Origin of the sequence: Haloplanus sp. GDY1 (assembly GCF_023703775.1) — an archaeon.
Classification (GTDB): domain Archaea; phylum Halobacteriota; class Halobacteria; order Halobacteriales; family Haloferacaceae; genus Haloplanus; species Haloplanus halophilus.
This window is the reverse complement of the sequence record NZ_CP098514.1, coordinates 435,879-545,704: the sequence shown is the minus strand read 5'-3', so window position 1 is coordinate 545,704 and position 109,826 is coordinate 435,879. Positions and strand designations below refer to the sequence as shown.

Below are 109,826 nucleotides of genomic sequence, written 5' to 3'. Positions count from 1 at the left end.
AACCTCCTCGCCCCCCTTGCCCGGCACCGCGCCGGCGACGACGTTCGTGCCGTACTCGATCATCTGGCCGGCGTGGAACTTCCCTTCGCCGCCGGTGATGCCCTGCACGACGACGCGGGTGTCCTCGTCGACGAGGACGCTCATCGGGGCACCTCCTCGGCGTTGGCGACGGCACGCTGGACGGCGTCTTCGAGGGTCCCCTCGACCTGCACCAGATCGGTGTCGAGGATCTCCATCCCCTCGCTCGCGTTGGTGCCGGCGAGGCGGACGACGACGGGCTTGGGAATCTCGTCGAACTGCGAGAGCGCGTCGTTGATGCCGCGAGCCACCTCGTCGCCGCGGGTGATGCCGCCGAAGATGTTGAAGACGACGGAGTCGACGTTCGGGTCCGAGAAGACCATATCGAGGGCGTTGGCGACGCGTTCGGCCTTGGCGCCGCCGCCGATGTCGAGGAAATTCGCCGGTTCGCCGCCGTAGTGGTCCACGAGGTCGAGCGTCGCCATCACGAGGCCCGCGCCGTTGCCGATGATGCCCACGTTGCCCGACAGGCGGACGTAGTCGAAGCCGTACTCGCCGGCCTTGCGTTCCAGGTCGTCGGTGTAGGACTCCTCCTCCATGTCCGCGAGGTCGGGATGCCGGAAGAGGGCGTCGTCGTCGACGTTCATCACGGCGTCCGCGGCGACGACGTCGCCGCCGTCGGTCACCATCAGCGGGTTGATCTCGGCCTCGCTGGCGTCGTTCGCCTCCCAGAGGTCGTACAGCGTCTCCAGCACGCTCGCGACGGCCCGGGAGACGTCGCGGGGGACGCCCGCCTCGTAGACCGCCTTGCGGGCCTGGTAGGGGTGCATCCCGAACGCGGGGTCGACCCCCTCGCGGGCGATGGCCTCGGGCGTCTCCGCGGCGACCTCCTCGATGTCGACGCCGCCCTCGGAGGAGACCATCGCGACGGGTTCACCCTCGCCGCGATCCATCGTCACGCCGAGGTAGAGTTCGTTCGTGAAGTCGACGGCCGACTCGACCAGGACGCGGTCGACGTGGTAGCCCTTGAGGTCCATCCCGAGGATGCTCTCGGCGGCCTCGCGGAGTCCGGCCTCGTCGGTCGCGATCTCGATGCCGCCGGCCTTGCCGCGCCCGCCGACGTGGACCTGTGCCTTGACCGCGACCGGGTACCCCAGGTCGCGTCCGGCATCGACTGCCTCGTCGACGCTCGTCGCCAGCCGGGAGTCGGGTGTCGGAATCCCGGCGTCGGCGAAGACGCTCTTCGCCTGATACTCGTGAAGTCTCATGCTCGAATCGTCCGGAGGTTCCGGCGACCGGGAGTTAGTAGTATCGGTCGGGGCGGCGACCCGCGAGGGGCATCCGCCGTGGGCGTCTGGGGGCCCGTCATAAGCGTGGTCCCGAACGCCGTTCCCACGTCATTAGAACTCTCGGTGACACTTACACCGGACAGTCGGAAGATCATCGCGAGCGGATCGTCCGTCCGGACCGACCCGCAACGACTCCCAAGCCATGAGACGGAACACGCTACTGATCGGCGCGATGATCGTCACGGTCCTGTTGCCGATGTGGTTCGTCGCGCTCCACGGCGAACCGCCGTCCGAGGAGGTGGCCATCGACGAGAGCGTCACCGACATCCGGCCCCTGCAGGGCTTCGTCGACACGCCGAACAAACTCTCGCCGAGCCAGGTCGGCGTGATCGTCTGGGTCGCCCTCTTCGGGCTGATCGGCGTCCTGACCGCCGTGCATCGCTTCATGAACGACGCCGTGAGGCCCCCCGACGACGCGGACGCGCGTCCGGCGGCGGACGGCGGCGCCGTCACGCTGCCGTGGCTGGAGACGGAGCGGCGCTGGATCGTCGAGTACCACGACGCCTCCGACGCCATCGAGGGGCTGGTCGCGATGGGCGGGCTGACCGTCCTCGCCATCGTCTTCGCGGCGCTTTTCACCGGCGAGTACCTGACGCTGGCCCGGACGCAGTACTTCGGGCTGTACGCCACGGGCATGTTCACGTCGCTGGCGCTGTCGACGGTCGCCTACTACGCGTGGTTCATGCCCCACATCGAAGTCGCCGAACACCGGGGGCACGAGCGATGAGCGACGACGAGTGCGGGGACTGCCCCTGCAGCGGCGACGCGACCCGCCCGAGCATCTACACGGATCGCCGGGCACGCATGGAAGTCCAGCGGCGCGACGTCGCGAAGCTCCTCGCGACGGTGGGGGGCCTGACGGCCGTCGCGAGCCTCACCGCACCGCTCGCCGGACTGACGCAGGTGTTCGAGCGAGGGTACAGCGGCCCCGTCTACTCCGACGGCGTCACCCTCGTCGACGGCGACGGGGAACCGATCGCCGAGGATCGACTGGCCGAGGGCGAACAGCTCACGGTCTTCCCCGAACCCCGACCGGGCATCGAGGACGCGCCGACGCTCCTGGTCCGCTACCCGGAGAGCGCCTACGGCGACGGGACGAACGTTGCCTTCACCGTCAGCGGCTACGCGGCCTACTCGAAGGTGTGTACCCACGCCGGATGCATGGTGTCGGACCGCGAGGGCGACACGCTGGTCTGTCCCTGTCACTTCGGGAAGTTCGACCCGACTGCGGGGGCGGCGGTCGTCGGCGGCCCGCCGGGGCGACCGCTCCCACAGCTCCCGATCACGCTGTCGAGCGACGGCTACCTGGTCGCGACGGGCGACTTCGAGGGCGCCGTCGGGCCGGGGGGTGGGTAGCGATGGCCGACTCCCGCGCCGAGCGCCTGTACGACTGGTTCGACGCCCGCCTCGACCTGGAACGGGGTCGGACGTTCCTCGGGAAGGCGTTCCCGGCGGAGGACTCCTTCCTCCTCGGGGAGGTCGCCCTGTTCTGTTTCCTCTTTCTCGTCCTCTCGGGGGTCTTCCTCGGGTTCTTCTACGAGCCCTCGACCTCGGACGTGGAGTACGACGGGAGCGTCGCGGAGTATCAGGGCGAGGAGATGCCCGAGGCGTTCGTCTCCGTGCTGCACATCACCTACACCGTCCCCTTCGGCATGTTCATCCGCCGGCTCCACCACTGGGCGGCCCACCTCTTCGTCGCCTCGATCGGCTTGCACATGTTACGGGTCTTCTTCACGGGGGCGTACCGCAACCCCCGCGAACCCAACTGGGTGGTCGGGACGGGACTCGCGGTGCTGGCGATGGGCGCGGCCTACACGGGCTACGCGCTCCCCTTCGACGAGTTCGCGGCCACGGCGACGAGCATCGGCTACAACCTCACCGTCTCGGTGCCGCTCGTGGGCGACTTCCTCGGCGAGATCGTCTTCGGCGGGCAGTTCCCCACGAGCGCGACCATCCCCCGCCTGTACTTCCTCCACGTCCTCGTCATCCCGTCGGCCATCGCCGTCGGCCTCGCCGTCCACATGGCGATCCTGATTCGCCAGAAACACACGGAGGCGCCCCGGGACGGCGACGTGGAGGCCGGGGACCGGACGGTCGACCGTGACGACGACGGCGTCATCGTCGGCCTGCCCGCGGTGCCGAACCAGACCGCCGTCTCGGCGGTGGTGTTCTTCCTGACCGCCGCCACCCTGTCGGCGCTGGCAGGCCTCCTCCCCGTCCACAACGTCGCGGAGTACGGCCCGAACGACCCCGCGGCCACGCCGGAACTCATCATGCCCGACTGGTTCCTGATGTGGGTGTACGGCTTCCTGAAACTGCTGCCGACGTGGCTCTCCTTCTCGGTCGGGCCGATCCACGTCTCCACCGAGTTCCTCGGCGGCATCGTCCTCCCCGGACTCGTCTTCGCCGCCATCGTGGCGTGGCCCTTCGTCGACCGCACCGATCCCGTCCACTTCACTGCCGACCCGCTGGCCCGCCCCCGACAGACCGCCGTCGGCGTCGCCGCCGTCGCGTTCGTCATGATCGCCTCCATCGCGGGGATGAACAACATCCTCGCCGAGGCGGTGCTGGGGACGTCGACGGGCGTCGTCAACCCGATTCTGACGGCGGCGCTGGTCGGAGTGCCGCCCCTGTTCGCGGGGATCACGTATCTGCTCCTGCGCGGGGACGGGAACGGGGACGGCGCGGACCCGGCCGCGAACGACGACGTCGCCGACGAGACGGCGGGAGGTGGGAGCGATGACTGAGACCGACCCCCCGGTCAGCCTGTCGCTCTCGGATCGGCGGTACAGCCTGCTGGACACGGCGAGCAAACTGCTCGGCCTCGGCCTCGTGGCCGTGGGCCTCGACGCCGGCGGGGGAACGCCCGTCGGCCTCGCCCTCGCCGTCGTCGGCGCCGCCTGTGCGACCGCGACGGCCTTCGTAACCAATGAGTGACAACGTGAACGACGACCCGGACGGTACAGGAATCGGCAGACGTGACTTCGTGAAGGGCCTCGGCGTCGCCTCCTTCCTGGGGGCGACCGGCCTCTCCTTCGCGGACGACGGGATGAGCGGCCTGCAGGCCGTCGACGATCCCATCGGGAACTACCCGTATCGCGACTGGGAGGACCTCTACCGCGACGAGTGGGACTGGGATTCGGTCGCCAGATCCACCCACAGCGTCAACTGCACGGGGTCGTGTTCGTGGAACGTCTTCGTCAAGGACGGCCAGGTCTGGCGCGAGGAGCAGGCCGGCGACTACCCCACCTTCGACGAGAGCCTCCCCGACCCCAACCCGCGTGGCTGCCAGAAGGGCGCCTGTTACACCGACTACGTCAACGCGGACCAGCGCGTCCTCCACCCGCTCCGCCGCACCGGCGAGCGTGGCTCCGGCCAGTGGGAGCGGATCAGCTGGGACGAGGCGCTGACCGAGATCGCGGACCACGTCATCGACGAGGTGCAGGCGGGACGCTACGACGCCATCTCGGGCTTTACCCCCATCCCCGCCATGAGCCCCGTCTCCTTCGCCTCGGGCAGCCGGCTCGTCAACCTGCTCGGCGGCGTCTCCCACAGCTTCTACGACTGGTACTCGGACCTTCCGCCCGGGCAACCGATCACGTGGGGGACCCAGACGGACAACGCCGAGTCGGCCGACTGGCACAACGCCGACTACATCGTCGCCTGGGGGTCGAACATCAACGTCACGCGCATCCCGGACGCGAAGTACTTCCTCGACGCGGGCTACGAGGGAGCAAAGCGGGTGGGGATCTTCACCGACTACTCCCAGACCGCCATCCACACCGACGAGTGGCTGGCACCCGACGGCGGCACCGACACCGCCCTCGCGCTGGGCATGGCGCGCACCATCGTCGAGGAGGACCTGTACGACGAGGCCCACCTGAAAGAGCAGACGGACATGCCGCTGCTGGTCCGCGAGGACACGGGGAAGTTCCTGCGGGCCGACGAGGTGGGGCTGGCGACCGGTGCGAGCGATCCCGGGAAGGTGTTCGTGATGGTCGACGCCGACGGGACCCTGCGACCCGCGCCGGGATCGCTCGGCGACCGCGACGGGCAACACGACCCCTCGGCCAGCATCGAACTCGACTTCGACCCGCGGCTGTCGGTCGAGCGATCGGTCGAGGCTGACGACGGCACCGTCACGGTGCGCTCGGTGTGGGCCAACCTGCGGGACGAACTGTCCAAGTACACCCCGGCGGCCGTCCACGAGGAGACGGGGGTCGGCGAGGACACCTACCAGCGGATCGCCCGCGAGTTCGCCGAGGCCGACGCCGCGAAGATCATCCACGGCAAGGGCGTCAACGACTGGTACCACAACGACCTGGGCAACCGGGCGCTCCAGTTGCTCGTGACGCTGACCGGCAACCTCGGCGACCCCGGGACCGGCCTCGATCACTACGTCGGCCAGGAGAAGATCTGGACGTTCCACGGCTGGCAGGTCCTCTCGTTCCCGACCGGGAGCGTCCGGGGCGTGCCGACGACGCTGTGGACCTACTTCCACGCGGGCATCCTCGACAACACGGACCCCGACACGGCCGAGAAGATCCGGGAGTCGATCGACCGGGGCTGGATGCCCGTCTACCCCAGCGAGCGCGAGGACGGCTTCCGGCCCGACCCCTCGACCCTGTTCGTCTGGCGGGGCAACTACTTCAACCAGGCCAAGGGCAACGTCGCCGTCGAGGAGCAACTCTGGCCGAAACTCGACCTCGTGGTCGACGTGAACTTCCGGATGGACTCGACGGCGATGTACTCGGACATCGTCCTGCCGGCGGCCAGCCACTACGAGAAGTACGACCTCTCGGAGACGGACATGCACACCTACGTCCACCCCTTCACCCCGGCGGTGGAGCCGCTGGGCGAGGCGAAGACGGACTGGGCCATCTTCCGCGACCTGGCCGAGACGATCCAGGAACGCGCCCGGGAGCGGGACGTCGACCCCGTCGAGGACCGGCAGTTCGACCGCACCATCGACCTCACGACCGTCTACGACGACTTCGTGCGCGACTGGGAGACGGGCGAGGACGGGGCGCTGGTCGAGGACCGGGCCGCCGCGGAGTTCATCCTCGACCACTCGGAGGAGACCAACCCGAGCGACACTGACGAGCGGATCACGTTCGAGGAGACGGTCGATCAGCCCCAGCGCCTGCTGACGGCCGGCGACCACTGGACCTCGGACATCGAGGACGGCGAGGCGTACGTCCCCTGGCAGCAGTACGTCCACGACAAGGAGCCGTGGCCGACGTTCACCGGCCGCCAGCAGTACTACATCGACCACGACTGGTTCCTCGAACTCGGCGAGGAACTCCCGACCCACAAGCGGGGGCCGGAGTCGACCGGCGGCGACTACCCCCTCTCCTACAACACGCCCCACGGCCGGTGGTCGATCCACTCGACGTGGCGGGACGACCCGAAGATGCTCCGCCTCCAGCGCGGCGAACCGGTGGTCTACCTCAACCCCGAAGACGCCGCCGAGCGCGGCATCGAGGACGGCGACACGGTCGAGGTGTTCAACGACCTCGCGAGCGTCGAGGTGCAGGCGAAAATCTACCCCTCGGGGGAACCGGGGACGCTTCGCCAGTACTTCGCGTGGGAGAAGTTCCAGTACCCCGACCGGGAGAACTTCAACTCCCTCGTGCCGATGTACATGAAGCCGACGCAACTGGTGCAGTACCCCGAGGACACGGGCGAGCACCTCTACTTCTTCCCGAACTACTGGGGGCCGACCGGCGTCAACAGCGACGTGAACGTCGACGTGCGGCCCGCGGGGGTCGCCGACGACGAGCCGGCGGCTCATCGGACCCCGTCCGATGGAGGTGATTCCGAATGAGCACCAACGACGACACCACCGTCGACGTCGCGGAGGGGATCGATCACCAGGTCGCGATGGTGATGGACCTCAACAAGTGTATCGGCTGTCAATCGTGCACCATCGCCTGCAAGAGCCTCTGGACGGAGGGGGGTGGCACCGACTACATGTACTGGAACAACGTCGAGACCAAGCCCGGCGAGGGCTACCCCCGCGGCTGGGAGGAGTCCGGCGGCGGGTGGACCAGTGACGGCGAGCGCGAGACGGGCGAAATCCCCTCCCGCGAGGAGTACGGCCGCCCCTGGGAGTTCAACCACTCCGAGATCATGTACGAGGGGAGCGACGAGCCCCTGCGCCCCCGCGAGGACCCCGAGTGGGGACCCAACTGGGACGAGGACCAGGGCGCCGGCGAGTACCCCAACAGTTACTACTTCTACCTGCCCCGGATCTGCAACCACTGCACCCACCCCTCCTGCGTCGAGGCCTGCCCGCGACAGGCGCTCTACAAGCGCGAGGAGGACGGCATCGTCCTCGTCGACCAGGAGCGGTGTCGGGGCTACCGCTACTGCGTCGAGGGGTGTCCGTACAAGAAGGTGTACTACAACACCGTCTCGAAGAAGTCGGAGAAGTGCATCTTCTGTTACCCCCGGCTGGAGGGGGAGGGACCGGACGGGGAGACGTACGCCCCCGCGTGTGCGGAGGAGTGTCCGCCCCAGCTCCGGCTCGTGGGCTTCCTCGACGACGAGGACGGCCCCATCTACAAGCTGGTCGAGGAGTACGAGGTGGCCCTCCCCCTGCATCCGGAGTTTCGCACCCAGCCGAACGTCTACTACATCCCCCCGTACGCCCCCGGCCAGCACACGGAGGACGGCGAGTCGGTGGACGTCGACCGGATCCCGCGGGGCTACCTCCGGGAACTGTTCGGCGACGGCGTCGATCAGGCGCTCAACACCATCGAGCGCGAGCGCCAGCGCGCCCGGCAGGGCGAGGACAGCGAACTGATGGAGCTACTCCAGCACAAGAACCCGGCCAAGCAGTACCGACTGGGAGTCTTCGACGATGACTGAGGAGCGACTGCGCGCGCTGCTGACGGCGGCGCTCGTCGGCGCTCTGGTGGTCACGGCCACCGTCGCGGTACCGCCCGCCGACGCCCGTCCGGCCCACGAGATTCCGGTCAGCACGGTGCCGGACGCGGACCTGTCGCGGACGAACGCGTCCGGGTGGTCGACGGTGCCCGCCGCGGACGTGGCGCTGTCGAGCGCACCGAGCGGCGTGCCGAACGCCGGCGACACGTCGATCGATCGGGTCCACGTCCAGGCCGCCCGGAGCGGCGACCGGTTCCACGTCCGCCTCCAGTGGGAGGATCCGACGCGGAACGTCACCGCGGGGTCGCCCCGGAGTTTCATGGACGCGGTGGCGGTGCAGTTCCCGGTGAACACGAGTTCGCGCCCGCCCATCGCGATGGGCGGGCGTGACAACCGGGTGAACGTCTGGTACTGGAGCGCCGACGGCGCGACGCAGGAACTGCTCGCGGGCGGCGCGGGCACCACGACGGCGTTCCCCTCGCCCGCCGTCGACGCGAACGCGACGTACGCGAACGGCACCTGGACGGTGGTCTACACCCGCGACGTCGCCGCGCCGAGCGAGAACCGGACGGCCCTCGACGCCGGGGACCGACTCGACGTCGCCGTCGCCGTCTGGAACGGCGGCAACGACGAGCGCGCCGGCCGGAAGGCCGTCAGCGAGTGGCACTACTTCCCGACCGGACCCGGTCCCGAGGGGCCGCCCTACCAGACGCTGCTCTGGACCGTCGCCGGCGTGGCCATCGTGGCCGTCGTCGGCGTGACGGCCTTCGGCGTCCTCCGGGCGCGGGGCGGCGGGGGTGAGAGCTGATGGCCGCGACCGACCCCGGCGACGGGACGCCCATCGACCGCGACGCCGCGGCCCGGGGCACGGTGTACGCGACGCTCGCCCGCGCCTTCCGGCATCCCGACCGGGAGTTCCGCGACGCCGCCGCGAGCGGGACCCTGCGCGACGACCTGTCCCGGTGTCTCGACCACACCGGCCTCGACGTCGCCGTGCCGTCCCTGGCGACCGACGACGACTACGAGACGCTGGCGGCCCGGTACAACGACCTGTTCGAGGTCGGATACGCGGAGTACGAGGACCGGACCGACGGCACGCTCGACTCGGAGGGGCCGCCCGTGCCGCTCTACGAGTCGAAGTACCGCCCCGACCACTCGTGGAACGACGTGAACCTCGACTTGGCCCGGGCGTACGACTACTACGGCCTGGAGATAGACGCCGCGGACCGCGACAACCACGACGCCCTGCGGTACGAACTGGAGTTCGCGGGCTACCTGGCGCGCCGGGAGGCGGCGATGGCTGGCAGCGACGCGGCCGCCGCCAGACTCGACTTCCACGACCGCCACCTCGGCCACGCCGCCGCGGGAATCGCCGAACGGATGGTCGACGAACCCGGCACCGACGTCTACGGCGAACTGGCCGCGCTGCTCGAGGCGTTCGTCCGTGCCGACCGCAACGACCTCGCGACCCGACTGGAGGGGTCGGGATGACGGCGGGAGCGACCGCCACCCGGCGCTGGAACCCCCCGGTTCCGGAGGATCGACGGCGAGCGGTCGTCGGCGCGGCGACGGGCGTCGCGGCGCTCGCGGTCGTCGGGCGGTTCCTGGTGACGGCGCTCGTCAACGCCCCGTCCGGGGCGGCCCTCGGCGTCGAACCGGTCGCGGCCGGGGCGACGGCCGTCGCGGCGCTCGCGGCGGTCGGCCTCGCGCTGACCGAGCGCGACCCCGCCGCGGGCGTCGGCCTGCTGTTCGTGGGCGTGTTCGGCCTCCTGTCGCTCGCGACGCCCGCCGTCGCGGCGCCCGCGGCCGTCGCCGTCGTCGCGGGGACGGCTGCCGTCGCCGTCGCCCACCGCGATCGGCTGGCGAACGTCCGAGGGGTCGTGGTCGGCGCGCTGCTGGTCGCGCTGGCGGTGAGCCTCGCCGGCGGCGTCGGCGGGGTGGTCGGGCTCCGACGGCTCGGATCGACGCTCGCGCTCGCCGCCGTCGCCGCGTCGCCGGCGTTCGCGGCGCCGTCGGCCCGCTCCCTGCTCGGCGGCGGCGTCGCGGCCGCGGCCGTCGTCGCCGCCGGCCTCTCCCTGCCCTTCGTCGTCGGCGCGGTCACCCTCGTCGGCGGCGGGGTCGTCGGCGCCCCGCTCCCGGTCGTCGCCCTCGCGGCGGGCGGGGCGACGACGGCGGCGAGCGCCGCGGTTCGGCGACGGGAGTGGCCGCTGCTCGCGGGAGTGGCACTCCTCGCGTTCGCCGGCGTGCCCGCGGCGCTTCCCCGCGCCGTCCCCTTCGCGCTTGGGGTCGCGGCGCTCGCGCTCCGGGAGGCGAGACGATGACCGACGACGAGTTCGAGAAGCGTCTGGCGGAGGAGCCCGATCCCGGCCTGCATCCGGAGCGGAGTCCGGGCTTCGGGAGCGACATCGAGGCCCTGGAGGACATCGAGGTGAGCCGCGACGACGTGACCATCGGCGAGGCGTCGCCGGCGGAGCTGTCGGCCGCGGACACGGAACCCGTTGCGGACAGCGAGGCCGCGGCGCTGCTCGACGACCTCTCGGCCGACGACCCGGTCGACCGCCGCCGCGCCGCGCTCGCGCTGACGGAGGAGCCGACGACCTCGGCCGTCGTCTCGGGGCTCGCGCGGGCGGCGACGACCGACCCCGACGCCGACGTGCGGCAGTTCGCCGTGGAGGCGCTCACGGCCCACGGGGGCGACGGGAGCGGCGCGACCGGCGAACGCGCCGCCGCCGTCGCCCTCGAACGGCTCGACGACGACGACCCGTGGGTCCGGGCCGAGGCGGTCGTCGCCCTCGACAACCTCGACCGGGAGGCCCACGAGACCGACATCGAGGGCGCCGTCGACGACGACCACCACGCGGTCCGCCGGAACGCCGCCGTCTCCCTGTTCAAACTCCGGGGCGAGGCGATGGCCGACCGGCTGCTGGACCTGAGCCGCGACGAGAGCGAACGGGTCCGCGAGTGGGCGGCCCACATGCTCGGCGGCGTCGACGCGGACCGCGCCCGCGACCGGTTGCGGGAACTGACCGACGACCCCGCGACGGTGGTGCGGGAGACCGCCGAGCGGGCGCTGGAGGCCGACCCGGCGCGGTTCCGCCGGAACTTCGGCGCCCTGGAGAACGACGGCCGGCTACTGCCCGGCGAGGACCGACTCAACCGCATGCCCGACCTATGACGGACACCACGACACTGACCGAACGAGTCGAAGCGGCGCTCAGAACGGTTCGCGACCCGGCGGCGGACCTCTCCGTCTTCGAGGCGGGGTTCGTCGAGAACCTGACCGTCGAGGACGGCGAGGTGACGGTCGGGATGGAGCTGACAGCCCTCGACGAGGGGACCAGCCAGGGAGTCGTCGAGGCCACCCTCCGCGCCGTCGACGACGTGGCGGGCGTCGAGAGCGTCCACGTCGAGCGCGCGGCGCCGTCGAGCGAGGGGCGCGCGAGCGTCGAGGCGTTCGACCGCGTCGTCGCCGTCGCGAGCGCGAAGGGGGGCGTCGGCAAGTCGACGGTGGCGACCCACTTGGCCTGTTCGCTCGCCGCCGACGCGGCGGTGGCGCTGTTCGACGCCGACATCCACGGGCCGAACGTGCCGACCCTGCTGGACGTGAGCGGGCCGGTCCACTCCAGCGAGGAGGGCGACCCACTCCCGGTCCGCCGGGACGGGATGGACGTGATGAGCGTCGGCCTCATGGAGTCGGGGGCACCGCTGGCCTGGCGGGGCGCGATGGCTCACGACGCGCTCTCGGACCTCTTCGAGAACACGGCGTGGCGCAACGACGACGTCCTGGTGGTGGACCTGCCGCCGGGCACCGGCGACGTCGTGCTCACGACGCTGCAGGAGGTCCCCGTCGACGGCGTCGTCGTCGTCACGACGCCGTTCCACGCCGCCGTCTCCGACACCGAGCGGACGGTCGAACTGTTCCGCGACAACGACGTGCCCGTCCTCGGCGCCGTCGTCAACATGGCGGAGTACGTCTGTGACTGCTGTGGCGAGCCGAACGACCTGTTCGCCGAGGACGCCCTCGACGGCCTGGACGCGCCCGTCCTCGCGGAGCTCCCCTTCGCGCGGGAGTTGCAGGGCCGCCCCGACCCGGGCGACGTGCCGGCGGCCGTCGCGGACCTGGGGGAGCGAACCCTGGACGCCCTCGACGACGCGGGCGAGGTGGACGTCCCGGACGGCGCCGTCGACATCCGCGGGGCCGCGCCGCAGGAGCGGAAAGAGCGGGTGCGCGAGCGGTTCGAATCCCTCGACGCGGGCGAGCGGTTCGTCCTCGTCAGCGACCGCGACCCGACGCCGGTCGGCGGCTTCCTGAGCCGACTCGCGGGGGAGCCACCCGAGGCGTTCGAGATCGAAGTCCGGCGGGCGACGCCGGACGACTGGGTGCTGGAGGCGGTCAGGTAGGTCGCCCACCTTTATTCGGCCGCTCCGCGTAGTCGTCGCCATGCGCGCGGTTCGATACCACGAACACGGCGGTCCCGAGGTACTGCGAGTCGACGACGTCGACCGGCCCGAACCGGGGGCGGGGGAGGTCCTGATCGAGGTGGCGGCGGCGGGGATCAACCCCGTCGACACCTACTTCCGCGAGGGAGCGTACGAGCCGTTCACCCTGCCGATGGTTCCCGGCGTCGACGCCGCGGGCGACGTCGTGGCGGTGGGCGAGGGCGTCGAGGGCGTGAGCGTCGACGACGCCGTCGTCGCCACCGGCCTGAGCAAGGACCACTACGGCGCCTGTGCGGAGTACGTCGCGGTCCCGAGCGACCGGTTCGCCCTCCTCCCCGCTGGCGTCGACCCGACGGCCGCGGGGGGCGCGGGCGTCGCCGCGGTGACGGCGTGGCGCGCGCTGATCGATCACGCGGGCCTCGAACCCGCCGAGACGGCGCTGATCCACGGCGGTAGCGGGGGCGTCGGCCACGCGGCCGTCCAGGTGGCCGCCGCGGCCGGCGCGCGGGTCGTCACCACCGCGGCGCCCGCGTACCACGACCGCCTCGAATCGCTCGGCGCCGACGCCGTCCTCGATTACGCGCGGGACGACCTGCGCGAGGCCGTCGGGGACGCGAGCGGCGGCGGGCCGGACGTGATCCTCGACCACCGCCTCGACGACTACCTGCAGTTCGACGCCGACGTGGCCGCCCACGACGCTCGGATCGTCGGCATCGGCGAGAACGACCCCGCGGTCGGCTTCACGAACGACGGCGTCGCCCGCGGGAAGGACCTCACCTACCAGTTCATGAGCATGTTCAACACGCCGGCCCTGAGCGAGCCGCTCGGTCGGATCGCGACCCTGCTCGGGGAGGGCGACCTCGAGATCGTCGTCGACCGCACCTACTCGCTGTCGGCGGTGGCCGACGCCCACCGCGACGTGATGGAAGACAGCTTCCTCGGCAAGCTGGTCGTGACGCCCTGAGGGGCGGCGAACTTTTGCGTCTCGGTACCGAACGACGCGGCATGTCCGTATCCTTCGACTTCGGTGACCGCGTCGTGCTGGTGACGGGGGCGTGTGGCGCCCTCGGGAGCGCAATCGCGAGGGCCTTCGACGACGCCGGCGCGACGGTCTGTGGCGCGGACGTACTCGACCCCGAGGACGAGGACGCCCTCGTCGACCCCGCGGTTCTCGACTACTACCGGGGGGACTTCACCGACGAGGACGACGTGGAACGGGTGATCGAGGCCGTCGTCGACGACCACGGCGGACTCGACCACCTCTGTAACGTCGCGGGGACCTGGCGCGGCGGGACGCCGATCCACGAGACGGACGCCGAGACGTTCGACTTCCTGTTCGACGTGAACCTGAAGACGATGTTTCTGGCGTCGAAACACGCGCTGCCGCACCTGCAGGAGGCCGAGGGCACCGTCGTCAGCGTCTCGGCCCGCTCCTCGCTCTCGGGCGGCGAGGGCGACGGTCCCTACCGCGCGTCGAAGGCGGGGGTACGCCTCCTCACCGAGACGGTCGCCGAGGAGAACGAGGGGGTGGTGCGGGCGAACGCCGTCATGCCGAGCGTCATCGACACGCCCGCGAACCGCGAGATGATGCCCGACGCCGACCACGACGCGTGGGTCGACCCCGCGACCATCGCGCGGACGGTGCTGGCGCTCTCCTCGGAGGCCACGGCGGCGACGAGCGGCGCGGCGGTGCCCGTCTACGGCGAGGCCTGACCGGGAGGCGATCCGATACGACCGCTGACAGGATCGAGAGCGGATCGTGAGCCTTTTTTTCGTCCTGTGGGAAGCCGCCGGCCATGTCACAACGAGAGACGTGGGCGACGAGAGTGGGGTTCATCCTCGCTGCCGTCGGGAGCGCCGTCGGACTGGGTAACGTCTGGCAGTTCCCGTTCCAGACGGGGGCGAACGGGGGCGCCGCCTTCATCGTCGTCTACCTCGCAGCCGTCTTCCTGATCGGCTTTCCCGCCATGCTGGCGGAGTTCGTCGTCGGCCGGCGCGCCGAGCGCAACCCGATAGACGCCTTCGCTCGCCTCGGCCACCGCAACTGGAAGGTGGTCGGCCTCCTCGGCACCGTCTCGGCGTTCTGGATCCTCTCCTTTTACAGCGTCGTCGGCGGCTGGGTCATCCGGTACGTCGTCGGCAGCGCCACGGGGGCCTACTTCTCCGGATCCGAGGCCTACTTCGGCGCCATCGCCGCCGGCCCCGAGGCGGTCGGGTTCCACGCCCTGTTCATGGCGCTGACCGTCGGCGTCGTCGCCTTCGGCGTCACGGACGGCATCGAGCGGTCGACGAAGCTGATGGTGCCGAGCATCGTCCTCCTGCTGGGCGGCCTGGCCGTCTGGGCCGGCACGCTGGAGGGGGGCGCCGCGGGCTACGCCTACTACCTCTCCCCGGATCTCGACGCCTTGCTCGCCAACTTCGGGACCATCCTCCCCGCCGCGGTCGGACAGGCCTTCTTCACCCTCTCGCTCGGGATGGGCGCGATGATCACCTACGCCTCCTACCTCGGCCGCGACGACTCCCTGCCGACCGACGGCGCGACCATCGTCGTCCTCAACACGTTCGTCGGCCTGCTGGCGGGGCTGGTGGTCTTCCCCATCCTCTTCTCGCTGGGCATCGAACCCGGGAGCGGCGGCCTCGGCGCCGCGTTCATCACGCTCGCCGGCGCGTTCGCCCAGCTCCCCGCCGGCCGGCTCCTGGGCGTCGTCTTCTTCGTCGTCCTCCTGCTGGCCGCGCTCTCCTCGGCGATCAGCCTGCTGGAGGTGGTCACCTCCTACCTCGTCGACAACACCGACCGCTCGCGCTCGTCGCTCGCCGTCGCGCTGGGCGTCGCCATCTTCCTCCTCGGGGTGCCGAGCGCGCTCGGCGTGCCCATCCTCTCGTGGTACAACGCCATCGCCTACAACCTCCTCCTGCCGCTGTCGGTGTTCGCCCTGCTCGTGTTCGTCGGCTGGGTCGACACCGACGACGCCGTCGCCGAACTCCGGCGCGGGACGGGACTGAGCGAGAACGGCGCCGTCGCGTGGCTGCTGTTCGTCCGCACGCTCGTTCCACTCGGCGTCTTGGTGACGCTCCTGCTCGGCCTGCAGACCCTCGCCGTCAAGGCGGGGCTGCTGGCCGCGCCGCTCGTCTAGGGGCGTCTCAGTCGGCTGACGGCTTCGGACTCGAAACCCACTTCACGGGGGTTCTCCGACGGTGTGGTAATGGCACGAGAGACGTGGGGTACGCGAACCGGCTTCATCCTCGCCGCCGCGGGCAGCGCGGTCGGCCTGGGGAACATCTGGCGGTTCCCCTGGATGACCGCCGAAAACGGGGGCAGCGCCTTCCTGCTCGTCTACCTGGTCGTGGTGCTGGCCGTCGGCGTCCCGGGACTGCTCGGCGAGTTCGTCATCGGGCGGCGGGCGCGGCGCAACCCCGTCGGCGCGCTGCGTGACCTCTCGGGGTCGCGGGCCTGGGGCGCCGTCGGCGGCGTCTCCGCGATCACGGGCGTCGCGCTCCTCTCCTTTTACAGCGTCGTCGGCGGCTGGATCCTGCGCTACCTGCTGGTCTCGCTCGTCGGCCCCTTCACCGGCGGCGCGGCCTACCTCGGCGCGCCGGGGACCTACTTCGAGACCGTCTCCTACGGCGTCGAGGCCGCCGGGTTCCACCTCCTCTTTCTCGCGCTCACCGGCCTGATCGTCCTCGGCGGCGTCCGCCGCGGCATCGAACTCGGGACGAAGGTGATGATGCCCGCCGTCCTCGCCCTGCTGGTGGGGATGGCGGTCTGGGTGTCGACACAGCCCGGCGCCGGCGCCGGCTACGACTTCTTCCTCACCTTCGACCTCGGAACGGTGCGGGCGAACTTCTTCTCGATCCTCGGGCCGGCCGCCGGGCAGGCGCTCTTTACCCTCTCGGTGGGCGCCGGCACCATGATCACCTACGCCTCCTACCTCGGCGAGGATCGGTCGCTCCCCTTCGACGGGTCGGTCATCGCCCTGCTCAACACCGGCGTGGGCGTCCTCGCGGGCCTCGTCGTCTTCCCGCTGCTGTTCTCGCAGGGGATCGACCCCGGCAGCGGCGGTCCCGGGGCACTGTTCGTCGGCATCGCGGGGGCCTTCGCGGCCCTGCCCGGCGGGTCGCTCCTGGCGATTCTGTTTTTCGGCGTCGTCGCCTTCGCCGCGCTGTCGAGTTCGATCAGCATGCTCGAGATTCCGGTCGCCGTCCTCGTCGACGAAGTCGGGTGGTCGCGCCGGCGGGCCGTGGGGGCGCTGCTTGCCCTCGTCGCGACGACGGGGACGGTCACCGCCCTCCGGCCCGCGCTCTTCAACGTCGTCGCGGGCACGCTGGTCGACCTGCTCCTGACGGGCGGGCTCGTCGCCTTCCTGCTGTTCGCGGGGTGGGTCCTCGGCCGCGACGCCATCGCGGAGTACGCGACCGGGGCGGGGCCCCTGGCGACCCGCTTCGGCACCCCCTGGCTGCTCGCCATCGGCGTCGCCATCCCGCTCTTTCTGGTGTTCACCCTCCTGACGACGCTGGGGGTCGACGCCCGCATCGGGTTCTGGCCGACCGTCGGCGCCGCCGCCCTCGTCGTCGGCGTCGTACTGCTCGGTCTGCGCCGCGGTCGCGCGGCGGTCTGACCGGGTCGCCGGATCGGCCGACCCCCGAAACCGGAGCCGGCGGCCGTCCGACACGGGGCGGAATCCTTTTGCCGCCAGTCGAACCTTTTGTGCAGTATGACAGGTGGTCGGCCATGACCATGGACGAGCGGATCGAGGAACTCCGCGAGAAGCGGGAGCGAGCGCTCCTCGGCGGGGGGGAGGACCGCATCCAGTCCCAACACGACAAGGGGAAGATGACCGCCCGGGAGCGGATCGACTACTTCCTGGACGACGGCACCTTCACCGAGTTCGACCAGTTTCGGACCCACCGGACCCACAAGTTCGGCATGGAGGAGAAGAAACTCCCGGGCGACGGCGTCGTCACCGGCTACGGCGAGGTGAACGGGCGGAAGACGTTCGTCTTCGCCCACGACTTCACCGTCTTCGGCGGGTCGCTCGGCGAAGTGATGTCCGAGAAGATCTGTAAGGTGATGGACAAGGCGATGGACGTGGGCGCACCCATCGTCGGCCTCAACGACTCGGCTGGCGCCCGGATTCAGGAGGGGGTCCGTAGCCTCGCCGGCTTCACCGACATCTTCCACCGCAACGAGCAGGCCAGCGGCGTCGTCCCCCAGATTTCGGGCATCATGGGACCCTGTGCCGGCGGCGCGGTCTACTCCCCCGCCATCACCGACTTCATCTTCATGGTGAAGGACACGAGCCACATGTTCATCACCGGGCCGGACGTCATCAAGACGGTCACCGGCGAGGAGGTGACCTTCGAGGAACTCGGCGGCGCGGTCACCCACGCCTCGGAGACGGGCGTCGCCCACCGCGCCTTCGAGGACGAGGAGACGGCCCTCGACAACATCCGCCGCCTGCTCTCCTACCTCCCGCAGAACAACGTCGAGGACCCGCCGCGGGTCGACCCCTGGGACGACCCGGACCGCTCGGCCGACGAACTCGTCGACGTCGTCCCCGACCAGCCACAGAAGCCCTACGACATGACGGACGTGATCGGCGACGTCGTCGACGAGGGCTCGTTCTTCGAGATTCACGGCGACTGGGCGAAAAACGTCGTCGTCGGCTTCGGCCGTCTGGACGGCCACTCGGTCGGCGTCGTCGCCAACCAGCCACGGTCGAACGCCGGCACGCTCACCGTCGACGCCAGCATGAAGGCCTCGCGGTTCGTCCGCTTCTGTGACGCCTTCAACGTCCCCATCCTCACGTTCGTCGACGTGCCCGGCTACATGCCCGGCACCGACCAGGAACACCGGGGGATCATCCGCCACGGCGCGAAACTGCTCTACGCCTACTCCGAGGCGACGGTGCCCCTGTTGACGGTCATCACGCGGAAGGCCTACGGCGGGGCCTACTGCGTCATGGCGTCGAAACACCTCGGCGCGGACGTGAACTACGCGTGGCCCACCTCGGAACTCGCGGTCATGGGGCCGGAGGGCGCCGTGAACATCCTCTACAGCGACGAACTCGACGACGCGGACGACCCCGAGGCCAGACGCCAGGACCTCGTCGAGGAGTACCGCGAGGAGTTCGCCAACCCCTACACCGCCGCCGACCGCGGGTTCATCGACGACGTGATCGAACCGCAGGACACCCGGACGCGCCTGGTCGACGACCTGCACATGCTCAAGACCAAGCGGGTGTCGAACCCGGAGAAGAAACACGGCAACATCCCGATCTGAGATGGAACTGGACATCCCCGACGACGCCGACGACGAGGAGGCCGCGGCCATCGCCGCCGCGGTGGGCGCGCACGTCCGCGACAGCCACCTCGCCGCGGCGGCGGCCGCGGAGTCGGCCGAGGAGACGTGGGACGGGAAGCGCTGGCCGTTCGCCGGACGGATCGAAGGGCTCCAGGGGCGGTCGGTCCGGGTCCCCGACGGGACGCCGACGGACGCCTGGGCCGCCTCGGGCCGGACCGACCGGTTCTGACGCCGGTCTCGCCGACGGCCGGGGAGGCGAGTCGTGACACCGAGCCGATCAGTTTTCCGCCGATCGAGGAGCCGGCTGCCGATTTTCGCGGCCGACGCGGTCCAGTACGCATATACAGGTACCGCTCGAAGGAACCTGCCGTGAGCGGAACACACGGGGGCTCGGACGACGGCGGCGTCGGAAGCCCCGTCGGGAACGGCCTCGTCGGCTTGCTGACCGACTCCGCCCGAACTGCGGGGCTGACGGGGTGGCTGGCGTCGCGGTTCGAGGCCGTTCCGGTCGTGTGGCGTCGTCGCCTCGGCGGCGGCACCGTGGCCGGGGTCGGCCTCCTCCTGATCGGGGTGCCGGTCGTCCACGCGGTCCAGCACTCGGTCTCCGTCGAGGGGGTTCTCGGCGACCTGCTGCCCCTCGGGTTCGGCGTCCTGTTGCTCCTGGCCGGGGCGTGGCTGCGCTGGGGTGCCGACGACGACATGGCGCCGGTGGTGGCGGCGTTCTGGGTCGTGAGTAGCCTCCTGGTGAGCGGCGCCGTCTCGCTGTACGTCCTCGGCCTGCACGCGGCCCACGGCCACGTCGTCGAGTCGCCCTCGTTTCTCGTGTTCGACATCGCCGCGACGGGCGCCGTCGCCGGACTCCTCATCAGCCGCTACGACGTGCGGGCACGGACCCGTCACCGACGGCTGAGCGAGCAGGAACGCCAGTTCCGGGCCGTCTTCGAGGGGACGCTCGACGCCCTCGTCATCACCGACGACCGGGGGCGGTACGTGGCGGCGAACCCGGCGGCCGCCGACCTGTTCGGCCTCCCCCGGTCGGAACTGGTCGGCAGACGGATCGAGGAGTTCGCACCCGAGGGGACGGACGTGGAGGCACAGTGGACCGCGTTCCTCGAGGAGGGTGGGCAGCGCGGCGAGTTCGAACTCGTGCGTGCGGACGGCGAGACCCGGACCGTCGCCTACGCCGCCACCTCGAACGTCCTTCCGGGCCGGCACCTCTCGGCGCTGCGGGACGTGACCGAGCGCACCGAGCACCAGCGGGAACTCGACGCGGAGCGTGCCCGGATCGAGTTCCTGAATCGGCTGCTCAGGCACAACGTCCTCAACGGGATGAACCTCGTGCTGGCGAAACTCGACGCGCTGGCGGCGGCGGTGCCCGAGGAGCGACGCGGGGACGTCGACGTGGCCCGCCACCGGAGCGAGGAGATCGTCGACCTGGTCCAGACCGCGCGGCGTCTCTCCACCGACGTCGCCGGAGGGACGGCCGAACGGCGGGTCGACCTCACGGACGTGCTCTCGGACGCGGTGGCGGACCTCCGGGAGTCCTACCCCGAGGCGACCGTCGAGTTCACCCCGCCGACCGCCGACCCCCAGGTCCTGGCCGACGACATGCTGGGGACGGTGTTCGACCACCTCCTGACGAACGCGGCCGAACACAACGATCCGGCGTCGCTGCGCGTCACCGTCGGCGTCGAGTGCGACGCGGAGACGGTCACGGTGAGCGTCGCCGACGACGGCGTGGGCATCCCCGCCGACCGCCGCGAGCAACTGTTCGACGACGGGTTCGGCCACGACCGCGACTGGGGTGGGTTCGGGCTCTCCATCGTCGACGTGCTCGTCGACAGGTACGGCGGCCACGTGCGGGCGGCGGCCAACGAGCCCAGCGGCGTCGTGTTCCACGTCGAACTCCCGCGTGCCGACGCGTAGCCGTCGCTCGGGGCGAGGGTGATCTGAGAAGGTTCCGCCGAGTCAGGCCGAAGCGGCCGCGCTCGACTTCTTCCGCGTGATGTAGCCCGCGATGCGGTTGCGGACGCCCTTCGATTCGACGTTCGTCAGCTTGGAGACGCTCTCCTTGTTCGTCTCGAAGTCCGTGTTGAACGCCTCCGGATACCGCTCCAGCAGGATGCCGCCGAGCTGTTTGACGTATTTGGGTTTGATGGCCATACCGACACGTGTGCCGCTGGGCCACTAAAGCGATTCGTTCCGTCGCTCCCGCCACCCGGTCAGGTCGTCGATGCGGGCGAAGGCCGCCCGCTCCGCCGGCCCGCCACAGCGGTCGACCGTCTCCGCGAAGTACGCGAGGCGGTCGAGCAGGGTCGCGGTGTCGTACGCGGGCACGTCCAGCCGCGAGGCCGCCACCGTCGCGTCGACGACGGCGGCGAACCCGCGGTCGATCGTCGGGACCGACTCCTCGCGGACGGCCGACTCGACGGGCGAGAGCGCCCAGCGCACCCACTCGGTGCCGCCCTCCTCGCCCGCGTCGAGGCGCTCGACCGTCACCTCGACCCACGCGGCGGCCCCCTCGCGGACGGGGTCGTCCGTCTCGGTCACGTCGAGAGCAGCGTCCACGAACTCCCGGGGGTCGGTCGTGAACTGGACGACACCCCCACCCCGGCGCTCGAAGTTTCCCCGCGTTCGGGTGCGTCCCCACGTCGTCGCCGTCACCGGTTCGCCGGCGTCGTCGGGGGCGTGCAAGCCGAGCGCCGCCTGGTTCCAGCGGCCGTTCGGGCCGAGCGTCGCCACGACCGACTCGGTGACGCCGCGGAGGGAGACGGGCCAGTCCGCGCCGCTCACACCGGCACCCCCCGTTCGAGGGCGACGAAGGCCGCCGCCGCGGTGCAGTCGGCGGTCGTCCCGGGGTTGATCCCCTCGTCGTGGAACGCCTCGGCGAGGTCCTCGGCGGCGTCCAGGTCGCCCCGAACCGCCGCGGCCCGGCGGCTCGCCTCGCGTGCCGCGTCGTCGCCGTGTTCGACCGCCACGAGCGTGTCCGGCCGCTCGGCCAGCAGGTCGAGGAAGGCCCGCGCGAGGCGGTCGGTGACCGGCCCCTCGTCGTCGCGGACGGCGCCGGCGGCCGCGAACGTGCGCTCGAACCCCGTCGTCCACTCCCGGGCGTTGCCGTCGCGGTCGGCGCTCAGTTCCATCACGTCCGCGAGCGTCAGCCCCCGCGCCCGGAGGTCCGGCACCGCGTCGGCGCCGCGTCGCACGTCGAGGGCGTCCGCGTCCGGCGGCGGGTCGCCGACGGCCACGTCCACGTGTTCGAAGGCCCGATAGAAGGCCGCCGCGTCGTCGACGGTGGTCGACTCGACCACCTCCCGGGCGCCGGCGGGCGAGAGCCGATCCGTCGCGGCCGCCCGAACCAGCGGAACGAGCAGGAGGAGACAGCCGAACTGCGTGTTGTCGCCGTCCTGCTGGCTCATGCCCCGAACCGCCCGCTCGAACGCCTCGCCGAGGGGTGGACGGCCGTCGTCGGATCCCTCGCCCGCGGCCAGTCGGAGGCCGGGACGGGCACCCACGGCGCCCGCGAGGAAGTGCTCGAACCGCAGGTCGTCGTGGTCGCGGCGGCGGTCCACGTTGCCCGGTTTCGGCGTGCTCGCCACCTCCAGCAACAGCGCGAGTTCGGCGTGGTCGACGGGCGTCATGTCGGGACGGGGGTGAGCGCGTCCCGACGGGCGGTCACCCTCGCCGCTCATCCCGGCACCTCCGGCTCCCGGTCCCGCTCTCGCTCCCGGTCGAGGGTCGCCCCGTCCTCGGCCGCGCGGCGCCACCAGTCGTCGACGGCGCGGGCGACCCGCCGGAGGACCGCCGGATCGTCGCTCGGCCGGCCGACGCTGACGCCGTCGGCGCCGTAGGCGAGGTACTCCCACGCCGTCGCCCGGTCGCGGACGCCGTTGTTGGCGACGACGACGGCGTCGCTCGCGGCTGCGACGGCGGCGATGACCTCCTCGCTGTCCATCGCGTCGACGTGGATGGCGTCCGCGCCGGCGGCCGCGACCCGCCGGGCCGTCTCGGGCAGGTCGACCCCGTCGACTTCGGCCCGCACCTTCACGCTCACCGTCGCGCCGGCCTCGCTCGCGGCGGCGACGTAACGCTCCAGACGCCCCGTGTCGCGGAGGAGCCGTTCGCCACAGCCGGCGGCGCACAGCTCCTCCTGCCGGCAGTGGGCGTTGATCTCGACGACGGCGTCGTGGCGGGCACAGACCGCGGCGGCCTCGCGGACGGGGTCGAGGGTCGCGCTCCGGACGTTCAGTCCCGGGCGGATGGGGGCCTCCGAGAGGGCGGCGAGTTCGGCGTCCGCGAAGGCCAGCGGGTCGTCGGGGAGGAACTCCCGGCGACCGCGGGCCACCAGGTCGCGGGCCGCGTCGCGGGAGGCGTCGTCGACGGCGAGGCCGCCGAGGAGGGCGAGGTCGGCGAACGCCGCGCCGTCGCGGGCCCACTCGGCGTCCGACGCGCCGCTGAGGCTGGCGAGCGCGAGCATCAGGCCACCTCCGCGAGGGCGTCGGCGACCGCGCGGACGACGCGTTCCGCGTCGTCGGGGCCGTCGATCCGAGTGTCGGTCCGCACGACCGGGCGGTCGAGGTCGGTGTCGTCGGCGGCGTCGAGGACGAACGCGTCGGCGAAGGGGTAGGCGTCGGCGACGCCGGCGGTCGACGGCTCCCGCCCGATCCCGCGCATGAGGTCGGCGGCCGGCCCGGAGAAGACCTCGTCCTCGACGAACGGCGAGACGGCGACGACCGGCGTCGAATCGAGGGCGTCGTCGACGCCGGGGAGCGCCCGGATCGGGCCGACGCTCGTGACCGGGTTCGAGGGGCCGATCACCACCGCGTCGTCGAGGGCGTCGCGGACGGCCGGGGTCGGGGACGCACGGCTCGCCCCGCGGAACTCCACGTCCTCGACGGCCGGATCGGCGCGGCGGGCGACCCAGTACTCCTGGAAGTGCATCGCGCCCGCCTCGGTGTGGACGATGGTCGCCACGGGATCGTCGCTCATGGGCAGGAGGTCGGCGGTGAGGTCGAAGGCGTCGGCGAGGCGACGCGTCACCTCGGTCAGGGTCAGCCCCTCGTCCAGCAGGCTGGTGCGGGTGACGTGGACGGCCCGGTCGCGGTCGCCGATCTCCATGAACTCCGCGACGCCGGAGAACCGGCGCCAGCGGGCGAGGCGGCGGCCGGCGGTCTGGCGGTCGGGGGGGAGGTATCGGGGCGCGGGATCGCCGTCGCCGTCGGCCAGTCCGGCGGCCGCGGCGAGTCGGCCGAGTTCCTCGTGGGTCGCGGTCGTGTCGCCGTCGATGCCCCACCACCGGTCGCGGTCGATCACCCCACCGCCTCGGAAGAGGACGGTGTCGAGGTCGGGACAGACCAACAGCCCGCCGAGTTCCACGTCGTCGCCGGTGTTGGCGACCACCGTGACCGCCTCGGGGTCGAAGGCGGCAGCCACGCCGTCCAGGAGTTTGGGGGTGCCCGTCCCGCCGGCGAGAAACGTGACCATGCGCGCAGTAGCGCGCGGGTGGATTTGTGCCTTTGGGGGCGCGGCGATCACCCCGGCGACCCGACGCACGATACTTACGACGCCGTCCCGAAGGGACGGACATGAGCGGCATCGAGGTCCTCCGCGACGACGTATCGCTCGACGCGCCGACGCTGATCGAGGGGTTGCCGGGCGTCGGCCTCGTGGGGAAACTCGCGACCGACCACCTCGCGGAGACGTTCGGCATGGTCCACTACGCCAACGTCCACTGCGACGGCCTGCCGCCGGTGGCGACCTACGAGGGGGGCGACCGGGAGCTGACGACCCCGGTTCGCCTGTACGCCGATCGGGAGCGGGACCTGCTCGCCCTCCGGAGCGACGTGCCAGTCTCGCCGGCGGCGGCCCAGGAGTTCGCCACCTGTCTGTCCGAGTGGTACACGGACGGCGAGGTGACGCCCGTCTACCTGAGCGGGATCGGTCGGGAGCGCGACGAGGAGGAGACGCCGGCGCTGTACGGCGTCGGGATCGGCGAGGGGAGCGAACGGCTGGCCGCGGTGGGTATCGAGGCGCCGGAGGAGTCGGGCGTCGTCTCGGGGCCGACGGGCGCCCTGTTGAGTCACGCGGTGCGGACCGGCCGGACGGCGGTGGGGCTGATCGTGGAGTCGACGCCGCAGTTCCCGGACCCGGAGGCCGCCGCACGCCTGATCGAGGAGGGCATCGCGCCGCTGCTCGGGGTCGAGATGCCGGTCGACGACCTGCGGGACCACGCCGAGGAGATCAGGCGGGCCAAGCGCCGACTCGCGCGGCAGATGCAGGAGGCCGAGGAGACCAGTTCGCAGGCGCGGCCGCTCGGGATGTATCAGTGAGCGCGTTCTGCAAGTCTTAAGCGACCCGAGGCGTTTCCTTCGACCATGCACGAGGATGCGGCCGACGGCACGACGACGGACGGCGCCGCGCCCGAGGAGGAGGCGGCCGACACGGTCGGCGAAACCGATCCCGACGAGCGCGAGACGGCCGCCGACCTGGCCGAGCGCGTCGGCGAGTACGACGCCGACCTCGGTGCGGCCGTCGCGAACCTCGAGGAGCGCATCGAGGACCTCGAGGCGGAACTCGAGGAGGAACGCGCCCGCGCCGACGACCTGGAGTCGCGACTGAAGCGCAAGCAGGCCGACTTCCAGAACTACAAGAAGCGGACCGAGCGACAGAAAGAGGAGCTCAAGGAGCGCGCCACCGAGGACTTCGTGGCCCGGCTGGTGCCGGTGCGGGACGACCTGGTTCGGGCCCTCGAACAGGACGACGACGTCGACATCCGCGACGGCGTCGAGTCCACGCTGGCGTCGCTCGACCGCGTCCTCGAATCGGAGAACGTCTCGGCCATCGAACCGAAACCGGGCGACGAGGTGGATCCGACGCGCCACGAGGTGATGATGCGCGTCGAGAGCGACCACCCCGAGGGGACGGTCGTCGACGTCTACCGTCCCGGCTACGAGATGGCGGGGTCGGTCATCCAGGAGGCGCAGGTGACGGTCAGCGACGGGTCGGCGTAGCGCGGGCGCCGGAGTGCTGAATTGCAGTTCTACATAAATGGTGTTGGTAACGGATGACGAGCGAACGCGAAATCGGGGGACGGTGTCGACCCGGGCTGGAGCGCAATCTCGGCCCGTCTAGTAACCTTTAACCGACCTAAACCGGTAATCACGGACAAGATGGCGAGCAACAAGATTCTGGGTATCGACCTCGGGACCACGAACAGCGCGTTCGCGGTCATGGAGGGAGGCGATCCGGAGATCATCGTAAACGGCGAGGGCGACCGGACGACGCCCTCCGTCGTCGCCTTCACCGACGACGAACGGCTCGTCGGGAAGCCGGCGAAGAACCAGGCCGTCCAGAACCCCGAGCGGACGATCCAGTCGATCAAGCGCCACATGGGCGAGGAGGACTACAGCGTCGAGATCGACGGCGAGGACTACACGCCGGAACAGATCTCGGCGATGATCCTCCAGAAGATCAAGCGGGACGCGGAGGAGTACCTCGGGGACGAGGTCGAGAAGGCCGTCATCACGGTGCCGGCGTACTTCAACGACCGGCAGCGACAGGCGACGAAGGACGCCGGCGAGATCGCCGGCTTCGACGTCGAGCGCATCGTCAACGAGCCGACGGCGGCGTCGATGGCCTACGGCCTCGACGACGAGTCCGACCAGACCGTCCTCGTGTTCGACCTGGGCGGCGGCACGTTCGACGTCTCGGTGCTGGACCTCGGCGGCGGCGTCTACGAAGTGGTCGCCACGAACGGGGACAACGACCTCGGCGGCGACGACTGGGACCAGGCGATCATCGACCACCTCGCCGAGGAGTTCGAGAACGAGCACGGGATCGACCTCCGCGAGGACCGCCAGGCGCTCCAGCGGCTGAAGGACGCCGCCGAGGAGGCCAAGGTGGAACTCTCCTCGCGCAAGGAGGCCGACATCAACCTGCCGTTCATCACCGCGACGGACGACGGGCCGGTCCACCTCGAAACGTCGCTCACCCGCGCGAAGTTCGAGTCGCTGACGAGCGACCTGCTGGAGCGGACGGTCGAACCCACCGAGCAGGCACTCGAGGACGCCGGCTACTCGAAAGGGGACATCGACGAGGTGATCCTCGTCGGCGGGTCGACGCGGATGCCGCAGGTCCAGGAGAAAGTCGAGGAACTCGTCGGCCAGGAGCCGAAGAAGAACGTCAACCCCGACGAGGCGGTCGCGCTGGGCGCCGCGATCCAGGGCGGCGTCCTCGGCGGCGAGGTCGACGACATCGTCCTGCTGGACGTGACGCCCCTGTCGCTCGGGATCGAGGTCAAGGGCGGCCTGTTCGAGCGCCTGATCGAGAAGAACACCACGATCCCGACCGAGGAGTCGAAGATCTTCACGACCGCGGCGGACAACCAGACGATGGTGCAGGTGCGGGTCTTCCAGGGTGAGCGCGAGATCGCCGAGGAGAACGAACTGCTCGGCGAGTTCCAGCTGACCGGCATCCCGCCGGCGCCCGCGGGCACCCCGCAGATCGAGGTCTCGTTCAACATCGACGAGAACGGCATCGTCAACGTCGAGGCCGAGGATCAGGGCTCGGGCAACGCCGAGTCGATCACCATCGAGGGCGGCGTCGGCCTCTCCGACGAGGAGATCGAGCGGATGCAGGAGGAAGCCGAGGAACACGCCGAGGAGGACCAGCAGCGCCGCGAGCGGATCGAGGCCCGCAACGACGCCGAGAGCGCGATCCAGCGCGCCGAGACGCTGCTCGAGGAGAACGAGGAGAACATCGACGACGACACCCGCGAGTCCGTCGAGGAGGCCGTCGCGGAGGTCGAGGAGACCCTCGACGACGAGGACGCGTCGGCCGAGGAACTGACTGACGCGACCGAGGCACTGTCGGAGGAGCTCCAAGAGATCGGCAAGCAGATGTACCAAGAGCAGGCCCAGCAAGCCCAGGCCGGCGCGGGCGGTGCAGGCGCGGGCGCCGGTCCCGGCGGCATGGGCGGTATGGGCGGCATGGGCGGTGCCGGCCCCGGTGCAGGTGCCGATCCGGGCGACGGCGACGAGTACGTCGACGCCGACTTCGAGGAGAAAGAGGACGAGGGCGAGGACGACGCGTAGTTCCCGAGCCGCGTTTTTGAAATAGGTAGGAACGGTACGAGAACGTAACTGATGACAGAGGACTTCTACGACGTGCTCGGCGTCTCCCGGGACGCCTCCGAAGACGAGATCAAACAGGCGTACCGAAAGAAGGCCTCCGAGTACCATCCGGACGTGAGCGACGATCCGAACGCCGAGGAGAAGTTCAAGAAGGCCAAGAAGGCAAAGGAGGTGCTCACGGACGAGGAAAAACGGCAGGCGTACGACCGGATGGGCCACGAGCGCTTCGAACAGGCCGAGAAGCGTGGCGGGTTCGACGGCGGTGGCGGCGCCGGCGGGGGGCGCGGCAATCCCTTCGGCGGCGGTGGCGGTGCCGGCGGCTTCGAGGATATCTTCGAGCAGTTCTTCGGCGGCGGCCGTGGCGGCGGTGGCAACCGACCGCGACAGGGACAGGACCTGCGAACGTCGCTTCGGCTCGACCTCGAAGAGGCCTTCGAGGGCGTCGAACGCGAGTTCACGGTCACGCGCCCGACGCGGTGTCCGGACTGCGAGGGCGAGGGCCACCCGCCGGACGCCGACGCGGAGACGTGTCCGAACTGCGACGGCAGCGGACAGGTGACACAGGTGCAACAGACGCCGTTCGGCCGGATGCAACAGACGGGGACCTGTCGCCGGTGTGGCGGCGAGGGCACCCTCTACAGCGAGACGTGTTCGACCTGCGGCGGCGAGGGACAGACCCGCGAGGAGTCGACGCTCTCGGTCGACATCCCGGCCGGCATCCGCGACGGGCAGACCCTCCGGATGGAGGGCGAGGGCGCCCCGGGCGAGAACCGCGGGCCGAACGGCGACCTCCTGATCGAGGTGTCGGTCGCCGACCACCCCGACTTCGAGCGGGACGGCGACGACCTGCGGCACCAGCATCCCATCTCCTTCCCGCAGGCCACCTTCGGCGACACCGTCGAGGTGCCGACGCTCGACGGCACCGTCGAGATGGACGTCCCGGCGGGCACCCAGAGCGGCGAGACGTTCCGCCTGAAGGGCAAGGGGATGCCCCGTCTCCGGCGTCGGGGGCGTGGCGACCTCTACGTCCAGGTGCAGGTCGTGACGCCCGACGACCTGAACGAGGAGCAACGCGAGGCGCTCAAGGCGTTCGCCGAGGCCGGCGGCGAGGAGGTCGACGTGAAAGAGGGCTTCTTCGAGCGGATCAAGAGCAGCTTCTGAGCATGGCCGCCGCGAGTCACCCCGCCTGACGGATGCGCGTGCTCGGGGATCTGGTCGGGCGCGACCGCCGGAGCGAGCGGGTCGCCCTCGACGTGACGACTCGCGGCCGCGAGGTGAGCTACCGCGACTTCTGTACGACCAGTTGGAAGGCCGGCCACGCGCTCGCCCACCTCGGTGTCCACGAGGGCTCCCGCGTCGCCCTCGCGCCCGATCCGGAACCGGAGATCGTCGAGACGCTGTTCGGCGCGTCGCTCCTCGGCGCGCGGGTCACCTTCGACGTCGACGCCGACGCGCGGGTCGTGATGGGGGCCGTCGACAGCGAAGCCGCTCTGACCGACGGCGAGCGGAAGGTACTGGTGTACGGCGGCGCGCCGTCGGCGGCGACGGCGACCCACTGGGAGGGCGTCGTCTGGAGCGAGAACCCGTCGCTGCCGCCCGGCGAGCGGTCGCCCGACGACCCGGTGGTGGTCGACGGGGCGTCGACGCTCACCCACCGCGACCTGTGCGCCCGGGCGGCGGGCGTCGTCGACGGCGCCGGCCTCGGCGAGGGGACGGCCGTCGCACTCCGGGCGTCGCTCGCGGATCCGCGGGCGGTGATCGCGGGCGTGATCGCCCCGCTGCTGGCCGGCGGGACGGTCGTGCTCCCCGGGGACGAGGCGGCGGCCGAGGTGGCGGTCGGCGAGGGCACGGTGCCCGAGCCGGAGCGGATCGACCTCGATGCGGTGTAGCGTATCGGCCCGGGCAAACGCCCCACGACGACGGCGGTTGTCACCGCCTAGCATAGGTTTATCACCGACGATCATGTGCCATGTGAACGCCTATGTCAGCCCGACAGCGAGTGCAGTCGTTCGGACGGACGATGGCGGACTGGTCGGAGAAGTGGATCCCCAGCCCGTTCCTGTTCGCGGTGATCCTGACGCTCATCGCGTACGTCGCCGCCATCGCGTTCACGCCGGATGGGCCGTATCAGAACATCCAGAACTGGTACGACGGCTTCTGGACCCTGCTGACCTTCGCGATGCAGATGGTGTTGATCCTGGTCACGGGGTACGCCGTCGCCGACTCGGATTTCGTCAGCAGTTACCTGGACAGGCTGGCGTCGATACCCGACGACAACACGCAGGCGGCGGCGCTGGTGGCGGCCGTCTCGCTGATCTTCGGGTACTTCCACTGGGGCATCGGCCTCATCGTCGGCGCCATCTTCGCCATCTTCGTGGCCCGCGCGGGCTACGAGCGGGGGAAGACGTTCCACTATCCGATCCTCTGTGCGGCGGGGTACACGAGCCAGACCATCTGGCACGTCGGACCGTCGACGAGCGCGGGACTGCTCTCGGCGACGGAGGGCCACCCCTTCGAGGACATCATCGGCGTCGTCCCGCTCAACGAGAGCGTGTTCACGATCTACGCGTTCGGCATCGCGGTCCTCGTGTTCGTGACCGTCGTTCCCGTCCTCGCCTTCCTCGCGCCGGACGAGGAGAACGCGACGGGCATCGAGGAGTACGCGCCGAGCCTGCTGAAGGGCGACGAACTGGAGGACGCGGTCACCGACGGGGGGACCGCGACGGCGACGGACGTCTCCCGGTCGCCGGCCGACCGGATCAACGACAGCCGGGCCATCGCCTACCTCCTCGGTCTCGGCATGATGGTGTACGTGGTCAACTACTTCATCAACGCCGGCGGCGTCGGGGAGGCCCTCGACCTCAACGTGTTCAACTTCACGTTCATCGCCCTCGGCCTGTTCCTGCACAAGACGCCGGCGGCGTACATGGAGGCGATCCGTGACGCCACCGAGGGCGCCGCGGGGATCATCCTGCAGTTCCCCTTCTACGCGGGGATCCTGGGGATCATCAGCAACTCCGGGCTCTCGGATCTGATCGCGGAGGGGCTGCTCGCGGTGGCGACGCCCGAGACGTTCCCGGTGATCGCGTGGCTGCTCGGCGGGTTCATGAACCTGTTCGTCCCGAGCGGTGGCGGCGAGTGGGGGATCATCGGCGGCGTCGTCGGGAGCGCGGCGGTCGAACTCGGCGTGCCGCCGGGGAAGGCCATCGTCGCCTACGGCGTCGGCGACATGTGGACCAACATGTTCCAGCCGTTCTGGGCCATCCCGCTGCTGGGACTGACGCAGGTCCGCGCTCGCGACATCCTCGGATACACCATCATCGTCATGCTGGCGCTGTTCCCGGTGTTCGCGCTCGGACTCTACTTCCTGCCGTACTGAGCGGCGAACGTCCGGGTCGGCGCTCGGCCGTCACGGGTCCAGCCGACGGACGTCGCGCGCATCGTCTCACAGGAGCCGGTAGACCCGCGGGAAGACGAAAACGCACCCCGACGAGGCGTTCCGGGAGGGACGGTGCGGCTGGCTCCTCGAAACCCGGGAGGGACGACGAGCCGTCGGGTGTGCGTATCGTTCCCACGCGGTAAGAACGGCCGTCGCCATTGATTACGCCCCCCGAACACGTATCAACTGTATGAAATTCGACGAGTTCACGGGGACGGTGCAGCACCGACTCGAACTCCCCGGCACCGGCGAGACGGTGCGGGCCATCAGAGCGACGCTGATGGCGCTCGGCGAGCGGATTCCGGCCGGCGCCGCCGAGGACCTCGCCGCCTCGCTCCCGATGGAGATCAAGTGGTACATGACCGGGGCCGTCCACGAACACGGGCAGCGATTCGACTGGTCGGAGTTCGTCGCGCGGGTCGCGGACGTCGAGAACGCGGAGCGGGCCGACGCGGCCTACCACGCGCAGGTCATCGTCGACCTCGTTCGCGACCTGGTGCCCGAATCGGATTTCCGGCAACTGCGCGACCAGCTTCCGGAGAGCGAGGACGACGAGAACTGGGGGAAGCTGTTCGAGTTGACGGACGCGGGCGGGTGGAGCGACCCGAACGAGGGGTGAGCCGGTGGGGCCGAGGGGAGCGGACGGGTAGCCGGCGCGCTCACTCCGAGTAGCCTTCCTGCAGGAACGCGCCCTCGGTCTCGTACACCGAGACGAGTTCCTCGATCAACTCCTCGTAGGTCTCGTCCTCCTCGAGGAGGCCGTCCAGGCGTTCCCCGAGTTCGTCGCTGATTTCGAGCGTGTGGGGCATGCGAACGAGTACGTCACGCGGAACCAAAGAGTAATCGACGATTCCCACGAAACGGTAACCCCTCGGCAAGATCGATCGGAACGCGACGCGTTCCGGTGACGCCGGGGCGTTCGAGGTGGTCCCGGGGTGGTTCGCTGAACACGATCGATCGGCGGCCGGCAAATCCTTTTACCCCACCGCTCACTACGTCGGGGCATGTACGTCCGGGATGCCAAGAACCGAGACGAGGCTTGGTTGCTCGACCACATCGAGGAGATGGCCCTGGACGACGTCGCCTTCCGGTCCCGGGACTACGTCATCGCGGTCGACGAGGACTCCAACGCGCGGGCGGGGTTCGGCCGCGTGCGCATCCACAAGACCGACGCTGGCGACTACTGTGAACTCACGGGCGTCGGCGTCCTGCGCGCGTGGCGCGGGCAGGGGGTGGGAGCGCACGTCGTCGAGCGCCTGGTCGAGACGGCTGCGGCCGACGGCTTCGAGACGGTGTACTCGGTGACGGATCAGCCGAGCTATCTGGCGCAGTTCGGCTTCGAGGCCGTCGAGTCGAGCGCGCTGCCGGAGAAGATGGCCGAACGGCTGGCGGCGAAGCGGGAGACGATCCAACCCGACGCCGTCGCGACCAGCCTCCGGGTCGACGAGTTCGAGATGCCCGCCCGGTTGCGGGAGGCGTTCAAGAACGCCGCCCCCCGGGCGGAGGAGGAGGACTCGCCCGACGCCGACGCCGAGGACTTCGGCATCGACCCGGAGAGCGCGACGTACAAGTACGACACCGGACGCTAGGTCCGGTCGTCGAGGAAGTCGGTGCTGAACGCCAGCCACGCCAGCACCGTACAGAAGAGAATGGGCGGGAGGATGGCGAAGGCCCACAGCGGTTCGATGCCCCAGAACAGCAGGAGGAGCACGTCGGCGAGTCCGAGCAACAGGAAGGGCGTCACCGCGAGCAGCGCGCGTCGGCGGTTCGGCGTCGACGCCTCGCCCTCGGGGAGTGCCATGGTCGGGGGTCGGCGCTCCGCGAGTAAAAGTCCCTCGGGCCTACGGCGTGATCGTTCCGTCGTTGATCTTCTCGGCCTGCGTGTAGGCGTCGTACGCCACGGCGACGTGGACCACGGGGATCAACAAGAGAAAGAGCGGCCCGATGACGATGAACGTCAGGATCCCCGCGACGAAGACGATGACGAGGTCCATCACGGCCGTCCCGACGAACATGGCGATGCCCCGGCCGACCTGATCGTTGTACACTTGTCCGGCCCCGGGGACGACGAGCGACGCGACGAAGGAGACGGCGGCGTTCTTCTCGTCGGTGGCGGACTGCTGTCGCACCCCGCAGTCGGGACAGATCTCCGCGTCGGCGTCGATGACCGACCCACAGTTCGAACAGTACATCTCGTCGGGAGCGGGACTGCCGGCGGCGCCGGCCTCGGCAGTCGACGACGCCGGTCCCCCGTCGTCCGACTCGTCGCTGGACATACTTGTCAAATGAAAATGCAATTTCATAAATGTACCTCCGGCGTCGTCGCCGCAGCCTCGCCGGTGGACGATCGGTCAGTTCCCGACCGCACCGAGGACGCCGCCGACGGCGTATCCGACGGGCGAGAAGATCAGCAGTCCGATCAGGTTGGTCAGCGCGCCGAGTCCCTGGAGCATTCCGGACGCGACGGCGTCGGCGGCCGTGCTGCCGCCGATGGCCGCCAGGGAGCCGCCGAGGAGGGCCGACCCGGGAATCCAGAGCACGTTGAAGACGACGGCCGCGGTCATCCCGCTGACGAACGCGTGTTTCGCGCCGTCCGCCGGCTCGGTCAGCGACGTGAACGCGAACACGACGCCGGCACCGAGGAGGATTTCCTTGAACGTCGGCAGCAGTCCGATCAGGTTGATGATCGGGAGGTGGGTGATGACGAGCCCGGCGAACACGGCGGCTATCGACCTGCCGTACTGCCGTTTGAACGCCTCTCGACTCGTCTCGGATCCGTTCGCATCCCGGGCCGGGCTGTCGTCCCTGGACATTCGTTGGACAACTGTGGGTTTTGCGCTTAGTGTTTTCGCGGCGACCGAGGGTATATGGACCGGTCGGGTGAAGGACCACCCATGCCCGACGAACTCGTCGAACGTGCCCGCGACGCCCTCGACGCGGCGTACGTCCCCTACTCCGAGTATCGGGTCGGGGCCGCGCTCCGAACCGCCGACGGCACCGTCTTCACCGGCTGCAACGTCGAGAACGCCAACTACAGCAACAGCCTCCACGCCGAGGAGGTGGCCCTCGCCGAGGCGGTCACGCGAGGACACCGGGAGTTCGACGCGCTCGCCGTCGCCTCGGAGGCTCGCGACGGCGTCACGCCCTGTGGGATGTGCCGCCAGACGCTCGCGGAGTTCTGTGCGGACGACCTGCCCATCGTCTGTGACGAGGGCGGGAACGCGGTCAGCGAGTACACCCTCGGCGAACTGCTTCCGTCGACCATCGGTCCCGAGACGCTCGAAGCAGCCAAACGTAGCGAAGAGTAGAGACAATCGACACGAACGAACACCTATATCCGGATTTTCTCCACGTCCTTAGATAATATTACGTCTGTGTAATACATACTCACAGCAGCTTTTTATGGTATGGGTGACATCGTACTATCACGATGGCCGAACTCAAGAGCACCACGGCGACGTCCGACCTATCGACCTGCCCGTCCTGCGAGAGCGACGTGTTGAACGTCCAGGGGATCCACGCGTGTTCGACCTGTAGTTGGGTCACCCCCGAGTACCGATAGCGCGGCGTCGAGTCGCGAACCGGCGACGCGCCGGCAGCCCACCGCAGGTATTTCCGCTCCCTTTTCGTACGGGTCGTCATGGCAGACGACACCGACCGGCAGTACCACCTCGAAGTCGCGCCCGGGGACGTGGCGGAGACGGTGTTGCTCCCCGGCGACCCCGACCGCGTGGACGTGGTGACCGACCGCTGGGACGACGCGGAGACGGTCGCGTCCCACCGCGAGTACCGCACCGCGACGGGCACCTACGAGGGGGCGCCGGTCTCGGTCACCTCGACCGGCATCGGGAGCCCCTCCGCCGCCATCGCCGTCGAGGAACTCGCCCGCGTCGGCGCCGAGACGTTCGTCCGGGTGGGCTCCTGTGGTGCCCTCCACCCGGAGATGGCGGTCGGCGACCTGGTCATCACGACCGGGGCGGTGCGGGGCGAGGGGACGAGCGACGAGTACGTCCGCGGGGACTACCCCGCCGTCGCCGACCACGCCGTCGTCTCGGCGCTGATCGCCGCCGCCGAACGCCTCGGCTACGACTACCACTGCGGCGTCACGCTCAGCACGGACAGCTTCTACGCCGGCCAGGCACGGCCGGGGTTCGAGGGGTTCGAGGCGGCCGGAAGCGGGTCGTTACTGGACGACCTCCGGGAAGCGAACGTGAAGAACGTCGAGATGGAGGCCAGCGCCGTGTTGACGCTCGCGGGCCTCTACGGCCTCCGAGGGGGAGCGGTGTGTACCGTCTTCGCCAACCGGACGACCGGCGAGTTCTGCACCGAGGGTGAGGGGCGCGCCGCCGAGGTCGGCAGCCTCGCTGCCGCCCTCCTCCACGAGATGGACGACCGCCGCGAGGCGGCGGGGGCGGACGCGTGGCACGCCGGCCTCTCGTTGTAGACGACTGTCGACCCCACTCTCGACGAACGACCGATTCACGGCCGCTCGGGCGGTTTCAACACCCCTATAACGGATGGATTCGGACTGGGGCGTATGACCTCTCAGGTCGTCGTTCTCGGGTCCGGATACGCCGGCGCGGGTGCAGTCACGCGCTTCGAAGAGGTAGCGGACGGCAGCGCCGAGCTGACCTGGATCTCCGAGCACGACTATCATCTCGTTCTCCACGAGGCCCACCGTGTCATCCGCGACACGAGCGTCGCCTCCAAGATCTCCATCCCCGTCGACGAGATCAAATCCCCCGAGACGACGTTCCGGCAGGACCGCGTCACGGGCATCGACGTCGACGAGCGGGAAGTCGAACTGCAGGACGGCGATCCGGTCCCGTACGACTATCTGCTCGTCGCCCTCGGGAGTCGCACCGCCTTCTACGGCATCGAGGGACTGGAGGAGTACGCCCACACGCTGAAGGGTCTCGACGACGCCCGCGAGATTCACGGCGACGTGGCGGACGCGGCGACGGAGGCCACCCGGTCGGACCCGGCGCAGGTCGTCGTCGGCGGCGCCGGCCTCTCGGGCATCCAGTCGGCCGGCGAGGTCGCCGCCTACCGCGACGAGCACCGCGCACCGATCGACGTCACCCTCGTCGAGGGGCTCGACGAGGTGTTCCCGGGCAACGATCCCGAACTCCAGGGCGCGCTCCGCAAGCGACTGGAGGCCACCGGGGTCGAGATCATGTGCGGCGAGTTCGTCTCGAAGGTCGACGAGGAGACCATCTACGTCGGCGGCGGCGAGGAGGAGGAGCCGACCGAACTCGACTACGACGTGTTCCTCTGGACCGGCGGCATCACCGGACAGGACGAACTCGCCGACTGCGACGTCGACAAGGACGACCGAAGCAACCGCGTGTACGCCGAGCGCGACTTCCGGACGAGCGACGACCGGGTGTTCGCCATCGGCGACACGGCGCTGATCGAGCAGGGACCCGAGGAGTTCGCGCCGCCGACGGCCCAGGCCGCCTGGCAGGCCGCCGAAGTGGCCGGCGAGAACCTCTTTCGGGCCGCGAAGGGGCAGTCGCTCCGGACGTGGACCCACGACGACAAGGGGACGCTCATCTCCATCGGGGACGAGGCGGTCGCACACGGCGTCGACCCCCTGCCGATCAACACCTTCGGGGGCGTCGGCGCCGAACTGCTGAAGAAGGCGGTCGCCGCACGCTGGATCGCGGACGTCTCCTCGGTCGGCCGGGCCATCGACGCCTGGTCGGACATGTAGGCGTCCCGCGTCGAACCTTCCCCTCGACGCCGCGGCGGGGACCCCACGAGCGTCGACCGAGAACCGGTTCCCCCGACGGGGGCTCGACCGACGGGGGAGGGAGTCCTCGGTCGAGGGGGAAGGGACTGCCCGGGAGGGCGGTCGGTGTCATCGCCTCGCGTCGGGCCGGGGGTCGCGACGGGGCCGTCGACCCCCGCACGGAGTCCGGGATCGATGCGGTCAGTGCTCCGGCTCTTCGGCCGGCGCCCGCATGTCGTCGATGCGCAGGATCAGGATGTTGTCGGTGTCGTCCTTGCCGTCGACCGTGCCGTCGATGACGAGCTTCGAGAGGGGCGTGGGGCCGACGCGCACCTTGTCGCCCTCGTGAAACTCCCGGACCGACCCCTGGACGTGGATCTCGGCGCGACAGAGGTCGGGGTGGTGTACCGACGAGAGGTCGATTTCGCCCACGTTCGCGGTGTCGACGGGCTCGCCGTTGTGGAGCAGCGGGACGGCCGCCGGTTCGTCCATCTGGTCCACGTCGAGGGCCTCGTAGGCGTTGGCCGTCGGCTTGTAGCCGCCCTTCGGGCCCGGTACCCCTTCGACGAGCTGGAGGGCTTTCAGGCTCTGCATCTGGTTGCGAATGGTGCCCGGGTTTCGATCGACCTCCTCGGCGATGTCCTCACCCTTGACCGCGTCCTCCGTCTCGCGGTGGAGGTTGATGAGGGCCGTGAGGATCGTCTTCTGACTGGACGTCAGTTCGATGGATGACATGCGTGGTGATTGGTGACTAGCGTTATTAAATTCGAGGGATGTGGGGAAACCGCGCTGGGTTTCGAGCTTTCGTCGCCGTGAAAGCGATACGGCTTTGGAGCCCTCGGGACTCGTCTCCCCCATGGAAGGGAAGCGAGTCCTCGTGACGGGCGGTGCGGGGTTCATCGGGTCGAACCTGGCGAACCACCTCGCCGCCGACAACGACGTCATCGCCCTCGACGACTGTCACCTCGGTACGCCGGAGAACCTGGACGGCGTCGACGCCGACGGCGACGCCGACGGTCCCGTCGAATTCGTCGATGGGAGCGTCCTCGACGACGACCTGCCGACGGACGTGGACGTCGTCTTCCACCTCGCGGCCTACTCCTCCTATACGATGGTCGAGGAGAACAAGCGGGAGGCCACCCGCGTCAACGTCGAGGGGTTCGTCAACACGGTCGAACAGGCCCGCGAGGACGGCTGTGACACCGTCGTCTACGCCACCACCTCCTCCATCTACGGCTCCCGGACCGAGCCCTCCCCCGAGGACATGCCCGTCGAGGCCCGTACCTGCTACGAGGCGTCGAAACTCGCCCGCGAGCGCTACGGCGAGTACTTCGGCCACCACTACGACATGAGCCTCGCGGGCCTGCGCTTCTTCTCGGTCTACCAGGGGTACGGCGGCGCCGAGGAACACAAGGGGGAGTACGCCAACACCGTCGCGCAGTTCGCGGACGCCATCGCGGGCGGGGAGTCGCCCGTCCTCTTCGGCGACGGCTCGCAAACCCGGGACTTCACCCACGTCGACGACGTGGTCCGGGCCATCGAACTCGCCGCCGACCACGAGTTACAGGGCATCTACAACGTCGGCACCGGCGAGAGCTACGACTTCAACACGATGGTCGAGATGATCAACGACGAACTCGGCACGGACGTCGACCCCGAGTACGTCGAGAACCCCTTGCCCGTCTACGTCCACGACACCATGGCCGACGCCTCGAAACTCCGGGAGGCGACCGGCTGGGAGCCGGAAATCGACTTCGAGGAAGGCGTCGCGCGGGTGTGTGCCCCTTACCGGGACGCCGACGAGTAGCGGAGGGCGTCGCGACGACGCCCGAGCGGCCGCCGCCCTGACGCTTTTTCACGCCGCGCCCCCTACGACGTCCATGACCCGTTCGGTTCGCGTCCTCGGCGTCCCCACCGACTACGGGGCGAGTCGCCGCGGCGTCGACATGGGGCCGTCGGCGATTCGCTACGCCGGCCTCGGGGCCGCGCTCCGGGACATCGGCCGCGACGTTCGCGACGCCGGCGACCTGTCCGTACCCCGAACCGAGAACCGCGACCCCGGCCGCGCGGACGCGAAGTACCTCCCGGTCGTCGAGTCGGTCTGCACCCGCCTCGCGGACCGGGTGTGCGAGACGCTCGCGGCCGGCGAGACGCCGCTCGTTCTCGGGGGCGACCACTCGGTCGCCATCGGCACCCTCGCGGGGACGGCCCGCGACGCCGACGTGGGCGTCCTCTGGTTCGACGCCCACGGCGACTTCAACACGCCGGCGACGACGCCCTCGGGCAACGTCCACGGGATGGCGCTCGCGGCCGCCCTCGGCCGCGGCGAGTTCGCGGACGCGGCGTGGGCGCTCGCCGACCTGGACCCCGGGCGCGTCGCGCTCGTCGGGGTGCGTGACCTCGACCCCGGCGAGCGGGCGGCCCTCCGCGAGAGCGACGTCCACGTCTACACCATGTCCGATATCGACGACCGGGGCGTCACGGCCGTCGTCGACGACGCCGTGGACGCCGCGAGCGGGGGCGACGGCGTCCACGTCAGCCTCGACCTGGACTGGCTGGACCCGACGGAGGCACCCGGCGTCGGGACGCCCGTCCGCGGTGGCGTCACCTACCGCGAGGCCCACGCGGCGCTCGAACGGGCGGCGACGGACGCGACGGTGCGGTCGCTGGAACTCGTGGAGGTGAACCCGATCCTCGACGACCACAACGGGACGGGCGAACTCGCGGTCGAACTCGCCGCGAGCGCGCTCGGAAAGCGGATCCTGTAGGTCAGCTCTCGTCGTCCGAGAGGGAGTCCCCCGCGCCCGCCCGGCCGGCCGGGATCACGGCCACCGACGCCACCGAGTCGCCGGCGTCGAGGTCCATGACGATGACGCCCATCGTGTTGCGGCCGACGGTCGAGACGTCCTCGACGGGCGTGCGGATGATCTGGCCGCCCTCGCTCATCACGACGAGGTGATCCCCGGGGCCGACGGCGTCGATCGCGCAGGCGGGGCCGTTGCGCTCGTCGGTCTTGATGTCGATCAGCCCCTTGCCGTAGCGGGACTGCTGGCGGTAGGCGTCGACCGGGGTGCGCTTGCCGTAGCCGTTGTCCGTCACGGAGAGCACCCAGTCGTGGTCCGCGGGGGCCACGGCGGCGAGGCCGACGACGTGATCCTCGCCCTCCAGTTTGATGCCGCCGACGCCGCGGGCGTCACGGCCCATGGGACGGACCTCGTCCTCGTCGAAGCGGATGCTCATCCCGTCGGCGGTGGCGACGATCAGGTCGTGGTCGCCGTCGGTCAACTCCACGTCGACGAGGGCGTCGTCGTCCTCCAGACGGATGGCGCGGATGCCCGTCGAGAGGATGTTGCCGAACTCCTCGACGGCGGTGCGTTTCACGCGCCCCCGCTTCGTCGCCATCGTGAGGTACCGGCCGGCGCCCTCCTCCAGGTTCTCGCAGTCGACGACGGCCTCGATCTCCTCGCCGTCGTCGAGGTCCAGCAGGTTCACCGCCGACTTGCCGCGGGCGGTGCGGCCCATCTCCGGCACCTGGTAGGTCTTCAGCTTGTAGACCTGCCCGTGGTTGGTGAAACAGAGGAGGTAGTCGTGGGTGTTCGCGAGGAAGACCGAGGAGACCCGGTCGCCCTCCTTGAGGTCGGTGCCGATGATCCCCTTCCCGCCCCGGTGCTGGGCGTCGAACGTCGACAGCGACATGCGCTTGATGTAGTCGTCCTCGCTGACGACGACGAGGGTGTCCTCCTGGGGAATGAGGTCCTCGTCGGTCACCTCGCCCGTGTCCTCGATGATCCGTGTGCGGCGCTCGTCGGCGTACTCCGCCTTGATCTCCCGGAGTTCGTCCTCGATGACGCCGAGGAGTTCCGACTCCTCCTCGAGGATCTCGGTCAGGCGGTCGATGCGGGCCTGCACCTCCTCGTACTCCTCCTCGATGGCGGCCGTCTCCATCGACGTGAGGCTGCCCAGCTGCATCGCGACGATGTGGTCGACCTGGTCCTCGGAGAAGTCGAAGGCGGCAATCAGCGCCCGCTTGGCGGCGTCGCGGTCCTCGGCGTCCTGGATGAGTTCGACCACTTCGTCGGCGTTCTCCAGCGCCGTCAGGCGGCCCTCGAGGATGTGGGCGCGGTCCTCGGCCGCTTCGAGGTCGTACTCGCTGCGGCGGCGCACGACCTCGCGGCGGTGATCCAGGTACACCTCCAGCGTCTCCTTGAGGTCGAGCACCTTCGGCTGGCCGTCGACCAGCGCGAGGTTGATGACGCCGAACGTCGTTTCGAGGTGGGATTCGAGCAGTTGGTTCTCCACCACGTCGGGGTTGGCGCCGCGCTTGAGTTCGATCACGATGCGGATGCCGTCGCGGTCGGACTCGTCGCGCAGGTCGCGGACGCCGTCGAGTTTCCCCTCGTTCACGTCGTCGGCGATGCGCTCGATCAGGCGTGCCTTGTTCGACTGGTAGGGGAGTTCCGTGACGACGATGCGGTCCTCGCTCGTCTCCAGTTCGGCGCGGACGCGCAGGCGACCACGCCCCGTCTTGTACGCCTCGTAGATGGCGTTCCGGCCGACGATGTTCGCGCCGGTGGGGAAGTCGGGCGCGACCACGTGGTCCATCAGATCCTCGACCGTGCAGTCCGGATTCCGGATGAGGTGGATCGTCGCGTCGATCACCTCGCCGAGGTTGTGCGGCGGGACGTTCGTCGACATCCCGACGGCGATGCCCGAGGAGCCGTTGACGAGGAGGTTGGGGAAGGCCGCGGGCAACACGTCGGGTTCCTGCTTGCGGCCGTCGTAGTTCGACGAGAAGTCGACGGTGCCCTTCTCGATGTCGTCGAGCAGTTCCTCCGCGATGGGCGACATCCGCGCCTCGGTGTAGCGCATGGCCGCCGGCGGGTCGCCGTCGATGGAGCCGAAGTTCCCCTGGCCGTCGACCAGCGGCGCCCGCATCGAGAAGTCCTGTGCCATCCGCGCCAGCGCGTCGTAGATGGCGGAGTCGCCGTGCGGGTGGAAGTCACCCATCGTCTCGCCGACGACGGAGGAGGACTTCCGGTGGGAGGCCCGCGAGGTGACGCCCGCCTCGTGCATGGCATAGAGGATGCGCCGGTGGACGGGCTTGAGGCCGTCGCGGGCGTCGGGGAGCGCCCGCCCCGCGATGACCGACATCGCGTAGTCGATGTAGGACTGCTCCATCTCCTGTTCGATCCGGGCGGTGTCGACGCGGGCGGCCGGGACGTCGGAGCCGTCCGAACTCATATGTCCACCCACTCCGCGTCGCCGGCGTGTTCCTTGATGAACTGTTTGCGGGGTTCGACCGCGTCACCCATCAGGATCGAGAACATGCGGTCGGCGGCCGCCGCGTCCTCCAGCGTGATGCGCTTCAGAATCCGGTTTTCCGGGTTCATGGTCGTCTCCCAGAGCTGATCGGGGTTCATCTCCCCGAGGCCCTTGAACCGCTGGACCTGATCGGGGTTGCCGTTACACTGCTCCTCGACGATCCGGTCGCGTTCCTCCTCGCTCATCGCGTCGTAGGTCTCGCCGCGATACCGGACCCGGTAGAGCGGCGGTTGCGCCGCGTAGACGTAGCCGCGTTCGAGGAGCGGCTTCATGTGCCGGTAGAGGAGGGTCAACAGGAGCGTCCGGATGTGCGCGCCGTCGACGTCGGCGTCGGTGTTGTGTGCACAGAGCCCACCCATTCCAGCGACGAAGTTCTCGTCGTGCTCGACGGAGAAGTCGTAGACGTACTCCCCGGTCGGGTCGACGCGTTCGACGCGTCGGACCGACAGCGCAACCAGATCGTCGGAGATCTCGTGGTACCGGCGGGTGCCCTCGTTGTCGCTGCCGTGCTCGACTTTCGGTCGCAGTCGATTCCCGTCGCGGTGGTGTTTCCAGACGTCGTCGAGCTCCGCGAGGTCGGAGCGTGCGGCGACCGTGATCGTGTGCCGATCCGCGTTCGTTCCGTACCCGCCGATCTCGTCCGCCGACGTCACCGAGTGAGACGCCACGACGCCCTGCGCGGAGAGGAGGTACATGATCCCGCTGGCGAGATCACGCGAACAGGTCGTCCACGAGAGATTCGTCTCGGAGACGGACCCGTCGCCGTGGAGGTAGCCCCGCAGGAACGCGCGCTGGAGCGGCCTCGACACGTCGAAGACGAGATCCGGCACGGTCTTCGATGCGGCCGTCTCGCCAGTGCAGCCGAACACCTGCTCCCAGACGAGCGCGGCGACGCGGTTGACGAGTTTCACTTCGTCGACACGACTGTCGGCCTCGCTGTGCTTGGCTCGAATCCCGAAGACGTGTTCGAACGCATCGCGGTATCGCTCTACAAGCTCGCGGTTGTTCGGCCCCATCGCGAGTCGAATCCCGTTGCGGGGGGAACTGGACCCATCGGCGGCGTAGAAGCCGAGCAGTTCGAGGAGCGTCTCGTCGATCTCCACGTATCTATCGACGGCTTCGTCGGCGTAGTGTTCGGGAGTGAGCGTCACTTCGGCGTCCTCGGGAATGTGTTCGAGGTCGTCCTCGGTTAGTTCGCTGACGCGAACGTACTCCGTGACGCGATTCGCAGGTGACCCCTCGTACTGCTCGTTCCACCGCTGGTCGAGCAGGGAGTCCACGACCGACACCTGTTCCATCACTGCGGCGGGGGAGACGCCGATGACCTCACAGTATGCTTGGAAGTTCGAGACGGTCGGCCGCGACTGGCCCCGTTCCCACTCCGAAACCGTGACCGGTTGGGCGACGCCGACTGCGTCGCAGACGTCCCGCTGTGTCAGTTCGGCATCCGTCCGCTGGGCGCGTAGCGTCTCCCGAACCGACTCCGGGGCGTCGACGCGTGGCTCGGCACGAGCCACGACGCCGCCGTCCGCGGCGTACTCCTCGCGCGCCCTGTGTTTGAGCAACTCTTCGATCCCGTCCCCGCGCGCGTAAATCTCCGAGTCGAACGCGTCGCCACGCTCGACGAGTTCGGCAAGCAGGTCGATCCGCTCGCCGTCTCGATCCCCGTGTAGCGGGACGGAGCGTGGCGCGACGACGCGATCTCCGGGGGCAATCTCGTCGCCTGCTGCGAGTTCGATCCCTCCATCCCGGTGAACGAACACGCTGTGGGAGGCAGTCACCCGCAGGTCCCGCCCGTAGTCCGTCTCGATTTTGTACAGCGGTTCGTCGATCTCGTGCCGGATGACCTGATCGATGGGGCGGAACTTCGTGGTCTCGTCGTCGCGACCGAAGCAGAGCACTTCGTACTCCTCGTATCCCTCGCCGTCCGCCTCGATGACCTCGTCGACGAACGGTCCGATCTCGACGAATCGCGTCCGACCGTCGCCGTCACGAACGAATCCGTGTTCGGATCCGTCGACACTCATCAGGATGATCCGCTCGTAGCGGGCGTCCTCGATGTCGAACTCCTCGCCGATGCCCGTGCCGATGGCGGTGATGAGCGCCCTGATCTCGTCGTTCTCGAGGATGCGGTCGAGGCGGTGTTTCTCGACGTTCAGGATCTTCCCCTTCAGCGGGAGGATGGCCTGGAACTCCCGGTCGCGGCCCTGTTTGGCGCTGTTATGGACGAACACCCCCGATTCGAGGGCGAAGTTGTGGGTTCCCGGAACCTCGATGTCGTACACGTCGGCCCGTTCGTCGATCCGTTCGACCGAGACGACCGAGTGGTTGTGGCTCTCGACGGCTTCGAGTAACGCATCCTCGCCCTCGAAGAATTTCTCGACGGTCGTTTCCTTCGTTAGGACGTTCGGGCCGGCTTCCTCACGTCGTCGTTCGTCGTAGTCCTCCAGATCACCGTCCGCTTCGAGGACCTCCTTCATGAACGGAATCGTGTGCTGGTAGTACGTCTCGTTGTACGCCTCCATCCGCCGTTCTCGGAACTCCTCGGTCCACTGTTCTTCCGTCTTCTCGCTTCGCCACTCGCGGAGTTCCTCGTCGTCCCACTGTTCGTTGGCTTCTCGACGGCGGGCTTCGACGGCTTCGGGATGTTCCTCGTAATACTGCTCGATCCGCTCCGACTGTTCCTCCCGATGCTCTTCGTCGGCCCAATACTTGCGTGCCTCTTCTGCGAGTCGACTGTGAACGCGCGCCCTGTACTCCGGATTGTTGTCGTAGTACTCCCACCAAGCCTCGCGCATCTTCTCCTCGTACTCCTCGTCTTCCCACTGCGCTTTGGCCTGTTCGCGGAGTAGTTCGACGGTCTCGTCCCGCTGCATCCGCTCGCTCATCCTCTCCCGGAACTCGTCTGACTGTCTGAGTTCCCGAAGCGTTTCTTTTACTTCGTCGGTGTGGAGCGTCTCCGCCGCGTGTTGCCTGTGGAGTTCGAGATGCTCCTCCTTCGGGAGTCGTTCGATGTTGTCCGGGCGGTTGTTCCGCTTGTCGAAGTCGACGTGATGCTTGTGCGCTCCCGCGTCGGCGTCGTATCTTCCGTGTTCGATGTTGTACCGGTCGGCGAGGAGGTGCGTGAACTCCCAGAAGTCGTTCATCACCGGCTGTTTCACCATCTCGTATCCGTCGATGGTGATGTTCTCGTCCGACGTGTCCGATGATTTCCGGTAGAGCGGCATCAACGACTGTCCCTCGCCGAGATGCTGGGCCTCGCAGTAACTACCGTCCCGAAGCATGAACTCGTGGTCCGGGGTGCAGGTAATCGTTTCACCGTCGTCCAGCGTGACTTCGACTAGCGGTGCGTCCTCCCTCGTGATCCGTGGGTGCTCGATCCGTTGGAGGCCGATCCGCCCGTCGTCGTTCACGGTGTAACAGTAGTGTGTCTCCCCGTCCGCGTACGCGTCGGCGAGTTCCGCGAACGTCATCGACTCTCCGGAGGCGAGGGCGATTTCGGTATCGGCGGTGAAACAACCGCCGGCGCTGTCGCCTTCCACCACGAACAGTTCGGACTCGCTCGGGTCCTTCGACTGGCAGTCCGCGAGCTTTCCGGGCAGCGCCGTCGACTCCAGCGCGCTCTTGCGGCGGGTGAGTTCCTCCGCCTTCTTCGCCGCCTGTCGCGCCTTCGCCGCCTCGACGGCCTTGCCGACGATGGCCCGGGCGGTGTCCGGGTGTTCCTCGAAGTACGTCCCGAGTTGCTGGTGGACGGCGCTCTCGACGATGCCCCGCACCTCGCTGTTGCCGAGTTTCGTCTTGGTCTGGCCCTCGAACTGCGGATCGGGGTGTTTGACCGAGATGACGGCCGTCAGCCCCTCGCGGACGTCCTCGCCCTTGAGGGTGCCGTCGAGGTCACCCAGCAGTCCCTCGGTGGTGGCGTAGTCGTTGACCACGCGCGTGAGCGCCGTCTTGAAGCCCGTCAGGTGGGTGCCGCCCTCGCGGGTGTTGATGTTGTTGGCGAAGGCGTGGATCGACCCCTGCAGTTCGTCGGTGGCCTGAAGCGCCACCTCGACGGCGATGTCCTGTTCCTCGTCGTCGAAGTAGATGACGTCGTCGTGGAGGGCGGTCTTGGTCTCGTTGAGGTACTCGACGAACTCCCGGATGCCGCCCTCGTAGCGGAAGGAGACGGCCTCGTCGTCGCGCTCGTCGGTGAGCCCGATTTCGACGCCCGAGTTGAGGAAGGCGAGTTCGCGGAGCCGCGTCGACAGCGTGTCGAAGGAGAAATCCGTGTGTTCGAAGATGTCGCCATCGGGCCAGAAGCGGACGGTCGTCCCGGTGTCCTCGTCGGCGTCGAGGTCGCGGACCCGCTGGAAGGCGTCGGGGTCGGGTTCGCCGCGTTCGAACTCGTGGCGCCAGACGGCGCCGTCCCGTTTGATCCGCACCTCCAGTCGCTCGGACAGGGCGTTGACGACGCTGACGCCGACGCCGTGGAGGCCTCCCGAAACCTGGTAGGACTTGTTGTCGAACTTCCCGCCGGCGTGGAGGACGGTCATGATGACCTCCACCGCCGGCCGGTCGTACTGCTCGTGCGTGTCGACGGGGATGCCGCGGCCGTTGTCCGAGACGCTCACCGAGTCGTCGTCGTGGACGGTCACCTGGATGGCGTCGCAGTAGCCCGCCAGCGCCTCGTCGATGGCGTTGTCGACGACTTCGTAGACGAGATGGTGGAGGCCGCGGTCGTCCGTCGAGCCGATGTACATCGCCGGACGCTTCCGGACGGCCTGGAGCCCCTCCAGAACCTGTATCTGCCCGGCTCCGTACTCTTGTTCGTCAGCCATAGAACCTACACGCCGTAGACGACCACGCCCCTTAAACGCTCGCACGCGTGCGCGCGTCCACAATTACGCTTCCCGCAAACCGAAATTCCGATGGGGAATCGACAAGCGGAGTTCGGCCTTCGCCGCCGTCGGCGCTCGACGGCCGGCGTGGTAGAGGTCCGGCGGCCGACGTCCCCGCTCGGGCGCGCTCGTCGCCGTCCACTTTCACCCCGCTGGCGGTGGCCTTTTAAACGTCGTGCCGGTACGAAACCCACGGATGACATCGTTCCAGTCGACGCTCGGCGAGGAGGGGGGCATCGCCGAGGAGCTGGCCGAGAACCAGCGGGCCATCTCCATCGCCGAGTTCTTCGAGAAGAACAAACACATGCTCGGGTTCGACTCCGGGGCCCGGGGGCTGGTCACCGCCGTCAAGGAGGCGGTGGACAACGCCCTCGACGCCACGGAGGAGGCCGGCATCGCGCCCGACATCTACGTCGAGATCACCGAGGCGGGCGACTACTACAAACTCGTCGTCGAGGACAACGGGCCCGGCATCACGAGAGAGCAGATTCCGCGCGTGTTCGGGAAACTGCTGTACGGCTCTCGATTTCACGCCCGAGAACAGGCCCGCGGTCAGCAGGGGATCGGGATCTCCGCCGCGGTTCTCTACTCGCAGCTCACCTCCGGCAAACCCGCGAAGATCACCAGCCGAACGCAGGGGAGCGCCGAGGCCCAGTACTTCGAACTGATCGTCGACACCGACGACAACGAACCGGAGATCAGGGAGGAGCGAACCACCGCCTGGGACCGCCCCCACGGGACGCGGATCGAACTGGAGATGGAGGCGAACATGCGCGCTCGCACCCAGCTTCACGACTACATCAAACACACCGCGGTCGTCAACCCCCACGCGCGGGTCGAACTCCGGGAGCCGGGGCTGGACGAGCCCCTGAAGTTCGAGCGGGGGACCGACCAGTTGCCCGCCGAGACGGAGGAGATCCGACCCCACCCTCACGGCGTCGAACTCGGGACGTTGCTGAAGATGCTCGACGCGACGGACTCGTACTCGGTCTCGGGGTTCCTGCAGGGGGAGTTCACCCGCGTGGGCGGGAAGACGGCGACCAAGGTGTGTGACCGCTTCCGCGACAACTACTTCGGTCGCGAGATGGCGTGGACGACGCCGGGGCCGCGTGCCGACGCGGACGTCGAGGACGCCGTCCTGGGGGCCGTCGCCAACAAGAGCGCCGAGGCGACCGACTGGTTCGCCGGCCGCGTCGCGGAGACGGTCGGCGACCGGGAGCGCCTCGCCCACCACGAACTCGTCGACGTCGTCGACAACCTCGCCGACGCGGCCGAGGAGGAGTTCGGGGAGACGTTCGGCTCGACCGTCCGCGGGAACGCCGTCGACGCGGCGTGGGGGGAGGTGACCCGCGCCGACCTCCTGGCCGCCTCGCTGTACGACCGCGTCGACGACGCGACGAGCACCCGGAAGGACGACGCGACGGTGCGGGGACTGGCCGAGCGCCTCGCCGGGAAGTTCGCGGAGAGCGAGGACCCGCGTCACCGGGCGACCCGCGACGAACTCGCCGAGTACGTGGACCGCTCGGCCGACCGGGTCGAGGAGGCCGAGGACGCCACCCTCGGCGACACCGCCCGCGGGAACGTCGTCGAGTCGTGCTGGGCCGTGATGCGGACCGTACCCGACGACCTCCCGAAGGTGACGGCGGTGGCGGACGACCGCGACACCGCCTCCGAACTCCTCGACGCGATGCGGGAGACGGACATCCTCGCGCCGCCCACGGACTGTCTCTCGCCCATCACCGCGGACCTCGTCGAGGCGGGGCTCCGGAAGGAGTTCGACGCCGACTTCTTCGCGGCGGCGACCCGCGACGCCGAGGTCCACGGCGGCGACCCCTTCATCGTCGAGGCGGGAATCGCCTACGGCGGCGACCTGGAGGGCGAGGGCTCGGCGGACGTGATGCGCTTTGCCAACCGCGTCCCCCTCGTCTACCAGCGCGGGGCGTGTGCCATCACGGACGTGGTGAAGGAGATCGGGTGGCGGAATTACGGCCTCGACCAGCCGGGCGGCCGGGGGCTCCCCTCCGGGCCCGCCGTGATCATGGTCCACGTCGCCTCGACGAACGTGCCCTTCACCAGCGAGTCGAAGGACGCGGTGGCGAACGTCCCCGAAATCGAGGACGAGATAGAACTCGCCATCCGCGAGGCCGCCCGGGAACTGAAGTCGTATCTCAACCGCCGGCGATCGCTGGAGAAGCGCCGCCGCAAGCAGGAGGTGCTGGGGGAGATCCTGCCCGAGATGGCGGACAAGCTCGCGGCGGTGACCGGTCGCGAGCGGCCGAACATCGACGGGGCGCTCGGGCGCATCATGAACAACGTCATCGTCGAGCGCGCCGTGGAGGACGGCACGGTCACGCTCGCGGTGCGGAACCACTCGGATCGCAAGGAGACGCCGGAGGTGACCGACATCGTCTCCGCCGAACCGACGGCGGTGAGCGACGGCGCGTCGGTCGTCGACCTGGACGACGAGTGGTTCGTGCAGTGGTCCCCGTCGGTGTCGGCGGGCGAGACGGCGACGCTCACCTACGAGGTGGGCGAGGGGGCGACCTTCGACGTCGACGTCGAGGGCGTCGAGAGCGAGAAACTCACGGTGAACGCCTAACATGAGCACACAGGACGAACGCGCCAGACGGAAGCTGATCGACCTCGCGGCGGAGTTCTACGACCAGTTCGAGCGAGGGGAGGTGCCCGAGATGACCCTCCCGACGCGGACCAAGAGCAACATCGAGTACGACGAGGAGAGCGGCGTGTGGGTCTACGGCGACCGCACCTCGACGCGGTCGGCCAACTCGGTGCAGGGCGCGCGCAAACTGCTCAAGGCCACCTACACCATCGACTTCCTCGCCCGGCAACTGGAGGAGGGCCGCTCCTCGACCCTCCGTGAACTCTACTACCTCTCGGAGTCGTGGGACGCCGACGAGGCGGCGTTCTCCGATCAGGACGAGTCCAACCAGTTGATCGAGGACCTCGAAATCGTCTCGGAGGTGACCCGCGAGGACTTCCACATGCGCCCCGAGGAGTCGGGCGCGACCCTGATGGGCCCGCTGGAGTTGCGGGAACAGACCCGGCGCGGCGAGCGCGAAATCCACTGTCAGGAGGACGTCGGCGAGGGGGGCTACCAGATCCCCAACAACCCCGACACCATCGACTTCCTGGATCACGACGTCGACTTCATCCTCTGTGTCGAGACCGGCGGCATGCGGGACCGCCTCGTCGAGAACGGCTTCGACACCGACTACGACGCGCTGATCGTCCACCTCAAGGGACAGCCGGCGCGGGCGACCCGCCGCATCACCAAGCGCCTCCACGACGAACTCGACTTGCCCGTCGTGGTCTTCACCGACGGCGACCCCTGGTCCTACCGGATCTACGGCTCCGTCGCCTACGGGTCGATCAAGAGTGCCCACCTCTCGGAGTATCTCGCGACGCCCGAGGCGCAGTTCGTCGGCATCCAGCCCGAGGACATCGTCGAGTACGACCTGCCGACCGACCCGCTCGCCGACTCCGACGTGAACGCCCTCGAGTCCGAACTGGAGGACCCCCGCTTTACCACCGACTACTGGACGGAGCAGATCGAACTCCAACTGGACATCGGCAAGAAGGCCGAACAGCAGGCGCTGGCCTCCCGCGGCCTCGATTTCGTCACCGACGAGTACCTGCCGACCCGACTGGACGAGATGGGCGTGTTGTAGCCTCACGCACACTTATTCCCCTCGGGGTCGTATCGGGCGGTATGGTCTTCGAACTCGACATCGAGCGACTCAGGCACCTGCCCGAGACGCCGCTCCGCGCGCTCAAGCGATCGTTCTGGTGGGTCCGCAAGACGTTCTTCTCGAAGCCGAAACCGGAGAACCCGGCCGTCGTCGTCGCGATGGACGAACCGGAGGCGGAGGCGTTTCTCGGCGAGCGGTTCTTCGAGCCGGGGTGGGAGATGTCCTACAGTTACCGCAACGAGATCGTCAACCTCCGCCGAGTGCGGTACGTCCGCGACCATCCTTCCGGCCTGGAGTGGTGGCAGACCCACATCCGCGGGTACGTCCACCCCGACGGCCTGGAACTGGCGGCCCACTTCGAACCCGAACCCGCCGAGCATCCCGACGCCCACGTCTCCGGGGAGTTCATCGACGTCCCGCGCGGGAACGCGACGCTGGTCGGCATCCTCGAGGACGCCGGCGTCGGGTTCCAGCGGATCGGCGACTGGGGCGAAGGGGAGGAGACGACGGATCGGACGGCCGCCGACGTCGACGCCTGACCCGCCTCAGTCCCAGCCCTCGTCGAGGACGACCGGCACGCCCCGGCCGGCCACGTCGGCCGCGAAGGCCTCCGAATCCGCCCGGAGGAACGCCTGGGTGTCGTAGTGGATCGGGAGGACCAGATCCGGATCGAGCCGTTCCGCGAGCGCGGCCGCCGCCTCGCGATCCATACACACCGACCCCGAGACGTTCGCGAGGAACAGGGAGACGTCGAGGCCGTCGTGGACCGGCAGGACGTCGCTGTCGCCGGGCCAGAGGACCGGCACGCCGTCGACGACGAACCGGTAGCCGACCCCGAACCCCTCCGGGTGGGTGACCGAGCCGTCGGGGTCCGCGTGGGGACCCTCGGGATCGTTGTACGCCGGGAGGCTCCGAACCGGGACGCCGGCCGCCTCGATCCGTTCCCGCTCGCCGATCCGGATCAGGTCATAGCCCGCCTCGGCCGCGAGCGTCTCCGGCGTCGGCGGGCGACCGGCGCGTTCGGCGTCCACGCCCTCGTAGACGACGAGCGTGGCGTCCGGCGCCGCGACGCGGCGAATCCCGTCCGGATCGTAGTGGTGGTCGTGGGTGACGAGCACCAGGTCGCCGTCGCGGGCGTCGTAGGCGGGGCCGGCGGGGTGACGGGTGTCGACGTCCGCGGGGGGCTCCCAGTCGCCGGACAGCACGCCGTAGCGACCGGGGTCGGTGTAGACGACCGTCTCGCCGTCGGAGAGGCGGGTAGTGGCGTAGCCGAGCCAGCGGATCGAGAGGGTATCGAAGTGAACGACCATGCCGGAACCGACGCCGCGGCGGTACAAAGGGACGGCGACCGACGGGCTGGATCGCTCCCGGCACCCAGAGGAAGCGACTACTCCTCGACGAGCGGTTCGGGGTCGGTCGCCGGGCCGTCGCCGTTGATGCTGCCGGTCACGTCGGTCGTGTCGTCCCGGCTCCCCACGTCGCCGTAGGTGACGGTGACGGTGTCGCCGGTCGAGAGGCCACTGCTGCCGCCGAGGGTGATCTCGAGTGTCGTCCCGTCGTTCGTCCCCGAGACGTCGTCCACGTCGCCGTCGACGTTGGTGCCATTGAGTTCGACGTCGACATCGCCGGCGCCGGTGTCGCTGATGTCGGTCCCGCCGATGTGATCGAGCGTGATCCCGGTCAGGGATTCGCCGTCGTCCTCGGCGTCGACCGTGAACTCCGCGACGAGTTCATCGTCGGCGTCACCCGGGTAAACGTCGAAGGAGGGGCCGACGTCGCCGTTGCCGTTTCCGTCGCCGTTGCCGTCACCGTCGCCATCGTCGACGGGCTCGTCGTTCATGCCGCTGCCGTCGTTGTGACGGCACTGCTCGGCGTAGAACCCGAGGTCGAATTCGACGGAGTCGGACTGCACCTCGTTGCCGTGATCGATCGGGAGCCACCACTGGAAGGCCACGTAGTGAACGTCCGGTGCGGGGGTGTAGCAGGCCCGATCCGAGCCGTCGTCTTCCGAGTCCGAGGCGTTCCCGTCGAGGGGGACGCCGTTGCCCATCGACAGCTCGGAGAGCACCTGCCGGAGCGACCCCTCGACGATGATCTCCTCGTCGTCCTGCTTGATGTTGTCACCGACGCCGCTGCCGGTGTCGTACCACGCGCGAACCTGGAGTGCGTCCGGCAGTTCGCTGTCGCCGCCGGGATCGGTCGTCAGACTCTCACCCTCGATGAGCACCCAGGAGTCGAGCGCGGTGTCGTTCGCGTCCGCGATGGCGAGTTTGAACGTGTTCTCCTCGCCCGGGTTGACGTCCGCCTGCACCTGCAGGACGTCGGTGAAGCCGTCGGCCTCCGTCGCGAACGGCGTGGCGGTGTCGGACGGGTCGTTATTGTTGAACAGTCCCGGGTTGTCCATCGTGTTGATCGTGTTGATCGACACCGGTTCGCCGTTGGCCAGCGCGACGTTGGTCTCCGCCGGCGTTCCCTCGTCGGGGTTGACGAAGAACCCGAACACGTCGTTGAAATCGTCGACGTACTCGTTGTACTCGTCGGAGCCGAACACGAAGTTGAAAAACACCTGGTTCTCGCCTTCGGGAACCTCGAAGTCGAACTCGAGTACCGCCGCGTCGTTCGTTTCGGTGACCGTCTCGTCCGCGATGGCGAGGAGGTCGCTATCCCCCGGCGTTCCGTGGCTCTCGCTGATCCCGTCGTTGTTGTTGTCCGGACCGTCAGCCCCCTCCTGGATGTTGGTCGCGAGACCCGAACTGAGGATGATCCCGCTGTCGAGACCGTACGTGTCCGTGCCGCCGGTGAACGTCCCGTTTGCGTCCGGGACACCGGAGTACGTCGCGTCCGTGATGGTGAGGTTGCTCCCGGCTGGAACGAGCGCGTCGGCGAGTTCCGTCCCAGACGCGCCGGGTGTGACGGTGAAGGGGCCGCCCCCACCTCCGCCGCCACCGCCCCCACCGCCACCGCCCCCACCGCCGCCCATGGAATCGTCCTCGTCCGGATCGTCGGCCTCGGCCTCGGTCAGGCCGTTCTCGGCCTCGTCGATGAGCCCGCCGTTGAACCAGAGATACGCCGGATTGGTGCAGGCGGCGAAGTCGAAGGTGACTTCACCGAAGTCACCCGGCTTCACGTCTTCGAGGTCGATGACCGGAGACGGGAGGTCGTCGGGCACGTCCGCGAGCACCTCGCAGGGGTCCTCGTCCGGATCGAGTCCGCCCTCGGGGAAAGCCTCCTGTAGCGTCGCGTCCATGAACGCCGACCGATCGCTGAACACCAGTTCGATGTCCCGTCCCTCGCTGGTCGGTGCAGGTAAGGAGAGTTCCGGTTCCTGACCGCTCTCGGGCATCTCGGCGAAGGCCGTCTCGTCGCCCATCCAGTCGGAGTAATGTTCCTCCCAGCTGACCTTCAGATCGAGTTCGCCAGCCACCAGTCGGTTGTTCTCGAACGTTTCCTGATCGCTGAAGTACGCGGAGGTACCGAGCCCCGCGCCAGCCGAGGCCACACCGATCGTACCGAGTGCGGCCAGCGCCTTCCGCCGAGAGAGTTCGAATTTTTCGTCCGTCATGTGTTGTCCCGGGTCGGCGACGCGCCGCCGTATCGTCCGGTGGTCAATCACATCACATGTATGTGTGTTAGCTATTGCATCGTTAGCAACGGCCTCGGACGAGTTACCGGCCGATTAATGTCAGTAACCGGCCGTTAATCGGTGGTGTGGCACGGACGGTGGTGGCCGTCGCGGGGGCGGTCCCCCGTCGAGAGTCACTCCCTCGCCAGTCGCTCGATCCGGTCGAGCGAGTCGGCGTCGGCTGGGCCTTTGTCCTCCCGAACGGCGACGAACCGCGGGAACCGGAGGGCGTAGCCCGACTCGTAGGTCGGCGACTCCTGGATCTCCTCGTAGCCCACCTCGAAGACGACCGAGGGTTCGATCTCCACCTCGGTGCCGTCCTGTCGGCGGATCAGCGGTTCGAGCGTCTCGCTCAACTCGGCCAGTCGCTCGTCGGAGACGCCCGTCGCCACCTTACCGATGGTCGCGAACGCGTCGTCCGCTCCGTCGCGCGCCGACAGGAGGAAGGTGCCGAGGTGGTTCGCCCGCCGTCCCTCACCCCACTCCGCGCCCGTGACCACGAGGTCCAGGGTCTCCACGTCGGGCTTGCGCTTCAGCCAGTTCCGCCCCCGCTTGCCCGGCGTGTACGTCGAGTCCGGGTCCTTGAGCATGATCCCCTCGTGGTCCGCGTCGAGGGCGTCGGCCTCGCGGGCCGCGATGGCGTCGGGGTCGTCGGTGATCGCGAGGGGGGAGACACCCGTCGAGAGCACCTCGCCCAGCCGCTCGCGCCGTTCCCGGAGCGGCGCATCGAGCAGGTCCGTCCCGTCGGCGTGCAGGCAGTCGAACGCCCGCAGTTCGACGCCCACCTCGTCGCGCATCCGCGCCACGTCGTGTTTCCGGCGGAACCGTCGGAGCACCTCCTGGAAGGGGAGCGGATCGCCCGCGTCGTCCACCGCGATGGCCTCGCCGTCGAGGATGACCGGCACCGCCACCCGTTCCTCGACGGACTCGACGAGTTCGGGGAGGGCGTCGGTCACGTCCGCCATGTTCCGGGAGTAGACGGCCGTCCCGTCCGCCGGGTCGTGGTGGACCTGCACCCGCGCGCCGTCGTATTTGGTCTCGACGGCGACCGCCTCCCACGCCTCGAGGGCGTCGGCGGCCGTCCCCGTCTGGGCGAGCATGGCGCGCACCGGCCGGCCGACCGAGAGGTCGACGTCGGCGAGCCCCGCCTCCCCCTCGTCGCGGGCGCGGACCGCCACCGCCCCGTAGTCGTTCGTCACCTGGAGCGCGCGCTCGACGGCCTCGACGGGAACGTCGAACGCCTCGGCGACGGCGTCCCTGATCGTCCCCTCGCCGACGCCGATCCGCATCTCCGAGAGGACGAGGCGGGCAAGATACCGAGCCGAGAGCGGGTCGGCACGGTTGAACAGGCCGAACAGGACGTCGACCTTGCGGTCCTGACTCCCCGACCCGTCGGCGGCGGCCAGGTCCCCCAGGCGGTCGTTCACCTCGGCGACGGTGAGGGGGTCGGGGGCGGACGCCCCGAAGGCGTCGAGCCCCCGCTGCCCGCCGGTGTCGAGGGATTCGGCGACGGTTCCGATCTCCCCCTCCTCGGCGAGCCGGTCGTCGACGTCGTCGGCGGTGACGTTCGGGCCGGCGGCACGCGCGAGCGCCTCGTGACAGAGGCGCGGCCCCACGTCGAGCGTCGTGGAGTCCCACGCGGGGACGACCCGCCCGAGCAGGAGCCGGACGACGACGGGCAGGTCCTCGTCCGCGTCGGCGAGCAGCGTCGCGACCAGCGCCGTGGTTTCGAGGTCCGCGGATTCGGCCTCGACGTCGGCGAGTCGGTCGGCGAAGTCGGCGAAGTCCATCGGGGCGAGGTCCGGCCGCGGGGAGGTTAAGCGCGACGGGTTGGGTTCCCGGAACACCGGATTGAAGACGATGTATCGTGCAGGGGAGGGTATGAACGCTGACCTGGCGGCGCGGGTGCGGGACGTCCTCGACGTGGACGTCTCCGAGTTCCGCGCGCAGGCACAGGCGGACGCGGAGGTGGTGAAGTCCGAACTCAAGGACGGGACCTTCGACAACCACCGCTCCATCGTCGGACTGGAGTACGAGTTCTACGCGGTCGCCGACGGCCGGTGGCGGCGGGACGGCGACGACGACGACGCCGGCTCGGAACTCGTCCGCGTGCCGCGCCGACTGCTCGAACTCATCCGCTTCGAGAAGGAACTCGGCCTGCACAACGCCGAGATGACGACGAGCCCCCAGCCGCTGAACGCCGAGGGGCTCAGGGCGCAGGCCGCGGGCGTCCGCTCGCATCTCTCCTCGGCACTGCAGACGACCCGGATCGAGGGGATGCGCCTCGTCAGCGACGGCATCTGGACCATCCCGCCCTCGGGCGAGACGGCGCGGCGCTACCTGACCGACAGCATCTCGGACTCGGGGGTCCGGATCGCCACGAACATGACGGACGCGGTGCGCTACCACGCGATGGCCAACGGGCCGAACGCGCCGACCCCCTTCGTCGTCGAGGCGCCCCACGTCAGCCTCGAAGCGGACACCGTGATGCCCGAGAGCCTCATCACGTCCATCCAGCCCCACTACCAGGTGCCCCACGCGCCCGACCTGCCGACGTATCACAACTACGCCCTGCGGGTGGCGGGGCCGCTCCTGGCTCTCGGGGTCAACTCACCCTTCTTCCCGCCGGACCTCTACGACGAGGGCGTCGACCCCGAGGCGGTCGTCGAGGACGCCCGCGCGGAGAACCGCATCTTCGTCTTCGAGTCCGTCCTCAACACCGACGACGCGGAGAAGGTGCGGTTCCCCGAGGATCTGGACACCGTCGAGGAGGCCGTCGACCGCGTCGCCAACGACCCGACGGTCGTCCCGATGCCGGTCGAGAGCGGCGACCGCTTCGACGACAAGTTCGCCACGCTCCGTCGCAAACACGGCACGTTCTGGCGCTGGGTGCGGCCGGTGTTCGACGGCGCCGACCGCTCCTCGGCCAACGCCCGCATCGAGTTCCGCCCCATCGCCGCCCAGCCGACCGTCCGCGACTCCATCGCCTTCCTCGCGACCTTCGCCGGGCTGATGGAGAGCCTCCCCCGCCACGAGCACCCGGTGATCGGGCAGGACTGGGCGGTCGCCCGCGAGAACTTCTACCGGGCGGCGCGCCGCGGCGCCGCGAGCGAGCAGCGCTGGCTCACCAACGCCGGCGACGAGACGACCGATCCAGAGGTCATCTACGACGACCTGCTCTCCCACGCGGTCGAGGGGCTCCGCTCGGCGGGCTGTTCGACCGAGGAAGCCGAATCCTACGTCGCGCCCCTCCGGGCGCGGGTGGAGGCGGGCGTCACGCCCGCGGGGTGGAAACGCGACCGGGTGCGTGCCCGTATCGACGACGGCGAACCGCTTGAGACGGCCATCCCCGCGATGCAGCGGACGTACGTGGCGAACCAGACGGAGACGCTGCTGGACGGCTCCTTCGCGGACTGGCTCGCGGAGTGACGGTCGAGAGGACGGAGCGGCCGCGGACGGCGATCCCGATTACAGCAGCGACTCGAAGTCCTTGTGCTTCGTGATCTCGACGCCCTCGTCGGTGACGACGGCGACGTTGATGCCGTTCCCGGAGGCCAGGTCGCGCTCGACCGCGCTCTGGATGGCGTGGGCGGCGACGGACTTCGCCTCGTCGACGGAGAGCCCCTCGTCGTACTCCTGTTCGAGGACACCGAGGGCGTACTGGCTGCCGGATCCGGAGACGGCGTAGTCCTCCTCCATCATGCCGCCGAGGGGGTCGAGGCTGTAGACGTGGGCGCCGTCCTCGTCGACGCCGCCGAGGAGTGGCGAGACGATGAAGAAAGCCCCCGAGCGCAGGAAGTTGCTCGTGAGCGTCGAGAGCGCCTCCATGCTCATGTCCTTGCCGCGGCGGGTCTCGTAGAGGCTCGTCTCCGAGCGGAGCGACCGGATGAGCGACTGGGCGGCCGACACCGACCCGGCGATGGTGAGCGCCGCGTTCGGGTGGATCTGCTCGACTTTCTGGACGTCCTTGCTGGAGACCATCCGGCCCGCGCTCGCGCGCATGTCCGTCGCCATCACGACGCCGTTCTCGGTGGAGAGCCCGACGGTCGTCGTGCCGGTTTTCATCTCCTTGTCCTCGTCGTCGGCCGCGGCGAGGCGCTCGTCGGTGTTCGTGAACTCGCCGATCTCCGGGCCGAACACCGGCCGGTCGCCGCCGTCGAGACGCTCCTGTGTCCGTGAGAAATCCTGATTCGTCGGGGTACGCATCACCTGCCCTTGCGGGGGCGCGCTGATAAATGCAACCCTTCCCGACGGTCACTTGGCGTTCTCGTAGGCGCGCCCCGCCGCCGCCACGAGGTCCCCGAGAGGGACGGAGACGCCGAGTCGACCCGCGAGCAGGGCCAGCGGCATCAACACGATGCCGGCCACGAGGGTCGCCTGATACACGGTGAACACGCCGGCGCGATACAGTGAGTCGAGCATCTGCCTGAACGTGCCTGGAGCGGCCGGTGTATATAAGCTTTCCGCCATCGCGGTGATCGTAATAGCGTCGCCGTCTGCCGATTATCGTCGATGCGCCGTCGCCGGGCGTGCGCGACCGCACACGCCCCGGATCCGGCTATCCCGGGGATGCGGTATTCCCGTCTCACGCGTAAGTTATGCGGATGATCGAGGCCGCGTACGCGCGACGGCGTGGGAAACCCTGATACGTCGGCTCGTCGTAGCGACTCGCATGTCGAACTGGACCGACAGGATCGTCGGCGACCGGATGGCCGTCGACCGGGAGTTCAGCGAGCGGGTCCGGGCCTCGGAGTTCACGAACCAGGAGTGGGGGTTGATCATGACCGCCGTCGAGTTCGAAATCGAACATCCGGAGGATCCGGAGCGGGCGCGGATCGTCCCCGACACCGAGAACCTGGCACAGATGATGCCCGAACTGAAGAAGGTGGGGCAGGGGGCCGGTCCCGCTCCGGGTGGGGAGAGAAGCCGCCAGGACAGCGGGACGGGCGTCCTCGACGCCGTCCGTGGCGCGCTGGGCCTCGGTGACGGGGACGAGGAGGATCGGCTCGACGAAGCCGAACGACTCGTCGGCGAGTACGCCGACGAACTCCAGACGCGACTCGAAGAGCAGGGCAAGTGGGCGGACGTGCGCGAGGCGTACCGCGACGGTTAAACTTCGTCGCCGCTGTGGAACAGCGTCAGCTCCTCGGCCTCGTAGATGTTGATGAGTTCCGTGATGATCTCGTCGTACTCTTCGTCTTCCTGACGGAGGCCGTCGAGCCGTTCGACGGTCTCCTCGTCGAGGTGGATCCGTGGCATACACCGATCGAAGGCGGTGCGGCCTCTTAATCCCCGGGGAGGCGGTCGACGACCGCGGTGGTGAACTCCTCGGTGGTCGCCGCACCGCCGAGGTCGGGCGTCCGCGGCCCGTCCGCGAGCGTCGCCTCGACGGCCGTCCGCACCGCCGTCGCCGCCTCGCCGTGGTCGAGAAAGTCGAGCAGCATCGCGGCCGAGAGGACGGTCGCCGTCGGGTTGGCGACGCCCTCGCCCGCGATGTCCGGCGCACAGCCGTGGACGGGTTCGAAGATGCCCCGCTCCGAGCCGACGTTCGCGCTCGGCAGGAGGCCGAGGCCGCCGACCAGGCCGGCCGCCAGATCCGAGAGCATGTCGCCGGCCAGGTTCGGGCAGACGATCACGTCGTACTGCTCGGGGTCCATCGCGAGCCCCGTCGCCATCGCGTCCATGTACTGGTCGTCGACGTCGACGCCGCGCTCGGCCGCCACCTCGCGGACGGCGTCCACGAACAGACCGTCGGTGACGCGCATCACGTTGTTCTTGTGCGCGACCGTGAAGCCCTCGCTCCCACTGTCGGCGACGTAATCGCAGGCGAACTCGCCGAGACGGCGGGAGGCGGACTGCGTCACCAGCCGCGTCAGCGTCGAGACGTCCTCGGAGAGGCGGTTCTCGATGCCCGCGTACACCCCCTCGGTGTTCTCCCGGAGGATCACCAGGTCGGTCTCGGGCTGGACCGCCTCGACGCCCGGATACGTCCGCGCCGGGCGCACGTTGACGAAGGAGTCCACCGCGTCCCGGAGCGGGAGGATCACGTCGGCCGAGGTTTCGCCGGTCGCGCCGAACAGCGTCGCGTCGGCGCTCGTCACGGCGTCGACCGTCTCCTCGGGCAGCGGCGTCCCCGTCCGCTCGGCGACGGCGTCGCCGGCCTCGACGTGGACGAACTCGAAGTCGGCGACCGCGTCCAACACGCGAAGGGCCGCGGGCACCACCTCGTGACCGATCCCGTCGCCCGGGATCACCGCGACGGTCCCGCTCATCGCGAGTCGACGTACGGCAGGTCCGCCGCCGTCTCGTCGATGGCGTCCATGTTCGACCGGAGCAGGGCGACCGTGTCCCAGATGCCCTGCACCAGCGCGCCGCGCATCGCCTCGTCGATGTCGACGTCGACGGTCTTCCCGTCGTAGGTGACCGTCTCGTCGACCACGTCGAGTTCGATCCCCGCGTCGGGATTCTCCTCGATGAACGTCTGGAGCTCTTCGACCGTCTCCGCGTCCGTCGTCGCCGCCGGGATGCCGAGCGACTTGCAGTTGTCGGCGAAGATTTCCGCGAAGGACTCGCCGACGATGGCCTCGACGCCCCAGCGAGCGAGCGCCCGCGGCGCGTGCTCCCGCGAGGAGCCACAGCCGAAGTTGTCGTTGACGACGAGGACGTTCGCGCCCTTGTACTCGTTGAACGGGTGGTCGTTGAGTTCGCCGTCGTCGTCGCGACGGGCGTCGTAGAAGGCGTACTCGTCCAGTCCCTCCCAGGTCGTCGTCTTGAGGAAGCGCGCCGGGATGATCTGGTCGGTGTCGATGTCGTCGCCGCGGACGGGGACGCCCGTGCCCGCGACGCGCCGGACTTTCATCTCGTCGACGCCGGCGTCGGAGTCGGGGTCGGGGTCGCTCACGCGACCACCCCCAGATCCCGCACGTCGGTCACTTCGCCCGCCACCGCGGCGGCGGCGACCATCGCCGGACTCATCAGCACGGTCCGGCCGTCCTTGCTCCCCTGTCGACCCACGTAGTTGCGGTTCGACGAGGAGGCACACCGCTCGTCGCCCTCCAGCGAGTCGTCGTTCATCGCCAGACACATCGAACAGCCGGCCTCGCGCCAGTCGAAGCCGGCGGCGCGAAAGATCTCGTCGACGCCCTCCGCTTCGAGTTTCGACTTCACCGTCTGGGAGCCGGGCACCGCGAGCGCGCGGACGTCGTCGTGGACCTCGCGGCCCTCCAGCACCGCGGCGGCCTCGCGGAAGTCGCTCACGCGACCGTTCGTACACGTGCCGAGGAAGGCCACGTCGATGTCGTAGCCCGCCATCCGCTCGCCGGGAGTGACGCCCGTGTGCTCCTGGGCGGTTCGCGCGGCCTCGCGTTTCCCCTCCGGCAGGTCCTCGGGCGCCGGAACCCGTTCGCCGATGCCGACGGCCTGTCCGGGGGTCGTCCCCCACGTGACCATCGGCTCCAGGTCGTCGGCGTCCAGGTGGACCACGTCGTCGTACTCGGCGTCCGCGTCGCTGCTGATGGACTCCCAGTACGCCTTGCGCTCCTCGAAGGCCTCGCCCTCGGGGGCGAACTCGCGGCCCCGCAGGAACTCGTAGGTGGTCTCGTCGGGGTTGATGTAGCCCGCGCGGGCGCCGCCCTCGATGGACATGTTGCAGACCGCGAGCCGTTCCTCCATCGAGAGGTCGTGGACCGCCTCGCCGCCGTACTCGTAGACGTAGCCGACGCCGCCGTCGACGCCGAGTTCGGCGATGATCTTCAGGATCAGGTCCTTCGAGTGGACGCCCGGACCCAGGGTGCCGTCGACCTCGATCCGCCGCACGTCGGCCTTGTCGGCCGCGACACACTGCGAGGCGAGGACGTCCCGCACCTGGCTCGTGCCGATGCCGAACGCGATGGCGCCGAAGGCGCCGTGGGTGGCGGTGTGGGAGTCGCCACAGACGACGGTCATCCCCGGCTGGGTCAGCCCCAGTTCCGGGGCGACGACGTGGGTGATCCCCTGTTTCTCGGAGTCCAGCCCGTAGAACTGGATGCCCGCCTCGGAGGTGTTGCGCTCCAAGGCCGTGAGCATCCCCTCGGCGGACTCGTCGGCCAGCGGGCGCTCCCGGCCCTCCGGCCGCGTCGGCACGATGTGATCCACCGTGGCGACGTTGCGCTCGGGGTAGGGCACCTCGATGCCCCGCTCTCGCAGCTCCGAGAACGGCTGCGGGCTGGTCACCTCGTGGATGAGGTGCAGGCCGATGAACAGCTGATCCTGCCCGTTCGGCAGGTCGGCCACCTTGTGTCGGTCCCACACCTTGTCGTAGAGCGTGCCCTGGCTCATCGGTCCGTCCGTTCGTCCGGCCGCGCCGCCTCGTCGCCGCGCGACCAGACGCCGTTCGTTCCCTCGCCGTGTGGCGGCGTGTGCGAGACGTCCCGCATGCGGCCCGTCGACTCGTCGCCGGCGTCCGAACCGGCGCGTGGCTCCGCGTCCGTCCGGTCCCGATCAGTCATCTGCCGGGGCCTCTGCCTCCTCCGGGGCCTCCTCGTCGGCCCAGGAGAAGAGCGCGCGCAGTCGGGCACCGACCTCCTCGATGTCGTGGTTCTTGTCGGCCTGGCGAAGCTGGGTGTAGCGCGGGCGGTCCGCCTGGTTCTCGAGGATCCAGTCGCGAGCGAAGTCGCCGTTCTGGACGGCCTCGAGCGCCTCGTCCATGTTCTCGCGGACGCCCTCGTCGACGATTTCGGGGCCGACCTTGAGGCCGCCGTACTCGGCGGTGTCGGACACCGAGTCCCACATCTCGCTCATGCCGCCCTCGTACATCAGGTCGACGATGAGCTTCATCTCGTTGAGACACTCGAAGTACGCCATCTCCGGGCTGTAGCCCGCGTCGACGAGCGTCTCGTAGCCGTGCTTGATGAGCGCCGTGATGCCGCCACAGAGGATGGCCTGTTCGCCGAACAGGTCCGTCTCGACTTCCTCCTGGAACGTCGTCTCGACGACGCCCGCGCGGGTGCAGCCGAGGGCCTGCGCGTACGCCAGCGCCTCCGCCTTCGCCTCGCCCGTCGTGTTCTGGTAGACGGCGAGCAGGGCCGGCGTGCCCGTGTCCTCGACGTAGTTGCGTCGCAGGAGGTGACCCGGCGTCTTGGGGGCGATCATCGTCACGTCGACGCCCTCGGGGGGCTGGATCTGGTTGTAGTGGATGTTGAAACCGTGGGCGAACTGGAGGGTGTCGCCGGCCTCCAGTCCGTCGCTGATGGCCTCGAACACCGCCGGCTGGACGGTGTCGGGGACGAGCATCGAGACGACGTCCGCCTCCGCGACGGCGTCGTCCGGGGTGGCCACGCGCAGGCCGTCGTTCTCGGCCTGCGCCCACGAGTCCGAGGACTTCCGGAGCCCCACGACCACGTCGATCCCGCTGTCGTCGAGGTTCTGGGCGTGGGCGTGGCCCTGACTGCCGTAGCCCAGGACGGCCACGGTCTTGCCGGCGATTGCGTCACTGTCCGCGTCGTCGTCGTAGTATACCGGAACGGTGAATTCGTCTGTCATGGTTGTGTTATGTCGTCTTGCGGGTGCCGCGTTCGAGCGCCGCGGTGCCGGTTCGGACGATTTCGTGGATGCCGAACCGCCCGAACGTCTCGACTGCGGCGTCGATCTTCTGCTCGCTTCCCGTGATCTCGACCGTCACCGACTCCTGGGAGACGTCGACGGTCTTGCCGTCGTACATCTCCGCCACCGCGCCGACCTGATCCGGCGCGCTCCCGTCCACCTTGATCAGCGCGAGTTCGCGCCGGATGGCGGTGGGTTCGAGTTCCGTGACGGCGATGACCGGGACGAGCTTCTGCAGCTGTTTTTTCGCCTGTTCGATGCCCGGTCGGGGCTCCTCGATTTCGAGCGTGATCCGGGCCCGGTCCCCATCGGTGGTCGGACCCACCGTGAGGCTTTCGATATTGAACTGCCGGCGGCGGAACAGTCCGGAGACGTTCGCCAGCACCCCGGGCTCGTGTTCCACGAGCGCCGAGAGGACGGCCCGCCGGCTCTCCGGCTCCGCCTCCGCCTCGGGGTCGATCCGGATCCCCTGGGAGTTGCGCCGCCCCTCCGGGTCCGGACGCTCCTCCGGTGCGGGACCCTCCAGTCCACCGCTCATAGTTGCTCCTCCGAGAGGGCGAACTTGTCGTTCGCACCGCCGCTCGGCACCATCGGGTAGACGTTCTCCGCGGGATCGATGTGGAAGTCGATCACCGAGGGGCCGTCGTAGGCCAGCGCCTCCTCGACGGCGTCGGCCACCTCGTCGTAGTCGTCGACGCGCCAGCCGCGGGCGCCGAAGGCCTCCGCCAGCTTGTCGAACTCCGGGATCCAGCTGTAGCCGGCGGCCATGTGACGCCCCTCGAAGAAGGCGTCCTGCCACTGGCGCACCATCCCGATGTACTCGTTGTTCAGGATGGCGACGGTGATGTCGAGGTCCTCCCGAACCGCGACCGAGAGCTCCTGAACCGTCATCAGGAAGGAGCCGTCGCCGTCGACGCAGACGACCTCCTCGCCGCCGTCGGAAGCCAGTCGGGCGCCGATGGCCGCGGGGAGCCCGTAGCCCATCGTCCCGAGGCCGTGAGAGGAGACCCACTTGCGCGGCTCGCGGAACGTCCAGTACTGGGACGCCCACATCTGGTGTTGGCCGACGCCCGAGGTGACGATGGCCTCGTCGCTCGTGGCCTCGTCCAGCGCCTCGACGACGAACTGCGGCTTGAGGGGTTCGTCGTCCGGCGCCTTGTAGTCCATCGGATACTCCTCCCGCCACGTCCGGCACTGCTCGCGCCACGCCTCGGCGTCCGGGCCCGCCTCCATCGCGTCGTCGAGCTGTTCGAGGACGCGACCCGCGTCGCCGATCAGCGGGTAGTCCGCGTGGACGTTCTTGCTGATCTCCGCGGGATCGATGTCGACGTGGACCACCTCGGCCTCCGGCGCGAACGTCTCGATGCCGCCCGTGAGGCGGTCGTCGAACCGCGTGCCGACGGCGATCAGCAGGTCGGTGTGGTTGATCGCCATGTTGGCGTAGCCGGTGCCGTGCATGCCCGCCCACGACAGACACAGGTCGTGATCCTCGGGCATGGTGCCGATGCCGGGCATGGTCGTCACGACCGGGATCTCGTACTCGGTCGCGAAGGCCCGCGCCTCCTCGCTGGCCTCGGCCTTCACGACGCCCCCGCCGAACAGGAGGAGGGGCCGCTCGGCCGCCTCGATGGCGCCGGCCGCCGTCGCGACGGCCGCCTCGTCGGCCTCGTCCTGTGGCGTGTACGTCTCCGGCGTCTGTGGCATCCCGGGTTCGCGGTCCGTCTCGCCGTTGGTCACGTCCTTCGGGAGGTCGACGAGCGTCGGCCCCGGACGGCCGCTCCCCGCGAGCGCCACCGCCTCGCCGACGGTGTCGCCGACGGTGTCGGCGTCGCTCGCGAAGTAGTTGTTCTTCGTGATGGGGGCGGTGATGCCCGTCGTGTCCGTCTCCTGGAAGGCGTCGCTGCCGACCATGTCCTGTGGGACCTGGCCGGTCAGCGCCACCACCGCGTCCGAGTCCATGTTGGCGTCGGCGATGCCCGTCACGAGGTTGGTCGCGCCGGGCCCCGACGTCGCCAGGCAGACGCCCGGACGCCCCGACACCACGTTGTAGGCGTCGGCGGCGTGGGCCGCCCCCTGTTCGTGGGCCATCATCACGTGATCGATGTCCGAGTCCCAGAGGGCGTCGTACACCGGCATGATGGCGCCGCCCTGCACGCCGAACATGGTCTCGATGCCGGCGTTCTCGAGGGCGCGCACGGCGGACGTGGCGCCGGACGTGACCTGCGTCGGGGTCGCGTCGCCGTCGCCGGCCTCGGCGTCCGTCGCTTCCTCCGTCTCCCGCTGTTTGGTCGTTCGTTCGCTCATGGTCGTGCCTCCGTCGGTCGGTGACGATACCTCAGTCGCTGTCGATGTGTGTGGGTCATGGTCGAGTGGCCGTCTGGCTCCCTGCGTACGGTACGTTCGTCGGAGAGGATGGTGGGGTGAGGGGCTATAGAGCCCCTACAATGGGCCCGATCCGACCGCTGACCCGGCGCTGTCGACCCCCGACGGGGCCGGCGCTCGCAGCCTGAGTGCGGTCGTCGACGTCGGACCCTCGCATCGTACCCGTTCGGTCCCGCTCCGAGCGTATAACTGTTTCCGTCCGGCTCGGCCGTCGAGGGAACCACCCGCCGCTCCACGGGTGGAGCGAACGGGGGGCCGGCCATCAGGCGCGGACCTCCTCCTCGCGCGTGACGTTCTCCTCGCGGGCGAACCGCCGGAGATCGGCCATCGTGACGCGCTGTTTGTCCGCGCCGTAGTCCTTGACCAGTCGCGTGACCGCCCGGACCTCCGAGTCGGTGGGCGCGTAGCCGATCTCCTCGAGACGCTTGCGCACCGAGTGGGTGCCCGTGTGCTTGCCCAGCACGAACTCCCGGGTCGCACCCACCATCTGCGGGGTCATCACGCCCGGCTCGAACGTGTCCGAGTTCTCGATGACGCCCGCGGCGTGGATGCCGCTCTCGTGGGAGAAGGCGTTCCGACCCACCACGGGCTTGTTCGGCGGGTTGGGGATGTCGCTGTACTCCTCGACCATCCGGGACAGCTCCGTGATCCGGGTGGTGTCGATCCCCGTGTCGACGTCGTAGAGCGCCTCGGAGGCCATCACGACCTCCTCGAAGGCGGCGTTGCCGGCGCGCTCGCCGATGCCGTTGACCGACACCTGGGCCTGCGCGGCGCCGGCCTCGAACCCGGCGATGGCGTTCGCCGTCGCCAGGCCGAAGTCGTCGTGGGCGTGCACGTCGACCTCGGCGTCGGTGTTCTCGCGGACCATCCGCACCAGGTCCATGAAGCGCGTGGGCGTCGCCACCCCGCACGTGTCCGGAATGTTGATCCAGTCGGTTCCCGCATCGCTGACCGCCTCGACCATCTCGACGAGGAAGTCGTCGTCGGTCCGGGTGGCGTCCATCGGCGAGAACATACACTCCACGCCCGCCTCCTTCACGCGCTCGACGCAGGCGACCGCGCGGTCGACCGCCTCCTCGCGCGAGGCGTGCATGGAGTCCTGCAACTGCACGTCGCTCGTGCTCACGAAGACGTGGACCAGTTCCACGCCCGACTCGATCGCCGCCTCCACGTCCTCGTCGACGACGCGGGCGAGACCACACACCGTCGTGTCGGTGGCGTTCGAGATGTCCCGGACCGCCTCGAACTCCGCGTCCGAGTTGACCGGGAACCCAGCCTCGATGACGTGGGTGCCCATGTCGTCGAGTAGTTCGGCGATGTCCCGCTTCTCGTCGTAACTGAACGACGTGCGTGGCGACTGCTCGCCGTCTCGTAGCGTCGTGTCGAAAATTCGTACACCGTCTATCTCACCAGTGCGGGCCAGCGTGCCCTGGAAGAACTCGATCCGCCGGGGTCTCCGACGAATCCTCCATGTCGTTAGACATTGTATCCTACAAGAGGACACGCCCACTATAAAAGCTTGTCCCTGTGGCCTCGGCTATCACCCACCTGATTCGTTCGGTCGTCACCCCGTCGAGTCCGCCGATTCACACCTCTCGGCACCGAGAGAGGTGACCAGCCGTCGACGGTCCCGCGGTCGATTCGGCGGGGCGCTCCGGCCGACACCGCAGGGCCGCACACGTTCGGCACAACCCTCCCGGCCCTGGCGCGACGAGGTCGGCCCATGCCACGGGTCGACTTCGACGCCGAACGCGACTACGACGACGAGGAGTTCGCCGCGAACGTCGCCTTCCGGAGCGACCGGGCGAAGGTGATCTGTGCCTTCTTCGAACCCGGGCAGTTCATTCCGGTCCACGCGCCGGGGAGCGACCTGGTCGTCACGATCAGGTCCGGCACGGGCGTCGTCCGCGACGGGGACACCGACCGCCGGGTCGACGCCGGCGACGTCGTCGTCGTCCCCGCCGACACCGAGCGCGGGATCCGGGCCGACGAGGGGTCGCGACTGGAGGCGCTCGTGGTGGCCGCGCCGCCGCCGACCGACGCCGAACACGAACCGGTCCGGCGGGGGCTCCGCCGCGGCGAGTTCGATCCCGACCGAGGCTCCCCGTGAGTCGCCGCCGGTGTCCCGCCATCCGCCCGGCGGACGTCGGCGAGCGGGACCCGGAGGACGCCCGAACGCTTTTCTCTCGGCCCCACGAGCGTAGAGCCATGAGCGAGTTCGACCTCGACCTCCGGAACGCGGAGGAGCAACTGGAGGGCGGTGACGACGGCGGGTCCGAGGTCGTCCTCGGCGTCCTCGACGGGGGCACCGACCCCGACGAGTGGATCGGGGCCGTCGAGGCCGGCAAGATCCTCGTGTTGAACGTCGAGGGGGATCTGAACCGCCTCGCCGCCGGCTTCGCCCGCGAGGTCAGGGACGCCGGCGGGACGCTGATGCGCTTCCGTGGCTTCCTCGTCGTGACGCCGCCCGGCGTCGGCATCGACACCGACCGACTCTCCTAACGCCGGAACGTGAGCCAGTGGCCGTCGGCGTCGCGAACCCGAACCCCGTCGTCGAGGGCGACCCGTTCGGCCGTCCACGGCGCCAGCGCCGCGGCCGCCGCGTCGGGATCGGCCGTCTCGAACCCCAGGTCGACGTGGACGCCCCCGCGGGCGTCCGCGATCCCCAGGTGTGGCTCCCAGAGTTCGAGGTCCATCGGCCCCCGGAGCCGCATCCGCCGGCGCGCCGACCCGCGGTCGACCGGGTCGAAGCCGAGCGCCTCGAACCGCTCGACCGCCGCGTCGAGGGCGGCCACCTCCAGGACCACCTCGAAGATCCCCGTCGGCGGGCCGGGGTCGGCCTCCGTCCCGTCCCCGTCGGCCGGATCGAGCCCACCGACCTCGACGCAGTTGCCGTCCGGATCGTAGACGTACAGCGACTCGACGTCCCCGAAGGTCGCCGTCTCGGGGTCGAGGTCGGCCAGTCGCGCTCGCCACCCGTCACCCGTTCCCGGGGCAGCCGAGAACGCGAAGTGCGTGTGGAGGCCGCCCCGCGGGAGGCCGTCCGGCCGCCGCAGGCACAGGTCCGTCTCGCCGACCGGGAGGACCACCTCCCGGTCCGACGCCGCGACGGGAGTCAGGCCGAACCGATCGGCGTAGAACCCGCGGGCCGCGTCGAGGTCGGTCACCTCCAACGCCAGGTGGGACAGTCGGGTGAGCACGGAGCCCGATAGGGGCGGGGAGGGGTTAACTCCCGTCCCGTGCCCTGCCCCGTCGCGGGACGACGGTCGCCCGGCCCCGCGGATCGAGGGTTTATGCGCGTCCCGACCCAGGGGTCGGTATGCCACTGAAGGGCGGTCGCGCGGACGTACGGGAGATCGACCGCTGGGACGGCGGCGTCGGCTGGATCGCCTATCCCGACGAGCGGATGCAGCGGGCGAGCCACGCCCTCGCCGCCGACGACGAGGTGTGGGTGATCGACCCGGTCGACGCGCCGGGCGTGGACGACCTGCTCGCGGACCTGGGCGACGTCGTCGGGGTCGCGATCTGTCTCGACCGACACGAACGCGACGCCGGGGCGGTCGCGACCCGACACGACGTGCCGGTGTACGTCCCCGAGTGGATGGAGGGGGTGGCGTCGGACGTCGACGCGCCGGTCGAGCGCTTCGGATCCGAACTCGGCGACTCGGGCTACCGCGTCCGGCGGGTCCGCGACGCCTCGCTCCCGCCGTGGCAGGAGGCCGCGCTCCACACCGACGACACGCTCCTGGTGCCCGAGGCGGTCGGCACCGCCTCCTTCTTCCGCGCCGGGTCGGAACGTCTCGGCGTCCATCCCATGCTTCGCCCCGTCCCGCCGCGGCGGGCGCTGGGCGACCTCTCGCCGGAGCGGATTCTCGTCGGCCACGGCGAGGGCGTCTTCGAGGACGCGACCGCCGCGCTCAGGGACGCCCTCGACGGTGCCCGCCGCCGACTGCCCGCCGCGTACGCGAAGATGATCCGCGAGATGGTGCTGGGGTGACCCGCGCGGACGCCGACGGGGTCCCGGTGTACGCGACCCGTGGCCTCGTCGAGATGCTGCTCGAACGCGCCGTCGACGCCGAGCCCTCGCGGGTGAACGCCGTCCTCGACGCGACGCCGGCCGGGGAGTTCGAGACGGATCTGGGCGTCGACCCGGAGACGCCGATCCTCAGCCACGTCTACCTCCCCGCGGCGGGCCGGGCCGTCAGCGACGTGTTCGGCGTCGACCTCGGTACGCCCGCCGGTCGGGGGCGGGCCCGTTTTCTCACCCACCCCCAGGGGCCGGCGGAACTCACCCGCCGCGACGACCTGGCCGGCGTCGTGTTGCTCGCGGTGCCGCCGTGGGAGGAGTTGCTCGCCTTCGACCGCCGGGGCCGACGTCTCCCGCTGACGGTGGTCGACGCCGAACCGCCCGCCGAATCCGTCCCCGAGTGACCGTGTCCGAGCCCCGACGACTCGCCGGCCGCGGTCCCGCGGACGCCCTCCGGGAGGCCGCGCTCGACCGCCTGGACGACTGCCGGGCGGCGGGCGTCGATCCGTCCCTGGCGACGGTCCTCGTGAGCGACGACCCCGCGGATCGGGCGTTCATGGACCGGAAACACGACCTGTGTTCGGAGGTCGGGATCGACAGCCGCCGGGTCGACCTCCCGCCCGACGCGCCCGCGGAGCGGGTCTACCGAACCGTCGCCGACCTCGGCGCGGACCCGGCGGTGACCGCGCTGTTCGTCCAGATTCCCCTCCCGGATCACGTCGACGAGAGCGAGGTGCGACGGCGCGTCCCCCCCGAGAAGGACGTGGACTGCTTCCACCCGGAGAACGTCGGGCGACTGGTCGCGGGCGATCCGCGCGTGCGCCCGGTGACGTCCCGTGCGGTCGATCGGTTGCTCGACGCCCACGACGTGACGGTCGCCGGACGGGACGCCGTCGTCGTCGGCCGCGGGACGGCCATCGGCGTCCCCCTCGCGCACCTGTGCTGTCGGCGCGACGCCACGGTCACCGTCTGTCACTCGCGGACCCGGGACCTGGCCGAGCGGACCCGCGCGGCCGACCTCCTCGTCACCGCCGCGGGGACGCCCGGACTGATCGACGGCTCGATGGTCTCCCCCGGCGTCGTGGTCGTGGACGTGAGCGTCAACCGGGTCGACGGAGGCGTCGTCGGCGACGTCGACGCCGAGAGCGTCGGGGAGCGGGCGGCGGCGGTGACGCCCGTCCCCGGCGGGGTCGGGCCGCTGACGATGGCCTGTCTGCTCGACAACGTCGTCCGGGTCAGCGCCGCCGGGGCGGGCGTCGAGGTGGGCGGGCAGTCGGGGTAGCCGGGCAGTCGGGGGAGCCGGGCAGTCGGGGGAGCCGGGCAGTCGGGAAGCCGGGCAGTCGGGGGAGCCGGGCAGTCGGGAAGCCGAGGTCGGGTGGACGCTCAGTCGAGGTAGCCGAGGTCGGCCAACTGGTCGGCGATCTCCTCGAACTCCGCCTCGGTCAGTTCGCCGCGGCGCTGGTGCTGGATGACGATGCTCCGGAGGAGAAAGCGAACCAGGTCGCTCGTGCTGGAGAAGCTGGTGCCCTCGATGGTCTCCTCGACGCGGTCGCCGAGTTCCTTCGGGATGGAAACCGTCGTGTACTCGGTCATAGCGGTGCCACGGGTGCCGGCGGGATATACCCGTCGCGATCCGAAGGGCGGTCGTTTTTAGTGGTGCGCCGACAAGGCCCGGTAATGGCAGCCAGGCCGCCACAGCAGGACACGTCGTCACCGGATGCGGTCGAGTTCGGCATCGCCGCACTGGTCGGCCACCTCGACGGGGCGGACATCGAGTACCCGGCCACCAGGGAGGAGGTCGTCCGCGCCCTCGGCGACCCGGCCGTGCCGTACGACGCCTCGGGCAACAGCGTCGCGCTCTCGGAGGCGATGGAGGCGCTCCCGAAGCGGACCTTCGAGTCCGAACAGGAACTCCTCGACCTGCTCCACCCCGTCTTCGAGGAGTACCGCGTGTCGGCGAGCGGCAGCCTGCTCGGGCGGCTCCGGGCGATGCTCCCCTTCTAGCTCACGGCCCGCGGCGACTCGTCGAGCGCCACGTCCAGTCGGTCGGCGACGAACTCCTTGATCACGCGCTCCTCGGCACGGTGGAGCGTGACGCTCGCCGTCGACTTCGCCAGGTCGGCCTCGTCGGCCACCTCGGTCAGCGTGCTCTCCCGCGGCGTGTCGTAGTACCCCATCTCGACGGCCGTCACCAGCAGCCGCCGCTGCTGGTCGGTGAGCAGGTCCGGCGGCTCCGAGGCGTCGTACACCCGGTTGAGGGTGTAGGACATGCCGAACGTCTCCAGTTGCTGGCCGAACGCCGAGAGGCGGTCCCGCGAGGCCGTGAGTTCGACGACCGCCTGTCCGTCCCGGATCGTCAGCGGCAGTTCGAGTGGCGCCCCCGACTCCCGAATCGACAGCAGGAGGAGCGGTTCGCTCGTCTCGAACTGGACGATGGCGGTGTCGTCGGTGCGCTGCATCAGCTGCACCGAGTCGATCCCCGCCCGGTCCTCCAACCCGTCGAGGACGGCGGGCATCTCCTCGCTCTCGATCTCCAGCAGGCCGAAGCCGGCGTCCCCCGAGGGCACCGCCGAGAGGACCCGGAACGTCGTCGACGGGAACTCCCGCGAGAGCTCGCCGATCCAGATGGCCGACGGCAGGTCGATGGTGAGCTTGGCGTATGGCATGACCCTAGGCGGACGGACGCCGTCCACCGCCACGGGGATTTACCCGAACACGTTCGGATTCAGTCGCCGGAAGGTCCCCAGATCCCGGGAACGGACCCGAATATGTTCGGACCAACGCCCAACACGACGCCGGGCCGAACCTCGGAACGTGATGAAGGTACGCAGACAGACGCTCGCGAAACTGCTGCTCGTCGTGTTCGTCGGCAACCTCGTCGTGATGGGCGCGGGGGCCTGGTACTCCTACCAGCAGGCCCCGCCCATCCCACAGGAGTTCGTCGGCCCGGACGGCGAGACGGTCGCGACCGGTGACGCGATCCGCGAGGGTAAGACCGTCTTCCAGTCCGACGCGCTGATGAACCACGGATCGATCCTCGGCAACGGCGCGTACTTCGGCAGCGACTACACCGCGGACGCGCTGGACCGGAAGATCCGGTACATGCAGGGCTACTACGCGGAGCAACGCTACGGCAGCGACTACGACGCGCTGACCGGGGCCGAACAGGCCGCGGTCGACCGCCTCGTGGAGGCGGACCTCGCCTCCACGGACACGACTGCGCCGGTGGAGTACTCCGCGGCGGAGGCGTACGCCCACCGGCAGGTGCGTGCGGACTACGTCGAGCGGTACCACGAGGGGAGTCGCGAACACGGGCTCCCGGCGGGCACCATCGAATCCGCCGACGAGGCACGGGCCTTCGCCGACTTCGCCCTCTGGACGGCGTGGATCTCCCACACCGAACGGCCGGGGACGGATCACACCTACACCAACGACTGGCCCTACGCCCCCCTCGCCGGCAACGAACCGACCGCGGGGACGATGACCTGGAGCGTGATCGCCATGGTGTTGCTCGTCGCCGGGGCGGGGATCGGCGTCTGGCTCTACAAGTCGGTCGAACTCCCCGAACCGGAGACCGAGGGAGTGTCGATCCCCCACCCCGACGACATCGACCTCCTGCCGAGTCAGCGGGCGGCGACCCGCTTCATCCCCATCGGGGCGGCGCTTTTCCTCGGACAGGTGTTGCTCGGCGGGTTGCTGGCCCACTACTACGTCGAGCGCGACGGCTTCTTCGGCGTCGGCGAACTCCTCGGGATCGACGTGTTGAGCCTCCTGCCGTTCGCGCTCGCGAAGACCTACCACATCGACCTCGGGGTGCTCTGGATCGCCACCCTGTGGCTCGGCGCCGGCCTCTTCCTCCCGCCGCTCCTGACGGGGACGGAACCCCCGAACCAGAAGCGGTACGTTCACGTGCTGATCGGCGCCCTGCTGGTCGTCGTCGTGGGCGGCTTCGCCGGCATCTGGCTCGGCGCCAACGGCTACATCGACGGCGACCTCTGGTGGATCATCGGCAACGAGGGGCTGGAGTATCTGGAGGTGGGCCGCCTCTGGCAGGTCGGCCTGCTCGCCGGCTTCGTCCTCTGGGCGGGGCTCGTCGCCCGCGGGTTCAAGCCCCTGCTCGACCGCGAGGAACCCTTCGGCCTCGCACACATGATCCTCTATGCCGGCGGCTCCATCGCCCTGCTGTTCACGGCGGGGCTGTTCTACACCCCCCAGACCAACATCGTCGTCACCGAGTTCTGGCGGTGGTGGGTGGTCCACATGTGGGTCGAGGGCGCCTTCGAGTTCTTCATCGTCGCCATCGTCGGCATCACGCTGGTGTCGATGAACCTGCTCAAGCGCCGCTCCGCCGAGAAGGCGGTCATGTTCGAGGCGCTGTTCGTGATGGGCTCGGGCGTCATCGGCGTCTCCCACCACTACTGGTGGATCGGCCAGCCCGACATCTGGCTCCCCTTCGGCTCCGTCTTCTCGACGCTCGAACTCATCCCGCTCGTGCTCATCCTCTTCGAGGCGCTCAACGAGTACCGCGCGCTCGCCACCGCCGGCGAGTCGTTCCCCTACTCGCTGCCCTTCGCGTTCATCATCGCGTCGGGCGTCTGGAACTTCGTCGGCGCCGGCGTACTCGGCTTCTTCATCAACCTCCCGATCATCAACTACTACGAGCACGGCACCTACCTGACGGTCGGCCACGCCCACGCGGCCATGTTCGGCGCCTTCGGCTTGCTCGCGCTCGGCATGGTCACCTACATGCTCCGCATCTCGGTCGCGCCGGGGGAGTGGAACCCCAGGCGGCTGAAGTGGGCCTTCTGGCTCTGGAACGCCGGCCTCGCGATCATGGTGTTCGGCTCCGTCCTCCCGGTGGGCTTCCTGCAACTCGAAACCGCCTTCACCGCCAACTACGACGCCGCCCGGAGCCTGGCGTTCTACAACCGCGACCTGATCCAACTGCTGTTCTGGGCGCGCCTGCCCGGCGACACCCTCCTCATCCTCGGGACCGCCGTCTTCGTCTGGGACACCGTGAAACAACGGTTCGCGCTCCGTGACACCTCGATGCCCGCGAGCGTGCCCGGATCGAGCGCCATCTCCAGTCGCGTCCTCCCCGAGGACGACTGAACCGCCCCTCCGCTCCGTCGCCGGCTAGTCGCGGAGCCGGTCCCGCACCGCCTCCCGGCGCACCGTCCCCGAGTCGGTCCGCGGGATCGCGTCGGCGAAGCGGATCGTCCGCGGCACCTTGTACCCCGCCAGTCGCGTCCGGCAGTGCGCGTCGAGGGCGTCGGCCGAGGGGGCCGCACCCTCGCGCGGGACGACCAGCGCGGCGACGCGTTCGCCCCACTCCTCGTCCGGCAGGCCCACGACCGCCGCGTCGGCCACGTCGGGGTGAGCGCGGAGGCGGTCGGCCACCTCCGCGGGCGCGACGTTCTCGCCGCCCGTGACGATCAGGTCGTCGACCCGGCCGATCACCCACAGGCGTCCGTCGTCGTCGCGATAGCCGACGTCGCCGGTTCGGAGACCGTCGGGCCCGAACGCGTCGCCGCGACCGTCGAGGTAGCCCGGCGTCACCGTCGGCCCGGAGACGACGAGTTCGCCGGGATCGCCGCTCGGGCGCTCGTCGCCGGCCTCGTCGCGGACGGTCACCGCGGTCCGGAACAGCGGCCGGCCGACGGTGCCGGGGTGCGCCCGCGCCTCCTCGGGGGTGGCCGTCGCGACCTGTGAGGCCGTCTCCGTCATGCCGTAGGTGGGACAGACCGGCACGTCGCGCGCCGCGGATCGGTCGAGGAGCGACTCGGTCGCCGGCGCGCCGCCGAGCAGGACTGCCCGCAGGGACTCCCCGAGCGATCCCTCCGTCGCGTCGAGCAGGCGGGAGAGGGTCGTCGGCACCAGCGACGTGGCCGTCACGTCGTAGCGGTCGAAGTCGGCGGCGACGGCGTCGGCGTCGAACGACGCCCGGAGGACGACCGTCATGCCGTACAGCGGTCCCCGGAAGACGGGCGTGAACCCGCCGACGTGGTGGAGCGGGAGCGCGACGTGCCACGTCTCCGCGCGGTCGAGACCGAGGCGGAACGCGGAGGCGACGGCGCTCGCGAGGAGGTTGCCGAGGGTCAGCCGCACCCCCTTCGGATCGCCCGTCGTCCCGGAGGTGAAGGGGACGACAACCGTCGCGTCGCGCCGCCAGTCGTGCGGGACGACCGGGTCGGGCGAGCGCGCGTCGAGGGCGGCCCCGCCGTCCGCGTCGCCGTCGACCGAGACGACGGGCACGGACGACGACCCGTCGGCCGCCTCGACCGCCGCGGTCGCCGTCGAGGCGTCACAGACGAGCGTCGTCACCTCGGCCCGCTCCAGTCGGTCGGCGAGTTCGTCGGGCGTGAGTCGGGGATCGAGGGGGACGAGCGTGGCGCCCAGCCGGATCGCCGCGTGGATCACCCGGACGGTCGCCGGACCGGTCGGGAGGACGACCCCGAGTCGGTCGCCTGCGCGGACGCCGAGGGCCGCGAGTCGGCCGGCGGTTCGGTCCACTGCGGTATCGAGGTCGGCGACCGTCCACCGCTCGTCGGCGTCGGCGTCGATCAGCGCCGTCGCGTCCGGACGCACGTCGACCCGGTGGGTGAGCGGGTCGTTCATTCGTGCTCGACGAACTCCACGAGGACGCCGCCCGTCGACTCGGGATGGAGGAAGGCGACGTCGTGACCCCAGGCGCCCGGCCGCGGTTCCTCGTCGACGAGGTCGATCCCGTGGTCCCGGGCGACGTCGAGGGCGGCCGCCACGTCCGCCGTCGCGAACGCGACGTGGTGGACGCCGGGCCCCGACCGGTCGAGCGAGCGGGCGACCGGTCCCTCGTCCTCGGTCGGTTCCAGCAGTTCCAGGTACCCGTTCCCCAAGTCCAGAAAGCGGACGTCGAGGCCGTCGAACGGCTCCCGGTGGGCGACCGGGGCGTCGAGGAGGGTCCCGAACAGGTCGGTCAACTGGTCGGCGTCGTGCGTGGCGATGCCGACGTGATCGAAGCGCATACGCCCACTCCCGGGCGCGCGGACAAATAGCCTGCGTGGGGAGTCGTACGGACGATCGTAACTGCGTCCCGGTGGTTCGCCGGATCGTCGCGGCGAACTGACGACTGACAATAAACCGTGTCAGGACTCGTCGTCCGCGTCCTCGTCTTCGTCGTCCGCCGTCGAGAAGGGCGACTCCTCGACGGGGACGCTCTCGACGGTCCGTGCGCGGTCGGCGAGATCCGAGATGTAGTGCAGCGCGATGGGAATCGTCTCGTCGTCCTTGAAGAGTTTGAACCGACCGTCGACGAACCCGAGATACTCCGGATCCTCCCCCAGCGGCTCGATCCGCAGCACCCAGTCGGGGCCGTGCGCGTTCAGCCAGTTGGCGATCTCGTTGCCCGTGATCGTGTCTCGGTCGAGTTCGTCGCCCGGTGATCCGGTCTCGCTCATCACCCGGAGAATGGACGGTGGCGATAAAACGTTGTTCCTACCCGGGAGGCTACCCGCCCGCTCGACGGCCACCACAACCTATAATACCGGTGGATCAGATATCATAATGAAAGATGATGAATGATTCGGACGGGGTCGACTGTCCGCTCTGCCGGACGGGGATGCCGAATCCAGCGGAGCTTCGGATCCACCTGATGGTGGAACACCGGAAGAGCACCGTGATCGACGAGTACATCGACCGGCTGGACCGCGGGGATCGGTCGCTGATCGTCTCCCCCTGATCGCGGCGCGTGTCCGGATCGACTACCGGCCCGGCTGGTACTCCCCGAACTCGTCGCGGAGGACGTTCGATATCTCGCCGACGGTCGCGTAGGCCTTCACCGCGTCAACGATGGGCGGGAGGAGGTTGTCGTCGCCGCGGGCGGTCTCACGGAGCGCCGAGAGCGCCGCCTCGACGTCCTCGTCGTCGCGCTCCGCGCGAACCGTCTCCAGGCGGTCGACCTGCCGGCGCTCGTCCTCCTCGGTCACCTCCTCCAGGTCGACCTCGGGGTCCTCGTCCTCGACCCGGAACTCGTTGACGCCGACGATGATCCGCTCGCCCTCCTCGATCTCCTGTTGCCGGTCGAAGGCCACGTCCTGAATCTGGCCCTGGACCCACTGGGACTTCACGGCTTCCAGCATCCCGCCGCGCTCGTCGACCTCCGCCAGCAGGTCGAAGGCCTCGCGCTCCAGGTCGTCGGTCAGCGACTCGACGTAGTAGCTCCCGGCGAGGGGGTCGATGGTGTCGGCGGCGCCCGACTCGTGGGCGAGGATCTGCTGCGTTCTGAGCGCCGTCCGGACGCTCTGTTCCGTCGGCAGGGAGAGCGCCTCGTCCTTGCCGTTGGTGTGGAGGCTCTGGGTGCCCCCCAGCACCGCCGCGAGCGCCTGGTAGGCCACCCGGACGACGTTGTTGTCGATCTGCTGGGCGGTCAGCGTCGATCCGCCGGTCTGGGTGTGGAACTTCAACTGCTTGGACTTCGGGTTCTCGGCACCGAAGCGCTCCTCCATGATCCGTGCCCACATGCGTCGGGCGGCCCGGAACTTCGCCACCTCCTCGAAGATGTTGTTGTGGGCGTTGAAGAAAAAGGAGAGCTGTGGCGCGAACTCGTCGACGTCGAGGCCGGCGTCGAGGGCGGCGTTCACGTACTCGATGCCGTTGCCGAGGGTGAAGGCGATCTCCTGGGCGGCGGTCGACCCCGCCTCGCGGATGTGATAGCCCGAGATGGAGATGGTGTTGAACTTCGGCGTCTCCTCGGCACAGAACTCGAAGATGTCGGTGATGAGGCGCATGGAGGGCTCCGGCGGGTAGATGTAGAGGTTGCGCGCGATGTACTCCTTCATGATGTCGTTCTGGATCGTGCCCCGGAGCTCCGAGCGGTCGACCCCCTGCTGGTCGCCGATGGCGACGTACATCGCCAGCAGGATGGCGGCGGGCGCGTTGATCGTCATGCTCGTCGACACCTCCGAGAGCGGAATGCCGTCGAACACCGTCTCCATGTCCCGCAGGCTGTCGATGGCGACGCCGGACTTCCCCACCTCGCCCGCCGCCATCGCGGCGTCGGAGTCGTACCCCATCTGCGTCGGCAGGTCGAAGGCCATCGACAGCCCCGTCTGCCCCTCGTCGAGCAGGTAGTTGAACCGCTCGTTGGTCTCGCTCGCGGTCCCCATGCCCGCGTACTGGCGCATGGTCCACAGCCGACCGCGGTACATCGTCGAGTAGACGCCCCGAGTGTAGGGCTCCTCGCCCGGGAACCCCACGTCCTCCCGGTAGTCCAGGTCGGCCACGTCCGCGGGGGTGTAGAGCGGGTCGACCTCCTGCCCGCCGGTGTCGGTCGTGAAGGTGTCCGTTCGCTCCCCGAACCGGTCCACGGTCGGCCCGTAGGAGTCGGCCTCCCACTCCGCCTTGGCCTCGCGGATCCGTTCGAGGTCGTCGGGGTCGAACATGGCCGGGGGGAGGGCCGCCGCGACCTTAAGCCTTCGAGGGCGACGTTCACAGCCGATTCCCGGAACTCGGGAAGCGGCGCCGGCAGTTAAGCCCGCCGCGAACGGACCTATAATCGAGGTGAGCACGATGCAACTACCCATCCAGATCCCCGGTATCGCCCCACTGGCACAGTGGCACCCCGGGCCACACGGCCCCGGCCCGCACGGCCCCGGCCCGCACGGCCCCCACTGGGGTGGCGGCCCCCACTGGGGCGCCGGACCGACCGGCGGAATGGGTATGGGCGGCGCCGGCCTCGGCGTCGGTGGCTGGTGGCTCGTGCTCCTGACCGCCCTCCTGATCGTCGGCCTGGTCGCCGCGGCCCTGTACCTGACGGCCCGCGCGGGCGGCGACGGGACGGCCGACGACGGCGCCCGCGCGACCCTTCGCGAGCGGTACGCCGCCGGCGACCTCGACGACGAGGAGTTCGAACGGCGCCGGGACCGCCTGACCGGGCGGGCGGGCTGAGCCGCGGGTCACACACGTTAAGGGTCCGCCCGCCCGCGGTACGGGTAGGATGTACCTCGCAGACGAGACCTGGCCGGAACTGGACGACTACTTCGACGACGAGTCGCTCGCGCTCGTGCCCCTCGGATCGACCGAACAGCACGGCCCCCACCTCCCGCTGGCGACCGACCACCTCATCGCCGAGGCCTTCGCCAGCGAGGCGGCCCGCCGCACCGGCTTCCTCCGGACCCCGACGATCAACGTCGGCGTCAGCCCCCACCACCGCCAGTTCACCGGCACCATGTGGGTCGACGCCCCCGAGTTCCGCGACTACGTGGAGTCGTTCACGCGCAACCTCGCCTACCACGGCATCGACCGCGTGATCTACGTCAACGCCCACGGCGGCAACGTCGAACACCTGCGCGAGGTGGGTCGCCGACTCCGCGACGACGAGGAACTCTACGCAGTCGAGTGGATGTGGAACGACAGCATCCCCGAACTCGTCGACGACCTGTTCGAACAGAACGGCCCGCACGGGGGACCGAAGGAGACGGCGATGATCCAGCACCTCCGCCCGGAGCTCGTCCGCGAGGACCGCCTGGCCGAGGCGCGGGACGGCGGCGTTCCCGACGTGGAGGCGGCCGACACGATCAGACACGGCGCACGGACGTTCTACGACGCCGCCGACAACACCGGCAACGGCGTCCTCGGCGACCAGACCGACGCCACCGCCGAGAAGGGCGAGCGGATGTTCGAGGCGGCGAGCGACCAGCTCTGCCAGCTCTGCGAGTGGCTCGACGCCCAGACGTTCGCGGACCTGATGCCGAAGTCACACGTGTAGTCCCCGCGGAGCGACCGCCGCGGCGGCGCACGACGCCGGGCGTCGACCCGGGACGGCGGTCCTTCGCCATGCTTTTGCCGCCACATCCCCACCCTCGACCCATGTTTGGTGGCGGCGGCGGCATGAATCCACGGAAGATGAAACAGATGATGAAACAGATGGGCATCGACGTGTCCGAACTCGACGCCGAGGAGGTCGTCATCCGGACGGCCGACGAGGAACTCGTCTTCTCGGACGTCCAGGTGACGCGCATGGACGCCCAGGGCCAGGAGACCTACCAGGTCGTCGGCGAACCCGAGAGTCGCCCGGCCGGCACCGGGACGGCCGGCGCCGTCGAGGCGGGTGACGACGGGGCGGACGAGGCGGACGACGACGGCATCCCCCAGGACGACGTGGAACTCGTCGCGATGCGGGCCGGCGCGAGCGAAGACGCGGCCCGCGAGGCCCTCGAAGCGGCCGACGGCGACCTGGCGGCGGCCGTCGCCCGACTGGAGTGATCCTGCTGGTCCGCGGCGACCGGGAGTACCTCCGGGCGCCCGGCGAGGAACTCCAGACCGACCTCGGCGTCCTGACCGTCCCCGAGGACGTGGAACCGGGGGACCGACTCGAGACCCACCTCGGCGAGGAGTTCGTCGTCCGCGAGCCGCGGGGCCCGGACCTGTTCGATCACTTCGAGCGGACGGGGGCGCCGATGATGCCCCGGGACGTGGGGCTGGTGATCGGCATGACGGGCGCCGCGGCCGGCGACCGGGTCCTCGATGCGGGCACCGGGACGGGCGTCCTCGCGGCCTACCTCGGCCGCATCGAGGCGACGGTGCGGACCTACGAGTGCGACCCCGAGTTCGCGGCGGTGGCCCGGGAGAACATGCGCCTCGCCGGCGTCGAGGACCGGGTCGACGTGCGGACGGGCGACGTGACCGACGCGCTCGACGAACTGGCCGAGGGACCGGGGTTCGACCTCTGCACCCTCGACACCGCGGACGCGCCGTCCGTCGTCCGGCGGGCGCCGGACCTCCTCGAAAGCGGCGGGTTCGTCGTCGTCTACTCGCCGTTCGTCGAGGGGACGCGCGACGCCGTCGCCGCCGCCGAGGACGTCGGCCTGACCGACGTGGAGACCCACGAGACGATCCAGCGGCGGATGACGTTCGACGAGCGCGGGTCGCGGCCGGACACCCGCGGCGTCGGCCACACCGGCTACCTCACGGTCGCCCGCCTGCTGTAGGCGGTCCGGAGCCGTCGACCGTGCCGACCGTATAAGTACGTGGCCGCCGAACCGGCGGGTATGAGTCGGGAGCGCGGCGCCGAGATCGACGACGTGCGAACCTGGCCCGAACTGGCGGTGGGACTGTACGAGCGACTCACCGGCCGCGGTGCCGAGATCACCTACGAGTTCGACGACCTGGAGATCCGCGTCCCGGATCGGATGGGTCCCGACGCCGACCACGCGCGCTGGCGCCTCGACGGCACCGTCCGCATCCGGACCCGCGAGCGCGAGCGCGAGTGAGCGACCCGGATCGTCCGCTCGACGTGTACGCCGACCTGACCGTCGACGTCGGCGACGCCACGGTGTCGATCCGGGGGTACGGCGACCTCGTTGTCGTCCGGGCACCGTCGCTCGCCGCGGCGAGGGCGCTGTCGTCCGGGGGCCGGACCGTCCTCGACCACCTGCGCGACGCCGACGTCACCCTCGACCTCCGGGTCCGCGGCCACAGCGTCGCGCGGGCGGGACCGGCACACGAACCCGGCCGCCTCTCGCGCGCCCTCGGTGTCGACCCCGCACGGATCAGCCTCGGCGGCCTCCTGTGTTCCCTGCTTGATTAACCCGTCCCGCGGATCAGTCCGAACAGGTCCGCGCGGAACGTCTCGGGGTCGAGGGTGGCGCCGAGGCGCTCACCGACGTCGTCCTCGACCGACCCGTCGACGGCGGCCACGCCCCGCGGGTAGGCGCCGCCGGCGAGCCTGAACGCCCGGTCTGGCGCCCACACCGCGAGCCAGCCGTCGACGGCGAGGGTCACGCCCCCGACCGGACACCGGGCGTCGTATCGGAACAGGCGCGCGTCCGCGTCGCCGACCCGGAGCGACCGGCGCTCGGCCCGGTCGACGGCGGTGAACCCCCGGTCGACGAGGCGGTCGGCGAACCCGCGACTCGCGCGACTCGCGACGAGACCGCGGAGCGCGCCCGTCACCGGCGGCGACGGGGCGAGTTCGAGTCGGGCGGCGAGGAAGAACCGCCAGCTTCGGTCGAGACCGGTCCGCTCCCGGACGGTTTCGCGGAGTCGGTCGTCCTCGTACAGCAGGATGCGGGCGGTGACGGTGAGCCCCGCCGCCGAAAACGGCGTCTCGGTGGCGTCGGTCGCCAGTCGCCAGCCGGCCAGTCGCTCGCTCGGGACCGACGGCGGCGAGACCATCGTCGCGTGAACGGCGTCGGCCACCATATACCTTGGGCGACCGGCCGCTCGGTCGCCGTCACGCCGGCGCGAGCGCCGCGGGCACACCGGTCGACCGACGCGCGAGGAGCGGGGTCAGTGGTCGTCTTCGCGCCACTTGTGTTCGCACTCGGTACAGACGAAAAAGCGGGTCTCGGACTCGTCGGCGGCGCGGATCTGCTGCATGTACCAGTAGGCTTCGTCGTTGTCACACTCCGGGCAGTCGGCGCTCGTCGTCGGGAGGCCGCTCGACTCGCCGCCGGACTCGATGATCTCCGACTCCTCCTGGGCCTGCGTCGTGACCATGCCCGCCTCCGCCGCGGCGTCGCGCGGCGTCTCGTGACCACACTGCGTACAGACCCACACGCCGTCCTCCGTCTGCATCATCGATCCGCATTCGTCGCAGAACTCCATGGTGGCTCGAACCCTGACGCTCGACGGTCTTTAACCCACGGATACGCCGGGCTCAGGCGTCGCCCTCGGACTGTCCCGGTTCGCCGACGGCCTCCACCGGGAGGACGTTCTGGAGTTCCGCGAACAGTTCGTCCGGGCCGTGGAAGGCGTCGCTCCCGAGTTCGGAGACGAGTTCCCCGAGGTTCGACTCCCCGTCCGCGAACAGTACGGTCACGTCGGCGAACTCCGCGGCGGCGTCGTCGCGAGTGACCGGGTAGTCGAGTCGCTCGAAGGCCGACTCGACGCGATTCAGTTTGATGCGTTCGCCCATGCCGGGGCGTTGGACCCCTCGACACTTAGAGGTAGGCCCGAGCCGGCGGGACGCGCCGCGAGCGCGACCGTGATGCGCGTGGGGCCGGAACCGGGGCCGAGATGGGCGTGCTGGATCCGGACCGGCGGGGGCTCGCGCTCGGCCTCGCGCGGATGGCCGACGCCATCGGGAGTCGGGGCTGGGGGAGGTGACTGAGTACTGAGTTCGCGTCCCCGCCCGCGATCACTCGAACTCGGGGTCGCGCTTCTCGACGAAGGCCGCCATCCCCTCGCGCTGGTCGGGCGTGCCGAACAGGCCGCTCCAGGCCCGTCGCTCCACGGTGAGGCCGCCCTCGCCGCCGGTCTCGTGGTAGGCGTTCAGCGCCTCCTTCGCGGCGTGGAGGGCGTGGCGCGGCTTCGACGCCAGTTCGGCCGCCATCTCGTCGACGTGGTCGTAGAGGTCGTCGTGCGCGACGACGTCGCCGACCAGCCCCCGCTCGTAGGCGTCGGACGCGTCGAGGCGGTCGCCGAAGAAGATCAGCCGCCGGGCCGTCTCGTCGGGGACGAGCCGCTGGAGGAGCTGGGTGCCGCCCCAGCCGGGGATGATGCCCAGGTCGATCTCGGTCTGGCCGATGACGGCGCGCTCGCTCGCCACCCGCAGGTCGCAGGCGAGGGCGAACTCGCAGCCGCCGCCGAAGGCGTAGCCGTTGATGGCGGCGATGGTGACGCCGGGGAACTCGATCAGGTCGCGAACGATCCCCTGTCCCCGCTCGGCGTAGGCCAGCGCCTCGGGCGTCGAGAACTCCTTCATGTAGTCGATGTCGGCGCCGGCGATGAACGCGTCGTCGCCGGCCCCCGTGAGGATCAGCACGCGCGCCGCCTCCGATTCGGCCGCCGCGATCGCCTCGGCGATCTCGTCCAGCGTCTCGGTGTTCATCGCGTTCAGCGCGTCGGGACGGTCGACCGTGAGACGGGCGACATCGTCGGAAACCTCGAGCGTGACGGTGTTCCAGGACACGCCCGTCCGGAGGTCGGCCAGGGGGTTAATCGTTCGGGAAGGAGGCGGCTGGCGCCCGCTGTACCGTACACGCCGACCGCCAGCCCGCAGTATAAGTCCGTCTCGCCCCTACGATCGGTATGGGCTACCCGGTCACCTACCACTGTCCGCGGTGCGAGGCGGTCGTCGAACTCGAACGCGAGGGGTACCTGGCCGACAAGTCGGTGACCCCCTACCCGCTGGAGGGGTGGACCTACGTCGACGCCGACGGGGACGTGGAGGCCGCGGACGGCGTCCGGTTCGTCTGCGGCGAGGACGGCACCCTCCGCGACGACGAGTCCGGGTGTGGCGACCCCTTCTATCTGAGCTACGTCCGCTTCGAGGGGGGCGAACCGGTCGAGCCGCGGCCGGAGAGCGAGTACGTCCGACTCGATCCGTAACCCCGGATCGCTCAGTCGCCGGTCGCCGACTCGATCCCACCGACCCCCGTCACATCGACCCCGCCCGTGAGCTCCGTGTGGGGGTACGGCATGTCGATTCCCTCGGCGTCGAATCGCTCCTTGACCGCCTCGACGAACCGCGCCCGAACGGCGCCGTAGCCGTGTTCCCGGGGGTCGATCCAGAGTCGCCCGGAGAGGACGACCGCCGAGTCGCCCAGTCCCGTGACGGGCGCCGTCGGTTCGGGGGCGTCGAGGGCGCCGTCGACTCCCGCACCCTCGTCGACGATGGCCGCCCGTGCCCGCTCGATGTCGTCGCCGTAGCCGATGCCGAAGTCGACCGAGACCCGCCGCCTGTCGTTCGCCACGTTGTTCACCACCGCCGCGTTGGCCAGGTCGGCGTTCGGGACGGTGACCAACTGGTTGTCGAACGTATCGAGTTTCGTCACGCGCAGGTGGATCTCCCGAACGACGCCGTCGTTCCCACCCCATTCGATCCAGTCGCCGGCCGTGAACGGTTCGTCCTGGATGATGAACACGCCGGCGACGAAGTTGGCGATGAGGTCCTGTGCGGCGAAGCCGACGGCGAGTGCGAGCGCACCCGCGAGCGTCGCGAACGCCGCGAGGACGATCCCGAACCCGGCGACCGTCGCGGCCAGGGCGACCGCGAGAACCCCGGTGATCGCCACCGCCGTACTCACCGCGAGGCCGACGAGCGTCTCCTCGAACTCGCGGCGTTCGAGCGACTCCCTGACGACCCGAGCCACGACCGACGTTCCAACCAGGTAGACGATCACGAAGACGGCGAGGAACAACACGACGGTCGTGACCGCGCTCACGACCGGCGGGACGTACGCCTCCGGATCGAGCGCGAACCCCTGTTGAAGTGGGAACATACGACAGTCGGTTGCCGGCGATTCATCTTAACTACTTGTGACGTTTCGGTCGTCCGGCGTGTCTCCGCGGCTCGACCGACATCGGCATTTATGAACTGACAGGTCGTACGGAACGCATGACCCCGTTACAGGTCCCCGGAGGGGACGTCGTCGGCCTCGCGGTGATCGGATCGGTCCTCCTCATCGGTCTCGCCTTCTTCGGGGCCATCCTCTACGCCGAGCATCGCAAGGAGATGAAACTCATCGAGTCGGGGCAGTACCCGGCCACGCGCCAGGACGCGGGGACCTGGGTGCTGGCCGCCGGCCTCCTGTTGCTCGCGCTCGGCCTCGCGGACCTGCTTCGTGCCGTCTGGCTGGGCGCCGTCCCCGAGGACGGCCTCACGCTCACCCTCCTCGGGGTCGCCGCACTGGCGTATTTCGCGTTCCGGCGACGCGAGGCGCGGCGCTCGACGGACTCCGGGACGGGGACGCCGGCCGACCGGGACGACACTGCCGGGAACGAGGACTAACCCTTGATGTTACAGACCGGATACGTCCGCGCCACCTTGTCGCCGATGCCCAGTTCGTCCGAGACGCGGACCACCTCGTCGACGTCCTTGTAGACGCCGGGGGCCTCCTCTGCCACCGTCGCGCCGCTCTGGGCCTTGACGTAGACGTGTTGCTGATCCCGGAGTTCGTCCCGAACCGTCTCCCCCCAGAACTCGTTTTTCGCCTGCGTCCGGCTCATGAGTCGGCCGGCGCCGTGGGCCGTCGAGCCGAAGGTGAGGTCCATCGACGCCTCGCCGCCCCGGAGGACGTAGCTCCCGGCGCCCATGCTCCCGGGGATGATGATCGGCTGGCCGACGTCGCGGTAGGCCGTGGGCACCTCGGGGTGGCCGGCAGGGAACGCCCGCGTCGCGCCCTTCCGGTGGACGTAGAGTTCGCGCTCCTCGCGGTCGGCGTCGCCGCCTCCCGCCGGGTCGCCCCCGACCTCGTGGACCTCCTTTTTCGCGATGTTGTGGGCCACGTCGTACAGCAGGTGCATGTCCATCGACTCCCACGAGCGGTCGAAGACCCGCTCGAACACCTGCCGGACCCGGTGCATGATCAGCTGGCGGTTCACCCACGCGAAGTTGATGCAGGCACACATCGCCCCGTAGTACGCCTCGGCGAGCTCCGACCCCGCGGGCGCGGCGGCGAGTTCCTTGTCGGGCAACTCCGCCAGCAGGTCGCCGTGTCGCTTCTCGATTTTCCGGAGGTAGTCGGTGCAGGTCTGGTGGCCCAGCCCCCGACTGCCACAGTGGATCAGGACGACGACCTGATCGGGTTCGAGGCCGTACGCGTCGGCCACGTCCTCGCGGTAGACGTCGGTCACCCGCTGAACCTCGAGGAAGTGGTTACCGCTCCCCAGACTCCCCAACTGGTTTTTCCCGCGGTCCTTCGCCTTCTGCGAGACGGCGTCGGGGTCCGCGTCGGGCCGGCGGCCCTCGTCCTCGCAGTGCTCCAGGTCGTCGGGGACGGCCCACCCTTCCTCGAGCGCCCAGTCGACGCCGCGGGAGAGGACCGCCTCGACGGTGTCCCTGTCGCCCTCGACGATGCCGCCCCCGCCGAGCCCCGAGGGGACGTTCGCGAAGAGGGCCTCGACGAGTTCCTCCTCGTGGCCCCGCACGTCGTCGTAGGTGAGGTTGGTTCGCATCATTCTTACGCCGCAATTGATATCGTAACCAACCGCTCCAGGCGATATACAGCCGGTTTTCGCGTCCGTCGCCCCCACGCCGCCGACGGGGAAGCCGTACCCCTGGTGGCCGTCGGGCATGCAGACGGCGTGGCCGGTCATGCCGGGCAGGTGAGTCGCGTTCTTGAGTTGCTGGAGCGTCTTGTCGTCGCCGATCTGCTCCAGCAGCGACTCGCTCGCCAGCACCCGCGCGGGGACGCGCATGTCGCCCTCCCGCGGAATCTCCCAGACGTGTTCCCGGACCCGTTCGAGGGTGATCCCGTCGAACTCGCGCGTGGTCATGTGTGAGCCGAGGGGATCGACGCGGGAATACGTTACTACACGTCGAGGACGACGTACGCCTCCCACCCGTCGTCGGTTCGCTCGACGCGCATCTCGGAGTAGGTCACCGCCTTCACGTCCCGAGCGGTGACGTCCGCGAACGGCACGCCCCGGGCGCTGGCCTCGATCACCCACGCCCCGTCCGCCTCCCGGACCGTCGCCTCGTTGGCGACGGGGAGGACGCCCCGCACGTCGCGTTCGTAGATCAGTTGATCGAGGTAGTCGAACAGCAGGGCCTCCAGTCCCTCGGCGCGGACGGAGAGCGAGAAGCGCTCGCCCGTCTCGGGGATCTCGTCGCAGGTGGCGGCCGCGAGGCCGTCGGCGACGGCGGCGAACGTCTCGCCGAGGGACTCCCCCGACGCCGCGACGGCGACGTCGGCGGTGTGGGGTCGGAGTTCGAAGCTCATCGGTGGCGTCGTCGGAACGAGGACGGGCGGGGCCAAAACGGTTTGCCGTCCGAGAAAGGAGACGAATTTGCCGATAGCCGCCGGGATAATGGGGTATCACGCCCCGTGTCAGCACATGACTGACACCGAGGACGTCCTCCAGCGTGCGGACGCCGAGGACGTGGAACTGGTCCGCGTCGTCTTCGTCAACAACAGCGGCGTGCCGCGGGGGCGGGTCGTCGACCGGGAGTCGCTACCCGGGGTGCTCGCCGACGGTACGAACGTCACCCACGCGATGCAGTCGTTCAACGCGCTGGACCTGCTGGCCGGAGAGGGCCGCTTCGGTCCCGCGGGCGAGGTGCGGATCGTGCCCGATCCGGAGACGTTCACCCCCCTGCCGTACGCCGACCGCGCCGCGCTCGTGCTGGCGGATCTGCACGACCTGGACGGCGAGCCCTGGGCCGCGGGGCCGCGGGCGCAGCTCCGCCGGTATCTGGACGACCTGTCGAGCGAGGGGTACGCGCCCGAACTGGCCTACGAGAGCGAGTTCTACTACACCCGGACGACCGACGACGGCGAGACGGTCCCCCTCGACGACACCACCTGCTTCTCGACGGACGGGATGCGGAGCGCCCACGACGTCGTCCTCGACACCGTGGACGCGCTCAAGGCACAGGGCATGGGGCTGGCGGCCTACTACCCCGAGTACGGCCCCGGCCAGCAGGAACTCGTGATCGATCACGACACGGGCGTCGCCGCCGCGGACAACCACGTCCGGTTCACGGAGACCGTCCGCGCGGTCGCCGCGGACCACGGCATCGACGCCACCTTCCGGCCCAAGCCCTTCCCCGAACTCCCCGGGACCGGCTGTCACGTCCACCTCTCGCTGTGGCGGGACGGCGAGAACGTCCTCCACGACCCCGACGCCGACGGGCCGTACCCCCTCTCGCAGGCGGGCCGGGCGTTCGTCGGCGGCCTGCTCGAACACGCGCCGGCGCTGGTCGCGGTGACGGCCCCCACCGTCGAGTCCTACGACCGCCTCGCGCCGGGGATGTGGGCGTCGGCCTACACCTGCTGGGGCGAGGACAACCGCGAGGCGGCCGTCCGGGTGCCGTCGATCGACCGGAGCGCCCCGGAGGCGACGACCCGCGTCGAGTTCAAGCCCGCGGACAACACGGCCAACCCCTACCTCGCGCAGTTGGCGCTCGTCGCGGCCGGGCTGGACGGCATCGAGCGCGGACTCGACCCCGGCGAGCCGCTGAACCGCGACCCCGGGACGCTCGACGACTCGGAACGCGCCGAACGCGGGATCGAACGGCTCCCGACCACGCTCTCGGAGGCGCTGGACGCCCTCGCGGACGACGACGTCCTCGAATCGGCGATGGGCGAGGAGCTGTTGGGCTGCTACCTCGAGGTCAAGCGCAGCGAGTGGGAGGCGTCGGTCGACGACGAGGGTGGATGGGAGTCGGACTACCTCGACCGGGCGTTCTGAGCGCCGCGGGCGAAGCCGGCGACGATGGTCACCGACGGTGAAGTTATAATACCGGACTCCCTTAGCACCCGTGTAGTGAGCGTTACCGTCGAGAAACGCGTCGATGGCCCCGGGGCGGCCGACCACGCCGACGAGGCCTGGGAGCTCAAAGAGGAGATCCGCCGCACCGAGGGCGTCCTCAAACAGCGAAAGCGCTTCTTCATGGACGCCTACCGGCGGGCGAAGACCCACCTGCTCTACTTCGACGAGGACCTCGTCGGCTTCGCCACGGCCCGGCGGGACGGCTACATCCTCTTTCTGGCCGTCGCCCCCGACCGGCGGGGCGAGGGCCACGGCCGACGACTCGTCGCGGAGGTGGCCGAGGAACACCGGACGGTCACCTGTCACGCCCGCGCGACGAACGACCGGGCGCTCGCCTTCTACGAGTCCGTCGGCTTCGAGATCAAGCGGCGGATCGAGAGCTACTACGAGGACGACGGCGACGCGTTCTACCTGCGTCTCGGCCCCGACGAACGGCTGCGCGACCGGCTCTCGGAACTGATCCGCCGGTAGTCAGTCGTCGTAGGTGCCCCGATCCGTGACCACCTCGTCGATGAGCGACATCGGCGTCGCGTCGTATGCGGGGTTCTCGATCTCGACGCCCTCGACGGGTTCGCGGATCACCTCCGCGGGCGGCCGGGACTCGTTCTCGAAGACGAAGTCGTCCTCGATGATCTTCGACTGCGAGCCGACGACCGTGACGGGGACGTCGGCCACGTCGGCGGCGGCCGCGAGGGGGAACGTGCCGACGCGGTTGTAGAGGGTGTCCTCGACGATGCAGTCCATGCCGACGATCACCCGGTCACACCGATCCAGCAGGTAGCCGGCGGCGCTGTCGACGGCGAGGTGCGGATCGACGCGGTCCATCTCGGCGAGGCGGCGGGCGGTTTTCCGGCCGAGGTAGCGCGGCCGCGCCTCGGTGACGTATCCCGTGAGGTGGCAGCCGTCGGCGGCGGCCGTCTCGATGGCCTCCAGCACGGTCGAGGAGAAGTCGTGGGTGAGGAAGGTCTCGCCGTCCTCGAACGTCTCGGCGGCCTCGGCGGCCGCCCGTCGCTTGCCGGTCTCGATGTCCTCGGTGACCCGGTCGATCACCTGCCGGGTTCGGGCCTTCGCCTCCTCGACGGTTCGGGCCTCCCCGAGGACGCCGTCGACGACCTCCCGCATCGCCTTGTGGAGCGAGGCGTGGGAGGGGTTGGCCCGGCGGAGCGCCCCGGCGTTGCGTTCCAGGTCGCGCTCGTAGGCCTCGACGTTGCGGTAGTCCCTGTCGAGGAGCTCCCGGAGCGCGGCGGTGGCCTTGACCGCGACCACCGACGAACTGTGGGTCTGCATCCGACGGATCTCCTCGATGGTCTCGTCGATCATACCGAGTGGTGTCGTGTCCGTGGCAAAGAGCTTCCGGCTGGACGCAGTTACCGGTCCGGCTCCCCGGCGCCGTCGGCCGTCTCCCCGCTCACGGAACGGCGGGCGTACGCGTAGGCGAGGACCGCGGTGCAGAACCAGACGAGCGCCCCAACCCGGACGGCGAAGGCGGCGCGGGCGCCCCACGTGGGCAGCGTCGTCGTCGTCGAGAGCGCCGCCACGAGGGGTGCGCCGGCGACGATGGTGACGACGAACGTCACCTGCATCACCCACCCGAAGTCGACGCCGTCGGGGTCGGTTCGCTCGACGCGGTGTGGCACGCCCACGGGTTCGCGGCCGACGCGCTAATGCGTGGCGATTCGATCCAGAAACGCGGTGACGGCCTCGTTGAACGCCGCCGGCCGCTCCAGCATCGCGAGGTGGGCCGCGTCGGGGACGGTCGTCCACTCGGCGTCCGGAATCGACGCCGCGAGCGTCTCGTGGTACCACGGCGGCGTCAGGGCGTCGTGTTCCCCGACGAGGGCCAGCGTCGGGACGTCGACGCCGTCCAGTTCCCCGCGAACGTCGAACTCGTGGCAGGTCCGGAAGTCGCGGTAGGTCACGGCTTGCCCCGCCTCGTGGAGCGACTCCCGGGAGACGGCCACCAGCCGGTCGTCGGGGTCGTGAAAGAGCCGGTCCGGCCCGTGGAGGAACTCGATCGCCCGCTCGAAGTCCGTCCGGAGCCACCGCAGGAGGTCGTCGAGGACGGCGAGTTTGGCCCCCGTCCCCGCGAGGATCAGCCCCGAGAGGTCGACGTCGTCGCGTTCGAAGACGAGCGTCAGGGCGACCGCCCCGCCGAGCGAGTTGCCACAGAGGACGCGGGCGTCCGTCGCCCGGAGGACGGCGAGTACGTCGTCGACGTACGCCGACAGCGTCTCGTACCCCGGCGCGGCGTCCACGTCCTCGCTCTCGCCGTGGCCACTCAGGTCGAGGGCGATGACGGGACGCTCGTCGGCGAGGCGGGCCTGCGACTTCCAGACACCGTGCGAGCCGCCGCTCCCGTGGATCAAAACCACCGGCTCCCCGCCCCCGCCACGGTCGTGTCGCCGGTAGGCCGTCGTCCGGCCGTGGTGTGTGACCGTCTCCATACAGGCGGTAGCGCGGGAGGGGCAATAAACCCCGCCCGCCGTCCGATTCGTGTGAACCGCAATTTCACTCGCTCGCGCGACCCCGACACCGTATGGCGATTATCCAACGAAATCCTTAAATAGATAGATAGCTAACGTGGGGTTAGGAACTGACATGGTGAGACAGCAACACGCCGGTGAGGACGAGCGGATCGTCCGCCGGTACGACTACGAGGACGGGTGGGTGATCGCCGCCGACGTCGGCGTCGCGGACGACCGCCTGACTGCCGACATCGCCGGCGAGACGGCCATCGTGCTGGTCGACGGGGAGACCGAACTGGAGTTCGAGGTTCCCGGATCGGTCGAAAGCGTTGACACGAACAACGGCGTACTCGTCGTGAGGGGTACACAATGAAACTCGTCGTCAAACCACTGAAACAGAAAGACGCCGGCCGCGGACTCGCCGCCATCGACCGCGCGGCCGCGGCGGAGATGGATCTCGACGTCGGCGACTACATCCGCATCGAGGGCAAGGACGGCACCGCCGTCGCGCGCGTGTGGCCGGGCCTGCCCGAGGATCAGGGCTCCGGCGTCATCCGCATCGACGGGCAGCTCCGCCAGCAGGCCAACGTCGGCATCGACGACCGCGTCGACGTCGAGAAGGCGGACGTGAAACAGGCCGACCGGGTGACGGTCGCGCTACCCCAGCAGATCGGCATTCGGGGCGACATCGGCCACTACCTCCGCGACAAGCTCACCGACAAGCCGATCACGAAGGGCCAGACCCTCCGGATCCCCTTCGGCTTCGGCTTCATGGGCGGCCGCGGGAACAAGGCCCTGCCGCTGAAGGTGGCCGACACCGAGCCCTCGGGCACGGTCGTCGTCACCGACTCGACCGAGGTGCAGATCAGCGAGAAGCCCGCCGAACAGATCCGCGAGACCGAAGCCGAGGGGTCGACCGCGGGCACGCCGGACGTGACCTACGAGGACATCGGCGGCCTGGATCGCGAACTCGAACAGGTTCGCGAGATGATCGAACTGCCGATGCGCCACCCCGAGCTGTTCCGGCGGCTGGGCATCGACCCGCCCAAGGGCGTGCTCCTGCACGGCCCGCCGGGCACGGGCAAGACGCTGATCGCCAAGGCCGTCGCCAACGAGATCGACGCCCACTTCCACACCATCTCCGGCCCGGAGATCATGTCGAAGTACTACGGCGAGAGCGAGGAGCAACTCCGCGAGGCCTTCGAGGAGGCCGAGGAGAACGCTCCCGCGATCATCTTCATCGACGAACTCGACTCCATCGCGCCCAAGCGCGAGGAGGCGGGCGGGGACGTGGAACGCCGCGTCGTCGCGCAGTTGCTCTCGCTGATGGACGGCCTCGAGGAGCGCGGCGAGGTGGTCGTGATCGGCGCGACCAACCGCGTCGACGCCATCGACCCCGCGCTCCGCCGCGGCGGTCGCTTCGACCGCGAGATCGAGATCGGCGTCCCCGACCGCGACGGCCGCCGGGAGATCCTGCAGGTCCACACCCGGAACATGCCGCTCGCCGAGGACGTCGACATCGACGCCTTCGCGGAGTCGACCCACGGGTTCGTCGGCGCCGACATCGAGAGCCTCGCCAAGGAGGCCGCGATGAACGCGCTCCGGCGCATCCGTCCGCAGATCGACCTCGAAGCGGAGGAGATCGACGCCGAGATCCTCGAATCCCTCGAGGTGGGGGAAGACGACTTCCAGGAGGCGATGAAGGGCATCGAACCCTCGGCGCTCCGGGAGGTGTTCGTCGAGGTTCCCGACGTCACCTGGGCGGACGTCGGCGGACTGGAAGACACGAAAGAGCGCCTCCGCGAGACCATCCAGTGGCCGCTCGACTACCCCGAGGTGTTCGAGGCCATGGACATGGAGTCCGCGAAGGGCGTGCTCATGTACGGCCCGCCGGGCACCGGGAAGACCCTGCTCGCCAAGGCGGTGGCGAACGAGGCCGAGTCCAACTTCATCTCGGTGAAGGGCCCCGAACTCCTCGACAAGTACGTCGGGGAATCGGAGAAGGGGGTCCGCGAGATCTTCAGCAAGGCCCGCGAGAACGCGCCGACCGTCATCTTCTTCGACGAGATCGACGCCATCGCGACCGAGCGGGGCCGCAACACCGGCGACTCCGGCGTCTCCGAGCGCGTCGTCTCCCAACTCCTGACCGAACTCGACGGGCTGGAGACCTTGGAGGACGTCGTGGTGATCGCCACCTCGAACCGGCCGGACCTGATCGACTCCGCGCTCCTGCGCCCGGGCCGCCTGGACCGGCACGTCCACGTGCCCGTTCCCGACGAGGAGGCCCGCCGCGCCATCTTCGAGGTCCACACCCGGAGCAAGCCGCTGGCCGACGACGTGGACCTCGACCGCCTCGCGCGCCGCACCGAGAACTACGTCGGCGCCGACATCGAGGCGGTCTGTCGCGAGGCGTCGATGGCGGCGTCCCGGGAGTTCATCAACAGCGTCTCGCCCGAGGAGATCGGCGACTCCGTCGGGAACGTCCGCGTCACGATGGACCACTTCGAGCAGGCCCTCGACGAGGTGACCGCGAGCGTCTCCGACGACGTGCGCGAGCGCTACCGCGAGATCGAACAGCGGTTCGCGACCGACGAGGGCGACGTGGCCACCGAGACCGAGGCCAGCCGCACGTTCCACTGATCGGCGACGCGGGCCGCCGCGTCGCCACCCGCGACGCCGACGAACCGGTCGCTATTTGACCGTCACTCCGCGAGAGGGAGTGTGTCCGCCCTCTCGCCCCGACAGCGTCGCGCCGGGCTCTGGACCCTGCTCGCCGCGGGCTTCCTGTTCGTCAACTTCCACCGGACGGCGACGGCCGTCCTCGCGGACTCGCTCGCCCGCACCTTCGACGCGACGGGCGCCGAACTCGGCGCCCTCCACGCCTCGTTTTTCTACGTCTACGCGCCGCTCCAGCTCCCGGCGGGGCTGATCGTCGACCGCTACGGCCCGCGGCGGGTCGGCGCCGCCGGGCTCGGCCTGCTGACCCTCGGCGTCGGCTGGTTCGCCACGAGCGGGTCGCTCGCGGCCGCCTTCCTCGCTCGCGCCGTCGTCGGCCTCGGGGGGAGCGTCCTCTACATCGGGACGCTCCGGTTCTGTGCGAACTGGTTTCGCGCGGATCAGTACGCGACCATGACGGGCTACACCGTCGCCGCCGCGGGGCTCGGCGGCATCCTCGCGACGACGCCGCTGGCGCTCGCCACCGAGGCCGTCGGCTGGCGATCGGCGACCCTCGTCGCGGCCGCCGCCACCGCCGTCCTCACCCTCGGCATCGCCGCCTTCGTCCGCGATACGCCCGGTCGTGCGGGCGTCGAGATGCCGGACTGGCGCGCGACGGGCGGCGACGCCGACGTCGGCGCGGGCGCCGCCTCGCTGGCCGAGGTGGTCGGGAACGTCCGAACCGTCGTCGCGGAGCGCGAGACGTGGCTGATGGGCGTCGTCCTGTTCTGCGTGCTCGGCGTCAACTTCACCGTCCTCGGGCTCTGGGGCGTGCCCTTCCTCGTCGACACCTACGCCGTCTCGCTCGCGCGGGCGTCGACGTTCGTCCTCGTCGGCAACGTCGGGTTCGTCCTCGGGTCGCCCTTGCTCGGCGCGCTCTCCGACCGCCTCGGCCGGCGGACGGAACTCGTCGTCGCGTCGGCGCTGCTCTTCACCGCCGCCTACGCCGCCCTCGTCCTCGTCCCGCCGCTGGCCGTCGTCGGGGCCGTCTTCTTCGTCGCGCTCCTCACCAACGGCGGCGTCGCCCTCGTGTTCACCGTCGGCAAGGAGCGCCACGACCCGTCGGTGGCGGGGACGGTCACGGGCGTGGTCAACGGCTTCGGCTACCTCGGCGCCGCGACGCTCCCCGCGCTGCTCGGCGCCGTCCTCGACGCCTACTGGACCGGCGAGGTGCTCAACGGCGCCCGGGTGTACACCGTCGTCGGCTACCGCGTCGCCTTCGGCATCGCGGCGGCCGCGGGACTGCTCGCCACGCTCGCCGCCCTCGCTCTGCACCGGCGCGAATCGCGGTCGGGGATCGGTGGCTGACGGTCACTCGCGGTACCGGCGCCACGCCGTCAGGCCGACCCCCGTGACCAGGAACAGGACGCCGAGGGGTCGAGCCGCCGAGAGCGCGATGCCGAGGGCCAGCCGAGCCACGTTGAACCCCTCGCTTCGCTGCTCCGTCAGCAGCGAGTACGTCTCCCCGCGATAGCGGACGGCGTAGAGGCCCTGGTTCAGGGCGACGTGATCGCTGGTGTACTCGAACTCGGGCGCGGTCGCCGACTCGTCCTCGACCACGTACGGCGAGTCCGCCACAGCGCGGGCGACGACCTCCCGACCCCGCTCCGAGAGGTTCTCGTGAGCGATGACGTCCGACTCCTCGTACTCGATGCCGAACGCGAGCGTGCCGTTCTCGGCCGGTTCAGCCCGGTGGACGTAGTCGGAGTCCACCGAGTTGCCGACCGGAACCGCCGAAGCGACGACGAGGACGATACCGACGCCGATCAGTACCGACTGGAGGGAGGGTCGGGAGTCCATATCCGGGCCTGTCCACGCCCGGACACGTGATTCTTGTGTTCGTGTCCGCTACCCGAGGTTTTTCGAGGCCGCGCGACGGCGTAGGGGTATGCGTCACACCGGACTCGTATCGCTCCTCGCCGCACTCGTCCTCTACGTCGGATCGCGCGTGGTTCGACGATTCGGCCTCGACGAGACGGTCCTCGGCGTGGCCCTCGGGGGGCCGACCCTGCTGGTGCTGTCGGTCGCCGCCATCGCACTCGCCGGCTACGGGGCCTACCGCCTCGTCGGCGGCGCGCTGCTCGCCCGCACCGCGAACAAGCGCCGGCGCCACGACGTCCGGACCGGCCTCCGTCTCGTCTTCGGCGTCCTCACCCTGGTCGCGGCCTTCGGCGTCGTCACGCGCAACTGGCTGAGCGTCCTCTTCTCGCTGGGCGTCGTCGGCGTCGCCGTCACGTTCGCGCTCCAGCAACCCCTCTTCTCGCTGATCGGGTGGCTCTACATCGTCACCAAGCGCCCCTACCAGGTGGGCGACCGCGTCGCCATCGAGGACACCAGAGGCGACGTGGCCTCGATCGACTTCTTCACGACCGAGGTGTGGGAGATCGACGGCGAACTCGTCTCCAGCAACCAGCCCTCGGGGCGCATCGTCACCGTGCCAAACAGCGTCGTGCTCTCCTCGCACGTCGTCAACTTCTACGGCGAGGGCGTGCCACACGTCTGGAACGAACTCTCGGTGCAGGTCGCCTACGAGACGGATCTGGCCTTCGCGACCGACCTGATGGTCGAGGTGGCCGACGAGCGGATCGGCGACGAGATGGCGACCCACGTCGCGGAGTATCGCGACCGCCTCGCCGAGACGCCGGTCGAACTCGACGTGAACGACCGGCCGACGGTCAACGTCGTCCAGCGGGAGTCGTGGATCGAACTCCGACTGCGGTATCTCGTCCACCCGCGGCGGGGCACCCGCGTCCGGAACGACCTCTACCGTGGGATCGTCGACCGCTTCACCGACCACCCCGAGCGCGTCCAGTTCCCGGTGGGCCGGAACCGCTAGGCGGGGTGTTCCGCCGCGTCGTCGGCCTCGCCCGCGTCGCTCACCTGGCCAACGTACACCTGTCCGAGAAAGAGGAACGTGAACGCGGCGTTGAGGTAGGTCGTGTAGCCGCTGGGGGCGGTGCCGCCGGCCTCGCCCGCGGGCGGGATCAGCCCGATGCCGGCCCAGAGGTAGTGGACGGCGACGCCCGAGACGACGGCCGTGACGAAGATGCTGACGAACAGGACCGCCGCCATCCGGAGGCCGTAGTACCGCCGGTAGGCGTCCGTGATGGTCGGCACGATCAGGTCGGCGAAGATGAAGCTCATCACGCCGCCGAATGCGATGCCGTTCGACCAGAGGATCACCGCGAAGGGGACGTTTCCGACCGAGCAGACGAAGGTGACGACGCCGACGGCGACGCCGACGACGGCGCTGGCGACCACCCACGTCAGCGTCCCCTCGGCGCCGACGCCGAACAGCGTCGTCCACCACGCCCGGGGGACGAACGCGCCGATCAGCCCCGCGATCAGGAAGCCGGCGACGATGTCCGTCCACAGCATGTTCCACTCGCCGAGGGCGTTCTTCGAGGCGAGACGCCAGCCGTCGCGGGTCAGCAGACGGTCGCGCCACGACGCGTCCGACTGGCGCCGGGACTCGGCGTAGGCCTCCTTACACGACTCCGAGCAGAAGTACTCGGTGCCGCTCTCGGTCTCCAGTTCGACGGTGTCGTCGGCCGTCGGATCGACCTCCATCCCACAGGCGGGGTCACGAACCCCCTCGGCGGAGCGGAGATGCTCGCGCGCCGCCGCGAACCACGCGTCCGGGACGACGAACGCGAACGTCGCCGCCAGCAGGCCGATGAGGAGGAGGCCGGCGACGTAGTCCGCGAGGACGAACTGCCAGCCGAGCAGGATCCACATCACCAGTCCGAGTTCGATCACGAGGTTGGTCGACGCGAACTGGAAGGCCGCGAGGCTCGCGACGGGCGAGGCGCCCTTCTTGAACAGCGACTTCGTGGTCGCCACCGCGCCGAACGAACACGACGACGAGGCGGCGCCGAACAGCGTCCCCAGGCCGAGTTCTCGCCACCCGCTCCCGCCGAGGACGGCCGACATCTTCTCCTCGCTCACGAACGTCTCCACCGCGCCGGCGATGGTGAACCCGAGAACCAGCGCCCACCACGTCTCCCAGCCCATCTCGGCGGCCAGGCGGAGCCCCTCGATCAGCGACTCGGCGACTGTCACGCGATCCACCTCCCGTGATCGACGGCGTCGGGCGAGTACATCGCCCCGAACGTACGGCTCCCCGACTCAACTGGATTGTGGTTGTGATACCGGTCCGAATTTGGGGGAGAAATCCGCACGTCCGTCGTAGAACGCTCCGAGAGTTCGGATCCGAAACCTCACGCCGCGTTCGTCCCCGGCTCCCGAAACGCGGGGACGGCCGACGACCGGCCGCCGACGTGACGGCTCGCCGGCGACCGAAGCGTTATCCTTCCGGCGTGTGAGTTCGAAGCGATGCTGACCGATAGACGACCCCTCGAACCGCTGGTTTCCGCACTCAGGGCGGGCGAGCGCTCGCCGACGGCGCTGATCGACGACTGCGTGGCGCGCATCGACGCCGCGGAGGAGGAGGTGCAGGCGCTCGTCCCCGAGTCCGGTCGCCGGACGCGGCTCCGCCGCGAGGCCGACGCGCTCGCGACCCGGTACGACGACCCCGCCACCAGACCGCCGCTGTTCGGCGTTCCGGTCGGGGTCAAGGACATCTTCCACGTCGACGGCTTCCCGACGCTCGCCGGGTCGTCGGTGCCGCCGACGGCCATCACCGGCCGCGAATCGACCGCCATGCGCCGCCTGCTCGACGCCGGTGCGCTCCACTTCGGCAAGACCCACACGACCGAGTTCGCCTACTTCGAACCGGCGCCGACCCGGAACCCGAACGCCCTCGGGCACACGCCCGGCGGCTCCTCCAGCGGATCGGCGGCCGCCGTCGCGGCAGGGATGTGCCCGCTCGCGCTCGGCACGCAGACCGTCGGGTCGGTCATCCGGCCCGCGGCCTTCTGTGGCATCGTCGGCTACAAACCGAGCTACGACCGGATCCCCCGCGAGGGACTCGTCTCCTTCTCCGAGACCGCCGACCACGTCGGGACGTTCACCGCCGACGTCGCCGGCGCGGCCCGGGCCGCGTCGGTCCTGTGTGACGGCTGGGATCCGGTCCGGCCGGACGAACGGCCGGTCCTCGGCGTCGTCGAGGGGCCGTACCTCGACCAGGCGACGCCGGCCGGGCGGGCGGGCCTCGAGGCGGGTGCCGACGCGCTCGCCGACGCCGGCTACGAGGTCCGGCGGGTGTCGATGCTCGACGACATCGAGACGGTGAACGACCGCCACGACGCCCTGACCGCGGCCGAACTGGCGCTCTCGCACGCGGAGCGGTACGCCGAACACGGGGACCAGTTCGCCGACACCACGGCCGACCTGATCGAGGTGGGTCGCGGCGTCGGCGTCGACGAACTGGTGGACGCCCGCGCCGCGGCCCGGGAGTTCCGCACCAGGATCGAGGACCGGATGCGCGAGGCTGGCGTCGACGTCCTGCTCTCGCCGGCCGCGCCCGGCCCCGCGCCGGAGGGCATCGACGACACCGGCGATCCGATCATGAACCTGCCGTGGACCCACGGCGGCGTGCCCGCCCTGACCGTTCCCTGCGGGCGGGTCGGCGACCTGCCCCTCGGCCTCCAGGCGGTCGCGCCCTTCGGCGCCGACGAGTCGCTCCTGGCGTGGGGCGAGGACCTCGCGGACGCCGTCGCGGACGTCGGCGCGGTGGACGGCTAACCCCTACGCCGTCCCGGTGCCGTTGCCGGGCGCGGCTGTCCCGCCCTCGGCCTGGGAGCGCGCCTCCTCGAACACCGAGGCGGGGAAGAGCCCGTTTACCTCCTCGAACCCGAGCGACTCCACCAGCGCCGCGGGCCGACCCGTGACGAGCATCACGCCGAACTGGTCGACCGTGTCGTCGACGGTGATCGAGACGTTTCCCGTCCGGTTCCGGAACTGCGAGACCGCCTCCCTCGTCAGTTCCATCCGTCGGGTCCGAAACTCCTGTTGGGCCTCCATTCGGTCGATCTCCCCCGATTCGATCCGGGACCTGATCTCCGACTGGAGCTGTTGCATCGACTCCTGATCGGGTTGCACCCCGAGCGTGACCGTCGCCCTCCCGGAGCCACCCTCGCCGCCGGCACCGGCGTCGCCGCCGTGATTCGAGAGCGCGCTACAGCCGGCCATCGAGAGCGCCGTCCCCGTGCCGGCGAGCTGGAGAAACTGGCGGCGGTCGGTGTCGTCGAACATAGCGAGCGCCCTATGGATACGAGCGCCATAAGCCCTCCCCTCCAGCCGTCCGCGCGACGCTACGCGACGGCGCCGCCATCTCCGCACCCCGGAGCGACCGTGAACTCGAACCGCGCGCCGCCGGCCGAGCCCTCGGTCACGGCCACGCGCCACCCGTGTGCCTCGGCGATGCTCTGGACGATGTAGAGTCCGAAGCCAGTCCCCCCGCTGGAGCGGCTGAATCCGGGCTCGAACACCGCGTCGCGGTCGGCCGCGGGGATGCCCGGCCCGTCGTCGACGACGGCGAACCCGTCGGCCGTCTCGACGACCGACACCGTCACGGACGGGGAGTCCCGGCCGTCGGAGCCGCGCTCGGCGGCGTCACCAGCGTTCTGCTGGTTGCTCGTCGAGCCCTGCTCGGCGGCGTCACCAGCGTTCTGCTGGTTGCTCGTCGAGCCCTGCTCGACGGAGTTGCGAAACAGGTTCTCCAGCAGCCGTCGCAGCCGCGACTCGTCGGCCTCGACGATCAGCGCCGTCCGCACGTCCAGTGTCGCGTCCCCGGAGTCCACCGTCGCCCAGGCGTCCCGGGCGACGGTCGCGACGGGAACCGGCTCGGCGTCGACCACCGCCCGTCCGTCGATGGCGACGGTGAGGACGTCCTCGACGATGCGCTCGATCCGGTCGAGCGAGCGGCGGACCCGGACCAGATCCGTCGCCTCCGTCCCGTCGGCAGTCGTCCCGTCGGCGAATCGATCGAGATACCCCTGTGCGACCGCCAGCGGGTTCCGAAGGTCGTGTGCGAGGATGGTGGCGAACTCGGTGAGGCGGTCGTTCTGCGCCGCGAGCTGTCGCTCCCGCTCCCGGCGCTCCGTCACGTCCCGTCCGATCCCACAGAAGCCGAGGACGGTCCCGTCCCCGTCGGTCAGTTTCCGGCCCGTGAGTTCGAACCGGATCCGGCCGGCGGTCGTGTCCGCCCGCGCCTCCACCACCGTCTCGCCCGTCTCGAAGATTCGCGCCACGGCTCGCTCGACCGCCGGTCGGTCCGCCTCGACGAAGAACTCCACCGGCTCCCGCCCCTCGATCTCCTCGTCGGTCAGGTCGAACAGGTCGTTGAGGCGGTCGTTCCAGAACACCAGCCGCTCTCGTTCGTCGTAGACGTAGAACACCTCGTCCAGCGAGTCCAGGGACCGACACAGTAGCGTACTCCTCTCGGGCATTCCTCTCGCCGAGGGGGACGCTCCGCGAGGTATTAACGATATCCCGAACCGTGGCCGGTACTCGCGACGTACGTCCGTCGAAAACGGGGAACCCCACGATTTGGACCCGGACGGGAGATGTTTTCCGCGGGCCGTTCGGCCTTGCTGGTTGCCCAGATTCGCGAACCCCGTTTACACGAGGTCCGGTACTCGGCCTTCCCTCCCGTCCGCCATGGCGGACGAGTGCTGGCCCGCTGCGGTCCTCCTTCGAGGCGTTCACTTTGTCCCCCTGTTACGGGGGCTTCAGTTTTACCCCTAACCTCAGTCAGCCCGTCCGTGCGGATGGACCGACTCAGATCGTCCGGTGGGCCCTCGTGGGTCCTCCCGGACCTTGGTGTATGTTACCTAACAACATAAACGTTTCGCACCGTCCGGTTCCCGGTCCGGCGACGGGAAATCGGTGGGTTGAACCGCCGGCCCCGTCTACCGGCGGGGTGCGTGCGAGGGTAGCCAAGCCCGGAAACGGCGGCGGACTCAAGATCCGCTCCTGTAGAGGTCCAAGGGTTCAAATCCCTTCCCTCGCATGCCGGACGCGAGCGAGAGCGAGCGTCCTGCTGCGACGAAGGGGTTTGAAGCAGGGAGGACGCGCGTCCGACCGTGGTTCGAATCCCTTCGCTCGCACTCGTGAGAGTGCGGAAGACGCTCTCGGAGCGTTCTTCCCTCGCAAAATCCTCCTCGGCGCTCGCTCGGGAGTGACGACGCCGGCACAGCCCGCGACACGGGGTATCCCGGCCACGCCGACCGCGTCGAGGAATCGTCGGCGGTTCACGGCCGCGCCGTTCCGGGGGGAGAGGCACGTTCTTTCCCGCGGGCGTCCGGTCGCCCGGGCGCGGCTCGACCCGCCGACGGGCTCACCCCAGTTCGAGCGTCTCCACGTACCGGAGGAACGACTCCAGCGCGGGGTTGCCGTGGTACTGGACCGTCGACGCCTCGGGGTCGAAATCGAGGATACCGAGGTCGGCCAGTTTGGGCAGGTGGGAGTGGACGAGCGACACGCGGACGGCACCCGACGACTCGGGCGTCTCCCGCACCGGAATGGACCGCTCCCGCGTCACCACGGCGTCCACGAGTTCCTCCAGCGACATCGTCCCGGAGCCGCGATCCTTCAGGTGATAGAGGAGGGTGCGACGACGCGGAACCGAGATGAGGTCGAGCGTCTGATCGAAGGAGTACGGCATCGGAATCGTCTCGGGGCGGTTCGGATCGGTACCGGCCGCCCCGCCCGGCGGCGCCGTGGACTGGCGGAAGGTCGGCCGGTCGGCGTCGGCCGGCGCCTTCGTCACCGTCCAGCCGTCGCCCGTGACGTGTTCGATCACCGCGTCGTACAGCGGTCGGAACGTCGCGACGGTCTCGTCGTCGTGTGCCCCGGGATCCATGTGGTGGTGTGCCGTGGCACCGACGGTGTCACACAGGTCGTTGAGCGCCGATACCAGGGAGATGACGACGTCACGGTCGAATCCCTCGAGCAGCGCGGTCAGCGAGTGGAGACAGAGCATCGTGGAGTCGGGCGTCGACTCCCAGGCGCCGAGATAGCGGGCGAGGGTCATCCCGAGGTCGATGGGTTCCGCGTTCTCGGGGAGCATGTCGACGGTGAGACCGACCGACTCCCCTCCCTCGATCACCCCGTCGCCGACGGCGACCTCGCGCTGTCGACCGCATCCGGCGTCGACGATCGTGGCACGGGCCGGCAACTGCTCTCCCACTTCGCGCTGCCAGAGGGCGAACCGCTCGGCGGGCGGGTCGGTGACGGTCGCGCTGATGACGTTCGTCTCCGCCGGATCGCCGGCCGTCAGGAGGTCGATGCAGGCGTCGTCGTCGAAATCACTGTCCGACGACGCCAGCAGCAGGATGGACGACGCGTCCCCGAGCGCGTCGTCCACGTGCGTGGGTGGCCCCCCCATATGGACGGGCATATGATATCAAATGGTAAAAACGTATCACCCGACGGCCACCCGCGTCGGCCGGACCGCCCCGCCCACCGACCGATCATTCATACGCCGCGACGGCGTACGGTGGGCGGGCATGAAACTCGCACTGATCGGGGTGGGGCAGGCCGGGGGGAAAGTGATCGAGGCCATCACGGCGTACGACCGGGAGGCCAGGGGGAACGTCGTCCACGACGTCGTCGCGGTCAACACCGCCCGCGCGGACCTCCTCGGCCTGGAGTACACGCCGCTCGCACGGCGGGTACTGATCGGCGGGTCGCGGCTGAAGGGCCACGGCACCGGGGCCGACAACGAACTCGGGGCCGACGTCGCGAGCGAGGACGTCGACGAGGTGATGGGTGTCGTCGACGACGTCGCGGTCCACGAACTCGACGCCTTCCTCGTCGTCGCCGGCCTCGGCGGCGGGACCGGCAGCGGTGCCGCCCCGGTGATCGCTCGCGAACTGCGGCGCCGGTACAGCGAACCGGTCTACGGGCTGGGGATCCTCCCCGGTCGGGACGAGGGGAGCATCTACTCGCTCAACGCCGCCCGATCGTTCATGACGCTCGTCGAGCACGTCGACAACCTGATCGTCTTCGACAACGAGGCCTGGCGGGAGGGCGGCGAGAGCCTCCACGCCGGCTACGGCCGCATCAACGAGGAGATCGCACGCCGTCTCGGCGTCCTCTTCTCGGCGGGCGAGGTGAGCGACGACCGACCGGTCGCGGAGTCCGTCGTCGACGCGAGCGAGATCATCAACACGCTCGGCAGCGGGGGCGTCTCGACGGTCGGCTACGCGGCGACGCCGGTCACCCGCCCCGAACGACGGCTGTTCTCCCGGAAGCGCGCCGATCCGGACGTCGGCGACTCGACGAACCGGATCCTCTCGACGGTCCGCAAGGCGGCGCTCGGACGGCTGACCCTCCCCTGTGAACTCTCCAGCGCCGAACGGGCACTCCTGGTCGTCGCCGGGCCTCCCGAGTTCCTCGACCGCAAGGGCATCGAGCGCGCGCGTCGGTGGATCGAGGAGATCACCGGGAGCATGGAGGTCCGCGGCGGTGACTCCCCGGTCGACTCCGACTACGTCGCCGCGGTCGTGCTGTTCTCGGGGGTGACCGACGTGCCCCGGATCAAGGAACTCCAGGGGATCGCGGCCGAGACCCAGCGGACGATGCGGGAACTCGAGGACGAGGCACCCGAGGGGCTGCGGGACCTCCTCTGGAGCGGCGACGGCGAGGGCGGCGTCGAGCCGCTGTTCTAGCCCCTCGTGCCGGTCGACGGATCGCACACGTCGGTGTCGGTCGTGTACCAGACGGAGACGCCGCCCGGGGGCGTCCGTCCGCCCTCGCCGGTGCCCGCCCGGGGCTCCCCGAGGGTGATGGAGAGGCCGAGACACGAGGCGTCGTGTGCGGCGAACTCGAAGGATGCCCAGTCCGACCGGCGATCAGCGCGCGCGTAGAGGGTCGTGTTCGCGGTGTCGGTCGGATACCCCTCGAACGTCGCCGTCCGCACCACGTCCTCTGTCGCGGCCGCGAGACGCTTCGAGTTCCAGTAGGTCGGCTCGCCGCCCTCGACGAAGAGCACGTGGACGGCGTGTGCCTCGTCGTCGTGATTGGTGGCTTCGAGTTGCCCGAGGTCCGGGGGATCGCCGGAACCGAGCCCCAGACAGCCCGGGAGCCCGGCGGCGAGGAGTCCCCCGGCGACCTGGAGGGCCGTTCGACGGGTCGGCGCTGGCATCGGCCGGCGTTGTGTCCGTCTCCCCGAAAAGCCTGTCGAGGGCGTCACCGACGCGCTCGGCGGACGACCCCGGTCGCCTCCCACCCGAAGCGCGGACGTTAAACGGCCTCGCCGGCAACGACGGGATAATGAGTCAGGACGCGTCCACCGAGGGCGACCTCCGGAACACGGGGATGTCGCTCAAACACGACCGGGAGTGGGACTACGAACTCGACCGGATCGTCGAGGCGGTCGAGGAACGGAACGCCAAGAAGGTCGGACTCCAGTTCCCCGAGGGGCTGAAGCGCCGCGGCCCGGCCGTCGCCGACGACCTCCGGGCGCTCACCGACGACGACGTGACCTACATGCTCTCCGGCCAGCCCTGCTACGGCGCCTGCGACCTCGACACCTACCTCATGCGGCGGACGGACGTGTTCGTCCACTTCGGTCACTCGCCGATGAAAGAGTCCGACAAGATCATCTACGTCCCCCTGTTCTCGAACGTCGATCCCTTCCCGATCATGGAGGACGCCGTCGCGGAACTCCCGGACGAGGACGTCGGCCTGGTCACCACCGCCCAGCACATGAACCGCTTCGAGGACATGCGCGAGTGGCTCGAAGACGAGGGCTACACCGTCCACACCCGCAAGGGGGACGAGCGCCTGACCCACGAGGGACAGGTGCTCGGCTGTAACTACGCCTCCGCGGACATCGACGCGGACCAGGTGCTCTACGTCGGCGGCGGGAAGTTCCACCCGCTCGGCCTCGCGATGGAGCATCCGGACAAGACGGTGGTGATCGCCGACCCCGTCAACAACGTGGTCACGGTCGCCGACACCGAGCAGTTCATGAAACAGCGGTACGCCTCCGTCCACAAGGCGATGGACGCCGAGAAGTGGGGCGTCATCTTCTGCACCAAGATCGGACAGGGTCGCTGGGAGGTCGCCGAGGAGATCGTCGACGACAACGACGACGCCTACCTCATCACGATGGACGAGGTGACGCCGGACCGCCTGCGCAACTTCGACATGGACGCCTTCGTCAACACGGGCTGTCCGCGCATCACGACCGACGACGGCCCGCAGTTCCACAAGCCGATGCTGACCCCGGGCGAGTACCGCATCGCCGTCGGCGACGAACCCCTGGACTCCCTCTCGTTCGACACCTTCCACGGCACCTGGTAGGCTTTTCCGGTCGGCCACCCTGCCATCGCCATGGAGTGTGACCCAATCGGCACCGCCCACACCCCCTTCGAGACGACGAGCGAGGCCCCGCGGCAGGGCTTTCACGAGGACGCCGCCGGCGTCGTCGAACTCGTGCCCGCCGCCCGCGAGGGACTGACGGGGTTCGACGCCGACCGCGTGGTCGTGGTCTGGTGGGCCGACCGCGCCGACCGGTCCGTGCTGACGCTTGCCCGCGATCCCGAGCGCGGCGTGTTCACCTCGCGGTCGCCCGCCCGCCCCAATCCGGTCTGCATCTCCGAGTGCCGGGTCGACGCGGTCGACGCCGAGGCGGGACGGCTCGACCTCCGGGGCGTCGACATGGCCGACGGGAGCCCGGTGATCGACCTCAAGGCCACCGTCGACGTTCAGTGCTGGACGGACGACTCGACGTAGTCGACGGCCTCCTCGGGCGTGTCGACCGGTTCGACGCCGGGGGCGTCGTGGGTGCCGAGCCCCGCGGTCGGCCGGTCGAACACGCCCGCGAATCCGAGTTCCGAGAGCGTCCCCGCGCCGCCGTCGATGGCGACGACGGCGTCCCCGTTCATGACGACCATCGCGTTCCGGGCGTGACCCATCCCCGTCGCGACGGCGACGTCGACGTGCTCGTTGGCGTCGCGCCGGTCGGCCGACGGGAGGATGCCCACCGTCTCGCCGCCGGCGGCGCTCGCGCCCGCACAGGCCGCCTCCATCACCCCGCCGAGGCCGCCACAGACGACGACGTGTCCCCGTGATCCGAGTAGCCGTCCGACGGTCCGTGCCCGCTCGGCCGCCGTCTCCCCCACCGTGCTGCCGCCGATGACGCTGACGCGCATGGTCGGCGGTGGTCCGGCGGGGCCATATGCGTTCGCCCGCGGCCGTCGACCACCCACAGTTATGTGGCGGTTGCCCGCCTGCATGAGTATGTCCGCGATCCAGTCCCTCCGGACGGCGACCGACGCGCTCTCCCGGTGTCCCGTCCTGGTCGTCGGGGGGTTGCTCTACGGCCTCGTGGTGTTGCCCCAGCGAGCGCTCCAGTTGGCCGGCGTTCCGCTGGCCCCGGCGCTGATCCAGGTGGTGACGTTCTTCGTCACGCCCTTCGTCGTCGCGAGCGTCGTCGGGATGGCCCGGGAGGCCCTCGACGGCGAGACGTCGCTGGGGTCCGGCACCGCCGTCGGGAAGGCTCGGTACGTCGACCTGCTCCTCGCCACGCTCCTCGAGTTGGGCATCAAACTGGCCTTCGGCGTCGTCTTCGTGATCCTCGCCTTGCTCCTCCTGGTGGGGGTCGGAAGCGCCGGCCCCGCCGCCCTCGTCGGCGGCGGCGTCCTCCTCCTGGCCTTGCTCGCGTACGTCGCCGTCCTCTTTCTCGTCCAGTTCTACCCCGTCGTCGTCGTCGT

The 109,826-nt window shown here is 69.8% G+C and carries 114 protein-coding genes, 1 tRNA gene and 6 pseudogenes (2 of these 121 cut by a window edge); 65 read left to right on the top strand and 56 right to left on the bottom strand.

All coding sequences use genetic code 11. The features are described 5' to 3' along the window. Positions 1 to 144, bottom strand: the beginning of a protein-coding gene (sucD, locus tag NBT67_RS02975; RefSeq protein ID WP_251343330.1) for a succinate--CoA ligase subunit alpha. 726 nt of this gene lie to the left of the window's left edge; 144 of the gene's 870 nt are visible here — the first part of the coding sequence; its start codon is at positions 142 to 144; its stop codon lies off the left edge, out of view. Next, positions 141 to 1,286, bottom strand: a complete 1,146-nt coding sequence (gene sucC, locus NBT67_RS02970; protein WP_251343329.1) for an ADP-forming succinate--CoA ligase subunit beta — start codon at positions 1,284 to 1,286, stop codon at positions 141 to 143. The genes sucD and sucC overlap by 4 nt, the downstream gene beginning before the upstream one ends. A gap of 223 nt (positions 1,287 to 1,509) precedes the next feature. Between sucC and NBT67_RS02965 the strand changes: the two genes are divergently transcribed. The 18 genes and pseudogenes from NBT67_RS02965 to NBT67_RS02880 all read left to right on the top strand — a co-directional run bounded on the left by NBT67_RS02965 (position 1,510) and on the right by NBT67_RS02880 (position 20,925). Beyond that, a complete protein-coding gene (locus NBT67_RS02965) occupies positions 1,510 to 2,094 on the top strand; it encodes a hypothetical protein (protein ID WP_251343328.1) in 585 nt (194 codons plus the stop codon). Further along, complete coding sequence (locus tag NBT67_RS02960; RefSeq protein WP_251343327.1) at positions 2,091 to 2,723, top strand: QcrA and Rieske domain-containing protein; 633 nt, start codon at positions 2,091 to 2,093, stop codon at positions 2,721 to 2,723. The genes NBT67_RS02965 and NBT67_RS02960 overlap by 4 nt, the downstream gene beginning before the upstream one ends. A 2-nt stretch (positions 2,724 to 2,725) precedes the next feature. After that, positions 2,726 to 4,114, top strand: coding sequence for a cytochrome b (locus tag NBT67_RS02955; protein ID WP_251343326.1), 1,389 nt, complete (start codon positions 2,726 to 2,728; stop codon positions 4,112 to 4,114). Then, on the top strand, positions 4,107 to 4,304 hold the full coding sequence (locus NBT67_RS02950) for a DUF8120 family protein (RefSeq protein ID WP_251343325.1): 198 nt from the start codon (positions 4,107 to 4,109) through the stop codon (positions 4,302 to 4,304). Before NBT67_RS02955 ends, NBT67_RS02950 begins: the two co-directional genes overlap by 8 nt. Further along, the gene (gene narG / locus NBT67_RS02945; protein WP_251343324.1) at positions 4,297 to 7,194 is read left to right on the top strand and encodes a nitrate reductase subunit alpha; all 2,898 of its coding nucleotides are present in this window, start codon (positions 4,297 to 4,299) and stop codon (positions 7,192 to 7,194) included. Before NBT67_RS02950 ends, narG begins: the two co-directional genes overlap by 8 nt. Beyond that, entirely contained in the window at positions 7,191 to 8,240 is a 1,050-nt protein-coding gene (gene narH / locus NBT67_RS02940) for a nitrate reductase subunit beta (protein WP_251343323.1), read from the top strand. Before narG ends, narH begins: the two co-directional genes overlap by 4 nt. Further along, positions 8,233 to 9,066, top strand: a complete 834-nt coding sequence (locus NBT67_RS02935) for an ethylbenzene dehydrogenase-related protein (RefSeq protein WP_251343322.1) — start codon at positions 8,233 to 8,235, stop codon at positions 9,064 to 9,066. Before narH ends, NBT67_RS02935 begins: the two co-directional genes overlap by 8 nt. Next, positions 9,066 to 9,749, top strand: a complete 684-nt coding sequence (locus tag NBT67_RS02930; protein ID WP_251343321.1) for a molecular chaperone TorD family protein — start codon at positions 9,066 to 9,068, stop codon at positions 9,747 to 9,749. Before NBT67_RS02935 ends, NBT67_RS02930 begins: the two co-directional genes overlap by 1 nt. After that, complete coding sequence (locus NBT67_RS02925; protein ID WP_251343320.1) at positions 9,746 to 10,579, top strand: DUF8068 family protein; 834 nt, start codon at positions 9,746 to 9,748, stop codon at positions 10,577 to 10,579. Before NBT67_RS02930 ends, NBT67_RS02925 begins: the two co-directional genes overlap by 4 nt. Further along, complete coding sequence (locus NBT67_RS02920) at positions 10,576 to 11,433, top strand: HEAT repeat domain-containing protein (protein WP_251343319.1); 858 nt, start codon at positions 10,576 to 10,578, stop codon at positions 11,431 to 11,433. The genes NBT67_RS02925 and NBT67_RS02920 overlap by 4 nt, the downstream gene beginning before the upstream one ends. Beyond that, a complete protein-coding gene (locus NBT67_RS02915; protein ID WP_251343318.1) occupies positions 11,430 to 12,659 on the top strand; it encodes a P-loop NTPase in 1,230 nt (409 codons plus the stop codon). The genes NBT67_RS02920 and NBT67_RS02915 overlap by 4 nt, the downstream gene beginning before the upstream one ends. Before the next feature lie 40 nt (positions 12,660 to 12,699). Then, on the top strand, positions 12,700 to 13,662 hold the full coding sequence (locus NBT67_RS02910; RefSeq protein ID WP_251343317.1) for an NADPH:quinone reductase: 963 nt from the start codon (positions 12,700 to 12,702) through the stop codon (positions 13,660 to 13,662). A 41-nt stretch (positions 13,663 to 13,703) separates the two neighbouring features. Then, complete coding sequence (locus NBT67_RS02905; RefSeq protein ID WP_251343316.1) at positions 13,704 to 14,411, top strand: SDR family NAD(P)-dependent oxidoreductase; 708 nt, start codon at positions 13,704 to 13,706, stop codon at positions 14,409 to 14,411. Positions 14,412 to 14,494: 83 nt separating this feature from the next. Then, positions 14,495 to 15,832, top strand: a complete 1,338-nt coding sequence (locus NBT67_RS02900) for a sodium-dependent transporter (RefSeq protein ID WP_251343315.1) — start codon at positions 14,495 to 14,497, stop codon at positions 15,830 to 15,832. A 69-nt stretch (positions 15,833 to 15,901) separates the two neighbouring features. Next, positions 15,902 to 17,314 carry a sodium-dependent transporter gene (locus NBT67_RS02895; RefSeq protein WP_251343314.1) on the top strand — a complete coding sequence of 471 codons (1,413 nt, stop codon included), beginning with the start codon at positions 15,902 to 15,904 and terminating at the stop codon, positions 17,312 to 17,314. Between the two features lie 119 nt (positions 17,315 to 17,433). Next, positions 17,434 to 18,978 (top strand): acyl-CoA carboxylase subunit beta, encoded by a 1,545-nt coding sequence (locus NBT67_RS02890; RefSeq protein ID WP_251344327.1) that lies wholly within the window; start codon positions 17,434 to 17,436, stop codon positions 18,976 to 18,978. Between the two features lies 1 nt (position 18,979). Further along, positions 18,980 to 19,228: pseudogene (locus tag NBT67_RS02885) on the top strand (DUF8022 family protein); the annotation flags it as partial. A 140-nt stretch (positions 19,229 to 19,368) separates the two neighbouring features. Next, positions 19,369 to 20,925, top strand: a complete 1,557-nt coding sequence (locus NBT67_RS02880; RefSeq protein WP_251343312.1) for an ATP-binding protein — start codon at positions 19,369 to 19,371, stop codon at positions 20,923 to 20,925. Positions 20,926 to 20,967: 42 nt separating this feature from the next. Here the strand turns inward: NBT67_RS02880 and NBT67_RS02875 are convergent, their stop codons facing one another. Genes NBT67_RS02875 through cofD form a run of 5 tightly spaced genes read right to left on the bottom strand, consistent with a single transcriptional unit; the run spans position 20,968 to position 24,480 of the window. Further along, on the bottom strand, positions 20,968 to 21,162 hold the full coding sequence (locus NBT67_RS02875) for a 30S ribosomal protein S17e (RefSeq protein ID WP_251343311.1): 195 nt from the start codon (positions 21,160 to 21,162) through the stop codon (positions 20,968 to 20,970). Between the two features lie 24 nt (positions 21,163 to 21,186). Beyond that, entirely contained in the window at positions 21,187 to 21,792 is a 606-nt protein-coding gene (locus NBT67_RS02870; RefSeq protein WP_251343310.1) for a DUF447 domain-containing protein, read from the bottom strand. Beyond that, a complete protein-coding gene (locus tag NBT67_RS02865) occupies positions 21,789 to 22,688 on the bottom strand; it encodes a triphosphoribosyl-dephospho-CoA synthase (protein WP_425498888.1) in 900 nt (299 codons plus the stop codon). Before NBT67_RS02865 ends, NBT67_RS02870 begins: the two co-directional genes overlap by 4 nt. After that, positions 22,685 to 23,473, bottom strand: coding sequence for a tRNA-dihydrouridine synthase (locus tag NBT67_RS02860; protein WP_251343309.1), 789 nt, complete (start codon positions 23,471 to 23,473; stop codon positions 22,685 to 22,687). Before NBT67_RS02860 ends, NBT67_RS02865 begins: the two co-directional genes overlap by 4 nt. Beyond that, complete coding sequence (gene cofD / locus NBT67_RS02855) at positions 23,473 to 24,480, bottom strand: 2-phospho-L-lactate transferase (protein WP_251343308.1); 1,008 nt, start codon at positions 24,478 to 24,480, stop codon at positions 23,473 to 23,475. Before cofD ends, NBT67_RS02860 begins: the two co-directional genes overlap by 1 nt. Positions 24,481 to 24,581: 101 nt before the next feature. Between cofD and NBT67_RS02850 the strand changes: the two genes are divergently transcribed. The 7 genes from NBT67_RS02850 to NBT67_RS02820 all read left to right on the top strand — a co-directional run bounded on the left by NBT67_RS02850 (position 24,582) and on the right by NBT67_RS02820 (position 32,185). Continuing rightward, positions 24,582 to 25,325: a proteasome assembly chaperone family protein gene (locus NBT67_RS02850; protein ID WP_251343307.1), complete on the top strand. Its 744-nt coding sequence runs from the start codon at positions 24,582 to 24,584 to the stop codon at positions 25,323 to 25,325. A 45-nt stretch (positions 25,326 to 25,370) separates the two neighbouring features. Beyond that, positions 25,371 to 26,006: a nucleotide exchange factor GrpE gene (locus tag NBT67_RS02845; protein WP_251343306.1), complete on the top strand. Its 636-nt coding sequence runs from the start codon at positions 25,371 to 25,373 to the stop codon at positions 26,004 to 26,006. 159 nt (positions 26,007 to 26,165) lie between these two features. Beyond that, positions 26,166 to 28,088: a molecular chaperone DnaK gene (gene dnaK, locus NBT67_RS02840; protein WP_251343305.1), complete on the top strand. Its 1,923-nt coding sequence runs from the start codon at positions 26,166 to 26,168 to the stop codon at positions 28,086 to 28,088. A gap of 51 nt (positions 28,089 to 28,139) precedes the next feature. After that, a complete protein-coding gene (gene dnaJ / locus NBT67_RS02835) occupies positions 28,140 to 29,288 on the top strand; it encodes a molecular chaperone DnaJ (RefSeq protein ID WP_251343304.1) in 1,149 nt (382 codons plus the stop codon). Positions 29,289 to 29,320: 32 nt separating this feature from the next. Continuing rightward, positions 29,321 to 30,016, top strand: a complete 696-nt coding sequence (locus NBT67_RS02830; RefSeq protein ID WP_251343303.1) for an AMP-binding protein — start codon at positions 29,321 to 29,323, stop codon at positions 30,014 to 30,016. A gap of 92 nt (positions 30,017 to 30,108) precedes the next feature. After that, the gene (locus NBT67_RS02825) at positions 30,109 to 31,506 is read left to right on the top strand and encodes a short-chain fatty acid transporter (RefSeq protein WP_251343302.1); all 1,398 of its coding nucleotides are present in this window, start codon (positions 30,109 to 30,111) and stop codon (positions 31,504 to 31,506) included. A 250-nt stretch (positions 31,507 to 31,756) separates the two neighbouring features. Further along, positions 31,757 to 32,185 (top strand): DUF2267 domain-containing protein, encoded by a 429-nt coding sequence (locus NBT67_RS02820; RefSeq protein WP_251343301.1) that lies wholly within the window; start codon positions 31,757 to 31,759, stop codon positions 32,183 to 32,185. A 40-nt stretch (positions 32,186 to 32,225) separates the two neighbouring features. On the opposite strand, the gene NBT67_RS02815 is transcribed toward NBT67_RS02820, so the two are convergent. Beyond that, the gene (locus NBT67_RS02815) at positions 32,226 to 32,375 is read right to left on the bottom strand and encodes a DUF7557 family protein (RefSeq protein WP_251343300.1); all 150 of its coding nucleotides are present in this window, start codon (positions 32,373 to 32,375) and stop codon (positions 32,226 to 32,228) included. 195 nt (positions 32,376 to 32,570) lie between these two features. On the opposite strand from NBT67_RS02815, the gene NBT67_RS02810 reads away from it, so the two are divergent. Then, positions 32,571 to 33,155, top strand: a complete 585-nt coding sequence (locus tag NBT67_RS02810) for a GNAT family N-acetyltransferase (RefSeq protein ID WP_251343299.1) — start codon at positions 32,571 to 32,573, stop codon at positions 33,153 to 33,155. Here NBT67_RS02810 and NBT67_RS02805 read toward each other — a convergent pair. From NBT67_RS02805 to NBT67_RS02795, 3 genes are all read right to left on the bottom strand, one after another. Beyond that, on the bottom strand, positions 33,152 to 33,367 hold the full coding sequence (locus NBT67_RS02805) for a DUF8142 family protein (protein ID WP_251343298.1): 216 nt from the start codon (positions 33,365 to 33,367) through the stop codon (positions 33,152 to 33,154). The two genes, NBT67_RS02810 and NBT67_RS02805, sit on opposite strands and share 4 nt — an antisense overlap. A 40-nt stretch (positions 33,368 to 33,407) precedes the next feature. Continuing rightward, on the bottom strand, positions 33,408 to 33,842 hold the full coding sequence (locus tag NBT67_RS02800; RefSeq protein ID WP_251343297.1) for a zinc ribbon domain-containing protein: 435 nt from the start codon (positions 33,840 to 33,842) through the stop codon (positions 33,408 to 33,410). Positions 33,843 to 33,917: 75 nt separating this feature from the next. After that, positions 33,918 to 34,379 carry a hypothetical protein gene (locus tag NBT67_RS02795; RefSeq protein WP_251343296.1) on the bottom strand — a complete coding sequence of 154 codons (462 nt, stop codon included), beginning with the start codon at positions 34,377 to 34,379 and terminating at the stop codon, positions 33,918 to 33,920. An 81-nt stretch (positions 34,380 to 34,460) separates the two neighbouring features. Here NBT67_RS02795 and cdd point away from each other — a divergent pair, with 81 nt between their 5' ends. The 4 genes from cdd to NBT67_RS02780 all read left to right on the top strand — a co-directional run bounded on the left by cdd (position 34,461) and on the right by NBT67_RS02780 (position 37,282). Continuing rightward, complete coding sequence (cdd, locus tag NBT67_RS02790) at positions 34,461 to 34,874, top strand: cytidine deaminase (protein WP_251343295.1); 414 nt, start codon at positions 34,461 to 34,463, stop codon at positions 34,872 to 34,874. Between the two features lie 122 nt (positions 34,875 to 34,996). Further along, a complete protein-coding gene (locus NBT67_RS17975; protein WP_256474684.1) occupies positions 34,997 to 35,128 on the top strand; it encodes a hypothetical protein in 132 nt (43 codons plus the stop codon). 78 nt (positions 35,129 to 35,206) lie between these two features. Beyond that, a complete protein-coding gene (locus NBT67_RS02785) occupies positions 35,207 to 36,010 on the top strand; it encodes a nucleoside phosphorylase (protein ID WP_251343294.1) in 804 nt (267 codons plus the stop codon). Between the two features lie 93 nt (positions 36,011 to 36,103). Continuing rightward, positions 36,104 to 37,282 carry an NAD(P)/FAD-dependent oxidoreductase gene (locus NBT67_RS02780; protein ID WP_251343293.1) on the top strand — a complete coding sequence of 393 codons (1,179 nt, stop codon included), beginning with the start codon at positions 36,104 to 36,106 and terminating at the stop codon, positions 37,280 to 37,282. Positions 37,283 to 37,501: 219 nt separating this feature from the next. Here NBT67_RS02780 and NBT67_RS02775 read toward each other — a convergent pair whose 3' ends face one another. Then, positions 37,502 to 38,035 carry an Rrf2 family transcriptional regulator gene (locus NBT67_RS02775; RefSeq protein WP_251343292.1) on the bottom strand — a complete coding sequence of 178 codons (534 nt, stop codon included), beginning with the start codon at positions 38,033 to 38,035 and terminating at the stop codon, positions 37,502 to 37,504. 121 nt (positions 38,036 to 38,156) lie between these two features. Here NBT67_RS02775 and NBT67_RS02770 point away from each other — a divergent pair, with 121 nt between their 5' ends. Further along, positions 38,157 to 39,107, top strand: a complete 951-nt coding sequence (locus NBT67_RS02770) for an NAD-dependent epimerase/dehydratase family protein (RefSeq protein ID WP_251343291.1) — start codon at positions 38,157 to 38,159, stop codon at positions 39,105 to 39,107. A 73-nt stretch (positions 39,108 to 39,180) separates the two neighbouring features. Continuing rightward, positions 39,181 to 40,068: an arginase gene (gene rocF / locus NBT67_RS02765; RefSeq protein ID WP_251343290.1), complete on the top strand. Its 888-nt coding sequence runs from the start codon at positions 39,181 to 39,183 to the stop codon at positions 40,066 to 40,068. Position 40,069: 1 nt separating this feature from the next. Here rocF and gyrA read toward each other — a convergent pair whose 3' ends face one another. The 6 genes and pseudogenes from gyrA to NBT67_RS18140 form a co-directional block, all read right to left on the bottom strand. After that, complete coding sequence (gene gyrA / locus NBT67_RS02760) at positions 40,070 to 42,541, bottom strand: DNA gyrase subunit A (protein ID WP_251343289.1); 2,472 nt, start codon at positions 42,539 to 42,541, stop codon at positions 40,070 to 40,072. Next, positions 42,538 to 42,957, bottom strand: a pseudogene (locus tag NBT67_RS18095) (DNA topoisomerase IV subunit B); the annotation flags it as partial. The pseudogene NBT67_RS18095 and the gene gyrA, both read right to left, overlap by 4 nt. Positions 42,958 to 42,963: 6 nt before the next feature. Further along, positions 42,964 to 44,649 (bottom strand): annotated as a pseudogene (locus NBT67_RS18090) (helix-turn-helix domain-containing protein); the annotation flags it as partial. Next, positions 44,632 to 44,961, bottom strand: a pseudogene (locus NBT67_RS18150) (DNA topoisomerase (ATP-hydrolyzing) subunit B); the annotation flags it as partial. The pseudogenes NBT67_RS18090 and NBT67_RS18150, both read right to left, overlap by 18 nt. A gap of 984 nt (positions 44,962 to 45,945) precedes the next feature. Then, a pseudogene (locus NBT67_RS18145) lies at positions 45,946 to 46,095 on the bottom strand (hypothetical protein); the annotation flags it as partial. Positions 46,096 to 46,140: 45 nt separating this feature from the next. Beyond that, a pseudogene (locus tag NBT67_RS18140) lies at positions 46,141 to 47,442 on the bottom strand (ATP-binding protein); the annotation flags it as partial. A 256-nt stretch (positions 47,443 to 47,698) separates the two neighbouring features. Between NBT67_RS18140 and NBT67_RS02750 the strand changes: the two are divergent. The 3 genes from NBT67_RS02750 to NBT67_RS02740 are packed head-to-tail and all read left to right on the top strand — an operon-like array spanning position 47,699 to position 51,751. Next, on the top strand, positions 47,699 to 50,101 hold the full coding sequence (locus tag NBT67_RS02750) for a DNA topoisomerase VI subunit B (protein ID WP_251343287.1): 2,403 nt from the start codon (positions 47,699 to 47,701) through the stop codon (positions 50,099 to 50,101). Between the two features lies 1 nt (position 50,102). Next, positions 50,103 to 51,191: a DNA topoisomerase IV subunit A gene (locus NBT67_RS02745; RefSeq protein ID WP_251343286.1), complete on the top strand. Its 1,089-nt coding sequence runs from the start codon at positions 50,103 to 50,105 to the stop codon at positions 51,189 to 51,191. A 41-nt stretch (positions 51,192 to 51,232) separates the two neighbouring features. After that, the gene (locus tag NBT67_RS02740) at positions 51,233 to 51,751 is read left to right on the top strand and encodes a hypothetical protein (RefSeq protein ID WP_251343285.1); all 519 of its coding nucleotides are present in this window, start codon (positions 51,233 to 51,235) and stop codon (positions 51,749 to 51,751) included. A 6-nt stretch (positions 51,752 to 51,757) separates the two neighbouring features. On the opposite strand, the gene NBT67_RS02735 is transcribed toward NBT67_RS02740, so the two are convergent. From NBT67_RS02735 to ligA, 3 genes are all read right to left on the bottom strand, one after another. Then, on the bottom strand, positions 51,758 to 52,522 hold the full coding sequence (locus NBT67_RS02735; RefSeq protein ID WP_251343284.1) for an MBL fold metallo-hydrolase: 765 nt from the start codon (positions 52,520 to 52,522) through the stop codon (positions 51,758 to 51,760). Positions 52,523 to 52,599: 77 nt separating this feature from the next. Beyond that, the gene (locus NBT67_RS02730; protein WP_251343283.1) at positions 52,600 to 54,774 is read right to left on the bottom strand and encodes a choice-of-anchor L domain-containing protein; all 2,175 of its coding nucleotides are present in this window, start codon (positions 54,772 to 54,774) and stop codon (positions 52,600 to 52,602) included. A gap of 194 nt (positions 54,775 to 54,968) precedes the next feature. Further along, positions 54,969 to 56,624, bottom strand: a complete 1,656-nt coding sequence (gene ligA / locus NBT67_RS02725) for an ATP-dependent DNA ligase LigA (RefSeq protein ID WP_251343282.1) — start codon at positions 56,622 to 56,624, stop codon at positions 54,969 to 54,971. Between the two features lie 91 nt (positions 56,625 to 56,715). On the opposite strand from ligA, the gene NBT67_RS02720 reads away from it, so the two are divergent. Further along, entirely contained in the window at positions 56,716 to 58,263 is a 1,548-nt protein-coding gene (locus NBT67_RS02720) for a glutamate-cysteine ligase family protein (RefSeq protein ID WP_251343281.1), read from the top strand. A gap of 39 nt (positions 58,264 to 58,302) precedes the next feature. Here NBT67_RS02720 and psmB read toward each other — a convergent pair whose 3' ends face one another. Both psmB and NBT67_RS02710 read right to left on the bottom strand, forming a co-directional pair. Then, entirely contained in the window at positions 58,303 to 59,040 is a 738-nt protein-coding gene (psmB, locus tag NBT67_RS02715) for an archaeal proteasome endopeptidase complex subunit beta (protein ID WP_251343280.1), read from the bottom strand. Positions 59,041 to 59,088: 48 nt separating this feature from the next. Then, positions 59,089 to 59,256, bottom strand: coding sequence for a hypothetical protein (locus NBT67_RS02710; RefSeq protein ID WP_251343279.1), 168 nt, complete (start codon positions 59,254 to 59,256; stop codon positions 59,089 to 59,091). A gap of 250 nt (positions 59,257 to 59,506) precedes the next feature. Here NBT67_RS02710 and NBT67_RS02705 point away from each other — a divergent pair, with 250 nt between their 5' ends. Further along, positions 59,507 to 59,947 carry a DUF5799 family protein gene (locus NBT67_RS02705; protein ID WP_251343278.1) on the top strand — a complete coding sequence of 147 codons (441 nt, stop codon included), beginning with the start codon at positions 59,507 to 59,509 and terminating at the stop codon, positions 59,945 to 59,947. On the opposite strand, the gene NBT67_RS02700 is transcribed toward NBT67_RS02705, so the two are convergent. From NBT67_RS02700 to NBT67_RS02660, 9 genes are all read right to left on the bottom strand, one after another. After that, positions 59,944 to 60,093 carry a DUF7557 family protein gene (locus NBT67_RS02700; protein ID WP_251343277.1) on the bottom strand — a complete coding sequence of 50 codons (150 nt, stop codon included), beginning with the start codon at positions 60,091 to 60,093 and terminating at the stop codon, positions 59,944 to 59,946. The genes NBT67_RS02705 and NBT67_RS02700 overlap by 4 nt on opposite strands. Positions 60,094 to 60,119: 26 nt before the next feature. Continuing rightward, a complete protein-coding gene (locus NBT67_RS02695; protein ID WP_251343276.1) occupies positions 60,120 to 61,106 on the bottom strand; it encodes an isocitrate/isopropylmalate dehydrogenase family protein in 987 nt (328 codons plus the stop codon). Then, on the bottom strand, positions 61,103 to 61,693 hold the full coding sequence (leuD, locus tag NBT67_RS02690) for a 3-isopropylmalate dehydratase small subunit (protein ID WP_251344325.1): 591 nt from the start codon (positions 61,691 to 61,693) through the stop codon (positions 61,103 to 61,105). Before leuD ends, NBT67_RS02695 begins: the two co-directional genes overlap by 4 nt. 38 nt (positions 61,694 to 61,731) lie before the next feature. Further along, positions 61,732 to 63,150, bottom strand: a complete 1,419-nt coding sequence (gene leuC / locus NBT67_RS02685; RefSeq protein ID WP_251343275.1) for a 3-isopropylmalate dehydratase large subunit — start codon at positions 63,148 to 63,150, stop codon at positions 61,732 to 61,734. Continuing rightward, entirely contained in the window at positions 63,147 to 63,320 is a 174-nt protein-coding gene (locus NBT67_RS02680) for a DUF7989 family protein (RefSeq protein WP_251343274.1), read from the bottom strand. Before NBT67_RS02680 ends, leuC begins: the two co-directional genes overlap by 4 nt. Further along, complete coding sequence (ilvC, locus tag NBT67_RS02675) at positions 63,313 to 64,353, bottom strand: ketol-acid reductoisomerase (protein ID WP_251343273.1); 1,041 nt, start codon at positions 64,351 to 64,353, stop codon at positions 63,313 to 63,315. The genes NBT67_RS02680 and ilvC overlap by 8 nt, the downstream gene beginning before the upstream one ends. A gap of 7 nt (positions 64,354 to 64,360) precedes the next feature. After that, positions 64,361 to 64,951, bottom strand: coding sequence for an acetolactate synthase small subunit (gene ilvN, locus NBT67_RS02670; protein WP_251343272.1), 591 nt, complete (start codon positions 64,949 to 64,951; stop codon positions 64,361 to 64,363). Then, positions 64,948 to 66,717 (bottom strand): biosynthetic-type acetolactate synthase large subunit, encoded by a 1,770-nt coding sequence (gene ilvB / locus NBT67_RS02665; RefSeq protein ID WP_251343271.1) that lies wholly within the window; start codon positions 66,715 to 66,717, stop codon positions 64,948 to 64,950. The genes ilvN and ilvB overlap by 4 nt, the downstream gene beginning before the upstream one ends. A gap of 340 nt (positions 66,718 to 67,057) precedes the next feature. Continuing rightward, complete coding sequence (locus NBT67_RS02660; protein ID WP_425498887.1) at positions 67,058 to 68,305, bottom strand: LeuA family protein; 1,248 nt, start codon at positions 68,303 to 68,305, stop codon at positions 67,058 to 67,060. A 213-nt stretch (positions 68,306 to 68,518) separates the two neighbouring features. On the opposite strand from NBT67_RS02660, the gene NBT67_RS02655 reads away from it, so the two are divergent. Beyond that, positions 68,519 to 68,905, top strand: coding sequence for a cupin domain-containing protein (locus NBT67_RS02655; protein WP_251343270.1), 387 nt, complete (start codon positions 68,519 to 68,521; stop codon positions 68,903 to 68,905). Between the two features lie 98 nt (positions 68,906 to 69,003). Then, the gene (locus NBT67_RS02650; protein ID WP_343218022.1) at positions 69,004 to 69,297 is read left to right on the top strand and encodes a DUF5779 family protein; all 294 of its coding nucleotides are present in this window, start codon (positions 69,004 to 69,006) and stop codon (positions 69,295 to 69,297) included. Here the strand turns inward: NBT67_RS02650 and NBT67_RS02645 are convergent. Then, positions 69,294 to 69,995 carry a VOC family protein gene (locus tag NBT67_RS02645; RefSeq protein WP_251343269.1) on the bottom strand — a complete coding sequence of 234 codons (702 nt, stop codon included), beginning with the start codon at positions 69,993 to 69,995 and terminating at the stop codon, positions 69,294 to 69,296. The genes NBT67_RS02650 and NBT67_RS02645 overlap by 4 nt on opposite strands. Before the next feature lie 119 nt (positions 69,996 to 70,114). Between NBT67_RS02645 and NBT67_RS02640 the strand changes: the two genes are divergently transcribed. The 3 genes from NBT67_RS02640 to NBT67_RS02630 are packed head-to-tail and all read left to right on the top strand — an operon-like array spanning position 70,115 to position 72,104. Next, entirely contained in the window at positions 70,115 to 70,792 is a 678-nt protein-coding gene (locus NBT67_RS02640) for a hypothetical protein (protein ID WP_251343268.1), read from the top strand. Next, positions 70,789 to 71,226, top strand: a complete 438-nt coding sequence (locus tag NBT67_RS02635) for a JAB/MPN domain protein-containing protein (RefSeq protein WP_425498886.1) — start codon at positions 70,789 to 70,791, stop codon at positions 71,224 to 71,226. The genes NBT67_RS02640 and NBT67_RS02635 overlap by 4 nt, the downstream gene beginning before the upstream one ends. Before the next feature lie 2 nt (positions 71,227 to 71,228). Next, complete coding sequence (locus NBT67_RS02630; RefSeq protein ID WP_251343267.1) at positions 71,229 to 72,104, top strand: bifunctional 5,10-methylenetetrahydrofolate dehydrogenase/5,10-methenyltetrahydrofolate cyclohydrolase; 876 nt, start codon at positions 71,229 to 71,231, stop codon at positions 72,102 to 72,104. A 101-nt stretch (positions 72,105 to 72,205) separates the two neighbouring features. Here the strand turns inward: NBT67_RS02630 and NBT67_RS02625 are convergent, their stop codons facing one another. After that, positions 72,206 to 72,415 (bottom strand): ribbon-helix-helix domain-containing protein, encoded by a 210-nt coding sequence (locus NBT67_RS02625; protein ID WP_157687798.1) that lies wholly within the window; start codon positions 72,413 to 72,415, stop codon positions 72,206 to 72,208. A gap of 84 nt (positions 72,416 to 72,499) precedes the next feature. On the opposite strand from NBT67_RS02625, the gene NBT67_RS02620 reads away from it, so the two are divergent. Next, on the top strand, positions 72,500 to 72,826 hold the full coding sequence (locus tag NBT67_RS02620; RefSeq protein ID WP_251343266.1) for a DUF2795 domain-containing protein: 327 nt from the start codon (positions 72,500 to 72,502) through the stop codon (positions 72,824 to 72,826). On the opposite strand, the gene NBT67_RS02615 is transcribed toward NBT67_RS02620, so the two are convergent. Continuing rightward, a complete protein-coding gene (locus NBT67_RS02615) occupies positions 72,823 to 73,488 on the bottom strand; it encodes a helix-turn-helix domain-containing protein (protein WP_251343265.1) in 666 nt (221 codons plus the stop codon). The two genes, NBT67_RS02620 and NBT67_RS02615, sit on opposite strands and share 4 nt — an antisense overlap. Before the next feature lie 151 nt (positions 73,489 to 73,639). Here NBT67_RS02615 and NBT67_RS02610 point away from each other — a divergent pair, with 151 nt between their 5' ends. Further along, positions 73,640 to 75,934, top strand: a complete 2,295-nt coding sequence (locus NBT67_RS02610; RefSeq protein ID WP_251343264.1) for a nitric-oxide reductase large subunit — start codon at positions 73,640 to 73,642, stop codon at positions 75,932 to 75,934. 24 nt (positions 75,935 to 75,958) lie between these two features. On the opposite strand, the gene menE is transcribed toward NBT67_RS02610, so the two are convergent. The 3 genes from menE to NBT67_RS02595 all read right to left on the bottom strand — a co-directional run bounded on the left by menE (position 75,959) and on the right by NBT67_RS02595 (position 78,258). Next, complete coding sequence (menE, locus tag NBT67_RS02605) at positions 75,959 to 77,440, bottom strand: o-succinylbenzoate--CoA ligase (RefSeq protein WP_251343263.1); 1,482 nt, start codon at positions 77,438 to 77,440, stop codon at positions 75,959 to 75,961. Next, positions 77,437 to 77,826: a methylmalonyl-CoA epimerase gene (gene mce / locus NBT67_RS02600; RefSeq protein WP_251343262.1), complete on the bottom strand. Its 390-nt coding sequence runs from the start codon at positions 77,824 to 77,826 to the stop codon at positions 77,437 to 77,439. Before mce ends, menE begins: the two co-directional genes overlap by 4 nt. Positions 77,827 to 77,946: 120 nt before the next feature. Next, positions 77,947 to 78,258 carry a hypothetical protein gene (locus tag NBT67_RS02595; protein WP_251343261.1) on the bottom strand — a complete coding sequence of 104 codons (312 nt, stop codon included), beginning with the start codon at positions 78,256 to 78,258 and terminating at the stop codon, positions 77,947 to 77,949. Positions 78,259 to 78,371: 113 nt separating this feature from the next. Between NBT67_RS02595 and NBT67_RS02590 the strand changes: the two genes are divergently transcribed. Then, on the top strand, positions 78,372 to 78,539 hold the full coding sequence (locus tag NBT67_RS02590) for a hypothetical protein (RefSeq protein WP_251343260.1): 168 nt from the start codon (positions 78,372 to 78,374) through the stop codon (positions 78,537 to 78,539). A gap of 22 nt (positions 78,540 to 78,561) precedes the next feature. Here NBT67_RS02590 and NBT67_RS02585 read toward each other — a convergent pair whose 3' ends face one another. Beyond that, positions 78,562 to 80,241 (bottom strand): acyl-CoA mutase large subunit family protein, encoded by a 1,680-nt coding sequence (locus NBT67_RS02585; RefSeq protein WP_251343259.1) that lies wholly within the window; start codon positions 80,239 to 80,241, stop codon positions 78,562 to 78,564. A 127-nt stretch (positions 80,242 to 80,368) separates the two neighbouring features. Between NBT67_RS02585 and NBT67_RS02580 the strand changes: the two genes are divergently transcribed. The 6 genes from NBT67_RS02580 to NBT67_RS02555 all read left to right on the top strand — a co-directional run bounded on the left by NBT67_RS02580 (position 80,369) and on the right by NBT67_RS02555 (position 83,387). Further along, on the top strand, positions 80,369 to 80,746 hold the full coding sequence (locus NBT67_RS02580; protein ID WP_251343258.1) for an SHOCT domain-containing protein: 378 nt from the start codon (positions 80,369 to 80,371) through the stop codon (positions 80,744 to 80,746). Positions 80,747 to 80,795: 49 nt separating this feature from the next. Then, positions 80,796 to 81,566, top strand: coding sequence for a creatininase family protein (locus NBT67_RS02575; RefSeq protein ID WP_251343257.1), 771 nt, complete (start codon positions 80,796 to 80,798; stop codon positions 81,564 to 81,566). Positions 81,567 to 81,667: 101 nt separating this feature from the next. After that, complete coding sequence (locus tag NBT67_RS02570; protein ID WP_251343256.1) at positions 81,668 to 82,063, top strand: nascent polypeptide-associated complex protein; 396 nt, start codon at positions 81,668 to 81,670, stop codon at positions 82,061 to 82,063. Continuing rightward, positions 82,060 to 82,788, top strand: a complete 729-nt coding sequence (locus NBT67_RS02565) for a methyltransferase domain-containing protein (protein WP_251343255.1) — start codon at positions 82,060 to 82,062, stop codon at positions 82,786 to 82,788. The genes NBT67_RS02570 and NBT67_RS02565 overlap by 4 nt, the downstream gene beginning before the upstream one ends. A gap of 60 nt (positions 82,789 to 82,848) precedes the next feature. Next, positions 82,849 to 83,070 carry a hypothetical protein gene (locus NBT67_RS02560; protein ID WP_251343254.1) on the top strand — a complete coding sequence of 74 codons (222 nt, stop codon included), beginning with the start codon at positions 82,849 to 82,851 and terminating at the stop codon, positions 83,068 to 83,070. Next, positions 83,067 to 83,387 carry a hypothetical protein gene (locus tag NBT67_RS02555; protein WP_251343253.1) on the top strand — a complete coding sequence of 107 codons (321 nt, stop codon included), beginning with the start codon at positions 83,067 to 83,069 and terminating at the stop codon, positions 83,385 to 83,387. The genes NBT67_RS02560 and NBT67_RS02555 overlap by 4 nt, the downstream gene beginning before the upstream one ends. Here the strand turns inward: NBT67_RS02555 and NBT67_RS02550 are convergent. The 4 genes from NBT67_RS02550 to NBT67_RS02535 all read right to left on the bottom strand — a co-directional run bounded on the left by NBT67_RS02550 (position 83,384) and on the right by NBT67_RS02535 (position 85,712). Continuing rightward, complete coding sequence (locus NBT67_RS02550) at positions 83,384 to 83,974, bottom strand: DUF6517 family protein (RefSeq protein ID WP_251343252.1); 591 nt, start codon at positions 83,972 to 83,974, stop codon at positions 83,384 to 83,386. The two genes, NBT67_RS02555 and NBT67_RS02550, sit on opposite strands and share 4 nt — an antisense overlap. A gap of 114 nt (positions 83,975 to 84,088) precedes the next feature. Then, positions 84,089 to 84,406, bottom strand: coding sequence for a transcription factor S (locus NBT67_RS02545; RefSeq protein WP_251343251.1), 318 nt, complete (start codon positions 84,404 to 84,406; stop codon positions 84,089 to 84,091). A 52-nt stretch (positions 84,407 to 84,458) separates the two neighbouring features. Beyond that, a complete protein-coding gene (locus NBT67_RS02540; protein ID WP_251343250.1) occupies positions 84,459 to 84,716 on the bottom strand; it encodes a DUF5789 family protein in 258 nt (85 codons plus the stop codon). A 222-nt stretch (positions 84,717 to 84,938) separates the two neighbouring features. Beyond that, the gene (locus NBT67_RS02535) at positions 84,939 to 85,712 is read right to left on the bottom strand and encodes an enoyl-CoA hydratase/isomerase family protein (RefSeq protein ID WP_251343249.1); all 774 of its coding nucleotides are present in this window, start codon (positions 85,710 to 85,712) and stop codon (positions 84,939 to 84,941) included. Positions 85,713 to 85,831: 119 nt separating this feature from the next. Here NBT67_RS02535 and NBT67_RS02530 point away from each other — a divergent pair, with 119 nt between their 5' ends. Further along, positions 85,832 to 86,131 carry a DUF7969 family protein gene (locus NBT67_RS02530; RefSeq protein ID WP_251343248.1) on the top strand — a complete coding sequence of 100 codons (300 nt, stop codon included), beginning with the start codon at positions 85,832 to 85,834 and terminating at the stop codon, positions 86,129 to 86,131. An 11-nt stretch (positions 86,132 to 86,142) separates the two neighbouring features. Here the strand turns inward: NBT67_RS02530 and NBT67_RS02525 are convergent, their stop codons facing one another. Continuing rightward, positions 86,143 to 87,024 (bottom strand): mechanosensitive ion channel family protein, encoded by an 882-nt coding sequence (locus tag NBT67_RS02525; protein WP_251343247.1) that lies wholly within the window; start codon positions 87,022 to 87,024, stop codon positions 86,143 to 86,145. Positions 87,025 to 87,140: 116 nt separating this feature from the next. Here NBT67_RS02525 and NBT67_RS02520 point away from each other — a divergent pair, with 116 nt between their 5' ends. Next, a complete protein-coding gene (locus tag NBT67_RS02520; RefSeq protein ID WP_251343246.1) occupies positions 87,141 to 87,533 on the top strand; it encodes a hypothetical protein in 393 nt (130 codons plus the stop codon). Here NBT67_RS02520 and NBT67_RS02515 read toward each other — a convergent pair. Beyond that, positions 87,530 to 89,020: an RtcB family protein gene (locus NBT67_RS02515; protein WP_251343245.1), complete on the bottom strand. Its 1,491-nt coding sequence runs from the start codon at positions 89,018 to 89,020 to the stop codon at positions 87,530 to 87,532. The two genes, NBT67_RS02520 and NBT67_RS02515, sit on opposite strands and share 4 nt — an antisense overlap. Before the next feature lie 35 nt (positions 89,021 to 89,055). Continuing rightward, positions 89,056 to 89,466, bottom strand: a complete 411-nt coding sequence (locus NBT67_RS02510) for an archease (protein ID WP_251343244.1) — start codon at positions 89,464 to 89,466, stop codon at positions 89,056 to 89,058. Between the two features lie 115 nt (positions 89,467 to 89,581). Between NBT67_RS02510 and glnA2 the strand changes: the two genes are divergently transcribed. Beyond that, positions 89,582 to 90,937, top strand: a complete 1,356-nt coding sequence (gene glnA2 / locus NBT67_RS02505; RefSeq protein WP_251343243.1) for a gamma-glutamylputrescine synthetase — start codon at positions 89,582 to 89,584, stop codon at positions 90,935 to 90,937. A gap of 75 nt (positions 90,938 to 91,012) precedes the next feature. Continuing rightward, entirely contained in the window at positions 91,013 to 91,489 is a 477-nt protein-coding gene (locus NBT67_RS02500; protein WP_251343242.1) for a GNAT family N-acetyltransferase, read from the top strand. On the opposite strand, the gene NBT67_RS02495 is transcribed toward NBT67_RS02500, so the two are convergent. The 3 genes from NBT67_RS02495 to NBT67_RS02485 are packed head-to-tail and all read right to left on the bottom strand — an operon-like array spanning position 91,490 to position 93,462. Beyond that, entirely contained in the window at positions 91,490 to 92,338 is an 849-nt protein-coding gene (locus tag NBT67_RS02495; RefSeq protein ID WP_251343241.1) for an eIF2B alpha/beta/delta subunit family protein, read from the bottom strand. Positions 92,339 to 92,385: 47 nt separating this feature from the next. Then, the gene (locus tag NBT67_RS02490) at positions 92,386 to 92,655 is read right to left on the bottom strand and encodes a DUF5822 domain-containing protein (RefSeq protein WP_251343240.1); all 270 of its coding nucleotides are present in this window, start codon (positions 92,653 to 92,655) and stop codon (positions 92,386 to 92,388) included. 24 nt (positions 92,656 to 92,679) lie between these two features. Further along, the gene (locus NBT67_RS02485) at positions 92,680 to 93,462 is read right to left on the bottom strand and encodes an alpha/beta fold hydrolase (protein WP_251343239.1); all 783 of its coding nucleotides are present in this window, start codon (positions 93,460 to 93,462) and stop codon (positions 92,680 to 92,682) included. A gap of 154 nt (positions 93,463 to 93,616) precedes the next feature. Here NBT67_RS02485 and NBT67_RS02480 point away from each other — a divergent pair, with 154 nt between their 5' ends. From NBT67_RS02480 to NBT67_RS02470, 3 genes are all read left to right on the top strand, one after another. After that, positions 93,617 to 93,856 carry a DUF7127 family protein gene (locus tag NBT67_RS02480; protein WP_251343238.1) on the top strand — a complete coding sequence of 80 codons (240 nt, stop codon included), beginning with the start codon at positions 93,617 to 93,619 and terminating at the stop codon, positions 93,854 to 93,856. After that, positions 93,853 to 96,123, top strand: a complete 2,271-nt coding sequence (locus NBT67_RS02475; RefSeq protein ID WP_251343237.1) for a CDC48 family AAA ATPase — start codon at positions 93,853 to 93,855, stop codon at positions 96,121 to 96,123. The genes NBT67_RS02480 and NBT67_RS02475 overlap by 4 nt, the downstream gene beginning before the upstream one ends. Before the next feature lie 81 nt (positions 96,124 to 96,204). Beyond that, positions 96,205 to 97,506, top strand: coding sequence for an MFS transporter (locus NBT67_RS02470; RefSeq protein ID WP_251343236.1), 1,302 nt, complete (start codon positions 96,205 to 96,207; stop codon positions 97,504 to 97,506). A 3-nt stretch (positions 97,507 to 97,509) separates the two neighbouring features. Here the strand turns inward: NBT67_RS02470 and NBT67_RS02465 are convergent, their stop codons facing one another. Then, on the bottom strand, positions 97,510 to 97,998 hold the full coding sequence (locus NBT67_RS02465) for a DUF3083 family protein (RefSeq protein ID WP_251343235.1): 489 nt from the start codon (positions 97,996 to 97,998) through the stop codon (positions 97,510 to 97,512). Positions 97,999 to 98,086: 88 nt separating this feature from the next. Here NBT67_RS02465 and NBT67_RS02460 point away from each other — a divergent pair, with 88 nt between their 5' ends. Then, positions 98,087 to 99,034 carry a mechanosensitive ion channel family protein gene (locus NBT67_RS02460; protein ID WP_251343234.1) on the top strand — a complete coding sequence of 316 codons (948 nt, stop codon included), beginning with the start codon at positions 98,087 to 98,089 and terminating at the stop codon, positions 99,032 to 99,034. On the opposite strand, the gene NBT67_RS02455 is transcribed toward NBT67_RS02460, so the two are convergent. Next, positions 99,031 to 100,260 carry a permease gene (locus tag NBT67_RS02455; RefSeq protein ID WP_251343233.1) on the bottom strand — a complete coding sequence of 410 codons (1,230 nt, stop codon included), beginning with the start codon at positions 100,258 to 100,260 and terminating at the stop codon, positions 99,031 to 99,033. The two genes, NBT67_RS02460 and NBT67_RS02455, sit on opposite strands and share 4 nt — an antisense overlap. Positions 100,261 to 100,533: 273 nt before the next feature. On the opposite strand from NBT67_RS02455, the gene NBT67_RS02450 reads away from it, so the two are divergent. After that, positions 100,534 to 101,844 (top strand): amidase, encoded by a 1,311-nt coding sequence (locus tag NBT67_RS02450; protein WP_251343232.1) that lies wholly within the window; start codon positions 100,534 to 100,536, stop codon positions 101,842 to 101,844. A gap of 3 nt (positions 101,845 to 101,847) precedes the next feature. Here NBT67_RS02450 and NBT67_RS02445 read toward each other — a convergent pair whose 3' ends face one another. After that, positions 101,848 to 102,354 carry a hypothetical protein gene (locus NBT67_RS02445; protein ID WP_251343231.1) on the bottom strand — a complete coding sequence of 169 codons (507 nt, stop codon included), beginning with the start codon at positions 102,352 to 102,354 and terminating at the stop codon, positions 101,848 to 101,850. A 59-nt stretch (positions 102,355 to 102,413) separates the two neighbouring features. Further along, entirely contained in the window at positions 102,414 to 103,550 is a 1,137-nt protein-coding gene (locus tag NBT67_RS02440) for a sensor histidine kinase (protein WP_251343230.1), read from the bottom strand. Between the two features lie 479 nt (positions 103,551 to 104,029). On the opposite strand from NBT67_RS02440, the gene NBT67_RS02435 reads away from it, so the two are divergent. Next, positions 104,030 to 104,113, top strand: a tRNA-Leu gene (locus NBT67_RS02435). A gap of 327 nt (positions 104,114 to 104,440) precedes the next feature. Here NBT67_RS02435 and NBT67_RS02430 read toward each other — a convergent pair. Continuing rightward, positions 104,441 to 105,490 (bottom strand): DUF7504 family protein, encoded by a 1,050-nt coding sequence (locus NBT67_RS02430; protein ID WP_251343229.1) that lies wholly within the window; start codon positions 105,488 to 105,490, stop codon positions 104,441 to 104,443. Between the two features lie 121 nt (positions 105,491 to 105,611). On the opposite strand from NBT67_RS02430, the gene NBT67_RS02425 reads away from it, so the two are divergent. After that, positions 105,612 to 106,775, top strand: coding sequence for a tubulin/FtsZ family protein (locus NBT67_RS02425; RefSeq protein WP_251343228.1), 1,164 nt, complete (start codon positions 105,612 to 105,614; stop codon positions 106,773 to 106,775). Here NBT67_RS02425 and NBT67_RS02420 read toward each other — a convergent pair. Further along, positions 106,772 to 107,251, bottom strand: coding sequence for a hypothetical protein (locus tag NBT67_RS02420; protein WP_251343227.1), 480 nt, complete (start codon positions 107,249 to 107,251; stop codon positions 106,772 to 106,774). The two genes, NBT67_RS02425 and NBT67_RS02420, sit on opposite strands and share 4 nt — an antisense overlap. A gap of 128 nt (positions 107,252 to 107,379) precedes the next feature. On the opposite strand from NBT67_RS02420, the gene dph2 reads away from it, so the two are divergent. Then, complete coding sequence (dph2, locus tag NBT67_RS02415; RefSeq protein ID WP_251343226.1) at positions 107,380 to 108,414, top strand: diphthamide biosynthesis enzyme Dph2; 1,035 nt, start codon at positions 107,380 to 107,382, stop codon at positions 108,412 to 108,414. A gap of 30 nt (positions 108,415 to 108,444) precedes the next feature. Further along, the gene (locus NBT67_RS02410; protein WP_251343225.1) at positions 108,445 to 108,846 is read left to right on the top strand and encodes an SAM-dependent methyltransferase; all 402 of its coding nucleotides are present in this window, start codon (positions 108,445 to 108,447) and stop codon (positions 108,844 to 108,846) included. Here the strand turns inward: NBT67_RS02410 and NBT67_RS02405 are convergent. Then, positions 108,819 to 109,265, bottom strand: a complete 447-nt coding sequence (locus tag NBT67_RS02405) for a TIGR00725 family protein (protein ID WP_251343224.1) — start codon at positions 109,263 to 109,265, stop codon at positions 108,819 to 108,821. The two genes, NBT67_RS02410 and NBT67_RS02405, sit on opposite strands and share 28 nt — an antisense overlap. A gap of 88 nt (positions 109,266 to 109,353) precedes the next feature. On the opposite strand from NBT67_RS02405, the gene NBT67_RS02400 reads away from it, so the two are divergent. After that, positions 109,354 to 109,826 carry the 5' portion of a DUF7847 domain-containing protein gene (locus tag NBT67_RS02400; protein ID WP_251343223.1) on the top strand. Its footprint extends 439 nt past the window's final position, so 473 of the gene's 912 nt are visible here — the first part of the coding sequence; the start codon lies at positions 109,354 to 109,356; its stop codon lies beyond the right edge, outside the window.

Coding starts and splice junctions, on each gene's coding strand:
- sucC (WP_251343329.1), bottom strand. CDS start 1,286: ATGAGACTTCACGAGTATCAGGCGAAGAGCGTCTTCGCCGACGCCGGG.
- NBT67_RS02965 (WP_251343328.1), top strand. CDS start 1,510: ATGAGACGGAACACGCTACTGATCGGCGCGATGATCGTCACGGTCCTG.
- NBT67_RS02960 (WP_251343327.1), top strand. CDS start 2,091: ATGAGCGACGACGAGTGCGGGGACTGCCCCTGCAGCGGCGACGCGACC.
- NBT67_RS02955 (WP_251343326.1), top strand. CDS start 2,726: ATGGCCGACTCCCGCGCCGAGCGCCTGTACGACTGGTTCGACGCCCGC.
- NBT67_RS02950 (WP_251343325.1), top strand. CDS start 4,107: ATGACTGAGACCGACCCCCCGGTCAGCCTGTCGCTCTCGGATCGGCGG.
- narG (WP_251343324.1), top strand. CDS start 4,297: ATGAGTGACAACGTGAACGACGACCCGGACGGTACAGGAATCGGCAGA.
- narH (WP_251343323.1), top strand. CDS start 7,191: ATGAGCACCAACGACGACACCACCGTCGACGTCGCGGAGGGGATCGAT.
- NBT67_RS02935 (WP_251343322.1), top strand. CDS start 8,233: ATGACTGAGGAGCGACTGCGCGCGCTGCTGACGGCGGCGCTCGTCGGC.
- NBT67_RS02930 (WP_251343321.1), top strand. CDS start 9,066: ATGGCCGCGACCGACCCCGGCGACGGGACGCCCATCGACCGCGACGCC.
- NBT67_RS02925 (WP_251343320.1), top strand. CDS start 9,746: ATGACGGCGGGAGCGACCGCCACCCGGCGCTGGAACCCCCCGGTTCCG.
- NBT67_RS02920 (WP_251343319.1), top strand. CDS start 10,576: ATGACCGACGACGAGTTCGAGAAGCGTCTGGCGGAGGAGCCCGATCCC.
- NBT67_RS02915 (WP_251343318.1), top strand. CDS start 11,430: ATGACGGACACCACGACACTGACCGAACGAGTCGAAGCGGCGCTCAGA.
- NBT67_RS02910 (WP_251343317.1), top strand. CDS start 12,700: ATGCGCGCGGTTCGATACCACGAACACGGCGGTCCCGAGGTACTGCGA.
- NBT67_RS02905 (WP_251343316.1), top strand. CDS start 13,704: ATGTCCGTATCCTTCGACTTCGGTGACCGCGTCGTGCTGGTGACGGGG.
- NBT67_RS02900 (WP_251343315.1), top strand. CDS start 14,495: ATGTCACAACGAGAGACGTGGGCGACGAGAGTGGGGTTCATCCTCGCT.
- NBT67_RS02895 (WP_251343314.1), top strand. CDS start 15,902: ATGGCACGAGAGACGTGGGGTACGCGAACCGGCTTCATCCTCGCCGCC.
- NBT67_RS02890 (WP_251344327.1), top strand. CDS start 17,434: ATGGACGAGCGGATCGAGGAACTCCGCGAGAAGCGGGAGCGAGCGCTC.
- NBT67_RS02875 (WP_251343311.1), bottom strand. CDS start 21,162: ATGGCCATCAAACCCAAATACGTCAAACAGCTCGGCGGCATCCTGCTG.
- NBT67_RS02865 (WP_425498888.1), bottom strand. CDS start 22,688: ATGAGCGGCGAGGGTGACCGCCCGTCGGGACGCGCTCACCCCCGTCCC.
- NBT67_RS02860 (WP_251343309.1), bottom strand. CDS start 23,473: ATGCTCGCGCTCGCCAGCCTCAGCGGCGCGTCGGACGCCGAGTGGGCC.
- cofD (WP_251343308.1), bottom strand. CDS start 24,480: ATGGTCACGTTTCTCGCCGGCGGGACGGGCACCCCCAAACTCCTGGAC.
- NBT67_RS02850 (WP_251343307.1), top strand. CDS start 24,582: ATGAGCGGCATCGAGGTCCTCCGCGACGACGTATCGCTCGACGCGCCG.
- NBT67_RS02845 (WP_251343306.1), top strand. CDS start 25,371: ATGCACGAGGATGCGGCCGACGGCACGACGACGGACGGCGCCGCGCCC.
- dnaK (WP_251343305.1), top strand. CDS start 26,166: ATGGCGAGCAACAAGATTCTGGGTATCGACCTCGGGACCACGAACAGC.
- dnaJ (WP_251343304.1), top strand. CDS start 28,140: ATGACAGAGGACTTCTACGACGTGCTCGGCGTCTCCCGGGACGCCTCC.
- NBT67_RS02830 (WP_251343303.1), top strand. CDS start 29,321: ATGCGCGTGCTCGGGGATCTGGTCGGGCGCGACCGCCGGAGCGAGCGG.
- NBT67_RS02825 (WP_251343302.1), top strand. CDS start 30,109: ATGTCAGCCCGACAGCGAGTGCAGTCGTTCGGACGGACGATGGCGGAC.
- NBT67_RS02820 (WP_251343301.1), top strand. CDS start 31,757: ATGAAATTCGACGAGTTCACGGGGACGGTGCAGCACCGACTCGAACTC.
- NBT67_RS02815 (WP_251343300.1), bottom strand. CDS start 32,375: ATGCCCCACACGCTCGAAATCAGCGACGAACTCGGGGAACGCCTGGAC.
- NBT67_RS02810 (WP_251343299.1), top strand. CDS start 32,571: ATGTACGTCCGGGATGCCAAGAACCGAGACGAGGCTTGGTTGCTCGAC.
- NBT67_RS02805 (WP_251343298.1), bottom strand. CDS start 33,367: ATGGCACTCCCCGAGGGCGAGGCGTCGACGCCGAACCGCCGACGCGCG.
- NBT67_RS02800 (WP_251343297.1), bottom strand. CDS start 33,842: ATGTCCAGCGACGAGTCGGACGACGGGGGACCGGCGTCGTCGACTGCC.
- NBT67_RS02795 (WP_251343296.1), bottom strand. CDS start 34,379: ATGTCCAGGGACGACAGCCCGGCCCGGGATGCGAACGGATCCGAGACG.
- cdd (WP_251343295.1), top strand. CDS start 34,461: ATGCCCGACGAACTCGTCGAACGTGCCCGCGACGCCCTCGACGCGGCG.
- NBT67_RS17975 (WP_256474684.1), top strand. CDS start 34,997: ATGGCCGAACTCAAGAGCACCACGGCGACGTCCGACCTATCGACCTGC.
- NBT67_RS02785 (WP_251343294.1), top strand. CDS start 35,207: ATGGCAGACGACACCGACCGGCAGTACCACCTCGAAGTCGCGCCCGGG.
- NBT67_RS02780 (WP_251343293.1), top strand. CDS start 36,104: ATGACCTCTCAGGTCGTCGTTCTCGGGTCCGGATACGCCGGCGCGGGT.
- NBT67_RS02775 (WP_251343292.1), bottom strand. CDS start 38,035: ATGTCATCCATCGAACTGACGTCCAGTCAGAAGACGATCCTCACGGCC.
- NBT67_RS02770 (WP_251343291.1), top strand. CDS start 38,157: ATGGAAGGGAAGCGAGTCCTCGTGACGGGCGGTGCGGGGTTCATCGGG.
- rocF (WP_251343290.1), top strand. CDS start 39,181: ATGACCCGTTCGGTTCGCGTCCTCGGCGTCCCCACCGACTACGGGGCG.
- gyrA (WP_251343289.1), bottom strand. CDS start 42,541: ATGAGTTCGGACGGCTCCGACGTCCCGGCCGCCCGCGTCGACACCGCC.
- NBT67_RS02750 (WP_251343287.1), top strand. CDS start 47,699: ATGACATCGTTCCAGTCGACGCTCGGCGAGGAGGGGGGCATCGCCGAG.
- NBT67_RS02745 (WP_251343286.1), top strand. CDS start 50,103: ATGAGCACACAGGACGAACGCGCCAGACGGAAGCTGATCGACCTCGCG.
- NBT67_RS02740 (WP_251343285.1), top strand. CDS start 51,233: ATGGTCTTCGAACTCGACATCGAGCGACTCAGGCACCTGCCCGAGACG.
- NBT67_RS02735 (WP_251343284.1), bottom strand. CDS start 52,522: ATGGTCGTTCACTTCGATACCCTCTCGATCCGCTGGCTCGGCTACGCC.
- NBT67_RS02730 (WP_251343283.1), bottom strand. CDS start 54,774: ATGACGGACGAAAAATTCGAACTCTCTCGGCGGAAGGCGCTGGCCGCA.
- ligA (WP_251343282.1), bottom strand. CDS start 56,624: ATGGACTTCGCCGACTTCGCCGACCGACTCGCCGACGTCGAGGCCGAA.
- NBT67_RS02720 (WP_251343281.1), top strand. CDS start 56,716: ATGAACGCTGACCTGGCGGCGCGGGTGCGGGACGTCCTCGACGTGGAC.
- psmB (WP_251343280.1), bottom strand. CDS start 59,040: ATGCGTACCCCGACGAATCAGGATTTCTCACGGACACAGGAGCGTCTC.
- NBT67_RS02710 (WP_251343279.1), bottom strand. CDS start 59,256: ATGCTCGACTCACTGTATCGCGCCGGCGTGTTCACCGTGTATCAGGCG.
- NBT67_RS02705 (WP_251343278.1), top strand. CDS start 59,507: ATGTCGAACTGGACCGACAGGATCGTCGGCGACCGGATGGCCGTCGAC.
- NBT67_RS02700 (WP_251343277.1), bottom strand. CDS start 60,093: ATGCCACGGATCCACCTCGACGAGGAGACCGTCGAACGGCTCGACGGC.
- NBT67_RS02695 (WP_251343276.1), bottom strand. CDS start 61,106: ATGAGCGGGACCGTCGCGGTGATCCCGGGCGACGGGATCGGTCACGAG.
- leuD (WP_251344325.1), bottom strand. CDS start 61,693: ATGAAAGTCCGGCGCGTCGCGGGCACGGGCGTCCCCGTCCGCGGCGAC.
- leuC (WP_251343275.1), bottom strand. CDS start 63,150: ATGAGCCAGGGCACGCTCTACGACAAGGTGTGGGACCGACACAAGGTG.
- NBT67_RS02680 (WP_251343274.1), bottom strand. CDS start 63,320: ATGACTGATCGGGACCGGACGGACGCGGAGCCACGCGCCGGTTCGGAC.
- ilvC (WP_251343273.1), bottom strand. CDS start 64,353: ATGACAGACGAATTCACCGTTCCGGTATACTACGACGACGACGCGGAC.
- ilvN (WP_251343272.1), bottom strand. CDS start 64,951: ATGAGCGGTGGACTGGAGGGTCCCGCACCGGAGGAGCGTCCGGACCCG.
- ilvB (WP_251343271.1), bottom strand. CDS start 66,717: ATGAGCGAACGAACGACCAAACAGCGGGAGACGGAGGAAGCGACGGAC.
- NBT67_RS02655 (WP_251343270.1), top strand. CDS start 68,519: ATGCCACGGGTCGACTTCGACGCCGAACGCGACTACGACGACGAGGAG.
- NBT67_RS02650 (WP_343218022.1), top strand. CDS start 69,004: ATGAGCGAGTTCGACCTCGACCTCCGGAACGCGGAGGAGCAACTGGAG.
- NBT67_RS02640 (WP_251343268.1), top strand. CDS start 70,115: ATGCCACTGAAGGGCGGTCGCGCGGACGTACGGGAGATCGACCGCTGG.
- NBT67_RS02625 (WP_157687798.1), bottom strand. CDS start 72,415: ATGACCGAGTACACGACGGTTTCCATCCCGAAGGAACTCGGCGACCGC.
- NBT67_RS02620 (WP_251343266.1), top strand. CDS start 72,500: ATGGCAGCCAGGCCGCCACAGCAGGACACGTCGTCACCGGATGCGGTC.
- NBT67_RS02615 (WP_251343265.1), bottom strand. CDS start 73,488: ATGCCATACGCCAAGCTCACCATCGACCTGCCGTCGGCCATCTGGATC.
- NBT67_RS02610 (WP_251343264.1), top strand. CDS start 73,640: ATGAAGGTACGCAGACAGACGCTCGCGAAACTGCTGCTCGTCGTGTTC.
- menE (WP_251343263.1), bottom strand. CDS start 77,440: ATGAACGACCCGCTCACCCACCGGGTCGACGTGCGTCCGGACGCGACG.
- mce (WP_251343262.1), bottom strand. CDS start 77,826: ATGCGCTTCGATCACGTCGGCATCGCCACGCACGACGCCGACCAGTTG.
- NBT67_RS02595 (WP_251343261.1), bottom strand. CDS start 78,258: ATGAGCGAGACCGGATCACCGGGCGACGAACTCGACCGAGACACGATC.
- NBT67_RS02590 (WP_251343260.1), top strand. CDS start 78,372: ATGATGAATGATTCGGACGGGGTCGACTGTCCGCTCTGCCGGACGGGG.
- NBT67_RS02585 (WP_251343259.1), bottom strand. CDS start 80,241: ATGTTCGACCCCGACGACCTCGAACGGATCCGCGAGGCCAAGGCGGAG.
- NBT67_RS02580 (WP_251343258.1), top strand. CDS start 80,369: ATGCAACTACCCATCCAGATCCCCGGTATCGCCCCACTGGCACAGTGG.
- NBT67_RS02575 (WP_251343257.1), top strand. CDS start 80,796: ATGTACCTCGCAGACGAGACCTGGCCGGAACTGGACGACTACTTCGAC.
- NBT67_RS02570 (WP_251343256.1), top strand. CDS start 81,668: ATGTTTGGTGGCGGCGGCGGCATGAATCCACGGAAGATGAAACAGATG.
- NBT67_RS02560 (WP_251343254.1), top strand. CDS start 82,849: ATGAGTCGGGAGCGCGGCGCCGAGATCGACGACGTGCGAACCTGGCCC.
- NBT67_RS02550 (WP_251343252.1), bottom strand. CDS start 83,974: ATGGTCTCGCCGCCGTCGGTCCCGAGCGAGCGACTGGCCGGCTGGCGA.
- NBT67_RS02545 (WP_251343251.1), bottom strand. CDS start 84,406: ATGGAGTTCTGCGACGAATGCGGATCGATGATGCAGACGGAGGACGGC.
- NBT67_RS02540 (WP_251343250.1), bottom strand. CDS start 84,716: ATGGGCGAACGCATCAAACTGAATCGCGTCGAGTCGGCCTTCGAGCGA.
- NBT67_RS02530 (WP_251343248.1), top strand. CDS start 85,832: ATGGGCTACCCGGTCACCTACCACTGTCCGCGGTGCGAGGCGGTCGTC.
- NBT67_RS02525 (WP_251343247.1), bottom strand. CDS start 87,024: ATGTTCCCACTTCAACAGGGGTTCGCGCTCGATCCGGAGGCGTACGTC.
- NBT67_RS02520 (WP_251343246.1), top strand. CDS start 87,141: ATGACCCCGTTACAGGTCCCCGGAGGGGACGTCGTCGGCCTCGCGGTG.
- NBT67_RS02515 (WP_251343245.1), bottom strand. CDS start 89,020: ATGACCACGCGCGAGTTCGACGGGATCACCCTCGAACGGGTCCGGGAA.
- NBT67_RS02510 (WP_251343244.1), bottom strand. CDS start 89,466: ATGAGCTTCGAACTCCGACCCCACACCGCCGACGTCGCCGTCGCGGCG.
- glnA2 (WP_251343243.1), top strand. CDS start 89,582: ATGACTGACACCGAGGACGTCCTCCAGCGTGCGGACGCCGAGGACGTG.
- NBT67_RS02495 (WP_251343241.1), bottom strand. CDS start 92,338: ATGATCGACGAGACCATCGAGGAGATCCGTCGGATGCAGACCCACAGT.
- NBT67_RS02485 (WP_251343239.1), bottom strand. CDS start 93,462: ATGGAGACGGTCACACACCACGGCCGGACGACGGCCTACCGGCGACAC.
- NBT67_RS02480 (WP_251343238.1), top strand. CDS start 93,617: ATGGTGAGACAGCAACACGCCGGTGAGGACGAGCGGATCGTCCGCCGG.
- NBT67_RS02475 (WP_251343237.1), top strand. CDS start 93,853: ATGAAACTCGTCGTCAAACCACTGAAACAGAAAGACGCCGGCCGCGGA.
- NBT67_RS02465 (WP_251343235.1), bottom strand. CDS start 97,998: ATGGACTCCCGACCCTCCCTCCAGTCGGTACTGATCGGCGTCGGTATC.
- NBT67_RS02460 (WP_251343234.1), top strand. CDS start 98,087: ATGCGTCACACCGGACTCGTATCGCTCCTCGCCGCACTCGTCCTCTAC.
- NBT67_RS02450 (WP_251343232.1), top strand. CDS start 100,534: ATGCTGACCGATAGACGACCCCTCGAACCGCTGGTTTCCGCACTCAGG.
- NBT67_RS02445 (WP_251343231.1), bottom strand. CDS start 102,354: ATGTTCGACGACACCGACCGCCGCCAGTTTCTCCAGCTCGCCGGCACG.
- NBT67_RS02440 (WP_251343230.1), bottom strand. CDS start 103,550: ATGCCCGAGAGGAGTACGCTACTGTGTCGGTCCCTGGACTCGCTGGAC.
- NBT67_RS02430 (WP_251343229.1), bottom strand. CDS start 105,490: ATGGGGGGGCCACCCACGCACGTGGACGACGCGCTCGGGGACGCGTCG.
- NBT67_RS02425 (WP_251343228.1), top strand. CDS start 105,612: ATGAAACTCGCACTGATCGGGGTGGGGCAGGCCGGGGGGAAAGTGATC.
- NBT67_RS02420 (WP_251343227.1), bottom strand. CDS start 107,251: ATGCCAGCGCCGACCCGTCGAACGGCCCTCCAGGTCGCCGGGGGACTC.
- dph2 (WP_251343226.1), top strand. CDS start 107,380: ATGAGTCAGGACGCGTCCACCGAGGGCGACCTCCGGAACACGGGGATG.
- NBT67_RS02410 (WP_251343225.1), top strand. CDS start 108,445: ATGGAGTGTGACCCAATCGGCACCGCCCACACCCCCTTCGAGACGACG.
- NBT67_RS02405 (WP_251343224.1), bottom strand. CDS start 109,265: ATGCGCGTCAGCGTCATCGGCGGCAGCACGGTGGGGGAGACGGCGGCC.